Below are 113,393 nucleotides of genomic sequence, written 5' to 3'. Positions count from 1 at the left end.
ATCGAGGCCGGCGTGCTCGACGACATCACCGATTCTGTGAAAGGCTACAGCGACAGTCTCACACCCGCGGCGCTCGCCGCCTTCACCAGCAGCGGCCGCGTTTATGGTCTGCCCACGGCGCTCTCGCAGGTCGGCTTCCTCTGCAACAAGGAACTGATGGCCAAGGCGAAGGTCGATCCTGCCGGGATCAAGAGCTGGGACGATCTACTTGCTGCCGTGAAGGCGTTGAAATCCGCCGGCGTGACCCCGATCGTGGTCGGCGGCGCCGACAAATGGCCACTGCACTTCTACTGGACGCATCTTGCTGTGCGCATCGGCGGCAAGGCGGCGTTCGATGCGGCGCTGCGCGGCGAGAACGGGGGCTTTGCCGGGGAAACCTTCCAGAAATCCGGCGAGCTGTTCAAGCAACTCGTGGATCTCCAACCGTTCCAGAATGGCTTCCTTGGTTTCAAGAACCCGCAGGCGGTCGGCTATTTCGGGGACGGCAAGGCGGCGATGACGCTCGCGATCAGCACGGTCTATCATCTGCAGCGCGCTCTCGCCGCTGACAAGGTCGGATTGACCGAAGACAAGATCTGCTGGTTCGACTTCCCGGTCGTGACCGGCGGCAAGGGCGCGCCGACCGATACGCTCGGGGGCATCACCGGTTGGCTGGTTACGAAAGGCTCGCCGAAGGAAGCCGTCGATTTCCTGAAATACTTCGTCTCCAAAGAGGTGCAGACGCGGCTTGCCGCCGGCAACTTCATTATCCCGGTGGTGCAGGGCGCGGATGTCGGCCTCAACAACGCCTTCATGAAGCTGATCGCCGCCAATCTGGCAAAGTCGAACTATCACCAGAACTTCTATGACCAGAGCCTGGGTCCGTCGGTCGGCCGCGTCGTCAACGACGTCACGGCCGAGATCGCCGGCGGCAGCATGAGCCCGCAAGAGGCTGCCAAGGCGATCGAGGCGGCGTGGAAGCAGGGCAACTGACGGTGGCGCGGCGGACCGCGAGCGTGTCGGCGATCGGCGCTGCTGGCGAGATGGTGCCCCAGGTCACGGTCCGTGGCCCGAGTTGGGACGGCAGGCTGACGGTGCTCATCCTGTTCCTGCCGCCGGCGCTGCTATTGTTCACGTTGTTCGTTGTGCTGCCGATCGGCGAAGCAGCCTGGTATTCGGGCTTCAATTGGAACGGGTTCGGCAGGCCGACCAGCTGGATTGGCCTGGACAATTACCGCTTCGTGCTGGAGACCCGCGCCTTCTGGCTCGCTCTGCGTAACAACGGCCTGATCATCGCTGTTTCGCTCGCCATCCAGCTACCCCTTGCGCTCACCCTGGCCTTGATGCTGGCCGAGCGCTTTCGGGGGGCGGTGGCGCTGCGCATGCTGTTCTTCATGCCTTATATCCTGGCGGAGATCGCAACCGGGCTGATCTTCAGCTTCGTCTATGATGGCGACTACGGCCTTGTGGCTTCGATCTGGCGCAGCTTCGGCGCCGAGCCCCCGCATCTGCTTGCCTCGACGGATACGGCCATGCTGGCGGTGCTGATCGTGGTCGTCTGGAAGTACTTTGGCTTCCACATGATGCTGTTCATCGCGGCGCTCCAGGGCCTCGACAAGAGCTTGGTCGAGGCGGCACGCATCGACGGCGCGACCCGATCGCAAGCCTTGCAGCATGTCGTCATCCCGTTGCTCTATCCGACGATAAGGCTCTCCGTGTTCTTCGCCATCGTCGGCTCGCTGCAGCTGTTCGACCTCGTCATGCCCCTTACGCGCGGCGGGCCTGCGGACTCCTCGAACACGATGGTGAGCTTCCTCTACAACAACGGCATCTCGCGCATGCGGGTCGGCTACGGCAGCGCCATCGGCGTCATTTTGTTTGCGATCTGCGTGACCTTTGCTTTCACGTACAAGCGATGGTTCATGCGCGATGAGTAACGCCAAGGCGATCCGCGCGCCGTTCGATCCCTCAATGCTGTTCAAGATGGTGTTCCTCGCCGTCGTTGCCATCATCGTAGTGGTACCGCTGCTCGCGACCTTGTTCGGTGGCTTCAAATCGCTCGGCGAATTGCGCGTCAATCCGTTCGGCTTGCCACGTCACTGGGAGTGGCAGAACTATGCTGATATCCTGTTCTCGGCACGTTATTGGCAGCTCTTGCGCAATTCGCTGATCATCTCGACCCTCACGGTGGCACTGACCCTGATCGTCGCCTCGATGGCGGCGTTCACCTTCGCCCATATCAGGTTCTACGGCAGCTCGATGCTGCTGAGCTACCTGACGCTGGGCCTGCTGTTTCCGGCCGCGACGGCGGTGCTGCCGCTCTTCATCAAGGTGCGCGATCTCGGATTGCTCGATACATATTTTGGCGTTGCCCTGCCTCAGGCGGCCTTCGGTCTGGCGATGAGCGTGCTGCTGCTGCGGCGTTTCTTCAAGGACATCCCGTACGAACTGCTAGAGGCCGCGCTGGTCGACGGCTGCAGCTATATCAAGTTCTTCCGCTATGTGACGTTGCCTTTATCCCGGCCGATCCTGGCGACCGTCGGTACCATCACCTTCGTCAACAGCTGGAACGCCTATCTGCTGCCACTGGTGATGCTCAACACCGACGCGCTCTACCCCTGGCCGCTCGGTATCATGGTTTATCAGGGCGAGTATTCGTCCGAGTGGCATCTGATCCTGGCCTTCATCACGTTGACCATCCTGCCGACGATCATTCTCTTCCTCCTGGCGCAGAAACACATCGTTGCAGGCCTCACCGCCGGCGCGGTCAAGGGATGAACGGTACCTCACGGAGATCACAATGAGAAAAGTCGGCATCGGCATCATCGGCTGCGGCAATATCAGCACCGCTTATCTGAAGGCGGCCCAGCGCTTCCCGGTCATGGAAATCAGGGCGCTCGCCGATATGCGCAGCGATGCGGCAGAGCGGCAGGGCGCCGCCTTCGGGCTGCCGGCAATGCGGGTTGATCAGCTGCTCAAGCGGGACGATATTGAGATCGTCATCAATCTCACCGTGCCACTCGCCCACACCGACGTCAGCCTGGCGGTGTTGACCGCCGGCAAGCACGTTCATTCCGAGAAGCCGCTCGGCATCAACGTCACGGAAGCCCGCAAGGTGATGGATCTCGCCGCGCAAAAGGGTCTTCGCGTCGGCTGCGCGCCCGATACGTTCCTTGGCGGTGGGCACCAGACCGCGCGCAAGCTGATCGACGATGGCGCGATAGGCACGCCCGTGGCCGGCAGCGCGTTCTTCGGCTGCCCCGGCCACGAGCGCTGGCATCCGGCGCCGGGTTTCTACTATTTGCGCGGCGGCGGGCCTATGCTTGACATGGGCCCGTACTACATCACCGACCTCGTGCAGCTGCTCGGCCCCGTGGCGAGCGTGATGGGCTCGACCGCGCGTCCGAAATCCGAGCGGCTGGTCACGAGCCAGCCGATGAACGGAACGCTGATCCCGGTCGAAGTCTCGACCCATGTCGCCGGCACGCTCGAATTCGAGAGCGGGGCGGTCGTCTCGATCGCGATGAGCTTTGATGTGCCGAAGCACCGGCACGCGCCGATTGAGATCTATGGCGACAAGGGCAGCATGCTCGTGCCCGATCCGAACCGCTTCGGCGGCGAGGTGCAGGTCGCCAAGACCGGCGGCGACTGGGAGCCGCTGCCGCTGACCCACGGTCATGTCGATGGCGAGTTCCGTTCCATTGGCGCCGCCGATATGGCCTCCGCGATACTGAACAACCGGCCGCATCGTGCGAGCGGCGCGCTCGCTTTCCACGTGCTGGAGGTGATGGAAGCGTTCCAGATCTCTGCCGACGAAGGGCGACGCGTCAAGATCGAGAGTTGCGTCGAGCGGCCGGAGATGCTCCCGGCCGGGCGTGAAACCGGACAGATCGACTAAGGACAGAAACATGCGCAAGGCAATGATTGTATGGGGCGGTTGGCCGGGGCACGATCCCGATCTCTGTGCTTCGATGATCCGCGGCTGGCTGAAGGCGGAAGGCTTCGAGGTGCGGACCGAAACCACCACCGCCGCGTTCGCCGATCCCGCGATTCACGAGCTGTCGCTGATCATCCCGATCTATACCATGTCGAAGATCGAGAAGGCGGAAGCGCTCAATCTCTGCGCTGCGGTCCGGAGCGGCGTCGGGCTCGCCGGCCATCATGGCGGCATGGGCGACGCGTTCCGCGATTCCGTCGACTACCAGTTCCTGTGCGGCGGGCAGTGGGTTGCGCATCCCGGCAACATCATCGACTACAAGGTCGACTTGACGAAGCCGGATGATCCCATCATGAAGGGACTGAAGAGCTTCGAGCATCGTTCCGAGCAGTACTACATGCATATCGATCCCGCCAACGAGGTGTTGGCGACGACGACCTTCACTGGCGAGCACGCGCCCTGGATCGAGGGCGTGGTGATGCCCGTAGTCTGGAAGAAGCGATACGGCGCGGGCAGGGTGTTCTACTCCTCGCTCGGCCACCGCGCTTACGAGCTCGACGTACCGGAGATCCGTACGTTGATGACCCGTGGCATGTTGTGGGCGGCGCGCGAATGAATGCTGGCGCGACCCAGCCGGTGATTCGCGCCACGCTTGAGGACGTTGCGCGCACGGCGGGTGTTTCGCTCGCTACCGTCGACCGCGTCGTCAACCGACGCGAGGGCGTGCGCGCCAAGACCGTGGCGCGGGTCGAGGCCGCGGTGGCAAAACTCGGCTATCGGGCCGACGTCGCGGCCGCTCGGCTTGCCCGCGGGCAGACGTTCCGGTTTGCCTTCGTGCTGCCGACCGGTAGCAACAGCTTCATGACCAACTTGACCGAGCAGGTCCAGCGCACCGCGGACTGGCTCGCCGGCCAGCGCGGTTTCATTGATATCCTTCATGTCGACGTGTTCGATCCGGATGTACTCGCCGCCGCGCTGGAAAATCTCTCGCCGGCGTATCAGGGCGTCGCCGTCATCGCGCTCGATCATCCCAGGGTGCGCGCCGCGATCGACGAACTCGCCGCGCGCGGGGTCGCTGTGGTGACCCTCGTGTCGGACGCGCCGACCTCGCGCCGGATGCACTATGTCGGCATCGACAACCCGGCGGCAGGCCGCACCGCTGCAACGCTGATGGGACGGTTCCTCACTGGTCGCGAGGGGACGGTGGCCGTGATCGCGGGATCGTTGTCGCTGCGCGATCACACCGAACGGCAATTCGGCTTCCACCAGATCCTGTCCAGCGAGTATCCGAACCTGCTCGCGCTGCCGGTGATCGAGGGCCGCGACGACAGCGAGCGGACGCGGGAGCTCACTGCAGCACTGCTCGCGAGACAGCCCGACCTGCGCGGCATCTACTGCTGCGGCGCCGGGAACCGTGGCATCGCCGATGCGCTCGAGGCCTCGGGACGCGTGCGCGAGGTGGTCTGGATTGCGCATGAGCTGACTGAGTACACACGGCGTTTCCTGGTCCGCGGCGCGCTCGATGCCATCATCAACCAGGATCCCGGCCACGAGGCACGGTCTGCGGCGCGAGTCCTGCTCGCGCATTGTTCGGGTGAGCCCATCAGCCCCGACCAGGAGCGCATTCGTATCGATATTTTTTTGCGGGACAATCTGCCGTAACTTCGAGTCACTTGCGGAGTGCATCAGAAGCTCGCGGCCATTGCTGCCAGGCGTTGATGGGCTCGTTCGCGGGCCGCCTCAATGGGCTCTGGCGGTCCGGTGGTTGGTCCGATTGGAATGAACCGGACATTGTTGATACCGACAAAACGCAAAATTTCGCGCAGGTAAGGCGTTGCCATGTCGATGCGCCCGCGGTTCATTCCGGTGGCGAAATCGCTGCCACTGGCAATGATGACGATGGTCGGCCGGTCCTTCAGCAGCGGGACATACCCTAGCGAAGGGTCGAACCGAAAGGTGAGGCCGGGCTGGACGATGACGTCGAACCATTGCTTGAGCTTATAGGGAATGCTGAAGTTCCACATCGGCGTCGAAATCAGCACCCGCTCGGCGAGCGCTAAGCGCACCGCCATCCGCTCGGCTTCCGCGAAGCTGTCCCGCTGCGCGTCGTTGAAGGCTTGCGCCTTCATCCGTGCATATTTGGCTTCGACAATCGGGCCTGAAAACTCCGGCAGGCGCTCGCGCCAGATATCCATGACGTCCACGTCCCAGTCGGGCCGAGCTCGGCGAAAGCCGTCAACGAAAACGCGTGCGCTGGCGCTCGACCAGGAGCCGTCGCGGGGCGAGCAGGACAGGTGCAGGAGCTTAGCCACCGCTCATCCCAGCGCTTTGATGACCGCATCGGCCTTGGTCACGACGGCGACGTTCTGCATGGCGAAGTTAATCGAGGCAGCGTGCCAATCGGCATTCATGGTCGAGCAGCAATCCTCGGGAACGATCATGAAGTAGCCCTTGTCGGCACCGGTCCGCGCCGTGTGCTCGACCGACATGTTGGTCCAGGCGCCGGTGTTGATGATCATGTCGCGGCCGGTGGCTTTCAGAATCGTTTCGAGCCGCGTGCCTTCCCAGGCACTCATTCGAACCTTCTCGACCACGAAATCGCCGGGCCGTGGTTCGAGACCTGACACCGGTGCCGCGCCCCAGCTTCCGCGCACCATCGCCCTGCTGTCGACGAGCCCCTCGAACAGCGGCGCATTCAGCGTCACGCCGGGCGCGCCGGGCTCGACGACGAACCAGACATGGATGACGGCGACGCCGCGCGCCCGCGCGGTTTCCGCCAGGCGACGAACATTCTCGACGACATGCTGCTGGCGAGCATGCCCGGGCGCACCGGAATCGGCAAAGGCACCACCGTCCATGATGACGTCGTTCTGGAGATCCTGGATGATCATGGCGCAGCGTCGCGGGTCGAGCTGCATCTCACCATCGGCGAGTATGGGTGCAGCGGAAGCAGAGCCGGCGGCCGCTGTGCCGCCGCCTCGCTTGCCGCTCATATAGGGCTCGTGGCGCGGTCCGACCTTGGTGGGAATGGCATAGACCGAGTGCGTCGAAGTCAGGTACAGCGTGCGAAAATCCGGCCCGCCCCAAGTAAGGTTGGCGACGAGCTCGGGCAGGCGGAGCTTGCCGAGCAGCTCGCTCCGCGGCGAATAGACCCAGACCCCGCCGGGTGCGGTAACCCAGACGTTGCCGTGCTGGTCGCACTTCATGCCGTCGGGCAAGCCGGGCTCGAGCTCGGAGCGGATGCCGCTTGCGAATACACGCGCACTCGACAGCGAGCCGTCGCCGTTGACGTCGAATACGCGGATCAGTGACTGCACGGTGTCGTTGACATAGAGCAGTTTCTCGTCGGGCGAGAAGCACAGCCCGTTCGGCTGGTCGAACAGATTGCGGTCAACGACCAGCTTCGGCTCGGCGCCGGGCACGACGCGATAGACGCCCTGGAAACCAAGCTGCCTTGGCCGCTCGACGCCATAGACTGGCATGCGGCCGTACCAGGGATCCGAGAAATAGATCGCGCCGGAGGAGTGCACGCAGACGTCGTTGGGGCTGTTAAGCTCCTGCCCCCCAAAGTGCGAGGCAAGCACCTCGCGCCGCCCGTCCGGCCGCTCGCGGATCAACGACGATGTCGCGTGCTCGCAAACGATCAAATTGAGCTCAGCGTCATAGGTCATGCCGTTGCATTTGTTCGACGGACGTTTGACCTCGGCGATGCCGCGCCGCGCATCCCAGCGCCGGCGCACGTCGCCCGGCATGTCCGAGAACAGCAGATAATGATCGACCGGATGCCAGATCGGTCCCTCCGTGAAGTCAAAACCGGTGCCGATCTGCGCGGCCGGTGCGTAAGGATCGATCAGGGTCTCGAATTCGGAGCGCAAGGTGACGTGCGTCATCGTCCATCCTCTGGCGTCTAGGCCGGAAACCAGCTGCGCTGGGGCAGGGACTGCACGACCGGTCCAGGCACCTGGTCGTGCAGCCGGCCGACGACGGTGCCGCCTTCGATCTTGGCGGGACGGTCGTGGACCGGCAGCAGATAGCGCGAATTGCTGAGCAGCTTCTTGATGGCGGCCTTCTCGGCGCGCTTGGTAGTGCCGTGGTTCCCCGTGGTGCGCGGCTCCCAGTCATGGATCTCGTTGAAGGGCGTCACGATCTGGTCGTTGAAATCGTAGATCACGTCGCCGCAGATGGTGGCGATGCCGTCGGCGGTTTCGACGATGATGTTCATCGAGCCCTCGGTATGCGCATTCGCAGCGTCGCAGTAGACGCCCGGCATCAGCTCGATAGGACCTGTGATCTCGAGGTCGAGAAAGCGCAGCGCACTCTTGGTGTGCAGACGGTCGATCAGATGCTTGATATCCGGCGCCGGATATTGCGGATGCATCAGGCCGGACACGGAATATTCAAGCTCCCGACGGTTGAGGACGACGGTCGTGTTCATCGGAAACAGATCGTCCTTGCCGGCGTGGTCGATGTGCAGATGGGTGTGGCAAACGAAGCGCACATCACCCATCCGCACGCCGTGCCGCGCAAGCTGGTTCTCGATCATGTGCTCGTGATACTGCAGGCCGCGCATGCCCAGCGTTTCCATAATCTGGTTGGAGCGGTAACCCGTGTCTACCACGACCGGATACTTGCCGCCGAGGATCAGGAAACCGAGGGTGAGGACGCGGCGGGTGCGGCCGCAATCGCGGCCGAGAACCAAAAAGCTCGATTCCAGCTCAATATCGCCATAGTCCAGAATCTTGATCTCCAGCGGCATTCCGTCCCTCCCTGTGTCCGTTCTCGTTGTTTCCTCGGCGCTCAGAGCCGATAGACGCGCATGGCAGTGGTCCTGAAAACGGCTTCGCGCTGATCGTCGCGTAGCGGCGCCGCGGCGACACGGAATGCATCGGTCAACTCGCGGTAGCTGGTCCATAATTTCTCGATCGGAAAATTCGAGCCGAACAGGCAGCGTTCGGCACCGAAGATCGCAATCGTATCGGTCAGGACGGACGCGATATGCGCTGGGTCGTTGCGGTGGATGAAGGTTCCGAGCCCTGACAGTTTCGACACGACGTTCGGGCATGCGGCGAGGCGGGCCATCCCGGCGCGCCAGCCAGCGCGACCTGCAGGTGAAAGATCCTCCAGCATGCCGGCGTGCTGGAGGATGAAGGTCACCTGGGAACAGGATTCCACAAGGCGTGCGGCGTCCGACATCTGCGGCGTGAACACCTGAAGGTCAAAGCTCCAGCCATACTCTGCAAGGCGGGCGATATTGCGCTGGATCACGGGATCGGTGCAGAGATCCGGCCGTGCGGCAAAGCGATAAAGTGGGTTCTCGTGCCAATGCAGTTGCATGCGAACGCCGCGTACGAGGGCATAGCGCTTCAGGCGGTCGAGCTGTGGACGCACGTCATCCACTGAAAAGTCGGCGTAAGCTACGATGGCATGCGGCCAGCCGTGCTCCTCGGCGGTCTGCTGCACCCAGGCGGCCTCGTCCTCGAAGCGGTCATTGGCCCAGTTGGTCTGGACATAGACCGACCGGGTAACGCCGCTGCTTTCGAGGTCGCGGAGATATTCCTCTATAGGGTAATCGCGCCGGATCGGCTCGTACGGACCGAAGATGCGCGGTTGCATCGGACCGACCAGCCAGGGCAGGTCGGCCTGGCGCCAGATATGATGGTGCCCATCGACGATGTCCGTCACGCAACTCTCCTTTGTCCCAGCGCCAGCACATGCGCGACGATCGACGCGCTCGATCCACCATCGACGAGGTCATCGACGAAGCGTTCGATCGCGACCAGCGCTTCGGTCTGCGGCCGAAAGCCGGGACCAGCCGCGAGCGGCGTGAGCCAGCTCACGCGCCACGCACGACGCGATAGTTTCGCGACCGCATCGCGCAACGCATCGGGTTCGCCCCGCTCCAGGCCGTCGGAAACGATGATAACGGCCGCCCCCCGCGCGTATCCGCCGAAGCGGGGCACGGCGAGAAAGGCCTGAAGCGCGTCTCCGATTCGGGTGCCGCCGTCCCAGTCGCTGACCGCATGGGCCGCGGCCCTGAGCGCCTGCTCTCGACTCTTGAGACGCAACGGACGGGTGATGTGGGTCAGCCGCGTGCCGAAGGTGAAGACCTCGACGTTGGGCGCCGCCTGCACCAGCGTGTGCGCGAGCTTCATATTCTCTTCGGTGCGGGTCTTCATCGAGCCGGAGACGTCAATCAGAAGCAACAGCTTGCGTGGGCGTTGTCGCCGCTTCAAACGTCCCAGCCGGAGGATTTCGCCGTCGCTGCGAACGGACTCGCGCAGGGTCCGGCGCAAATCCGCGTAGGGCCCGCTGCGAGCCCGCATGCGGCGATGGCCGCGCCGCTTCGGCAGGCGCCTGGGCGCCTCGCGGGACAGCCGGCGCAGCGCATCGGTCGTCGAGAGCTGCGCAAAGCGGCGCTCGACCAGGGCTTCGGCGCGCGCAGCTGCGAGACCGGATTCATTGGCTTCGTCCGACAACAGCGGCTCATCGTTTCCGCGGGCCTCCTCTTGCAGCCGAACAGTCTCGTCGTCCTCACCGTCGTTGACGCGCTCGATGGCCTCGTTTCCGCGAAAGTGCAGATCGAACAGCCGGTCGAACGTTGCGCGACGCTCCGGTGGAGGGGCCAGTGTTGCGAGGGCTGCCTGCCGAATGTCCTCCAGGCTGCGGGGGCCGAGCAACTGGATCGCGGCCAGGAACGAGGTCGTCTGTTCCGGTGCGACGGCAAACCCGTTCGTTCGCAGCAGCCCCACGAACGAGATAAAAACACGCGCAGCGCGCGGCAGTTCGGGTTCGGCGCTCATGCAGAGGCCTCCGCCAGCAGGGCGTCCAGCCGCGGCGAAATGAAGTGCAGATCCTCCTCGTCTTTCAGGGCAACGCCGATCGAGCGCCTGAAGGCATCGGGCCACCGCGCGCCGCCCTTGTGCAGCAGCGTGGCGGCTTCAGCCCAGTCGACCGCCTCGGCAATCCCGGGCGCCTTGCTGAGCGGCTCGCGCCGCAGCTTCTCGACGGCCGCGACGACGGCCCGCGCGGTCCCCTCGGCGACGCTGGAGGCCCGCATCATCACGATGCGCGCTTCGCGCTCGGCGGAAGGATAACCGATCCAGTGATAGACGCACCGCCTCCGCAACGCTTCATGAAGATCCCGCGTGCGGTTTGAGGTCAGGACGACGACCGGGCGCTCGGAGGCGCGCACCGTGCCGCGCTCCGGGATCGAGATCTGGAAGTCGGATAGAAACTCGAGCAGGAAGGCTTCGAATTCCTGGTCGGCGCGATCGATTTCGTCGATCAACAGCACAGTCGAGTCAGGTGCGCGCAACGTCGCCAGCATGGGTCGCTCGATCAGAAACGTTTCGCCATAGATGTCGATGCTCTCATCGCCAGCCTGACGGATGGCGAGCATCTGGCGCGGATAGTTCCATTCATAGAGTGCGGCGGACGCATCGATGCCTTCGTAGCATTGCAGGCGGATCAGGCGGCGGCCGAGGACGGCGGCAATAGCTTTGGCGGCCTCGGTCTTGCCGACGCCCGGCGCGCCCTCGAGCAGCAATGGCTTGCCGAGTGCCAGCCCGAGATAGGCTGCGGTCGCCAGTCCCTCGTCGGCGAGGTAATAGGCCGCCCGTAATGCCTTCTCCAGTGCCTCGGGGCTGTCGATGCCGACGATGTTGCTGCGGACGGCCATCGAGACCTCAGCGCCGCGCCTGAGGGCGCGCGCCGCCCTCGGCCTTGATCGCGCGCAGCACCTTCTCCGGCGTAATCGGGAGATCGTCGATGCGGACGCCGACGGCGTTGAAAATGGCATTCGCAACCGCCGGCAATACGGGATTCGCGCACATTTCGCCGGGACCCTTGGCGCCGAAGGGGCCATCGGGAGCGGGACGTTCCAACACGGCGATGTCGTGCGGGCAGATGTCGCCAGGACCGGGCATGACATATTCGACGAAGTCGCGAGGGCCATGGATAGGGTCGGGATAATAGGGTTCAGGCGTCTCGTAGAGCGCGTGACTGACGCCCATCCACGCGCCGCCGACGAGCTGTTGCTCGACCAGGCGCGGGTTGAGCGCACGGCCGAGCTCATAGGCGGAGTCCATGCGGATCATCGTGACCTCGCCGGTCTCGTCGTCGACCTCGACCTCGGCGACGAGACAGGCGTGGGCGTAGCAGGTCGCCGGCGACATCTCGCCGGTTTCCGGATCGACATTGGATAGGGGAACCAGGAAGATGCCACGACCCGCGATGGTCTTGCCCTGCTTGAACTGCGCCGCGATGGCGACGTCCTTGGTGGAGATCGAGCGGTGCGGCGCGCCCTTGACGTGGATGTTGCCACGCCCGTCGGTTTCGAGATCGGCGGCGTTGACCTCGAGTTCCTCCGCGGCAGCCTCCATCATCACGCCGCGCGCCTCGCGCGCCGCCGCCATCACGGCATTGCCGACGCGATGGGTGCCGCGCGAGGCGAACGAGCCCATGCAATGCGGGCCGGTGTCGGAATCGGCGGTGTCGACATAGACGTCCTCGACGGGTACGCCGAGCGTCTCTGCGCAAATCTGTCGCGTTACCGACTTCATGCCCTGACCGAGGTCGATCGAGGATAGCGCCACGGTGAACTTGCCGCTTGGATTGGAATGAACCAGGGCTTGGCTGGGGTCGCCGCCGAGGTTCATGCCGATGGGATAATTGACCGACGCGATGCCGCGTCCGCGATGTCGGGTCATCTCAACGCCTCCTGGTGCCGAACACGGATGAGAATCGGCCCGCCCCATGCGAGGGCGATGTTGGTCGTGGTGGCTGCGGCGGGGCCGGCGCTGGTGGTGAGGGCTCGCGCGGTGGTTCGTGCAACGCGGCCGTCGGCAGGCGATCATAGCTCGTGCGCTGCTGCGCCGGCGCGGTTGTCCGTGCGTGGGTGTCGGCAGGCGTCCGTGGGATGGCGGCGCGGCTGCCGCCTCCGTCCTTGCGGGAAGAGGCGCGCTTGAACTCGTCGCGGATCGGCCATTTGGCTTTCTCGGCAGCGACCTGGACGCACTCGATCAGTGCCGTGTTCTTGGCCTCGCGCCGATGCGCCTTCATGTCGCCGTCGCGATAGGCATTGAGGATACGGAACTCCATCGGATCCATGCCGACGAGGTTCGCGAGCTTGTCCATCTGGCACTCGATCGCAAAATCCATTGCCGTGACGCCGAAGCCGCGCATCGCGGTTGCCGGCGTACGGTTGGTGAAGACGCAGTAGACATCGCCGTAGACGTTCGGAATGGTGTAGGGTCCTGGCAGGTGGGCTGCGCATTTGACCGCTGCATAGCTCGAGAGCCGCGTATATGCGCCGCTGTCGAAATATGCGCGGATCTTTCGCGCGACGACACGGCCGTCGCGCATCACGCCGTCCTTGATGTAGATGCGCTCGGCGCCGCGCGGCGGGCCGTATTGCATCTCTTCTTCGCGTCCGAACACATAGCGCACGGGACGTCCCGTCAGCATCGCACCCAGGATGCATAAAGGTTCGGTCAGCGTGTCCACCTTGCCGCCAAAGCCGCCGCCGACGGTGCCGCCAATGAAATGGAAGGTGTTCGAGGGGACATCGAGAATCTTGGCGCAGGTGTCGACTGAGAAGAACAGTGCCTGCGTCGAAGTATAGACGACATAGCGCCCGTTGGTGTCTGGCGCCGCGATCGAGCCGTTGGTTTCGGTCGGCGCGTGCTCGATAGGCGACATCTGGTAGCGCTGCTCGAGCACGTGATCGGCGGTCGCGAGCGCGGCATCGGCATCGCCGAAGCGGAGTTTTTGGTGGTCATATACGTCGTGATAAATGAAGGCATTCTTCGGATAAGTATCGTTGACGACCGGTGCGCCGGCCTTCAACGCATCTTCCACGTCGAACACGGCAGGCAACGGTTCATAGTCGATCCGCACCTTTGCAATCGCCTCGAACGCCTCGCGCTCGCTGTCGGCGACGACAGCCAGGATCGGTTCGCCCTTGTAGCGGACCTTGTCGACGGCCAGCGACGGTTCGTCGTCCTTGCCGAAATTGATCAGGCTCAAGAGCGTGTTGAGGTTACGGGGCACGTCGGAGCCGCGGATGATCCGGCGCACGCCGGCCGAGCGCTCGGCGTCTGCGGTGTCGATCCGTCGGATCCTTGCATGCGAATGGGTCGAGCGGACGACTTTCAGGTGCAGCATGCCCTGGAGCTTGTGGTCGTTGAAATAGCTCGATGTGCCCGTGACATGGCCGAGCATGTCCTGGCGCTGTGTGCCCTTGCCGATCTCGTTGAGATTATCGTCGCGCTCGTCGGCGAAAATGTCTTTGCGCAGTTCCAGCATGGTCTGGTCCTTCAGGCGCTCACCCGGCCGCCGGAGGCGGCGAGGATGGCGTTGATGATCGGCTCGTAGCCGGTGCAGCGGCAGATGTTGCCGGAGATCGCCTCGACGATCTCGGCGCGGCTCGGGGAGGGATTGCGGTCGAGCAGCGCCTTGGCCGCCATCAGCATGCCCGGCGTGCAATAGCCGCACTGCGCAGCGAAATTCTCGGCGAAAGCGCGCTGCAGCGGATGCAGGTTTGGTCCCTGCTTCAGGCTATCCAGCGTCTCGACGGAGCGGCCGGCGACGGTCTCGGCCAGCGTCAGACAGGAGAGATGAAGCTCGCCGTCGATCAGGACGCTGCACGTGCCGCAGCCCCCCTGGCCGCAACCGAACTTCGGAGTCATGTCGCCGATCAATTCGCGAAGCGCGACGAGCAGGTTGGTGCCGCCATCGACGAAAATGGCGACATCGCTGCCGTTGTGACGAAATTGCAGGGCAGTCTTGGCCATACGATTTATTCCTGACCCAAAAGAAGGCGACGCAGATGGACGCCGACGATCTCGCGGCGGTACCAGGCGCTGCCGAGCGCGTTGTCGGACGGCGATGTTCCTTCCACGGCTGCAGAGGCTGCGGCCGCAACGGTTGCTGCATCGAGCGCGCGGCCTTCCAGAGCGCGTTCGGCCGCCCGCGCGCGTATTTGCGTCGGCGCCATCGATCCCAATGCAATTCGTGCCCCGGCGATCCGTCCGCCACTGATTGGCAGATGTGCGGCGAGCGTGATGACCGAGCCGCCCTTGGGCTTGATCCGTGCGATCTTGCGGTAGCGAAAAGCCTCCGCGCTGGTGGGTCGCGTGCACGACACCGACAGCACGAGCGTGCCCGCCTGCCTTTCGCGCGACTGCAAGAACTCCTCAATTGGAATGTCGCGCGATCCAAAGCCGCCTTGCAGCGCAACCGTGGCATCGAGCGCAAGCAGGGCGACGGTGAAATCGCCATAGGGATTTGGCGCGAACAGATTGCCGCCCACCGTACCCATGTTGCGCACTGCCGGGCCACCAATCGAGCGGGCAGGGGCGTGCAGGAAAGCGAGGTCGCGCTCGCCCAGAATCCGGGCGAAAGTTACGCCAGCCCCCAGTGTGATCCGCGGGCCGGATGGGTCGATCCGCGTCAAGGCATGGTCATTGGCGCGCACGACGGTCGAGATCGAGATGTCGCCTTCGTTCAGTGCGCGCATCACGAGCGTGCCGCCGCCGAGATAGCGCGCGTTGCGGTCGGACGACAGCGCGGCGGCGGCCTCGCTCGAGCTCGTGAAGGTCTTCACGGTCACGGTCATGTTGACACAGCCTCCTTGAGGTACAGGCGGATCGCGTCGAACCCCGCCTGGTAGATATCTTCCGCGACCATGTGGGTGATGCGGTCCTTGTCCTCCGGCCGTGTCGAGAAGCGGGATTCCCAGTGCCAGAAGGTGCGGTCGCCGTCCGTCACGGGCAGCAGGCGGATGTGGGCTACGTAGTTGAACATCGGGACCGGCGTATCGAGCAGGCAATAGCTGAAGGTCTGCTCCAGATCCGACAGCGTCAGCAATTGCTCGCGCAGCTCGGAGCCGTCCTGGAGCTTGAACCGCCTGACGCAGCCGATCTTGTCTGAGGCCTGCGCACGCTCGATCGTGGAGGTCGCGACCGCCGGATGCCAACGATCGTGCCCGTTGAAGTCGCGCAGCACCGCCCACACGGAGCCGGTCGGCGCATCCAGGATCGTGCTCTTGACGATATGCGGCACGGCGCTCAGCCTCCGAACTGGCGCTTGAGGGCGTCGAAGCCGCCCTGGAACACGCCGCCGCCGATACTCGCGACGAGCTCCGGCTCCCGCTCGGGTGCGCAGTCGAACTCGGCGGTCCATTCCATGAAGGTCTGGTCGCCATCCGTGACGGGCGTCAGCCGAAGCGTCGCGACGTAGTCCTCGACCCCCATCGGGGATTCGAGGATCGAGTAGGTGCAAAACATGTCGTAATCGGACAGGCCGAGCAGCTTCTCCCGGATGCGATCTCCGTTGCGCAGGCGAAAGTCCCTGACGCAGCCGATCTTGTCAGAGGGCTCGCCGCCCTCGATACGGCTTTCCGCGATCGCCGGATGCCAGTTCGGCAGACCGTTGAAGTCGCGTACCCGCGCCCAGACGCGATCGTTGCGTGCGTTGACGACGGTTGAGACGTAGACGCGGGCCATGGTGCGACCTCAGCTCTTCTTCCGAGGGCTGCGCTCGGCGGGCGGCTCGCCGTCGGCCGAAGGCGAGGGTGCAGCGGCTGGCTTCTCGCCGCCGCCGCCGCCCTTGCGTGCGGAGTCCTTGATGCCCTGCATGTCGCGAGCCTCCCGGATCAGGCCTGGCATCTTGGCGAGGCTGCCGCCTTCGACGCCGATGTCCGCCAGAAGCGAGTCGATCAGCGGCGCCTGGACGCGGTAGCGCAGCGCCGAGTCGATCACCTCGTCGGTCGCGCTACGGCCGCCATTGCCGCCATGGCCGTTGCCGTTGAGGCCATCGACCTGGAGGATGCGGATGCCCTCGATCTTCTCCATCGGCTTGACGCTCTCGCGGACGATGCCTTCGATGCGGTCGAGCAGCTTTCTACGGAACAGCGAGTACCGCGCCTGGTCGGTCAGCACGTTCTCGGCCTCGTTGAGCATACGCTGGGCCTCGGCCTCGACTGCAGCGCGGATCCGTTCGGCTTCCGCGGCAATTCGCGTCTCCTCGGCCTGCTTCTCGGCGATCAGGATCTCCACGGTCTTCCGGCGCTTCGCGATCTCGCTCTCGCGCGCGGTGATGACGCGCTCGGTGGCTTCGGTGGCATGCACCCGCGCTTCCTCGGCCGAGGTCTTGGCCGCAGATTCCTCAAGCGACTTCAGGTGGATGGCAATCGCCTTCTCCATCAGAACGGTCTCGACCTCCTTCTCCCGATTGATTTCAAGCTTGCGCAGCTCGCGCTCGCGGCCTATGCGGGCCTCGTCGAGGCCGCGATCGGAGGCAATGCGGGAGCGCTCGACCTCTTCCCGCGCGGCAATCTCGGCTTCCTGGAGCGACTGGACGCGAGCGACTTCGAGCTGTTCGATCGAACGGCGACGTTCGATCCGCGCCGCCTCCAGCGCATGCTCGCGCGAGACGTCGGTGGTCTCGACCTCCTTGCGCGCGACAATCTCGGCCTGCCTGACCTGGCGGTCGGCGTCGATGCGCTCGGACTTCTTGGTCGAGAGCGCAATGACGCGGTCCTCATCCGCAATCTCGATCGCCTTCTTGTGCTCGATGTTGAGGACTTCGCGCTTCTTGGAGGACGTGATCCGCTCGGCTTCGAGGGCGAGATCGACGCCGATGCGCTGGCGCTCGATGGCGTCGCGCCGCTTCAACTCGGCCGCCTCGAGCACGGCTGTGCGTTCGATCTCGAGCGCGCGTGTGTCACGCTCGGCCTGGATACGCTCGGCTGCAACGGACTTCTCCTGGGCGATCCGGGCGGCCTCGATGGCTTCGCGTGAGGCAATGTCGGCTTCCTCGACGGCGCGGTTGCGGGCGATTTCCAGGGACCGCACGCGTTCTTGCTGGGTGATGCGGGCAGCTTCCGTGGCTTCGCGCGCCGTGACCTCTGCGACTTCCAGCGTCTGGTTGCGTTCGATCTCCAGCTGCCGGGTATTCTGCTCGACTGCGATGCGCTCGACGGCGAGCCTGTGCTCCCGGTCGATGCGCGCAGCCTCGACTGCGCGCTGCGCCTCAATCTCGGCTTCCTGGATGTTACGCACCTGCTGGATCTCCAGCGCGCGGGTGCGCTCATCGGACGCGATGCGCTCGACATTGACGATCATGGTCTGGGCGATGCGGGCCTTTTCTGTCGTCTCGCGGGCAGCGATCTCGGCTTCGTCCACAGCGCGGGTCCGATCAATCTCGCGGCGCCGGGTCTCCTCTTCGTTGGCGATGCGGGCGTCGGTCACGACGCGGTCTTGCTGGATCCGCGCTTTCTCGATCGCCTCGCGGGCTGCGATTTCGGCTTCCTCGATGGTCTGCATCCGCTCGATTTCGCGCTGGCGCACCTCCCGCTCGGAGGCGATGCGGTTGGTATCGATCGAGCGCTGGTTGGCGATCCGGGTCTTCTCGATTTCCTCTCGTGCGAGCAGCTCCTTCTCCTCGATAGTGCGGGTGCGCTCGATCTCCCGCTGACGGGTCTCACGCTCCGAGGCGATGCGAGCTTCGGCGATCGCTTGGTCGTTGGCGATTCGCGCCTTCTCGATGGTTTCACGGGCGGAAATCTGCGCCTGCTCGGCTTCGGTCTCGCGCAGGGCCCGCTCGCGTGCGACCTCGGTGCGTTGCAGGGCCCGGCGCATCTCGATGTCACGCTCCTGTTCGAGGCGCGCCGTCTCGCTTTCGCGTTCGATCTCGAGAGCCTGCCGCTCGGCTTCCAGGTTGCGAGAGCGGATCTTGATCATCGAATCCTGCTCGATGTCGTTGCGCAGTTTGCGCTTGGCCTCGATGTCCTCCATCAGGCGGGTCAGACCTTCGGCGTCGAAGCGGTTCGAGGGGTTGAAGAATTCGAGATCGGTCTGGTCGAGATCGGTGATCGCCACTGACTCCAGCTCGAGTCCGTTCTGGGCGAGGGCCTCTGCCGCGTTCGCCTTGAGGCGGGCGACGTACTCACCGCGCTGCTCGTGCATCTGCTCGAGGGTCATCTCCGAGGCAACGGAACGAATGGCGGAGATGAATTTTCCGGCGAGGAGGGCGTGGAGCTGTTCGGGCTCCATGGTACGGCGGCCGAGCGTGGCGGCCGCGATAGACACGGCTTCGCGGGTCGCCTGCACCCTGACATAGAAATCGGCCTCGATGTCGACGCGCATGCGGTCACGGGTGATCACGGCGTCCTGCCGGGAGCGCACGATGCCCATCGGCTGCACGTTCATGTTGACTGGCGTGTAGTCGTGAATGAACGGCAGCACGAAGGCGCCGCCGTTGATCACGACGCGCTCGCCGAGCAGGCCCGTCCGAACGAATGAGGTCTCCTTGGACGAGCGGTGATAGAGCCAGTTCACGATGTAGACGCCGACCACGATCACCACGACGGCGACGATCAGCCAGAGGATCAATTCACCGACCAGAGTCCCTGACATGTTTCTCTCCCTCGACCTTTCGGCGTTATCGCGCGCCGATCGCCTTGAATTTGCGAACCTGATCCGTCAGCGCTCGCTCGACCGGCAGCCGTTCCATCGAGGAGGCGCCGTAGAAGCCGTGGCAATTGCGTGTGTTCCTCATGATGAAATCGGCATCGTCCGGATCGGAGATCGGTCCGCCGTGCGCGAGCACCAGAATGTCCGGATTGACGCCGAGCGCAGCGGAGGCCCAGGTGTCGATGTGCGCTGGGCAATCCGCCAGGTTGAGCGCCGTCTGCGCGCCGATGCTGCCCCCGGTCGTCAGGCCCAGGTGACAGACGATGATATCCGCGCCCGCGATGGCCATCGCGGCAGCTTCCTTCTCGCTAAAGACGTAGGGCGTCGTCAGCAGGTCCTTTTCGCGCGCCTTTGCGATCATGTCGATCTCTAGCGCGTAGGACATGCCGGTCTCTTCGAGATTGGCGCGGAACACGCCGTCGATAAGGCCGACGGTCGGAAAATTCTGTACGCCGGCGAAGCCGAGCGCTTTCAACTGGTCCAGGAAAAGATCCATGTCGCGGAACGGATCCGTGCCATTGACGCCTGCGAGCACTGGCGTCCTGGTCACGACGGGCAGCACTTCGCCGGCCATCTCCAGCACGATGGCGTTGGCGTCGCCGTAAGCCATCAATCCCGCGAGCGAACCTCGGCCGGCCATGCGGTAGCGGCCGGAATTGTAGATGACGATGAGGTCGACACCGCCGGCCTCCTCGCATTTTGCCGAAAGGCCGGTGCCGGCGCCGCCGCCGACGATGGGCTCGCCGCGCCTTGCCATGTCGCGGAAGCGCTTCAACAGTGCAGCGCGTTCAAACCGGGCCATCGGTCACCTCGCTAATCTCCGGCGCGCCCCGGTGCGGCCGAACAATGTTCGGAACGCGCTGACAAGGGTGGAGGCGAACTCGGGGTCATTGATGTTCTTGGGAACGCGAATGAGCTGACGGTTGGCGGTCTGCCGCACGTTGCGCTCCAGCGTGCGGAACAGCGCCGCATCGGCCTCTGGATCCCAGAACGGCTGTCCGCGCGCGTCGAGCGCGGAGACGCCGCCCTCGGGCAGGAAGAAGCGCACCGGACCGTCCATCCGATTGAGCCGATCGGAGATCCAGTGCCCCATGCGCTCGTTCTCCTCCGCGGTGGTGCGCATCAGTGTGACCTGCGGGTTGTGGACGTGGAATTTCCTGCCGCGGTAGCGCTCCGGGATCGTCTCAGGAGCGCCGAAATTCACCATGTCCAGCGCGCCCGCCGAGCCGACATAAGGCACCCGGCTGCGGATGATGGCGCCAAAGCGGTCGTCGGTGGCCGGGAACACGCCACCCATCAGGAGGTCCCCGACCTCCGTGGTCGTGAGGTCGATGACGCCTGCGAGTTGCCCGGAATCGACGAGCTTCTCCATTGAGCGTCCGCCGACGCCGGTGGCGTGGAAAACGAGACACTCGAAATCCTCGCGCAAGTCGGCCGCGATCTTCTGCACCGCCGGCGTGGTGACACCGAACATGGTGATGCCGACCGACGGCAATCCGCTGTCGTCGCGATCCTTCCGTGCATGCTGATCAAGGCGCGCCTTGACCATGCCGGCCAGCGCGTTGGCACCGTTGGCCAGCACGGCGCGCGAGATCGAATTGAGGCCCTGTACGTCGGCGACGGAATGCATCATGGTGATGTCCGCGGGGCCGACATAGGGCCCGACGTCGCCGGAGGCGACGGACGAGACGATGAGCTTCGGCACCCCGACAGGAAGCATCCGCATACCGGGCGCGACCAGCGACGCTGCGCCCGAGCCGCCCGCCGAAATCACGCCGGCAACATTGTTCTGGCGCCGCAACCAGCTGGCGAAGGCCTCGGCCATCGCGGTGACGGCGGCGCCGCGGTCGGGTCCGAACACCGCCGATCCGCCGCGACCATGGTTCAAGGCGATCTCCTGGGCGGAGACGTCGCTGGCCGCGTGCCTGCCGCTGGTGGAGACATCGACCAATCGGGTTCGCAGGCCTGTCCCGGCGATAATGTCGCGGATGAAGCGCAGCTCCGTGCCCTTGGTGTCGAGCGTACCGACGACGAGCACGACCGGGGGGCCCTGCGTTTGCGTGGCAACGGGTTCGTGCCGTCGCCGTGCCGTCTCGTCGAGACGCATCACTTGTGTCGAGAACGTGCGGGCCGCAGCCTCGATGCGGGCGATCGGCACAGGTTGCGACCACCGTGTCGGCGGCGTCGGGTTTGACATGTAGATGCGGATCGCGCCGCCTGGACGCGTCTGCTGCGGAGGAGGCGTCGCTTCCGTATCCGCCGGTGGCACGCCGAGGTCGAGCTCGAGTCCGGCATGCATTCCGACACCGAGCAGGCGCTGCTGCAGTTCGCGATCGGCGGCAAGCCGCACCGAATCGATGATGCGGTTGACGCGACCGTTGACCATGATCGCGACGTTGCGCGACACGGCGGTCGCCATGCCGATATTCTGCTCGATCACGAGCACGGACATGTCGCCGTCCTCGCCAAGCCGTAGCAGCATCTCCTCGACCTGGGCCACGATGACGGGCGCGAGCCCCTCGGTGGGCTCGTCCATGATCAGGAGCCGCGGGTTGGTGAGCAACGCGCGGGAGATCGCAAGCATCTGTTGCTCGCCGCCGGAGAGCTGGCCGCCGCCGTGATCCTTGCGTTCGGCCAGCCGCGGAAACGTCTTGTAGATGCGCTCCACCGTCCAAGGGCCGCGGCGCAAGCCGGCTGCAAGCTGCAGATGCTCGTCGACGCTGAGCGAACGCCACAGCCGGCGTCCCTGCGGAACATAGCCGACGCCAAGTCGCGCTATGTGGGCAGGCGGCTGTCGGGTGATCTCATCCCCGCGGATGCGGATCGAGCCGCCGCTGACCGGCACCAGCCCCATGATGGCCTTGCATAGCGTGGTCTTGCCCATGCCGTTGCGGCCGACGACCGAGAACACGCCGGCTTCGAGCGTCAGATCAACGCCCTGCAGCGCATGCGAATGGCCATAATAGACGTCCAGGCCGCGCACTTCGAGGGCGGCGGCGGTACGGCGGACCTCATTCATGGCCGCCTCCGAGGTAAAGCTGCTGCACTTCGGGATCGGACTCGATCTCCTGCGGACGACCTTCCTTGAAGATCCGCCCGTTGTGCATCATCGTGACGCTCTCGACGACGCGCAGGGCGACGTCCATGTCGTGCTCGATGATGATGTAGCCGATATGCGCGGGCAGGGAGGTCAATATTTCGATCAGCTCGGCACGCTCGGTCGGCGACAGTCCCGCGGCCGGTTCATCGAACAGGACGAATCGCGGCGCGCCGGCAAGCGCAAGTGCGATTTCGAGCTGGCGCTGCTGGCCATGAGCGAGCTCGGCAACGCGCTGATCCTTCACGCCCGAGAGATGGACGGCCTGCACGAGATTTTCGGCAGCGTGCATCAACGCATCGTTCTGACCGGGGCGGAGAAACGAGAAGCGCCCACGTGAGACGCCACGGCAGGCGAGGTAGACGTTGTCCTGGACGGTAAGGCCGGGAAACAGCGCGGAGATCTGGTAAGTCCGGCGCAGGCCACGGCGGATGCGCTCATAGGGCGGGAAGTGCGTGACGTCCTCGCCGAAGAAGCGGATGGTGCCGGAAGAAAGTGGGAAGTCGCCCGTGATGCAGTTGAACAGCGTGGTCTTGCCGGCGCCATTGGAGCCAAGCACGGCGCGTCGTTCGCCGGGGCGGACGGTAATGGTGATGTCGGTGAGTGCCGCGAGCGCGCCGAACAGACGTGTCACGCCGCGCAGCTCCAGCGCCGCGCCGGCGCCCACGACAGAGAGGCGTTGCGCGACGCTATCCATGGCGGGATCCTCGGCCAGATTCTCGGCCATGTCGTCCGCTTGAACTTGCCGCGCCGGAGCGTTGGCGGCGCCGCCAGCTCTGCCAGAGCCCGATGACGCCGTCCGAGGACCAGAACACGATGGCGAGGAAGCCGAGGCCGATCAGGAGCCGAAAGCGGTTGCCGTCAAGCCCCAGCTTGACCAGGAAGTCGAGTGCGAAGGTGCGCAGCAGTACGAAGATCAGCGCGCCGATAAAAGGTCCGATGGGGCGCGTGATGCCGCCGACGACTGCGATGATGAGGATATCGATGCAGGCCCCAACGCTCACGGATCCCGGCGAAATCTGCCGGTAATTCCAGACCTGGAGTACCCCTGCCAGCGCCGCGACAAAGGACGCGAAGACGTAGGCCGCGACGCGATGCGCATTGACGTTAAAGCCGAGTGCCGCCATGCGGCGGGGATTGTCGCGGACACCTTGCAACGCGAGGCCGAACGGCGCGCGGGAGATGTAGTCGACGGCGAAGTAGCACAGCGCGGCTACCGCGAGGACGATATAATAAAAGGGAATGTCGGCGCGCCAGTTGACGCCCCAGAAATGCGGCGTGGCAACCGTATTAATGCCGGTATGGCCGTTGAAAATCGCCCAGTTCTGGTTGGTGAAATAATAGAACGCCGCGCCGATCGCGAGCGTGATCATGATGGTGTAGATGCCCTCGGTGCGCACCGCCAGCGCGCCGCCGAGGGTGCCGAAGATGGTCGCGAGCGCAAGCGCCATCGGGACCGCAAGCCACCACGGCCAGCCCAGGCTGATATTGGCGTTGCCGCTGACGCCAAACACCGCGACCATGTAGGCGGAGAAACCCGCGATGGTGAGCTGCATCAGGCTGACCATGCCGCCATAGCCGGCAAGAAACATCAGACTCAGCGCCATGAGTCCGAGAATCAGCGTGGTCGCAAAGATTTCGATCAGGAAGAAGCCGTTGGCGATCAGCGGCATGATCAGAAGAATGGCCGCGACGGCCCAGGCCGCCGGATTGTCGATCTCCGGCCATCCGCGCAATTTCGAGCGCTGCACCGCAGCGGTGGGACGAACCGGGACGCGGGCGTCGTGAGCGAGGGACATGTCAGCGCCTCGCCAACAGGCCCTGCGGCCGAATTGCCAGCACCAGCACCATGATCAGGAAGGTCACGACGATGGCGTAGGTCGGGATGTAGACCGAGCCGAGCTGCTCGGCGAGGCCGATGATGAGCGCGCCCAGCGCAGCCCCCGGGATCGAGCCCATGCCACCGACGATCACCACGACGAGGGAAGCGAGCAGGAAGCGGATATCCTCGCCGGGCGAGAGCGACTGGAACGTTCCGCCAACGACGCCGGCGATTCCGGCGAGGCCGGCGCCGAGCGCAAACACCACCACGAAAACGAGTTGGATCCGTACCCCGGTCGCAGCCAGGATGTCGCGATCGTCGACGCCGGCGCGGATGATCATGCCGATCCGCGTGCGGTTGAGCGCCAGCCACATCGCCACGCCGATCACGACGGAGGCGGCGAAGATCACGAGCCGGACCATGGGATAGCGGAGATAGACCGGCTCGCCTGAGGATTTGACCGCCGTGACCAGCGGCAGCTCTACAGGTCCGATCAGCCAGCTCGGAGTCTGGATCTGATAGAAATCGCCGCCGCAGGCCCAGAGCATCAAATCGGCGAACACGATCGAGAGACCGATCGTCACCATGGTCTGGCGCAGGTCCTGGCCCTCCATGCGGCGGAAGACGAGGACCTGGAGCAGGACGCCGACCAGTGCCGTCAGGATGAAAGCGACGATGAAGCTGAGGACCCATGAGCCGGTCGCGGCGCTGATGGCGTAGCCGACATAGCCGCCGAACAAATAGAGCGAGCCGTGCGCGAGGTTGACGTTACGCATCAGGCCGAAGATCAGCGTAAAACCGCTGGCGACGAGGAAGTAGAGACCGCCGAGCGTGATGCCGTTGAAGAGAGCGTTGAGGAAGACCCGCTTGCGGCCGAACGCATCTTCGACGCTCTGCGGCCACACTGCGAAAATCAGCCAAAGCGCCACCGCAATCACGATGATGACGATCAGTGCCCAGGCGGGATGGCGCTCGACAAAGCGGGTCATGATCGCCGCTCCGTCTTCACGTCACCCCATCTCTCACCCAGCAAGCGGGGCGGAGGGGCACGCAGACCGTTGCCGGCCGCAAGCCCTGCCATGAACGTGCTCCCTATCGCGCGCGATCCTCGTTTCGGGACCGCGTTTGTCGCATCCTAATGCGGCTGTAAGGGAGGCGCTTGATCGTGAGTATCTTTTCGCGTGGCCTCAGGCGCGTAAAACCTTGGCCGCGCGGCGATAATCGGTCGGCGCCATGCCGACATTGGCGGCGAAGAAGCGGGTGAATCCGCTCTGCGACGAGAAGCCGAGATCGAAGCCGATATCGGCGATCGGCGCTTCGCTCGCCACCAGCGCCTCCAGCGCTTGCTCCATCATCAGCGTGTTGAGATAGAGATGTGGCGTAACGCCGGTCTGGGTGCGGAAGAGCCGGTAGAAATGCGGCCGCGACAGGCCGGATTCGCGCGCAATGGTATCGAGCTCGATCTCGGCGCCGGGACTCTCCGACATCATCTTGATGCACTTGCGCACGCGAAAATCCGTGACGGAACCGTTTGCGCGCGGATCGCGCGCGGTCGCGGCCTGTTGCCAGCTTTCGTCATAACAGATGTCGATCAGGCTTCTCAGCTCGCCATCGAGGCTGTTGAGCGAGGGAGCGCCGCACACGAGGGCGGCTGCGTGCCTGATGTGCTTGTCCAGCGCAACCGACCGCGTGAACTGGGTGCGGCCGAAGCGCAGGCGATCGGCGCCGGGCGCATCGGGCGCGAACCACTCCGCATTGACGTAGAGCACGAAGAAAACGGCGCCGCCGTCGAGATCGGACGGCAGGAAATTATGCGGCTCCCACGGATTGACCGCGACGACGGAACCTTCGGTGAGCTCGTAACGTCCGTCGCTGACATCGATGCATGCGGAACGCCCGCCGACATGGAAGATCAAATGACCTTCGCGATGTGCGTGGATGTTGAAAGGGCGGTTCAACTGATAGACCGTCGCCCGACCAAAGCGGCCGTGGAAGACGGCGAGCGCCCGGCTCATGCCTCTCCTCCCAAAAGCTCTTGGTATTTTTTTTGGTAGCGTTCAACAACCGGGGAGAGAATGCAAGGGCGCACGTGTCGCGCTTCTGGCAAATCTCTCCCCGGCCAGTCATCGTTCGCGAATGAGACTAGGTCAGTACTTCTTACATTCAGGTACTGTGCGGCTCGGCAAACCGATTTTGGCGAACACCGCGGGATCGTAACCCAGCGTTTGGTTGACATTCGGGATCACGTTCACGACCTTTGAGAACAGCGCGCCCTTGCCGTCGTCGACAACCTCGGTGACGAAGTTGGTGCCGATCGCCTGGCGGTTGGAGTCCAGCTTGATCTTGCCGTTGGGTGCGTCGATCTCGATCTTGGCGAGGGCCTCCTTGTACTTGGCCTGGTTGTTGGAGAGATCTCCGTTGACCTGACGTAGCGCCAGGATCAGCGCCATGGTCGAGCCGTAATAGTTGGTGGCGAGCAGCGATGGGCTCGGGAAGCGCTTGTTGGGCGGGAAGGCGTCCTGATAGTCCTTCACGAACTTCTGCCAACTCGGGTTCTCCCAGGTGTCGGCCTGGCCGCTCGCGGCCAGCGTGCCGATCAGGGCATTCTTGGCGTTTCCTTTGGACGACAGGATGGTCTGGTCGATCATGATCGAGCCGCCCATCAGATGCGCCTTGCCGCCGGCCTGCTGATATTGGTTCAGGAAGTTGACTGCGTCGGCGCCGCCGAGGCCGAGATAGATTGCGTCGACGTCGTCGGGCAGTGCGGCGATAACCGAGGCAAAGTCCTTGGTGCCGAGCGGCACCCATTGCCGGTTGGTGACCTGTCCGCCAGCACCGCAGAACTCGAGCACGAGGCCGAACACCTGCGTATAGATGAATGAGTAGTCTTCGCCGACGGTCGCGATCTTGCGATACTTCTTTTGGTCATAAGCGTATTTGCCGAGGCCCACCTGCCACTGCGCGCCATCCATATTGTAGCGGAAAAAGTTCGGAGCGGGATCGACATAGGTTGTTTCCTGGGCACCGGAGGCGGCATTGATGAACGTCAGTTCGGGATGGGTCTTTGCAAAATTTTTGACCGCGATGCCTTCGTCACCAGAGAGCGGCGACAGCAGGATCTGTACCTTGTCCTGCTCGATCAGCTTGCGCACGGCTCGCACGGCGGAGTCCGGCGTCGCATCGGTCGAGGCGATGACAAATTCGAGTTCCTTGTCGCCGACCTTCTTGCCGAGGACGTTGAGGGCCGTCTGGAATCCGCGGATGCCGTCCTCGCCGAGTACGGTGTAAGTGCCTTCGAGCGTCGCGGTGACGCCGACCTTGATCTTCTCCTGTGCGAAGGCGGTGCCCGAAAGTAACAGGCTGCCCAACGCGATCAGTCCTAGACTGCCTTTCAACATTGCTCTCCTCCCTGGACGACCTTGTCGCTGTTTTTCACCGCGCCCCGACGCGTCCGCCGCGCGGTGCTGCGTTCGAGCAAGACCAACGGTTCTTGAAATGGAGGCTAACCGAACTCCGATGCAGCGCACGTGCCGGAGCCGTGTGCGGCTTAACGGGCAGTCTCATTTTGAATGTTGCGTCGCGATTGACATCGCAGTGCAACAGGCGTCAGGCTTGCCGAATTTGCATGCGCCTGCCGCATGGCGGTCGCGGACTGCCGCCTGTGAATGGGATCGCTCGAATAGAGGAGAAATCAATCGTAGGCGTTGGCGTTGCGTGATTTTGCCGCGCGCGGCACTCGCTGGTTATACGTTGTGGCAGGCGATCGTCCGACCGTCCGCGCCTGCAGATCGAAGTTGTGGCACATCGACGAGACAGCGATCGCTGGCCATTGGACAGCGGGGCGCATATGCACAGCCGCGCGTTCGCGTGAAGAGACTTGGCGGTTCACCCATTTCGATCGCGCCCAGGATCCGCTTCGATGGATCCGGCTTCGGAATTGCCGCCACCAATGCGCGCGTATAGGGATGGAGCGGATGATCCAGGACCGTCCGCGTCCCGGCCTGCTCCACGATCCGGCCCATGTACATGACAGCAACGCGGCTGCTGATCTGCCCGATCACGCCAAGGTCGTGCGAGATGAATAGCATCGACAGTCTCAATTGGTCACGCAGATCCATCATCAGATTGAGCACCTGCGCCTGCACGGAAACGTCGAGGGCCGAGACCGGCTCGTCGGCGACGATGATGGACGGGGTGGGAAGAATGGCGCGTGCGATTCCGACCCGCTGCCGCTGCCCGCCACTCAGCTCGTAGGGATAGCGAGCGGCGAAAGGTGGGTTCAATCCGACGGCCGTCAAGGTGGCAGCTATGGCCGCGCTGCGCTCGGCGCGGCTCTTGAAGAAGCCACTGATGTCGGCCGCCTCCGCGACCGAATCTCCAATTGTGCGCCGCGGGTTGAGCGATGCATTGGGATCCTGGAAAACCATTCGGACGCTCAGACGCATCTCGCGGAGGCCGGAGCCGCCGGCTCCGATCAATTCGGTTCCCTTCAAATTGATGTTGCCGCTGTCGGGCCGGACCAGCCCGACGAGGGTTCGGCCCAGCGTGGTCTTGCCGCAGCCGGACTCGCCCACGATCCCGAGGACCTCGCCTTCCGCCAGCGACAGCGATACACCATCGACTGCCTGCACCCGGTATTTCCGACCGGCTCGCCAGGCACTGAACGAGACCATCATGTCCCGGACGTCGAGGATGGCATTGCCGCTCATGGCAGCTCCCCGCCCGGCAGTGGAAATGCGCAGAGCATCTCGTGCCCTTGGGAGGCCTCCAGGCGGGGCGGGGTCGCCACGCGGCACTGATCGCGCACCGCTGCGCAACGTAAGGCAAACACGCAGCCAGCAGCGACCGTACCTGGCAGCGGTGGCTGACCAGAAATGGTCGGCAGTCGGCGCGCGCCGGAATTTCGCGACGGCATGCAATCCATCAGTCCGCGGGTGTAATGATGACGGGGTGCGCCGAACAGCGCATCGACTGCCGCGGTTTCCACGATCCGGCCGGCGTACATGACAGCGACACGATCGGCGAGCTGCGCAATGACTCCCATGTCGTGGGTGATGAACAATATCGCCATATCGAGCCGATTGCAGAGCTCGCGCAAGAGCCCGAGAATCTGAACCTGTATGGTGACATCCAGAGCGGTGGTCGGCTCATCGGCGACCAGCACCTGTGGCCTGCAGGCCAGCGCAATCGCGATCATGACCCGCTGGCGTTGGCCTCCGGACAACTGATGCGGATACGCGGACAGCTGCATTTTGGGGTCGGGCATACGGACCAGTTCGAGCAGTTCGCGCGCACGGACCAGCGCAGCTGCACCCGAAATCCCCTCATGCACGCGTACGGCTTCGGCGATCTGATCGCCAATCCGACGAACCGGGTTGAGTGAGGTCATCGGCTCCTGAAAGATCATTGCCATGCGGCCGTGGTCCGCTTCGACACGTTGCCAGGGCTGCAACCGCGTTACGTCGCAGCCCTCCAACAGGACCCGCCCGGCCCGGACCCGGGGACCCGGCTGCGGCAGCAATCCCATGACCGCAAGCGAGGTCATGCTCTTTCCGCAACCGGACTCGCCGACGAGACCGAGAATCTCACCCTTGGCCAAGCCGAAGGACACGCCGGCGACGATGTCGACCGGCGCGGATTCCGGCCCCACTGACACCGTAAGGTCGCAAACTGTCAGCACAGCCTAACCCTTCTCACCGAAGACTTGACGGAACCTCGGATCGAGTCGGTCGCGCAATGCATCGCCAACCAGGTTCAGAGAAAAGGCCGTCACCACGATCATCATGCCTGGGAAGAAGAGCAGCCACGGGGCGCGGGTGATGAAGGTCCGCGATTCCGCCAGCATGTTGCCCCAGCTCGGAATGTCCGGCGGGGCGCCAAGGCCCAGGAAATCGAGTGAAGCCGCGCCGAGCTGCGCGAACGCGAAGACGAAGCTGGCCTGCACGAGAAGTGGTGAGACCAGGTTCGGCAAGATGTGCCGACTGATGAGCCATGCCGTTCCGGCGCCCATGCTGCGGGACGCCTCGACATAGGTTTCCGCGCGCAAGCGCAGTGTCAGTCCGTAGACGATGCGGGTCGTCGTCGTCATGTAGCCGATCCCGATGGCCAGAATGACGGTGGCCACACTCGGGCTCAAGATGACAATCAGGCCAAGTGCGAGAAGCAGGGTCGGGAAGGCCATCAGCACGTCGACCATGCGCATCAGCAGGTGACCCAGCCGCGGGAACAGAGCGGAAAGTACGCCGGCCGGAACGCCTGTCGCGAGAGCGAAGACGACCACGCCCGAGCCGATCAGAAGTGCCATGCGTGCTGAATGAATGGTGCGCGAGAGGGTATCCCGGCCGAATTGGTCGGTGCCGAACCAGTGCGTCACGTTCGGGGGCGTCAGGCGGATCAGCGGATCGATGGCATACGGATCGTAAGGCGACAGCCACGGTGCGAAGACTGCGGCGAGTACAGTCGCCAGAAGAACCCCGAGCCCGGCCAGCGCGATCGGGCGGGCGACAAACGGCTTGAGCCACAAGGTCACGCTGTTGCTGCTCATTGGAGTTCAACCCGCGGATCGAGCAGACGATAGCTCAGATCGACGATCAGATTGATCAGGAGATAAACCACCACGATGACCAGGATAACGCCCTGGATCACAGGGTAGTCTCGACGAAGGATCGACTGAACGACGAGGCGGCCGATGCCGGGCAGGGCAAACACGGTTTCGGTCACCACCGCTTCGGACAACAGTGCGGCGAAGGTGAAGCCGAAGGCCGAGACGACCGCCAGGAGTGCATTACGCCAGATGTGGCGACGCACGACCTGCCACGGCCTAATTCCCTTTGCACGCGCCGTGCGCACGTAGTCCTCCCGGGAGACGTCGAGCATGCTGGCGCGCGTCAGCCGCAGGATCAAAGCGGCATTCGGAGCCGCAAGCGCCAGGCTGGGGAGGACGAGATATCGGAGATTGACGACACCACCTTCGAAGATCGACGGATAACCGGAGCTCGGAAACCAACCGAGCCAGGCGGCAAAGATCAGGATCAGATAGAGCCCGACCCAGAACGTGGGTATCGAGGCCATCAGCATCGCCCCGCCGGACAATCCCTGATCGAGCCACGTGCCGTGCCGGACCGCCGCAATCATGCCGATCGGCACCCCGATGACCGCAACCCAGATCATCGTCATGGTGGCGAGCAAGGTGCTGGTCTCGGCGCCATCGGCAATCACCGACAGCACGGGCGCCTGGAAGAAGATCGACCGCCCGAGGTCGCCCTCGAGCACATGGCCGGCCCAAGCGAGATATTGCAGGATAATCGGTTGGTCGAGACCGAGTTGGTGTCGCAAGGCGTCGATCTGGTCGGGAGTCGCGGTGTCACCGAGCAGAACATAGATCGGGTCACCCGGCACGATATGGATGAACGCGAAGATGATGATGGACGCTGCCAGCAGCGTCACCGCCGTCGTTCCTGCGCGCTTGAATGCGTAAGACCACATGTGCTTGTGCGCCTGGTCAGCGGCAACGATGCGCGCCGGCGCCGGCGCTCGACAGTCCTCGCGGCCTCATTGCCCGTCCTTATTTCGTGGACACATTCCAGAACACGGGACCGTTTGGGTTGAGCCCCTTGAGCTTGGGAGAAGCAATGTCATAGGTGTAGGCATCACCTACTTTCATCACCGGGACCTGCTCATAGATCAGCGACTGGATCTTGTCCCATGTCGACTTGCGCGCGGCTGGATCGGTGGTGTTGATCAACTCAGCCCGAAGCGAGCCGATCTCGGGGCTGTCCCACCAGCCGGGATAGCTCGCATTCAGGAACGTCAGCAGCAGCGGGTCGGGCGCGAAGGAATGGTGGGTGACGAAGATGTCCCACTGTTCCGGCTGGCCGCGCATCTTCAGAAGGGTCGCCCAATCGACGACCATCATCTGAACATTGATCCCGGCGTCGGCCAGCTGGCGGGTGAAGACGGAAGCTTCGTCATAGTGTGCCTGATAGTTCGTCGAGACCAGCAGGCGGATCGGCGTCCCCGTGTAGTCCGCCTCCTTTGCGAGCTCCTTGGCCTTCTTCGGATCGTGCGCACTGTAATTGGAGGCGCCTTCGGTCGAGTACCAGGGTGTGCCGTTGGGAAAGATCGATCCTTCGGCATTCCACAGGTCCTTGGGACCGAAGGCGACGCGCAGCGCCTGCGACTTGTCCAGCGCGGTCTGGATGGCGCGGCGGAGCTTGTAATTATCCTTCAGGATTCCCTGCTTCGAGTTCATGAAGAAAAGGCCGAAGATCGGCGCGTTGGTACGCTGCACCTGAACCGATGGATCTTTGCTCAGGGAGTCGTACAGATCGCCGGAGATCATTTCCGCATAGTCGTAGTCGCCCGCCTGCACGCCGCTCACGCGCGTGCCGACGTCCGGCACCGGAATGAAACGGATCTTGTCGAAGCTCGCAACTCGGGCGCCGGCGAAGCCATCGCCCTTTTCCTTCACCGGCTTGTAGCCCTCGAACCTCTCCACCTCGACATAGCGGTTCGGCCGCCACTCCACGAACTTGTAAGGTCCGGTGCCGATATAGTCCTTTTGCTCGATCGGCCGGTTTCCCGCTTTGGCGGCAATGTCTTCCGGATAGATCGCAAGACCGCCATTGACGTCCGCAATGAGAGCCTTCCAGGCGCCGTTTGGCGCGGACAATTTCAGCGTGACTTCATACTTTCCGGTCGCCTCGACCGACGTAGCCGCCGCCATCAGGAGCTTGCCGCGCGCACCGAAACTGCCCCATCGCGTCATCGAGGCGACCACGTCCTTGGCGGTCATCTCCTTGCCGTTGTGGAAGAGGACACCTTCGCGGAGCTTGATGACGATGGTCCGACCGCCGTCTTCCGCGCGATCGCTCTCGGCCAGCATCGGACGCGGCGTATAGGTCGAGTCCAGCGCATATAGGGTCTCGAAGATATGGCGGCCGATGACCGATGCGACGTCGGCTGTCGTCAGCATGACATCGAGCGGCGGCGGTTCTCCGATGGTGGCTTCGCGCAGCAGGGTGGCGGCATTCGCTTGCGCAATCAAGAACGATGCGGTGGCCAGCCCCACGACGCCACGCATCAAGACACTTGGACCGTATCTCATGATCGCCCTCCCGCCTTGTTGAACCGCCTGCTTCCAGGTGCAGGGGATGTGCCTTTCAGCTGTTTGGCTGATGGCACGCTATTGCTTGTTTGAAAGTTACATACACAATTTGGCAATTATCAAGTGGAAAATGCTGTTCTTGATGAGGCATGCCGATATACGTTTGGTCGATGCTGAAGGTTTCTTACGGCAGCTTCTTGCCAAGGGCGCAGGTTGATCTGACCTGGGGAAGGGCGGGCAATGGCGCGTGCAAAGCGAAATCACCCGGCGAGAGCCGTTCGTGCAGGAATCTCGAAGCCGCCGGACGACGACAATGTCGTGGCCGGCGACATCATCTCCCTCATCAGGCAGAGCGCTCCAAGCCTCAGCCCGTCCGAGCAACGCGTTGCCACCGTGCTGCTGGCCGATATGGAGTATGCCGTTCACGCCAGCAATTCCGAGTTGGCCCGTCGGGCGCGCGTCAGCGAGCCGACAGTAACCCGGTTCAGCCGCTCCGTCGGTTGCCGGGGCGTCCGCGACCTCAAGGTGAGGCTGGCTCAAGCAATGGCGGTCGGGCGGATTTACGTTGAGCTTCCCCCGCATGTCGGGACCGATCTGGCGCGCCCCGCGCTCTGGCGGTCGGTGTTTCAGGAAATTCGTCGTGCAATTGCCGCTGCCGAGGAGGGACTTCGCAAGGAGGACATCGAGAGGGCTGCCGAAGCGATCTCCCGCTGTTCGAAGCTTGCAGCGTTCGGGGTGGGGGGCGGTTCCACTCTTGCGGCGGCGGAAGTTCAGAACCGGTTCTTTCGTCTTGGGATTGCCGTCTCGCATGCCTCCGATCCGAGCTTGATGCGCATGGTCGCCGCGACCTTCGGGCGGGATGACGTCGTCGTTGCCATCTCGACCACCGGTGCAGCGAACGAGGTCATCGAGGCAGCCAGTATCGCCAAGCAATACGGCGCCTTGGTCGTCGCAATTACCAGGCCGCAAAGCAGGCTGGCTTCAATTGCCGATATTGCGCTTGGCGTGCACGTGCCGGAAGCGCCCGACGCGCTCAAGCCGACGGCGTCGCGTTATGCAATTCTTGCCACCATCGACCTGCTCGCGGCGTCAACTGCCTATTGCAAACCGCTCGAAGCCCAGGCACGCATGCGGCGGATCAAATACGAGTTGCTGAAGGGGAGCGACGGGGACGCCAAAGGGCCGCTAGGAGACTGAGCGGGCAATTAGCGCACCGCCGCCCCTCGGGATTATGTTCGCAACATGGCCTCGATCTCTAGCGCTGCTTCGAGCAGCGTGCGGTCCTGTCCGCGTGCGGCGATGATCTGAAGACCGAATGGAAGTCCGCACCGATCAGTTCCGCAAGGTATCGAGATCGCCGGTAGCCGGGCATGATTGACAAAGGGCGTTAACACCGCGTGCGCGCGCGGGCTCGCCGCACGGCCACCAATCATGTCGGGTCCGAGCTGCGTGAATGGCCAGGCGACACAGGGGACAGTTGGCGCCAGCAGCAGATCGACCTCGGTGAAGAATGCCGCGAAAGCATTGGCGATTGCGGCGCTTGCCAGCAGCGCACCGGCAACGTCGGCGCCCGACCACGACAGCCCTCGCTCGATCTGTCTGGCGATGTCAGGATCGAACACTGTCGGATCCTCGCGGAAGGCGTCTCGATAGAGTGCGGCGAGGCCGGCGTGCTGAAGCGGCATGATGGCCTCTTCCGTCGCGCCCGCCGGCCAGACGGGATCGCGCTGCGCGATTCCGAGGCCTGCGGCGGAGAGGCGCGCGATGGCGAAAACGAGCCCTTCAGCGACAGCATCATCGACGGCGACGTCGAGCCCAAGGCGCGGCGAGAACGCGATGCGCAGACCGGCGATGTTTTTGGCCTCTTGAGCGATGCCGGCTGAATCCGGGTCGCGCGGATCGACGCCGGCCATGGCCTCGAACGCCAGCGCGATATCGGCAATGTCAGTGGCGATCGGCGCGATGACGGAGAGGCCGAAGAACGGTTCGGCGAAGCCGGGCCCATAGGGAATCGCGCCATAGGACGGCTTGAACCCGGCGACGCCGACATGGGCCGGCGGCCTGCGGCTCGAGCCGCCCGCATCGGTGCCGATCGCTAGCGGCACGAGGCCGGCCGCAACCGCGGCGGCAGGGCCGCCCGACGAGCCGCCGGGCGTCAACTTTGGATCGAGCGGATGCCGCGTTGGCCCATACAGCGGCGAGGTGGTCACGCCCTTGCAGGCGAATTCCGACGTTGCGCCGATGCCGACCACGACGGCGCCGGCCTTGCGCAGCCGCTCGATCGCAATCGCATCCTGCGGCGCGGCGAATTCGGCGAACAGGCGCGAGCCCTGTGTCACACGCCAGTCACGGACCCAGATGTTGTCTTTGACGATGACGGGGATACCGGCGAGCGGCATCGTCTCGCCGGCACGCAGGCGATCATCGACCGCCGCAGCGTCGGCAAGCGTACGCGCGGGAGCGGTCGTCACCACCGCGTTCAGCGCCTTGGCGGCCTCGATGCGCGCAAGCGCGGCCTTGGCGGTCTCGACCGCACTCGTTCGTCCGGCGGAGACGTCGGCCGCAATCTCGCACGCGCTACTTCTTCCCTTTGTCATGGCCTCCCCAGATCAGTGCCAATGTGCCGCAGAGGGCGAGGCACGCCAAGGCGAAGAAGGCGGCACCGAGACTGGCTGCGCTGTCCAGGAGCGACACCAGCGCCGGTGCTGCCAAGAGACCGGCGTACGATGCGGTCAGCACCGCGCCGGTGGTTTCGCCAATCCTGTCCTGCGGGGCGAGGCGTGCGATCTCGGCGACGAAGACACCGTTCCATCCCGAGGCCGTCAGGCCGAATAGAGCTGCAATCGCGAACTGGCCGGTGCGACCGAGTGAGGCGCCATCAAGGCCCAGCAGCGCGGCGCAGAAACTCATACCGAGGCCGATGACGACGAGAACTCCGCGCGAGGCATTGAGGCGCATTGCGACGAAGCCCCAGCCGAGCCGGCCAATCAGGCCGCCGGCCTGGGCGCAAGCAAGCGCCATGCCGGCCTCGACATGGCTGAGGCCGAGCTCGCGGGTGCCGAGCGTGACGAAGAGCGTGTTGAGCGACACCTGCATCGCGCTGAAGGGCATCGAGGCCAGCGCCAGCATTCCGATGCGTCGATCCGCGGTCACCAGTGCCAGCCGCGTGCGGAGGCCACGCTCCGGCAGTGGCACGACCTTGACGGCGTAGGCCGGCCGGAGGCGCTCGAACCACGCTATCGCCAGCAGCGCACTGGCGCCCACGGTGGCATAGCACCAGGCTGGCCCGAGCGAGATTGCGATCGCGGGCAGAACCAGCGAGCCGCAGACGGCGCCGATCTGGTTTCCGGTCTGGCGAAGTGAGAACACGAACGCGCGCCGCTCGGCCATCACGAGCCGCGCCAGCAGCGCCGCGCTTGCGGGCGTCTCCGGTCCGAAGGCGAGGCCAAGACAGAGGCCGGCTGCGAGCAGGGCCGCCGTCGAGCCGAGCGAAGCCAGCGCCATGCTGGCGATGATCGCCGCCGCGCAGAGGCTCGCGATCCGCAGCGAGCCCAGGCGGGCGATGAAGGCGCCGCCCCAGAACGAGGCGGGAATGCCGACCGCGAACACGGCGCAGGAGAACATCGAGAGCTGCCAGACCTCGATATCGGCGCGCGGTGCCACCACGCCCGGCGCGAACAGAGCCAGAGCCACCAGCGCCTGCAATAAGGTCATGGCGCCAAGCGCCGGCAGCAATGCGGGCGCTGGTCGAACGGCCGTGTTTGCGTCTACCATGGTGCCGGGCTCTCGGGGGGAATATTGTGGCAGGCGGCATTTCCATTCACGCGGTCGATGTGGCGAGCGGACGCCCGGCGCAGGGCCTGCGGGTCGAGATCTGGCGGATCGATCCGGACTCGCTCCGTATCGCCGACGGACGGCTTGGTGCCAATGGCGTGCTCGATCATCCCGTTGCGCAAGGCGCGGGCGTGACGGCGGGCGAGTACGAGGTCCTGTTTCATCTCGGCGACTTCTTTGCGGACGAGGACGGCTTTCTCACGGTGACGCCGTTCCGCTTTCGCATCAAGAATGTTGATGAGCATTTTCACCTGCCGCTGAAATTCACGCGCTGGGGCTATTCGCTGTTCCGCGGCGCCTGATCAGTTGGTCAGCCGCCGCGACAACCCCGTGACGCGCTCCATGATCGCGACCAGCGCGACGGTCGCAATGATCAGCACGCCCGACAGCGCGGCGATGGTGACGTCGAGCTTGCCCTCGAGATCCTGCCACATCCGGATTGGCAGCATGTCGGTGGCGGCGTCGCGCAGGAACAGCGACACCGGCACGTTGTCGAAGGACGACATGAAGGCGATGAAGGCGCCCGCGATGATGCCCGGCCGGATCAGCGGCAGCACGATGCGCCGGAACGTGTAGATGCGGCTGGCGCCCAGCACGGCCGAGCTCTCCAGCAGGGTCGGCTCCAGCTGGGCGAGCGCCGCGATCGTGTTGCGGACGACATAGGGCACGCAGACCACGGTATGGCCGATCACCAGCGTCAGCGGCGACACCGGCAGGCCGACCAGCGAGAACAGCATCAACGCCGCAAGGCCGAAGGCCAGCGCCGGCAGCACCAGCGGCGACATGAACAGGGAATCGAGCAACCGCGCGGACAACGTCGGCGAGCGCGAGATCGCCAGCGAAGCCGCGACGCCGAGCACGACGGACAGGCCGGTTGCCCACAGCGCCACGATGAGGCTGTTCTTGGCTGCGAAGTGCAGCTGCCAGGCATTCCACAATTCGGCGTACCAGCGCAGTGAATAGCCCGGCGGCGGGAACCGTAGCGAGAAGCCGCTGGTGAAGGAGACGATCAACACCACCAGCGACGGCGCGATGATGATGATCAGCGCGATCACGGCGATCAGGCTCATGACCAGCTCAAAACTGAACGCCTCCAGAGTACGCTTGCGCCCGCTCATCACGCACCTCCATCGCCGCGCGACAGGCGGCCGAGCGTGGTGAAGACGGAGACGACCGCGAGCACGGCCAGTAGAAAGATGATCGAGATCGCCGATGCGAACGGCCAGTTTTGCAGCGTCGAAGCCTGCTGGTAGAGATACATCGGCATGAACAGCATCTGGCCGCCGCCGATCAGCGACTGGGTTATAAAGGCCGTGATTGCCGCGGCGTAGGTCAGTGTGCAACCGGCGATCACGCCGGGCAGCGACAGCGGCAGCACGATCTTGAAGAAGGTGCGCCAGCTTCCGGCGCCGAGCGAGCAGGAGGCATCGTCGAGATTGGAGTCGATCCGGCCGAGCGCGGTGATCAGCGGCAAGGTCATCAGCGGCATCTGCACTTGCGCCAATGCGATCACCACGCCCAATTGGGTGTAGAGCAACTTCAAGGGCGTATCGATGATCCCGAGGGATTGCAGGGTCGCATTGATGATGCCTTGGCGGCCCAGGATGACGATCCAGGCGAAGGTGCGTACTACGACGCTCGTCAGCAGCGGTAGCAGCACGATCAGGATGATGATGGTCTGAAGCCGCGGCCCGACCCGCTGATAGAGCCATGCAATGGGAAAGCCGAGCACGAGGCAGACGGCCGTCACCTCGGCGCCCAGCAGCAGCGTCGAGCCGAGCACGCTGAGGCTGAAGGGGTCGGTGAGAAACTGCAGGTACTGGCCGAACCCCCACTGGAGCGCGGCCGTGTCGTTGTGCAGCGAGAGCCAGAGCAATTGCAGCAGCGGCGCCACGAAGAACACCAGGAAGAACAGCGCCAGCGGCGCTGCCAATCCCATCCCGTAGGAGGTGACGTCCCGTGATGCCGGTGCTGCGCCCATGGCGTTAGATCTTGATCTCGCGGTTGAAGCGCTCGATCCAGGCCGAGCGCTGCTCGTTGATCTTCTTCCAGTCCTGGAACACGAATTTCTGCTTCAGCTCGGCGGTGTCCTTGGCGAGCACGCGCGCGATCTCGCCGCCCATCGCCACCTTGGAATTGGTCGGCACGATCAAATAGGGCGGGTTCATCAGCGTGGTCTGCACCTCGGGCGTCAACGACGCCTCGATCAGCTTGAAGGCAAGCTCGCGGTTGGGCGAGTTCTTGACGATGTGGATCGTGGTCTTGAAGGCGATGGCGCCTTCCTTCGGAGCCACGAACTCGACCGGCACGCCGCGCGCTTTCAGGATCTGGATGGCGTTGAAATTGCCGGGCGAGATATCGATCTGGCCCTGCTGGAACAGGGTGGCGAGCGCGCCGGGATTGGCGGCGACCGCGGCGAGGTTGGGCTTCAGCTCCTCGATCGCCTTGAAGCCAGGATCGACATTGGCTTCAGAGCCGCCGCGCATCTTTGCGATCTCGACCAGCCATCCGGTGCCGAGCGTCGAGTTGAGATTGGTGATGCCGACGCGGCCCTTGAACTCGGGCTTCCACAGATCGGTCCAGGAGGTCGGCGGCGTCTTGACGGCCTCCGGATTGTAGGTGAGGCCGACGACCTGAAAGAACGGGGCAGGGCCCATCGGCTCCTGGGCCTCGGCGATCAGGTCCTTGTAGTAGGCGCTCTTCTCGACGGGGTACGGCTCGACAAGGTCCTGGCCGATCGCGACCAGGGCCGGGCCGGGATCGTGCAGCATGACGTCGATCGGCGGATTGGCCTTGGCGGCGTTGACCTTGGCGATCTGGTCGACCGAGAGCATCGGGTCGAGCACCATCGCGGCGTCCGCGTTGGCCTTGCGGAAGGCCGGCACCAGCACGGCCTTGTGCGCCTCCTCCCAGCTTCCGGTGAAGGTCGCAAACACCAGCGGTCGGGCCTGGGCGTAGCTCAATCCGGGAAACGCCTTCATGGCGCCGAGTGTGAGTGCGGTCGTCATCAGGCTTCGGCGGTTCATGATCATGGTCAAACTCCCTCTGGACGAAAACTGGATTTAAAGCGTTGCAGGAAAAGCGTTGGCGAGCGACGGGGCGAGCGGCGCGAGGCGCACCGCGGCGCCGCTCTCCAGGGCGCGCGTCTCGCCGATGCGCGCCTGGGAGATCTTGACGCCGGAGCCGTCCGCGGTGGTGACCTCGTGCACGACCGTGGCCCCAAGCGGCAGCGACATGCCGACCACGCCGGCAAAGCCGGTCTCGTCACCGACGAATTGCAGATGCTCGGGGCGGATGCACACGGTGACGCGGCCACCTTCGGTGAGGGCGCCGCCGGCGGGACGCGCGATGATTTCCGCGCCGGCATCGAGGCGGACTTTTGCTGCCGTCCGATCCGCCGAGAGGACCACGCCGGGCATGCGATTACTGGCGCCGACAAAAGTGTTCACGAACAGGGTCTGCGGTCGGTCATAGACGTCGGACGGCGATCCGAACTGCTCGAGCTTGCCGTGGCTGAGCACCGCGACGCGGTCGGCCATCGACAGTGCTTCTTCCTGGTCATGGGTCACGATCACCGTGGTGATGCCGGAGACGCGTTGCAGCCGCTTGACCTCGATCTGCATGTCCAGCCGCAAATTCTTGTCGAGCGCGGCAAAGGGCTCGTCGAGCAGCAGGATCGACGGCTTGATCGCCAGCGCGCGAGCGAGCGCCACGCGCTGCTGCTGGCCGCCGGAGAGCTGCCGTGGCAACCGTTCCGACATGGTCGGCAGCTGCACCAGATCCAGCAGGCGCTGCGCTTCGCGCTGGCGGGTCGCCTTGTCGATGCCGCGCGCGGCAAGCCCGTAAGCGACGTTCTCGCTGATGCTGAGATGGGGGAATAGTGCGTAGTTCTGAAACACGATGCCGACCGCGCGGCGGTTCGGCGGCAGCGCATCGACGATGTCGTCGCCGACGATGATCCGCCCCTGCGTCTGTGCGATGAAGCCGGCGATGATGCGCAGCAGGGTAGTCTTGCCGCAGCCGGAGGGGCCGAGCAGGGCGATGATTTCGCCACCCTTGATGTCGAGATTGATGTTCTCGACCGCGAGGGCGCCGCTCGGATAGCGGTGGGTGACGGCGTCGACGACGAGCGATCGGCCGCCTTGCGCTTCAGCCATGATGTTGCCTCCCATTCTCCCGAGGAAGAAAGCAAGTCTCGTGCCCGGGCTGGTCGCTTTTCGCTGCGAGGTTTGGCATGGTGGGCCGATGACGTCGATTTGCGATCTCACCGCCACGGCTCTCTCGCGCGCCATCGCCAAGGGCGAACTGTCCTCGCGCGAGGTTGTCGAGGCGGATCTCGAACGGATTGCGCACCAAGACGTGCAATTGGCGGCATTCGTGACTGTCGATGCCGACGGCGCCCGCCGTGCCGCGCAAATCTGCGATGCCGCGCCCGCGCCGATCGGCCCGCTGCACGGTGTGCCGGTAGGGATCAAGGACCTCACGGACACGGCGGGGCTCGCGACCACCTATGGGTCGGTTCTGTTTCGTGATCACGTTCCGGCCGAGGACGATCTCGTGGTCGCGCGGCTGCGGCGTGCCGGCGCGATCATCTTGGGGAAGACCAACACGCCGGAATTCGGCTTCGGTGCGGTCTGCACCAACAAATTGTGCGGCCCGACCCGCAATCCCTTCAATCCCGCGCTGACCTCGGGTGGATCCTCCGGCGGCTCCGCGGTTGCGGTCGCGGCCGGCATGGTGCCGCTGGCCCATGGCACCGATTTCGGCGGCTCCGTGCGCACGCCCGCGAGCTTTTGCAATGTCGCCTCGATCAGGCCAACGCCCGGCCGGATTCCGTCGCATCGCCGCCCGCTCGGCTGGGACATGCTCGCCACCCACGGTTTTCTGGCCCGCGGTGTCGACGATCTCGAACTGGCGCTGTCGGTCTGTGCGGGAGGCGATGTGCATGACCCGCTCTCGATGGGCGTAGTCAATGACGAGCGGCCGGTTGCAATCCGTCCCCGGATCGCAGTGACGCCCGATTTCGGTGTCGCGCCCGTGGCACGCGATGTCCGTGCGCGGTTCGCCGCGGCCTGCGAGGCACTCGCGGTCGTTGCCGATGTGGTACCGTCCGCGCCCCATTGCGGCGGTGCGATCGAGACATTTCGGACGCTGCGCGGCGCGCACATCGCCAACAGCTATGGAGAGCTGCTGAAGGCGCGCCGCGCCGAGCTCACGCCCACCGTGATCTGGAATATCGAGGCGGGCGCAAAGCTCTCCGCGGAGGACTATCTCAACGCCGAGCGGCGCCGCACCGGCATCTACCGCAGCTTTCGCGAGCTGTTCAGCCACACTGATTTCCTGGTCGCGCCGGCGGCGTCCGTCTTGCCCTGGCCCAATGAAATCAGCGACGTCACCGCGATCGATGGCGCTGCGCTGGAGACGCCGATCGATTATCTCGCCGTCACCTTCATCGTGTCGCTGGTCGGTTTCCCGGTCCTGACCCTGCCGGCACCGCGAGCGGAGAACGAGCTGCCGTTCGGCATCCAGATCACCGCACCACCGGGATGCGAATCCCGCCTGTTCGCCTTCGGCCGTGTCATCGAGAACGAACTCGGTTTTTCCCATCGCTGGCCGAAGCTCCCCTAGCTGTCGCGATGCTCGAGCCGGGCGGCGAGCGCATCGGCAAGGCCAATGGTGGGTTTGGCGGCGGGGCGGCGGTACGTGCCTTCGGTTGCCTTGCGCAGGCGCAGCGCCACCAGCGCCTCGGCCTGCTTCACCGAGGCTATGACTTGATCGACCACGGGGACGGGGATCCGGTCGGCGACTCGCTCAGCGAGGCCCGAGAGCGGCGCACCTGCAAAAATCAACACGTCCGCATCGTCTTCCACGATCGCGCGCCGGGCGAGATCGACCAGCACATCTTCCTTCTCGGTGCCGACCTCCGAGATCGCCTGGAACGGCGTATCGAGCATGCGGATACCGGCGCAGCGCTCCCACAGCCCGTGGGCGCGAACGCATTCCTCGTACCAGGGGCCAAGCGCCTGGGCGAAGGTGACGATGGCGAAACGCCTTCCGGCCATGCAGGCAGTCAGCATTGCCGCTTCCGCCATGCCGACCACGGGAATGTCGAAGGTCTCGCGCGCGGCGAACAGGCCGGGGTCGCCGAAGGCCGCGATGATCGCTGCGTCGACCTTGCGATGCTGCCCGGCCAGCATCTCCAGCGCAATGGCACCGCCGATCTGTGCCTCGGTGCGTGTCGAGATATAGGGCACGCCGCGGGTGGCGGTGCAGGGGATCAGCTCGGTCCCGGGCCCTGCCGCGCGCTGCCCGACATCCGTCATCAACTGGGTGACTGCGGTGCTGGTGTTCGGGTTGAGCAGCAGCAGCTTCATGATTACGCCGCCGTCTGCTTGGCTTGAGAGGCCGCGATGACTTCGAGCAGCGCCGTGCCGGTGCGGCGGACATGGGCGCCGAGCAGGCGTCCTGCGGTTTGGCTGTCGCGCGCCTCGAGCGCGGCAAGGATGCCGGCGTGCTCGTCGACCGAATTGCTCCAGCGCCGGTCGGCGCCGAGCGCGAGGTAACGCGCGCGCTCGGCGCGGGAGATCAGCGTCTCGTGCGCTTCCCGCAACGGCGTGTTGCGCGCCATGCGGACGATGGTGTTGTGAATCTCGCCGTTGATGGCGAAGTACTCGTCGAGCTTGCCGTTGCGATGATGGCCTTCCATGCGGGTCTGAAGCGTGCGAAGCCGGGCGAGATCACGCTCGGTGGCGCGCTCCGCGGCAAGCTCGGCGGCCAGCCGCTCGATCCCGGCCAGCGCCTCGAACAATTCGGAGATGCCGTCGACAGCGATATCGGCGATGCGCGGGCTGCGGTTGGGGCGCAGCTCGATCAATCCCTCCGCGGCCAGCACCTTGATCGCCTCGCGCAGCGGCGTGCGCGATACCCCGAGCTCCTTCGACAGTTTTGTTTCCTGGGTCTGCGATCCCGGCGGCAGCTCGCCACGAATGATCATCGTCCGCATCCGCGCGGCCGCGCGCTCATGCAGGCCCATCCGCTTGAGCTTGGGCGACTTTCGGCCCGGAATCGGTTCGGATTTCTGCTGCACGCCGACCTTCCTGCTGACGTGCGATCGTAGCCAATTTCCTTCATGTGGGGTGCCCAAATAGAAGACGTATGTGGCTCAAAACACGTGCATATCGAATAAATTGTATGCAGCATGCAGATTGCGGGTTGCGTGGACGGATGCGGACGCGGATGATCTTTTGAGGAAGCGGAGGAGCGCTTTCGCCGCAACGGAGCGACTGCGATCGATGTCAATTTTGCGCAAACGCCTCGGCATGATCACGCCGTCTTCCAATTCGGTCCTGGAGCCCGTCACCAGCGCCATGCTGGATGGCGTCGATGGCGTCAGCGCGCATTTCTCACGCTTTCGCGTCACCGAGATTGCACTCGACGTCGCCGCGCTGAACCAGTTCGACGCCTCGGTGATGCTGCCGGCGGCGGACCTGCTGGCTGATGCGAAGGTCGATGCCATCGCCTGGAACGGTACCTCCGCAAGCTGGCTCGGCATCAGCCGCGACCGGAGCCTTTGCGAGGCGATCACGGCGCGCACGGGCGTGCCTGCGACAACGTCGACGCTTGCTTGCATCGATGCCGCCCGTGCGCTCGGCGCCAAACGTGTCGGCTTGGTCTCGCCCTATACCGACGACGTGCAGCGGCGGATCGGTGACGTCTGGGCCGAGGAGGGGGTCGCCCCGCACGCGGAGCGGCACCTCGGACTGCGCGACAATTTCTCATTCGGCGAGGTCGCGCCTGCGACGATTGCTGGCATGATCCGCGCTGTGGCGGCTGACGGCGCCGATGCTGTCGTCATCCTCTGCACCAACCTCGACGGCGCCGCCCTGGCGGCCTCGCTCGAACGAGAATTGAATGTCGCGGTGCTCGATTCGGTAGCGGTCACGCTGTGGCGAATCCTGGAGCTCGCCGGCGGCGACGCCGGGGCTCTTGCCGACTGGGGACGGATCTTCCAGACATCGGCGGTCATCAAGTGACGGAGACTCCTGTGACGCAGCTCGACCTCGCCATTCGCGGCGGCACGATCGTGACGGCTAGCGACGAGTTTCGCGCCGATATCGGCATTCGCGACGGCCGCATCGTCAGCATTGCCGATCATATCGAGAGTGCTGCCCGCGAGATCGACGCGACCGGGCTGCTGGCGCTGCCGGGCGGGATCGACAGCCATGTCCACATCTCGCAGGCCTCCGGCCCCGACGTGGTGATGGCCGACGACTTCGCCTCGGCGACGCGTTCGGCAGCCGCCGGCGGCAACACCATGGTCCTCCCGTTTGCGCTTCAGGAGAAAGGCACGTCGCTGCGGGCCTGCGTCGAGAACTACCGTAAGCTCGCCGAAGGCGAGTGCTATATCGACACGGCGTTCCATCTCATCATCTCCGATCCGACCGCGGTCGTGCTCGGGCAGGAACTACCGGCGCTGGTCAAGGACGGCTACACCTCGTTCAAGGTGTTCATGACCTATGACGACCTCGTGCTCAGCGACAAGCAGCTGCTGGAGGTTTTCGAGGTCGCGCGCCGCGAGGAAGCGCTGGTGATGGTCCATTGCGAGGGTTACGACGCCATCCGTTTCCTGACCTCCAAGCTGGAACGCGAGGGCCATATCGCGCCCTATTATCACGGCGTCTCGCGGCCACAGGCGGTCGAACGCGAGGCCACGCATCGCGCCATCAGTCATGCCGAGGTGATCGGCGTTCCCATCATGATCGTGCATGTCTCCGGGCGCGAGGCGATGGAGCAGGTGCGCTGGGCCCAGCAGCGCGGATTGCCTGTCCATGCCGAGACCTGCCCGCAATACATCACGCTGACGGCCGACGACATGAAGGGCCTGAACATGGACATGTCAGGCGCGAAATATGTTTGCTCGCCGCCGCCGCGTGACGTGGAAAGCCAGCAGGCGATCTGGGAAGGCATCACCACGGGAGTGTTCCAGACCTTCTCGTCCGATCATTGCCCGTTCCGCTACGACGATCCCAAGGGCAAGCTGACGCCGAACGGCCGCACCTCGTTCCGCTGGGTGCCGAACGGCATTCCGGGTGTCGAGACCCGGCTGCCGATTCTGTTCTCCGAAGGCGTGTCGAAGGGACGGATCAGCCTGCAAAAATTCGTCGAGCTGACCGCAACTAACCATGCACGCATCTACGGCCTCTATCCGCGCAAGGGCTCGATCGGCGTCGGCTTCGATGCGGATATCGTGCTGTGGGACCCCAAATTGAAGAAACCTATTCGGCAGGCCGATCTGCATCATGGCTCGGACTACACGCCATGGGAAGGGTTCGACGTCACGGGATGGCCGGTAACCACGATCGCCCGTGGCCGGGTGGTGTACGAACACGGCAGGATCGTCGGCGCCAAAGGCGGAGGCGACATTCTCAGCCGCGGCAGGTCGAGCCTGATCTGATCGGGCTCAACCGCGTTGTGGCGACCAGTGGTCGTTATTTCGTCGGCGACTTCATCCGCGAGTTCGAGCCGGGCAATCTCGTGCTGACCGGCCCCAACCTGCCGCACAACTGGGTGAGCGATCTGCCGCCGGGGAGCACCATCCCGCTGCGCGGACGTATGCTGCAGTTCAGCGAAGAATTCATCGGCGACCTGATGAAGGTCATGCCCGAGCTCTCGGGCCTTGCTGCTATGCTGGAATTCTCGCGGCGCGGCGCGCTCTTCACCCGCAGCAGCAGCGACAAGATCGCTCCGCTGATGGAAGAGATCGCGACGGCGAACGGTGTGCGTCGGATCGAGCTATTCCTGATGATCCTGGGAACGCTCTCCCGCGCCCGAAGCGCGCGTCCGCTCTCGAGCCCGAACTATTTGGCCGCCCCCCTCGGGATACATGTCCGCGGGGATGAACAAGGCGCTCGCCCTGGGCCGCGGGGCGGCGCAGCAAGAGTTCGGTCGAAGTCATCGTCAGGCGGCCATGATGGCGACGGGGCGGCCAGTGCGGGCGGATTCGGTGGCTGCGTCGGCGAGCATCTGGGCGCGCAGCCCGTCGAGACCGGTCGGAGAGGGCGCAGCCTTGCCAGCACACGCATCGATGAAGGCAGCGAGTTCGGCGCGATAAGCGGCGGCATAGCGTTCGAGGAAGAAGTTCTGCACCGGATCGGCACGGAAGCCCTCGTTGGTAGCGATCTCGACGGTCGTCTCGTGGATGTTGCCAGCCCTCAGCATTCCCTTCGAGCCATGCACCTCGATGCGCTGGTCGTAGCCGTAAGTGGCACGGCGCGAATTCGAGATCTGCGCGATGCGCCCGCTCGCCGTCTTGATCAGCACGGCGGCGGTATCGACATCGCCGGCTTCGCCGATGGCCTTGTCTACCAGCGCCGAGCCAAGCGCAAAGACCTCGACCGGCTCCTCCGCCAGCAGAAAGCGCGCCATGTCGAAATCATGGATCATCATGTCGCGGAAGAGACCGCCCGAGCGTTTCACATAGTCGACCGGCGGTGGTCCGGGATCGCGCGAGATGACGCTGACGATCTCGATCTCGCCGGCCTGGCCGCTGCGCAGCCGCTTCTCCAGCGCCGCGAAGTTCGGGTCGAAGCGGCGGTTGAAGCCGATCATCAGAGGCTTGCCTGTTTTCTCGACCGTGGCCAGGCAGCGGCGAATGCGGCCCGAATCAAGATCGACTGGCTTCTCGCAGAACACTGCCTTGCCGGCCGAGACGGCGGCTTCGATCAGGTCGGCATGCGTGTCGGTCGGTGTGCAGATCAGGATGGCGTCGATGCCGGAATCACTCATGATCGCTTCCGCATCGGCCACTTTCGCGCCTGCAGCCTGCGCCAGCGAGGACGCGGCCTCGCTAGAGGCGTCGGCCACCGCGACGAGCCGTGCATCGCCGCGCGCCGCGACATTGAGGCCGTGAATGCGCCCGATCCTGCCCGCGCCCAGAATTCCAAACCGCATTGTCATCATCATTGCTTGACTATTTGAATAAGCATTCCATTCTCTGCGCCGCCTAGTCAAGGTCGGACTGCGTTCTTCTCATTCGCGTCACTGAGTCGTGTCAGATCGGATCACGGCGCATTCGCGACGCGGTTGCGCCAGCACGCGCGGTGAGCGCGATGATCGAGCATTTCGTCCAGGCCGGGCGGCGCTGTTGAGGAGAGAGTGATGGCGACGATCAGGCTCACCATGGCGCAGGCGCTCGTCGCCGCGATGGCCGCGCAGAGGACGGTGATCGATGGCGAGGAGCAGCCGCTCTTCGCCGGTGTCTGGGCGCTCTTCGGGCATGGCAATGTCGCGGGCCTCGGCGAGGCGCTGTACGCCGTGCGCGATCGTCTGCCAACCTTGCGCGCGCATAACGAGCAGGCGATGGCACATGCCGCGATCGCCTTCGCCAAGGCCTCGCGCCGCCGGCGCATGATGGCGGTGACGAGCTCGATCGGCCCCGGCGCGACCAATATGGTGACGGCAGCTGCAGTCGCTCACGTCAATCGGCTGCCGGTGCTGCTGTTGCCGGGCGATGTCTTCGCCGGGCGCCGCCCGGATCCGGTGCTGCAACAGATCGAGGATTTCGGGGACGGTACTGTTTCCGCCAACGATTGCTTCCGGCCTGTCTCGCGCTATTTCGACCGCATCACCCGGCCCGAGCAGATCATGCAGGCCTTTGAGCGCGCGATGCAGGTTCTGACGGATGCGGCCGAATGCGGACCCGTGACGCTCGCGCTCTGCCAGGATGTGCAGACCGAAGCATTCGAATATCCCGACTGGTTCGTCGCCGAGCGCGTCTGGCAGCCGCGCCGGGCACGGGCTGACGAGACGCAGTTGGCTCAGGCCGCAGCGCTGCTCAAGGCGGCCAAGCGCCCGCTCGTCGTCGCCGGCGGCGGCGTCCTCTATAGCGAGGCGGAAGGCGATCTCGCAGTCTTTTGCACAGCGCACGGCGTACCGGTGGCAGAAACGCAAGCCGGCAAGAGCGCGCTGCCCCACGACCATCCGCTGAATCTCGGCGCGATCGGCGTTACCGGAACTCGCGCCGCCAACGACGCAGCGCGGCAGGCCGATCTGCTGCTCGCGATAGGCACCCGGCTGCAAGATTTCACCACAGGCTCACGCTCGCTTTTTGCCGATGCCGCCTGCCGGATCGTCGGCCTGAATACGCAGACCTTTGATGCCGGCAAGCATCGTGCGCAGCCGCTCGTGGGCGATGCCAAGGTCGTTCTGGCGGAACTCGGCGCCTCCCTTCAGGGCTGGGCGGCACCTGCCGTCTGGATCGAGCAGGCAAGGACCGGCCGCACGGCCTGGTTGGAAACGGCCGCGCACTACACCGCGGCTGACAACGAAATCTTGCCGAGCGATGCGGAGGTCATCGGCGGCGTTCAACGCCGCAGCCTGCCGAGCGATGTCGTGCTTTGCGCGGCCGGCGGCTTGCCGGGCGAGTTGCATAAGCTCTGGCAGCCGGGCGCACCCGGCGGCTACCACATAGAATACGGCTATTCGTGCATGGGCTACGAGATCGCCGGCGGGCTGGGCGTCAAGCTCGCCGATCCGGAGCGCGAAGTCGTCGTGATGGTCGGCGACGGTTCCTATCTGATGATGAATTCGGAGATTGCAACGTCGGTGATGCTTGGTGCCAAGCTCATCATCGTCGTGCTCGACAATCGCGGCTTCGGCTGCATCAACCGACTCCAGAACGCGACCGGCGGCGCCCCCTTCAACAATCTCCTGCGCGACGCCCGTCACGAGGTGCTGCCCGAGATCGACTTCGTGGCGCACGCTGCCGCGATGGGGGCGATCGCGCGCAAGGCCGCGGGCATCACTGACCTGGAAGCGGCGCTCGACGATGCGCGAGGGCACGATCGGACGAGCGTCATCGTGATCGACACCGACCCGCTGCGTTCGACCGATGCCGGCGGCCACTGGTGGGATGTGGCGGTACCGGAGGTCTCGGAGCGCGCTGAGGTCGTAGCCGCAAGGCGCAGTTATGTCGAGGCGCTCGTGCGCCGCAATTACTGATCGAGCGAGGACGACATGCCTATCCGTATCGGAGCGAACCCCATCGGCTGGTCGAACGACGATCTGCAAGAGGTTGGCGGCGAGACACCGCTCGAGACGTGCCTGTCCGAGGCGCGCGAGGCGGGCTTCGAGGGCATGGAGCTCGGCCACAAGTTTCCGCGCGAGCCGCAGACCCTGAAGGCTGCGCTCGCGCCCTTCGGTATGGCCTGCATCTCCGGCTGGTATTCGGCGGAGCTTCTGAAGCGCAATGCCGACGAGGAGATGCGGCATCTGCGCCCGCATTTGGATCTGCTGAAGGCGATGGGATCGTCCGTGCTGGTCTTCGCCGAGACCTCGAATGCGATCCACGGCGATCGCAGCAAGCCGTTATCGCGCCGGCCGGTCATGAAGGCGGGCGACTGGGCGGAGTTCGGCCACCGTATCACGGAGGTCGCGGAGCGTACGCTCGCCGAGGGCGTCAGGCTGGTCTACCATCATCACATCGGCACCATCGTGGAAAGTGCGGCGGATATCGACGCCTTCATGGCAGCGACCGGCGAGGCGGCTCATCTCCTGCTCGACACCGGCCATGCGACTTGGGGCGGCGCCGATCCCGCTGCACTGGCTCGACGTTATCGTTCCCGCATCAGCCATTTCCACGCCAAGGACGTACGCCGGGCGGTGATGGAGCAGGCGCGCCGCGAGGATTGGAGCTTCCTCGATGCGGTGTTGGGGCAGGGCAGCGAACTCGGTGTCTACACCGTGCCCGGCGACGGCATGGTCGATTATCCGGACGTCTTTCGCGAGCTTCCGGGCTATTCCGGCTGGATCGTGGTTGAGGCGGAACAGGACCCCGGGAAGGCACACCCGCTGACCTACGCCAGGAAGGGTATTGCCCATCTGAAGCAGAGCCTGCACGAGGCCGGGCTTGCCTAGCCGGAGGCTCTCTCCCACGCCGGGTTACCTGCTTGGCTTGCGCGAAATGCGCGGCGTCGTTTCGCTGCGGTTGGCACTTGCTGGCTATACGTTGTGGCAGGCGACTGCCGTGCCGGAAGACCGAAGTTCTGGAACATCGACGAGGCAGCGATCGCTGGCTAATGGACAACGAGGCGCGTAAGTGCAGCCGTGCGGCCGCGTGAACAGGCTTGGCGGTTCACCCGTTTCGATTGCGCCCCAGGATCCGCTTCGACGGATCCGGCTTCGGAATTGCTGCCACCAGCGCGCGTATAGGGATGAAGCGGGTGACCCAGGACCGTCCGCGTCCCGGACTGCTCCACGACCCGGCCCATATACATGACGGCAACACGGCAGCTGATCTGCCCGATCACACCAAGGTCGTGCGAGATGAAGAGCATCGACAGTCTGAGCCGGTCACGCAGGTCCATCATCAGATTGAGCACATGGGCCTGCACCGAAACGTCGAGGGCCGAGACCGGCTCGTCGGCGATGATGATTGCGGCCACTGCGGTGGCGCGGCCGCCGCAAGCAGCACCCACGCATGAGGATGGCGCGCGCATTGCATTGCACAGGCGGGCCGAGAGAAGGGTGCCGTTCTCGTGCGCAACGCAAATCGCAACGATTTGGGTGAAACGAGCGTGGAACAAAAGGGGATGGAGAAGGCCGCCACACCGAGAAGGATCAATAACTTAGAAGATGCTCGCTGCCTTCGGGATACCGGGTTTACAGGACGCTCCCGAGCCGCCATTCAAGTCCACAAACATAGTTTCTCACTGGCGCTGCGGCAATGGTTGCAACCGCCATGGAATTGACCGTCGGCAACTTTTACAATCAAGTCCCGGTTCGCGGCAGCTATATCCTAGACGGAACACTGGTGACCAAGACTGCCGCGAAGGATTTTTACTTCGCGGATTCGCGGTTCTGAACGAGCCAAGTTGCAGTCCAGCCGGAGCGGCGCCGGCTGGTTCACGGCTGTCACTACTAAAGACGTCGCCTTACGGTGATACTGGTTGGCATCCGAACCATCAGAGTTCGGGCGATTTTGAAGATAAGGGAGCGACGCAACATGCTCAAGGGCATCAATCCACTGCTCAATGCCGACGTGCTCCATGCCTTGCGCGCAATGGGGCACGGAGACCGCATCGTGGTGTGCGATACTAATTTCCCTGCCGACTCCATCGCGCGTCAGACCGTGTTGGGCGAGTTGCTTCGCATCGACAACGTCAGTACGGCAAAGGCGATCGAAGCCATCCTCTCGGTGCTGCCGCTCGATACGTTTGTCGACGATGCCGCGATCCGCATGGAGATTGTTGGCCAGCCCCAGGAGGTGCCACCGGTGCAGCGCGAGGTGCAGGCCGCGATCGATCGCGCCGAGGGGCGCTCCTGGCCGCTGGTCGGGGTCGAGCGCCATGCCTTCTATGAAAAGGCCAAGACGGCCTACTGCGTAATTGCCACTGGTGAGCGGCGCTTCTACGGCTGCTTCCTGTTCTCCAAAGGCGTCATCGCGCCGGACGGAGAGTGACGACCATGAGCAAGACGGACGTCGCTGTGCTCGACATCTTCGTCGTCGATCTGGCCTTCCGGGCCGGCAACATGCCTGCGATCGGCGAAACGATCGCGGGCTCGGGATTTGCCATGGGACCGGGCGGCAAGGGATCGAACCAGGCTGTGGCCGCAGCGCGCGCGGGTGCGGACGTGACCTTCATCTCCCGGATCGGCAGCGACGCCTTCGGTAACCTTGCCATCAAGACCTGGGAAGCCGAGGGCATCAGGCCGCGCGTGGCTAGGACCAAGGAAGGCGCCGACGGGTGCTGCCTTCATCTATGTCCACGAGACGCGTGGCGACAACGCCATCATCGTGGTGAGTGGAGCGGCTGGTGGTCTCAGCCCGGCTGATGTCGATGAGGCGGCGGAGGCGATCCGCGAGAGCCGCGTCGTCGTGACCCAGCTCGAGCAGCCGGTCGCGGCCGCGCAGCGCGGGCTTGAGATCGGGCGCGCTGCCGGCAGCATCACCGTGTTCAACCCGGCTCCTGCGGTCAAGCTCGACGATCGCCTGTTTGCCTTGTGCGACTACGTCGTTCCCAACGAGACCGAGGCTGAGGCGCTGACCGGGATCACGGTGAGCGATCTTGCCGGCGCCCGCCGCGCCGGAGACGCGCTGCTGGCCAAAGGAGCGGGTACCGTGCTGATCACGCTCGGCGAGCGCGGAGCGCTGTTTCACGGGCGAGACCGCTCGCTGCACGTGCCGCCGTTCGCCGCAGGCAAGGTGGTCGAAACCGCGGGCGCGGGCGATGCATTCGTCGGCGGCTTCGCAAGCGCGCTTGCGGGTGGCGCCGGTCCACTGGAAGCGGCGCACTTCGGTTCGGCGACAGCGGAGATTTCCGTGACGCGCGCGGGCGCTGCGCCTGCCATGCCGTGAAATCCACCATCAATGTGCTGTCCGTTTCGAGTCCGGTAGGGCGCGCGGAGCATCGCCGACATCGTCAAGGTCAGGCGCCTGGCCGTATCCCATGCGTTTCATCTGCTCATGTACCTGCGCCATTTCAGCGTCGCTGAGGCGCGGCGGCTCGCCGATAGCCAAGGCGTGGACATACATCTTCGCCAGCGTCTCTACTTCCACGGCGAGCCAAAGCGCCTTTTCAAAGGTCTGGGCCGTCACAATCAAGCCATGATGGCCAAGGAGGCAAGCGTTGCGATCTTCGAGGGCTTTGAGGGCGTAGTCCGATAGTGCCTGCGTGCCGAAACAAGCATAAGGCGCACAGCGAACATCGTTGCCACCCGCAACTGCGACCATGTAGTGGAAGCAGGGAATGCCACGCTCGTGCACGGCGAGAATCGTGCTGAAGGTGGAATGCGTATGGAGCACGACCCTAACGTCTTCGCGTGCTCGTAGAATATCGCGGTGAAACCGCCATTCGGATGAAGGACGATGGTTGCCTTGGTAGTTCGCGGCAAAATCCATCGCGACAACGTCCTCTGGCTGCATCCGATCATAGGGCATACTGGTAGGCGTGATCAGCATGCCACCTGGAATTCGGTGCGAAAGATTGCCAGATGTGCCCTGATTGAGACCGTTTCGATTCATCTGCCGGCAGGTATCGACAATACCTTGGCGGAGATCGGCATGATTGTGGTCTGTCATGAGGCGGGCTCCGAGAAAGCGATCCAGGACTGGTAGGCGGTGGAAAGGCCGCGCGGCTCGAACCCATCATTGCTAAGCGATGTGACAGCTTCAAGTACTACGCTCGAAACCGGCTGCGTACGCGAGAATCGCCGCCACAGCAGCGCAGCGCCAAGCGCCGTTCCGTGCGGTGATTGACTCACCCTGACGCTCTGCGAAGGTCGCAAGGTCGCAATGCAGCGGGCGAAGGGCAAATTCGCCGCAAAGCCACCATCGATGACTACGCATTTTGAGCTCTCAAGTGCATCAAGGCAGCGGTTTGCGCTGAACGCTGCGTAGAGAAGTGCCAATGCCTGCCATTCGGCAGGCGTCTCGGGAGACGGTCCGATGACCCGTCCGCGGCGAGCAGCGCCCGGAAATAATCCGTCGTCGCCAATGAAAGAGGGGAGCGCCAGGGTCCCCTTCGACAGCAGGGCCGACAATGCGGCGAGGACAGCTGCATCAGAAGCACGATGTTCCCCGCGGATCAGGTCGTATTCGCGGCCGGTCGCGATCAATGTCGAAGGTGCATTCTCGCCATCAACATCGATATTGAGCACCATCGCGCGCGTGCGATCGAGTTTGCCCAGGGAGAGGTCGCGCTGAAATGCAATCATCCAGGTGCCGGTCGATAGGATCGAGGCATCGGCCATGCCGGCAGCCTTGTAGCGAAACAGGTTGGCGTTGGAATCATGCACGCCACAGAGGATCTCGGTCGATTGCGCCAGGCCAGTGCGCCTCGCTATGGATTCCGAAACCGTCCCTAGCACCGCGCCGGCTGCGACGCGTTCGGGCAGCAGATGGCTCCAACCGCGCTTGCGCATAAGAGAGGAAGGCTGATGGTGGACGAGGTCCCAGATATGGCTCTGAGCCGCGAGCTGCGAGATTTCACTGGCCGCACGTCCGCCAAGCCACAAGGCGAGAAACTGCGCAGTGGTCAGATAGGTTCTTGCGCGGGCGAATTCGACGGGATATGCGCTTTCCTGCCACAGCAGCTGCTTTCCGAGCCGCATCGCGCCTCCAATTCCGCAAAACACCTCATCGTAACCCGGCGCGATCCGGGCATAGGCTTCATCGATTTCGGGCGGACAGACGGCATCATAGTCCATCATCGGCAGCACTGGCGCATCGCCATCGACGAGAACCGCGCCGCATCCATGCGCAGCCACTATCACGGCGCCGATGGCATGGCGTTGAGACACGTTGGCAAGGGTATCGAGAAACCATTCCTCCAGCCCGGCAAGATCATAGGCGAGGTATAGGCCCTGAGTCATCGGCACGTTCGGAATCGCATGTGTTTCGAGGGGCCACCCGTCGTCACTCGCCACCAACAGCTTGAGACTGGTCTTGCCAATGTCGAGAACCGCGATAGTGGTCGAGACGATCGAACTCATCATCGCTGGCTACCGCGGCGCTTTGCCGGCGAAATGAGGAACCGCCGCAACGGCAATCAAGATTCCACCCCAGATCGCCAACGTGAGGAATTGGCTAAGGTTCAGAAGGTTGAATGCCGAGGAGATAACCTGAAGGATGATCAGTGCAAGCAATAGCCCGCCAACCTTGCCGAAGCCACCAAACGGATCGATGCCGCCGAGGACGGCCGCAAGAATGGTGACGAGCAGGTAGCTCTCGCCGTATGCCGCGTTGGCCGAATTGAAACGTGCCAACATGACCACCGCTGCCACGCCCGCGAGCAAGCTGGAAAATACATAGAGTTTGAGAAGGACGGCGCGGGTATTGACGCCGGAGTAGCGGGTCGCCTTCTCGTTCGAGCCGATCATGTAAACCTTCGCACCGAACGGCGTCGCGTTCAGCATGAGCGCGACGGGCAAGGCGCAGAACGCGAGTACGATCAGAGCAAAGGGTACCCCGAAAACCGTTCCGTTGCCGATAAACACAATCGACTCCGGGAATCCGGAGATGACGTTACCGCGCGACAAGCCGATCGCGAGACCCTTGCAGAGCGTCATCGTGCCGAGCGTGGCTAGGATCGGCGAAACGCCGAGATAGGCGATGACAAAACCATTGAGGAGGCCGACCAATGCGGCCACTGCAAATCCTGCAGCGATCGCAAACACCTGAATGCCGACCCAGGCGAGGCCCTGACTCCCCGGGATGTAGCGCGTCAGCAGGAACGCGATGGTCAGTCCGGACAGATTGGCGGTCGCGATGATGGAAAGGTTGAGTCCACCAGATAGCAACGCCAGCATCATCGCGAGCGAGAGGATGCCAAGTTCGGGCATCTGGAAAGCCATGGATTGCAGCGTGTTGACCGAGAAGAACCGGTCGCCGATCGTGATCGCGAACACGACCCAGAGCGCGAACAACAGCAGGACGAGGGTGGCGACCGTGCCGCTGCCGGCGAGGCCGACCATGCGCCGACGAAGTGAGAGGGCGGGTACATTGCTCATCGGGATGCGCTCTGGCTTCGCCGCTCGCGCTGCGACCAAGCGGTCGCAGAGACCGAAATGAGAATAACCAAGCCGACGAAGAAGGGCGACCAGTAAGACGAAACGCCCAGCAAAATGATTCCATTTTGGAGTACCGCGAGCAGCGTCAAGCCCAGAAACGTGCCGAAGACCGTGCCGACGCCGCCCATCAGGCTGGCGCCGCCGAGCACGACGGCAGCGACCACATCGAGTTCCTTGCCCACCAGCACCGTCGGGGCGACGGACTGCGCGAGTTGTGCCTGAATCAGGGAGGCGATTCCGGCCATGACACCCATGTAGCAATAGACCAGCATGTTGAGGCCGAAAATGTGGAAGCCGAGCCGCTGTGCAGCATCGGCATTGCCTCCCATGGCATAGATCTGCCGGCCAATATTAGTTCGATTAAGCAGAAGCCAGGTGACGAGAAATGCCAGCGCGAGCGCGAGGATTTGCAGGTTGATACCGTACGAGCTATCCTTGCCCCATTCGAACTCGAACCAGAATATTCCGGTCGCAAACCAGTCAGGCAACGAATAGATGTATTTGCCGCCGGTGAAGAAGATCAGAAGCCCATAGAAGATGTTCAGCGTCGCGACCGAAACGATGATCGATGGTATTCGAAGTTTCTGGATGAAGAACGCGTTGAGGGCACCGAGCGCACCGCCAATTCCAATCGCGATGGCGAAGACGCCGACCCAGTTCGCCCCGTAAGAATTGGCAAGCGAAAGTGTGACATACTGCGCTACCGATGCGGTCGCGGTGAATGAGATGTCGATTCCGCCGGCGATCAGCACGACCAGCAGCCCGAGCGCCAGGATGCCGACAAATGCATAAGAGGTCAGCAGATCAAACAGATTCTGCATAGTCAGGAATTGGGCGTTCGCGAAGCCCAAGCTGGCGCAGAGCCCGAGGATGACTATCAGCAGCCAGAACTCATGGCTGCGACGAAATCTGCTGAATGATGCGATGTGCGATTCAGGCATTGACGGCCTGCCGAAGCGCATCTTCGGAAGTGCCTGCGGCAGGCACGTCGGTTGTCAAACGACCTTCCCGCATCACCAGCACGCGATGACTATGATAAAGGACCTCGGGTATTTCGTCTGATATCATCAGCACCGCAACGCCGTCGCGGGCCAGCCGCCGGATGATTTCATAAATGCCGTCCTTGGCGCTGATGTCGACGCCCACCGTGGGGCTATCGAGGATAAGCACCCGCGGATTCGTCGCCATCCATTTGGCGAGCACGACCCGCTGCTGATTGCCCCCGGAGAGCGTCTTCACCGGGTTGGCCGGATTGGCGACCTTGATCCCGAGTTCAGCAACCCACCGAGCGACATGGGTCTGTCGCGCGCGTGCGGTAATCAAGCCGAACGCGCCAGCCAGACGATCCAGCACCGTAAGCGTGACGTTCGCCGTGACGGACTGATTCAGGATGAGACCAAGCGTAAGCCTATCCTCGGATACGTAGGCGATCCCTCGATCGATCGCCTCTGCATTTGTACGGAGGGCGATGGGCCGCCCGTCAAGTGCGATGGTGCCGCGATCGGGCGGCTTCATGCCGAACAGGGATAGCGCCAATTCGGTTCGCCCTGAGCCGAGCAGACCGGTGAGACCCACTACTTCGCCCGCGCGCAACTGCAAGCTTACATCCTCATACTCGCCCTCGCGGCCCAGGCCCTTAACTTCCAGCACAACCGGGCCAGCGGCACGCTCAGGCGCCTGTATTTGATACTCGAAGGACTTGCCGGTCATCAGCTGGCTGAGTTTCCGCCCATCGATTGTGTCTGCAGCAAAAGTACCGACTTTGGCGCCGTCGCGCAGCACCGTCACGCGTTGGGCGATTTCAAGCACCTCATCGAGACGGTGGCTGACGAAAACGACGCAGATGCCAGCACGCTTCAGCTCGCTTACGAGCGCGATCAGGGCGTTCACCTCGTGGCGGGTCAACGATGCCGTCGGCTCATCCATAATCAGGAGTTTGGCATCCGCAGCCAAGGCGCGGCAGATCGCGACCAGCTGGCGTCCGGCAATGCTGAGCTCTGACACTTTCGCGTCCGGGTCAAACTCGACGCCGATCTTTGCCATTATGGCCTTCGCGGTGGCGCGCATTGAGGCCCAGTTCACCGAATGGAGGCCGCAAAGATGGTGCGCCATCGCGATATTCTCGGCGACGGTGAGGTTGGGGAATAGCGAAAGATCCTGATAGATGACCTGAATTCCGCAATGCGTGGAGTAGACCGGGTTTAGTTTGGGATATTCCTTGCCGGAAATTGCGATACGGCCGCCAGGCTCTGCTGCCTCGACGCCCGAAATGATCTTGATCAGGGTGGACTTGCCGGAGCCGTTTTCACCAACCAGGCAATGCACCTCGCCGACTTCCAGAGTGAGATCGACGTCGCGGAGCGCGTGCACGCCGCCGAAGCTCTTCGATATGCCGGACATCTCCAGGAAAGTCGCCAAAGGTTCGCCTGCAATGGACCGTTCGATCGTGCGATCACCCGAGAGGTACCGCATTCCCGACCGGAAGGGCCGGGAATGCAGCGCGATGAGGCGACTAAACCGATGCCGGCCTAGAGCCCTCCGGCGATCAGACCGTCGATGGTTTCCTTGTTGATGCGCATGATCTTGTCTACCTTGATCTGCTTTCCTGCAACGTCGACGGCTGCTTTGCCGAGGCCGGGTACATCGACGCCATCCGTGATCGGCTTGCCATCGAGCACGAGTTTGGCCACCGCGACCATCGCGTAACCCGCATCGGTGGGATTCCACAGAAAACCTTCGCGGATCGTATCATCCGCGATAAGCGACTTCGCCTGGCTTGGCAGCACGGTGCCGACAATTGCGATCTTCTTTCCAAGGCGTTGTTGACGCACGGCATTTCCTGCCCCGATTGGTCCGTTCGAACCGAAGCCGAGAATACCATGCAGGTTAGGATAGGCCTTGATCACGTCAAGCGTCGTGCGCTGGCTAGTGTCGATCTCGTCGGCGCCAGGGAAGCGGTCGGCGACGAGCTTCATTTTTGGAAAATTCTTCTGCTGGTAGGCAATCGCGGCATCGGCCCATTTGTTGTGAAGTGGCGTCGTAAGAGTTCCGACGTAGACCACATAATCACCTTCGCCGCCCATGTCCTTGGCGAGACGTTCCATCTGCACCTCGCCGAAGCGAACGGAGTCGATCAATTCCACATTCCAGTCACGGCCTTCCTGTTCCGGACCCTCATGCGTGATGACCTTGATTCCCGCGGCCTGTGCGCGCTTCAGCACGGGCTCGCAGACTTTTACATCAAGTGGCACCAGGCCGATCACGTTGACCTTCTTGGCAATCAGATCCTCAAGGAGCTTTACTTGCTGTGCCGGATCGACGTTCGCCGGGCCAACCATAGTGGCATTGATGCTGAAATCCTTCGCACCCTTCTGGATTCCCTTTTCAAGTGCGTTGAACCACGGAATTCCCGCGATCTTCACGACCGTGACCATTTCCTTTTGGGCTTGCGCAAAGGCAAAGCCCGGAAAACCGGCACCGGCCAACGCGGCCGTACCACCGATCAGCTTGAGCGTCTGGCGTCTGTCCATTGTTCCCTCCCAGGAAACGATCTTGGATTCCGCACCCTTGACCTGACAGTCGCTGGGGTGGGGCAGTCGAGCCTGTTCTTGCTTGGGGACAGAAAGTGTTGCCTGTCCAACCGCAGGACCTTGAAGGACATTAGAGACCGGCGCTTCAGAACGTGTCAAGCAAGTGACATGTTCGCCAGCCACCGTCGCAGTGCGATACCTGATCTTCTCTTCGAGCTGCTGAGTGAGGAGCTGCGAGCGATCAGCGCTCCTACAGCCATCATCTCAGCGAAGGAGCGCCACGCCACCCCGCCGGACGAAAGCAAGTAGTCCCAGCTTCCGGCTTCAACCCAGCTTCAGCAAGCGGGCTTCGTTCGGCTCGCGTAGCGATTCACACTTTTCCCTGAGTGTCATTTTTTTCGTCACGCGCGTGGATGCCACGATGAAAGGCTGGCCATGGCCAGCTTCGCCGTTGCACAATCCCTTGCCGCCCACGAATATCCGACTGTCATTGTTACGCTTTCTGCTTCCACAATTGTCGTCGGTTGGCCGTGCGTTCAGATCGTGCCTCGCGCCGGAGCGTCCGCCCTTGGCTTGTCAGCATCGCAAGTTGCGTGCCATCCTAGCGCGATACACGCACGGGAAGGTCAATTCCCGGCATGGCTACGCGCCGCGTTAGGGTGGAACACAAACGCTCAGGGAGACACGACATGGTGTGGACGCTTCGTCTGGCGGGGCTGGCTTGCGCCGGCTTGCTGCTGTCATCGGTGAGTGCTCTGGCAGGTCCCAAGGTCGTCTCCGGCCCCGGCGCCGACCCCGCCTGCTTCAAGCCATGGTCGTCCGAGACCAAATTCTTCCAGTGGCCCAAGAAGGCGGGCCCCTACAGGATCGCCCTGGTCAACGGTTTTGTCGGCAACACCTGGCGCATCCAGATGGTGAAGACTGCCAAGGCTTTCGCCGATCAGCCGGGTATCAAGGAGAACATCAAGGAGTTCAAGGTCGTTTCCACCGGGACCGATGTGGCGGCGCAACTTGGCGCGATGGAGGACTTCATCAACCAAGGCTTCGACGCAATCGTCACCATTGCGGTCGCGCCCGACGGTTTTGATCGCATCATCCGTCTTGCCGACAAGAACAACGTCGTGGTGGTGCCGTTCGACAACGTCCTCGACACCGACAAGGTGATGATGGTCAACGAGGACCAGAAGGAAATGGGCCGCATGTCGGCCAAATGGCTGATCGACGAGAGCGGCAAGAAATCCGGTGACATCCTCGAAGTCCGCGGCCTGCCCGGAAACTCGGTCGACCGCGATCGTCATCTCGGTTTCCGCGAGGTCATGGAAGCGCCCGGCAACAGCTTCAAAATCACCGAGGTGGTTGGCAATTGGGACACCGGCACCTCGCAGAAGGTGACTGCGGATGCGCTGGCTGTGCACGGCCATTTCGACGGAGTATTCACCCAAGGCGGATCCGACGGCACCGTGCAGGCGCTGATGGCCGCCAAGCATCCCTTTGTGCCGATGTCGGGCGAGGGCGAAAATGAGTACCGCAAGCAGATCGCCGATCACGCCAAGGACGGACTGAAGGGCATGTCCTACGGCCAGTCGCCGGCGCTGGTGGCGATCGCGACCAAGGCGGCGATCTCGGCGCTGCAGGGCAACGTCATGCCGCAGTTGATCTCGATCCCGATTCCGGTGGCGACCTACAAGGATCTCAAGCCGGGCACGAACTACTGGCCTGAGCTCAAGGCCAACTTCTTTGCACCGAACCAGTTCACACCGTGTGGCGTGAACTTCACTGCGCCGGAAATCATGTCGCAGAGCGAGAAGAACACCCAGTGACGTCTCGAGTGATATCTCTGTCACGGCCCGGCATCCGCCGGGCCGTCGTTGCGTGAAGGCCGGGTGATGCCGGCTGCCGACCCGACGCCATCCGCCTTCCTGGAGCTCGCCGGCATCTCCAAGCGCTATGCCGGCGTTCGTGCTCTGGAGGGGGTCGATTTCGCCTGCGAGCGCGGCAAGATCCACGCCGTGCTGGGCGAGAACGGTGCCGGCAAGTCGACCTTGATCAAGATCATCGCCGGGGTGGTGCAGCCCGACAGCGGCCGCATGCGCCTCGCAGGGAGCGCCGTCAGCTTTGCTACGCCGTCGGCGGCGAATGCGGCCGGTGTCGTCTGCATCTTCCAGGAGCTATCGCTGATGCCCGACCTCTCGGTCGCGGACAACATCTCCATTGCGTCCCCGCCGCGGCGGTTCGGCTTGATCGATGCGAAGGCCCAGCGCCGCCGCGCCGAGGAGCTTCTGGCCGAGATCGGCTGTGAGGACGTCAATCCCCTGAGGCACGTGCGCGATCTGCCCCTATCGCGGCGCCAGGTGGTCGAGATCGCGAAGGCGCTCGGCAAGCGGCCGCAGTTGCTGATCCTCGATGAGGCGACATCGGCACTGACGAGCGCCGATGTGGAGAAGGTCTACGCGATGCTGGCACGGCTCAAGGCCGAAGGTGTCGCAATCCTGTACATCTCGCACCGCATGCACGAGGTCGAGGCGCTCGCCGACCGCGCCTCGGTATTTCGCAACGGCCGCCATATCGAGACCTTCGACAAGGGCGTGCGTTCGACCGCCGATATCGTCCAGCTCATGATCGGGCGTGACATCGCGGCCCAGTACCCGCCCAAGCCGGCGCGCAATGCTGCGAGGCCGGTGCTGGCGCTCGAGAACCTGTCGTGGGAGAGGCAGCTCGATCGCATCTCACTGAGCGTCGGCGCCGGCGAGATCGTCGGGCTTGGTGGCCTCGACGGTCAGGGTCAGAAATCCCTGTTGCTTGCTCTGTTCGGCGTTTTGCGCGGCGTCACTGGTCGCATCATGGTGGCAAACCGCGAGGTGCATCCCGGCTCCCCGGCGGCGGCAAAATCGGTCGGCATCGCGCTCGTGCCTGAGGACCGCAAGACCGAAGGACTGATGCTGCCGATGTCGATCGCGGACAATCTTGCGATCGCATCGCTTGACGCCCTTTCCACTGGCCCATTCATCGATGCCGGCAAGGAACGCACCGCGATCCAGCGGGCCATCGCACGGCTGCAGATCAAGTTGGGTGCAGCGAGTGACGCGGTCTCGACGCTGTCGGGTGGAAACCAGCAGAAGGTCGTGCTCGCCAAATGGCTGATGACCGATCCGCGCATCATCCTGCTCAACGATCCCACGCGCGGAATCGACGTAGGCACCAAGCAGGAGCTCTACCGGCTGATGCGCGAACTCGCCGACCAGGGCGCCGCAATCCTGTTCTACTCGACCGACTATGACGAGCTGATCGGCTGCTGCGACCGCGTCGTCATCATGTATGACGGCCGCATCGTGCGCGAGCTCGAGGGCGACGACCTCACCGAGACCAACATTGTCGCAAGCTCCCTGAATGTCGACACCGATATCGCAGCGGGGGCGGCGCATGCTTGACGATCTCGCGATCAGGATCCGCCAAAACATCGGTCTGGTCACCGCCATCCTGTTGTTCTGTGCCCTCTACATTTTCTACAACGCCGCGCATCCCCGCGGTTTCTCCTCCGCCGTGCTGGTGCAGAATGGCGACGAAATCTTTGCGCTCGCCATGCTGGCGATGGCGCAGACCGTGCCGGTCTTGATGTCGGGCCTTGATCTCTCCGTCGGAGCGGTCATGACCATGGTCGGCTGCTTTGCGAGCTACCTCCTGACCGGCGCGGCAGGTGGTGCGCCGCTGCATCTCGACATGTTCGGCGTGCATCTCGGCCTCGGCACCTTTCCGGGCGGCGTGAGCGGCATTCTGCTCGGGATCGCCGTGTGCCTTGCGATCGGCGCGGCTGCCGGCTTTATCAATGGTTGCGTTGTCGTCTATGGGCGCATCCAGCCGATCATCGCGACGCTTGCGACCGGCGCGGTCTACATCGGCATCGCGCTTTTCCTGCGTCCGACCCCGGGCGGCAAGATCGATGTTGATCTGAACTGGGCGCTGACTAACTCGCTCGGCGATTTCGCCTCGACCGTGCACATCTTCGACGAAGGCGCGGCTGCCTGGTTTGTGCCGTTCGCCTGGATCCCGGTGCCCTTTGTGCTTCTCGTTCTCATTCCGCTGCTGGTATGGGTGCCGTTCCGCCGCTCCGTTCTCGGCCGCGCCGTCTATGCGATCGGCTCGGCCGAGGGCGCGGCTTATATGTCCGGCCTTCCGATCGAGCGCGCCAAGATCGCCGCCTTCACGCTCGCGGGCTTCTTCGCCGGCTGCGGCGGTCTCTTCCTTGCTATCCAGACTTCGTCTGGGAATGCCGACATTCCGCAGGCCGGCGCCTATACGCTCAACTCGATCGCCTCCGTGGTGATCGGCGGCACTTCGCTGCTGGGCGGAACCGGCAGTGCGATCGGGTCGATCTTCGGCGCCATGGTCTTGCGCGTGATTTCCTTCTTCTTCCGCATCTTCGACATTGCCCCTCTTCTGCAGCCGCTGTTCGAGGGCGTGATCCTGCTCGCTGCCGTCAGCATCGGCGCCTTGGGTATGCTGCGCGTCAAGAACACTTTGGAGCTGTTTCGATGACGGCGGCCTCATTCAGCCTCTCGCGCGACGATCGCCCGATCCTGATTGCGGCGCTGTTCATCGTCGTCATTCTCGTCGCGGGTACGGTTTACACGTTCGCCCGTTTCGGCAGCGCTCCCCTGTTGTCTCCGGCCTATCTTCTGCAGCAATTGCAGATCGGTGCGTTCCTCGGGATCGTCTCGGCCGGCATGATGATCGTGATCCTGATCGCGCAGATCGATCTGTCGGTGCCCTGGACGCTCGCCGCCGCGGCTATGATGGCGACCTCGGTCGGCGGTCCTCTCGCAATTCCGGTCGGGCTCGGGGTCGGCGTTCTGGTCGGGCTCGTCAACGGCGTCGGGGTCGCGTATCTGCGGGTCCCCTCGATGATCTTTACGCTGGGCGTGAATGCCGTGATGCGCGGCTTGATGGTCGCGCATACTGGCGGCTACGCACCGCAGACCGGGGCGACCGACCTGATGCGTATGCTGGCGGGCGATCGCACGCTCGGCATTCCCAACGCGCTGTTCGTCTGGGCCGCGGTGTCCGTGCTGGTGGTCGTCATCCTGCAGCGCATGTCGCTCGGCCGCTACATCTACGCCATCGGCAACAAGGAGGCGGCGGCCTATCTCGCCGGCGTCAACACGCGCCGCGTCACGGTGGTCTGCTTCGTCCTCTGCGGCCTTGCTGCCGCGCTCGCGGGCGTGCTGCTCGCCGGCTATTCCACCAAGGCCTACCAAGGCATGGGAGACGCCTATCTGCTGCCCTCGATCGCCGCCGTCGTGATTGGAGGCACCAACATCCTCGGCGGCCGCGGCCGCTATCTCGGCACGCTGATCGGCGTCGTCCTGATCGTGCTCCTGAACAGCGTATTGTCGATCATGGAGATGCCGGAGGCGGGCCGGCAGGTGATCTATGGTCTCGTTATCATCTTCATGCTGCTCGTCTACGGGCGGGGCGAACGCGTCATGAGCTAGACGGCCGGCCCAAGTAGCCCGTCGTCTTTGCGAATTGGAAACACCCTCGCAAATGATCCGAAAAGCTTAGCGCTCGGCGTCGTATCGGCAGAGACCACGCATCATGAGCGACATCGAGGTCAGAGACCAGCAAGTCCGGATCGCGCGCTATCGCTCTGTGGAGCGCGACGTAGCCGATCCTCTAGCCATACGCCAGCTTCACACCATCATCGAGGAGCTCGAATCTGATCTGCGTGGCGGCGGGGGACCTGATGGTCCGCCAAAGCACCGGCAGAACAGTTAAGGATAGCGCCGCACGCCACCCCGCAACGCGTTTTCCCTTACACGGCCGCGCGCGTATTGAGGAAGATCGAATACAGCGATGTCTGTCCGCAAATATAGAGGCGGTTGCGCTGCGGACCGCCGAAACAGACATTCGCCACGATCTCGCCGATCGGAATCGTCCCGATATGTGTCCCGTCGGCTGCATAGCAGAACACGCTCTGTCCCGCTGACGTCCAGATGTTGCCGTGGATGTCGCAGCGAAACCCGTCATAGAGGCCGTCGGGGCAGGTGGAAAACAGCGAGGGCTCAGCGACCTTGTTTCCCTGGACCTTGTAGGACCAGATCGTCGCGGGCAGCCCGTCGACGTGGGTCGCGCCGGTATCGGCGACATAAAGCAGCTTCTCGTCTGGCGAGAACGCCAGCCCGTTCGGCTGCACGCGGTCAGAGACGACGAGGCTCATCTCGCCGCCCGCTGGATCGATCCGGTACACGTTGGAGGCGCCAATCTCGGATTTGGCCTGCTGGCCTTCGTAATCGCTGTCGATGCCGTATGTCGGATCCGAAAACCAGATCGAGCCGTCCGATTTCACCACGACATCGTTGGGCGAGTTCAGCCGACGCCCTTCGAACTGCTCGGCAAGCACCGTGATGGAGCCGTTATGCTCGGTCCGGGTGACGCGGCGCATGAAGTGCTCGCAAGTGACCAGCCGCCCCTCGCGATCGGTCGTGTTGCCGTTCGAGTTGAAGCTCGGCGAGCGGAACACCGACACCGATGAATCGGTCTCGTCGAAGCGCATCATCCGGTTGTTCGGAATGTCGGACCAGATCAAATAGCGGCCGGCCGGAAAGTAAGCGGGTCCTTCGGCCCAGCGGCAGCCGCTGGTGAGTTTTTCGAGATTGGCGTGACCGAAGACCAGGCGGGCAAAGCGTGCCTCGTGCGTGACATAGGGGAGCATTGTTCCTCCTCGTTGCCGCAGGTCGTGAAGTGCCCGCGTGCCGGTTCCGCTTTTCTTAGCAACCCGACTGTAAGAGTGGAATAGTCTTGTACGAGATCCGTAATCTCCGCGTTGACACCTGACGGCAAATACATACGCTGCGCGTCGCTGCAATGAGACCAGCGCGCGATCGAGGCGCGGAGAAGGAAGAGCAATTCACCATGGTTTCGCAATCAGCTTTGCCGCGCCGCACAGTTGGCCGGACCGGTCTCGAAGTCTCTATCCTCGGGTTCGGAACCGCACCGCTTGGCGATCTTTTTCTCGAGCTCGACGACCAGACTGCGATTGCCGCTGCGAGCCGCGCCTTCGAACTCGGCATCAATTTGCTCGATACATCGCCGCACTATGGCAATGGCCTGTCGGAGCATCGCTGCGGAACGGCGCTTCGGCGCGTGCCGCGCAAGGACGTGGTGCTTTGCACCAAGACCGGCCGCTGGATGGATCCGTTTCACCAGCCGGAGACTCGGTCCGGATTTGTTGGCGGACAGCCGCACCGGGCCGTAGTCGACTATTCCTATGACGGCACCATGCGTTCGGTCGAGCAGTCGCTGTTGCGGCTTGGCGCCGACCGTATCGATCTGCTGCTGATCCATGATGTCGATGTGTGGACCCACGGCAAGGACGCGATCGAGGATCGGTTTCGCGAAGCGATGTCCGGGGCCTATGTAGCGCTCGACAAACTTCGTTCTGAAGGTGTGGTCGCGGGCATCGGAATCGGCGTCAACGAGGCCGAGATGTGCGTGCGCTTTGCGCAGGCCGGATCCTTCGAGGTAATGCTGCTCGCCGGGCGCTATTCGCTGCTTGAGCAGCCAGCACTCGAGGAGTTCATGCCGCTGGCGCTGAAGCAGGGCATCGCGGTGCTGCTCGGCGGCGTGTTCAATTCGGGGATTCTGGCGACGGGCGCCATTAAGGGCGCCAAGTACAATTATCAGGATGCGCCGCCGCAGATCCTTTCGAAGGTTGCCGAAATCCAGCGCATCTGCGCAGCTCATGACGTAGCACTGCCGACGGCAGCTCTACATTTCGCGCTCGGCCATCCCGCGGTCGCGAGCGTGGTCCTCGGGGCGCATAATGCGCAGGAGGTCGAGCGCAACGTGGCAGCGCTGACCGCCTCAGTGCCAGCCGCGCTCTGGAGCGATCTCAAGGCCGCGTCCCTGCTGGAATCGGAAGCGCCCGTTCCGAGGTAGACCGGATGAACACGCTTGAATCGGTCCAAGCCGAGGACTCGGATCACCTCTCTCCGCGCGGGAGAGGTGAACCGCACGGCTCCGGCGGAGCTGACGGACCCCTGACTATTTCATCACGGCCTATCAGTTTTCGACGCACGCAGAGACTCGCTTCTACGTGAATGCAGGGCGATGGCGCGCCGAGATACCGGGAGAAGTCACCAAGACGGCGGCGCTAACCAACCCACGGGCGGCCAATCCTGATTTCGTACTGCAAAATCAACGGCGCAACATCGACACGGTTCGGCTTGCCAACGAGACGACCTTGCGATTCGATGCCACGTACAAGGAGCCGGCGCTGCTGTGCACTCACACGTCGCAGGGCGACGCCGTTGACGTCGGGCGGCTCGCCGCCACCCAGTCCTGTCGTGCGATGCCCGGTGCTCGTCGGCACGCCAGTTCTGCCCGCAGCGCAGATCCGAAGTGGGCTTGTTGGGCGTCGATCTCGCTCTTCAGAGTTGCCTACTAGACCCAAGTGCTTCATTGCAAAGCGCGCCCAGCGAACTTCTTCGGCCGAGACTTCAATGCCGTGTACCGCTGCAGCATGCGTAGCGACGGTTCGAATGAAGGAGAAGTCGATCGCCAATGTTGCCGGCCCGGCACTTGCTTCGCTCGCTTCCGACCAAACTCAATCAGTCGCTCACGGTTGAGTTGGGACAGTGTCACCGAACGTTCGAGCCTGCACAGCAGCCTCGGTTCTGGTGATCCCTTGCGATCGATGTTGCGCTCCATGTCGAGCGCCCAATCTTCACCGTCCTTGCGACGGCGAAAGGTCTCTGACACATAGCGGTTCTTGCGCGGACCTGGACGCGCCAGTTCCCGGAGGGCAACTGAGTGAAGCTGGCCAGGGCCGTGTGCACTCCCCAGTCGTGTGCGCTACGTGTGCACCGAAAGGTCAAAACAGGGTACAAACGTGTGCAATTTCGGCTAGTTTGGAGTGCACACGCTCATGCTTCATGCAATTGAGCATATAGGTTAAGTCGTTGAAATATAACAACTATATCTTTTCTGTCGCTCCGATGATGGATTGGACCGACCGGCATTGCCGGGTGTTCCATCGTCACCTGACGCGGCGGGCGCTGCTGTATACGGAGATGCTGACCACTGGTGCCATCATTCATGGTGACCGGGAGCGGCTGCTTGGCTTCGACCTGGTCGAGCACCCGGTCGCGCTTCAGCTCGGCGGGTCGGATCCGCGCGAGCTGGCGCTGGCGGCACGGATCGGCGAGGAGTTCGGTTATGACGAGATCAACCTCAACGTCGGCTGCCCCTCCGACCGCGTGAAGGACGGCCGTTTCGGCGCTTGCCTCATGGCAGAGCCTGATCTCGTGGCGAGGTGCGTCGAGGCGATGAAGGGTGCGGTTGCCGTGCCCGTCACGGTGAAGTGCCGCATCGGTATCGACGACCAGGATCCGGAAGTCGCGCTCGACAACCTTGCGCACGCGGTCGTTGACTCCGGCTGCGATGCGTTGATCGTGCATGCCCGGAAAGCATGGCTCAGCGGTTTGTCACCGAAGGAGAATCGCGACATCCCGCCGCTCGACTATGATCGCGTCTATCGCCTCAAGCGCGCGATGCCGGATGTGCCTGTCATCATCAACGGCGGCATCCCCGGCATCGACGAGGCAAGGGCACATCTCGATCACGTTGACGGCGCGATGCTTGGACGAGCCGCCTATCAGGAGCCGTGGCGGCTGCTCTCGGTCGATACCGACATTTTCGGCGAGGCGGCGCCGCATGCCTCGATGCAGGATGCGCTCGAAGCAATGATGCCCTACATCGAGCAGCAGCTCGCGCGCGGCACGCGGCTGCACTCCATGACGAGGCATTTCGTCGGCGCATTCCACGCCGTACCCGGCGCGCGCGCCTTCCGCCGGCATCTTGCCGAGCAGGGGGTAAAGCCGGGCGCCGGCCTCGAGGTGCTACGCGATGCGATTGCGCGTGTCGGTGCGCGCGCGCCGGCGGAGGCGGCGGCCTAGCCGCGCCACATGGCGAGCCGGATTGCAAGAGTCTAGTCGACTGCCAGGCGCGAGCGGCGGCGACTGGTCTGGAGCTCCGGATAACCGGTGAGCATCAGCCTGTCGGCGCGCACGCCCCAGCTCTCCAGGCGATCGAGGAAGCTCATGCCGAGCAGGTTGGTCTTCATCTGCCCGCGCTGCACGACGAGGGCCGGCACCGATTTTTCGACGAGGTGGCCGACGGAGAGGCGGTCGATCGTGAGGCGGGCCGCCTTGGTGTGACCGCCCGCGGTTTCGAGATCGACGTCGTACTCGAGCATCTCGAGTGGCAGCCCGATCGCTTTTGCGGTTTCCCAGGTTAGCACCACCGAGGTCGCTCCGGTGTCGATGACCATCGGTGCGGCCACGCCGTTGATCTTCGCGCGCAGCGCGAATTCGCCGCCCTGGCCGCGCTGAATCTGCACGGCGGGGGCGGGCGCTGCGGTCTGCGTGCGAAAGATATGCGAGACCTTGCTGCTCGCGCGCGCGATCTGGTCGGAATCGCCATAGGCGACGACGGCACCTGCGGTGCAGGCGAGCATAATGAGAACGAGCAGGAACCGGATCATTGCGCATCTCCAGATGCGCGCCGACCGGTCAGGTTCGTTTCGGCGATTCCGCGATGGGCGCAAGTCCAGCCTGATTCATGCGTGCCGGCAACAGCGCCATGAGCGCGAGCCGTTCCGCGCTCTCCATGGCGTGCCAGCGCGCGATCTCCGGCAATGTGCGTCCGCAGCCGAAGCACAGCCTGGTCTTGGGATCGATCATGCAGACGGCGACGCACGGCGTTTCTTTGCTCATTCGGACATAGTGGCGGATGGTCGGGCATGTCTGCAAGCATCTCGTTACGAGCCCGTACCTGCGCTCATGATCGGCTTGCGACGGGGCCGTCGCTTCTCGTCCGCCACCGCGGAACTCTCGGGTTGGAGCGGCGGAGAATCATCCGACATCGGCGCCAGCGCGCTCATCACGCGCTCGGGCGGGAAGGTGACGATCACTTCGGTGCCGATGCGCAGCTTCGATTTCAGCGTGAACGTACCGCCATGCAGGTCGACCAGATTCTTGGCGATCGGCAGGCCGAGACCGGCGCCCTGTTCGGCCGACTTGATCGAATTGGAGCCTTGGCCGAACGAGGCCAGCACGACCGGGATCTCGTCCTCGGGGATTCCGGAGCCGGTATCCTTCACCGAGAGATATTGTCCGCCTGAGGCCGTCCAGCCGGCCTTGAGCCAGATCTCGCCGCCCTGCGGAGTGAACTTGATCGAGTTGGAGAGCAGATTGAGCACGACCTGGCGGATCGCGCGCTCGTCGGCCCAGAGCCGCGGCATTGCCTGCTCGAACACTTCGTGGATGGTGATGCCACGGCTCGAGGCGCGCAGCTTCATCAGATGATGGCAATCGGCGACGATGCCGACCAGCGAGACCGCTTCCTCGTTGAGCTCGTAACGGCCGGCCTCGATCCGCGACAGATCGAGGATCTCGTTGATGAGATTGAGCAGGTGGACGCCGGAATTGTGGATGTCGGCCGAGTACTCCTTGTAGACCGGCACGGCATGCGCGCCGAAAATCTCGCTCTTCATCACCTCGGAGAAGCCGAGTATCGCGTTGAGCGGCGTCCGCAGTTCGTGGCTCATCTGCGCCAGAAAGCGCGACTTGGCGACATTGGCGGATTCGGCGCGGTGGCGCGCTTCGTCCGAGATCGCCTTGGCTTGTTCGAGCTCGCCGATCAGCGCGTCCTTCTCGGCGCGCGCCTCGAGCGTGGCGAAGGTCGAAGAGTGCAGGCGGTGAGCCAGCAGCACGAAATAGCCTTCGGCGGCGAGGGCGAGCGCGGCCAGGATGTAATTATCCAGCGAGCCGGTCATCACGAAGCTCAGCGCCATCGCGACCGCGACCGGTGCAGTGGCGGCGAGGGCGGCGATCGGCAGATTGGCGGCCAGCATGCTCGATACTGCGATCACGAGCAGCATCAGGAACATCATCAGCGATTCCGTGATCGTGTCGAGCACGGGATGGATCAGGATCGCCATCCAGCAAAGGCCATAGAGCAGGTCGAGCACGACGAAGCGCGTCTGCCATGCGCGCGTTGCCGCGGGCGAGGCGGGCTCGGCCAGGAAGCGGTGGCAGCTGCGGATCATCGCGGCATGGATGCACAGCATGCCGGCGGTCCAGGCCGCGGCCGGGATCGGCTGCATCCACAGCCCAAACAGCACGCCTGTCGCGACCACAAGCAGCATCACGACATAGGAGGCCGACAGCCGGGTCTGGGCGTAATGGCGCAGCATTTCGGCGTCGAAAGCCGGCCGGGTTCCACTGGTCGACGTTAACTTGTCGCGCGCCTCGCGCACCCGCTGTGCCGCAGCCCGGCGATGGCTCGCCGACGGCACGCTCACCGGCTCGGCCGGAAGCTGCACAACCTCGGGCTTTTCAGCGGGTTTACTCATCGCACAACAACAATTCCTGCCCGCGCGGGGCGGGCCTTCTGCATTGTCTATCTCTGGCAAGAAATCCTTAAGAGGTGACTTAAGGAGCTAAAGAATTACGTTAACCCGGCGTTAATTTTGGATCCGGCGTGAGCCGCTCAATGCAGCGCCGCGTGCTGCGCGATGTACACCACTGCTCCGGCAAGATAGCCGGCGAGCGCCGGGACGGCGATGCGGCGGGCGTACCAGAGGAACTCGATGCGCTCGAGCCCCATGGCGGCGACGCCTGCGGCCGAGCCGATGATCAAGATCGAGCCGCCGGTTCCGGCGCAATAGGCGATGAACTCCCAGAGGAAGCTGTCGGGTGGATAATGCGCCAGGTCGTACATACCCATCGTCGCGGCGACCAGCGGCACGTTGTCGATGACGGCGCTGAGCAGCCCGAGCACGATCACGATGATGTCCTGTCGGCCGATCGCGGTGTCCAGCCATTTGGCCACCATAGAGAGCAGGCTGGCATGTTCGAGGCAGGCGACCGCGAGCAAGATGCCGAGGAAGAACACGATCGAGCCCATGTCGATCCGCGTCAGGGCATTCGCAAGCGTGAGCGGACCGCGGACATGCTCATCCTTGTCGCGATGAACGATCTCGCCGACCAACCACACGATGCCGAGCCCAAGCAGGACGCCCATGAAGGGCGGCAGGTGCGTGACCGTCTTGAAGGCGGGCACCGCGATCAGTACGCCGAGTCCGAGATAGAACATCACGTTCCGCTCAAACGGATCGACGCTTTGCAATCCGTCCTCTTTCGGCGGCGGTGCGATGGTCTTGCCCTTGAGTGAAAAGCTGATGAATGCGAGCGGCACCAGAAGGTTGAGCAGGGAGGGCAGGAACACCGCGCCCATGATTTTCAGGGGCGAAATCTGTCCGCCGATCCACAGCATCGTCGTGGTGACGTCGCCGATCACGGTCCATGCACCACCGGCATTTGCGGCGATGACGATGAGGGAGGCGAACAGCAGCCGGTCGTCGCGCTTGGCGATCAACCGCTGGATCAGCGAGACCATGACGATGGTGGTGGTCAGATTGTCGAGAATGGCACTGAGGAAGAAGGTCACGAAGCCAATCAGCCATATCAGACGGACCTGGCTGGTCGTGCTGATGCGGGAGGTGATGACCTCGAAACCGTCATGGGCGTCGATCACTTCGACGATGGTCATCGCGCCAACCAGAAAGAAGACGATCTGCGCGGTGGCGGCGACGGATTCATCAAGCTGACGGCCGACCAGCGTGTGGTCGCCGGTCGCGAGCGCATAGATTGTCCAGAGCACGCCTGCGCCGAGTAGCGCAGACGCGCTCTTGTTCACCCCGATCGGATGCTCGAGCGCGATCGCCGCATAGGCGAGGACGAAGATTGCGGCGAGTGCGATCAGCAAGGCAGGATCACTTCGTCAGGCGTCAGCGATTAAGGCGCGCGAGCAGGCTCGACGTATCCCAGCGCTTGCCGCCCATCTTCTCGACCTCGGAGTAGAACTGGTCGACCAGCGCGGTCACCGGCAAATTGGCGCCATTGCGGCGGGCTTCGGCCAGCGAGATCGAGAGATCCTTGCGCATCCATTCGACCGCGAAGCCGAAATCGTATTTGTCGTCGTTCATGGTCTTGTAGCGGTTCTCCATCTGCCAGGACTGCGCGGCGCCCTTTGCGATGGTTTCGATCACGGCCGCGACGTCAAGGCCACTTTTCTTGGCGAAGTGAATGCCCTCGGAGAGGCCCTGGACGAGGCCGGCGATGCAGATCTGGTTGACCATTTTGGTCAGCTGGCCGGAGCCGGCGGGCCCCAGCAATTTGCACATCCGCGCATAGGCGCTTGTGATGATCGGCTCGGCGCCGGCATAGGCGTCCTGCGCGCCGCCGCACATCACCGTCAGCACGCCGTTCTCGGCGCCGGCCTGGCCGCCGGACACGGGTGCGTCGATGAACTTGAAGCCGGCCTTGGTCGCGGCAGCATCAAGCTCTCGCGCGACCTCGGCGGAAGCGGTGGTGTGGTCGACGAAGGTCGCACCCTTCTTCATGCCGGCAAACGCGCCGTCGGCACCGATCGTGACCGCGCGCAGATCGTTGTCGTTGCCGACGCAGCACATCACGAAGTCCTGGCCCTCGGCCGCGGCCTTCGGGGTCGCCGCGGTCTTGCCGCCGAACTTGTCCGCCCACTCCTTCGCCTTGGCCGCGGTGCGGTTATAGACGGTGACCTCATGGCCCCCTTTTTTCACGAGGTGTCCGGCCATGGGGAAGCCCATCACGCCGAGACCGAGGAAAGCGACTTTAGCCATCTGTGGTACCTTGTCCGTAGTTTGGGTTTTACGGTTCTTGCCGGGCGAGGGGCGCCCGGTTCCGCCATTGCGGCAGATCGGCCGCACCATAAACCCTTGAGGCCGGAGGGCAACGGCTTCGTTTGGTCCCCGTCTGTGCTAGGATGGCGGACCTAAGGACTTCAAGAAAAGGGAGCGAAGGCATGGGCGGCGTAAGCGTGGGCGTGCTCGATCATTTCAACATCCGGACCCGGAATCTGGCCGAGACCGTCCGCTTCTACGAGGACGTGCTGGGCCTGGAAAAAGGCCCCCGGCCGAATTTCGCCTTCCCCGGCGCCTGGATGTACAGCGAGGGTAAGCCGGTGGTGCACCTCGTCGATATTTCTCCGACTGCCGAGCCACAAAAGCCGGATTCCGGCGTTGTCCACCACGTCGCCTTCGCCAGCCGCGGGTTTGACGGCATGAAACAACGGCTGGCCTCGAAGGGGATGAAGTTCGACTCCCGCCAGGTGCCCGGCGGCGAGCTCTGGCAGATCTTCGTCCACGACCCCAACGGGGTCATGATCGAGCTCAACTACGAGGCGGCCCTGGAGCAGGGCGCGGCGCCCGCCGAGATGGCTGACGATATCGGCAGGCAGTAGCCTTTTGGGCGTTTCCGCTCTAATGGGGCATCTTGAATTCTAGGAGATGCGCTTTGAGCGTGACGCAGCAACAGGTTCTCGACAGCCTCGCCAGGATCAAGTCGCCCCGCGGGGTCGCGCTCACCAATGCCAATGTGCTGAGCGCGATCAGCGCGGCCGATGGCAAGGTGTTCTTCTCGATCAATGTCGATGCCGCCGAGGCGCGCGCCTGGGAATCCGTCCGGGCCGAGGCCGAGGCCGCGGTGCGCGCCATTCCCGGCGTCACCACCGTCATGGTGGCATTGACCGCCGAGCGCAAGGCCGGCGCGGCGCCGCCACCGCCGCCAACTCCCAGCCGCGGTACGCCGGGCGTGCAGCCGGTCCATGCCCACAAGCCGCCGCCGCAGGGCGGCGCCCAATCGCCGATGGCACGGCAGTCCGAGATTCCGGGCGTCGCGGCCGTGATCGCGGTCGCCTCGGGCAAGGGCGGCGTCGGCAAGTCCACCACCGCTCTCAATCTTGCGCTGGGCCTGCGCGATCTCGGCCTCAAGGTCGGGCTGCTCGATGCCGACATCTACGGTCCCTCGGTGCCGCGGCTGACGGGCCTTCACGAGAAGCCGGAGCTGGATGGCGAGCGCAAGATGATTCCGCTCAGGCGCTTTGGCCTGGCCATCATGTCGATCGGCTTCCTGGTGGAGGAAGAGACGGCGATGATCTGGCGCGGGCCGATGGTGATGTCGGCGGTGACGCAGATGCTGCGCGACGTCGCATGGGGCCAGCTCGACGTCCTCGTCGTCGACATGCCGCCAGGCACCGGTGATGCCCAGCTCACGCTGGCGCAGAACGTCCCTTTGAAGGGCGCCGTGATCGTCTCGACCCCGCAGGACCTCTCCCTGATCGACGCAAGGCGGGGGCTCGCGATGTTCAAGAAGGTCAACGTGCCCGTGCTCGGCATCGTCGAGAACATGAGCTATTTCCAATGTCCGCAATGCGGCACGAAATCCGACATTTTCGGCCATGGGGGCGCGCGCCACGAGGCCGAGAAGCTTGGTGTACCGTTCCTCGGCGAGATCCCCCTGCACATGGCGATTCGCGCCACCTCGGACGCCGGCACGCCCGTGGTGGACAGCGAGCCGGACGGCCCCCATGCGGCGATCTACCGCGCCATTGCGGGACAGGTGCGAGACCAGCTCAAGGGCGTCATCGCCGCGGCCTGAGTGGATCCAAGCAATCCCTTCAAACCAATAGGCTGGGGACATGCGACTTTCGTAGAGCCCTGTCATGCCAATGTCGCGTTTCGAAAGCGGGGCTTCCGTGTTAAAGGCCCACGGCAGTCAAGCCCCTTCGGTTCGACGCGGCCCAAGAACGCGTCGCCGGAATGAGCGGCAGCAAAGAGGAAGTTAGGGGAAACGCCCCAACAAGGAGAGACTGAAGATGAAGCGTCGTGATTTTCTGAAAGTGTCGGCAGCAGGCGCGGCGGCGACCGCCGCGGTGGCCTCGCCGGCGATCGCGCAGTCCTCGCCCGAGATCAAGTGGCGCCTGACGTCGAGCTTCCCGAAGTCGCTTGACACCATCTATGGCGGTGCCGAGCAGATGGCGAAGTACGTCGCCGAGATGACCGACAACAAGTTTCAGATCCAGGTCTTCCAGGCGGGTGAAATCGTCCCGGGCCTGCAGGCGCTGGATGCGACGCAGAAGGGCACCGTCGAGATGTGCCACACGGTGTCGTATTACTACGTCGGCAAGGACCCGACCTTCGCGATCTTCGCGTCGGTGCCTTTCGGCCTGAACGCACGCCAGCAGAATTCCTGGCTGTACCAGGGCGGCGGCAACGAGCTCGCCAACGAGTTCTTCAAGAAGTCGAACGTGGTGGGCTTCCCCTGCGGCAACACCGGCACCCAGATGGGCGGCTGGTTCCGCAAGGAGATCAAGACCGTTGCCGACCTCTCGGGCCTCAAGATGCGCATCGGAGGCATTGCCGGCCAGGTGCTCCAGAAGGTCGGCGTGGTGCCGCAGCAGCTCGCCGGCGGCGACATCTATCCGTCGCTCGAGAAGGGCACCATCGACGCGGCCGAATGGGTCGGTCCCTACGACGACGAGAAGCTCGGCTTCGCCAAGGTCGCGAAGTACTACTACTACCCCGGTTTCTGGGAAGGCGGTCCGACCGTTCACGCCTTCGCCAACATCGACAAGTGGAACGAGCTGCCGAAGAACTACCAGGCGATCCTCACCAACGCGACCGTCAACACCAACACCTGGATGGCCGCGCGCTACGACATGGTGAACCCCGGCGCCCTGAAGCGTCTGGTCGCCGGCGGAACGCAGCTTCGCCCGTTCACCAATGAGGTTCTGGAAGCCTGTCTCAAGGCGACCAACGAATTGTGGGGCGAGATCTCAGCCAAGAATCCCGACTTCAAGAAGTCGATCGACGCCATGCAGGCCTACCGCTCCGACGAATATCTGTGGTGGCAGGTTGCCGAGTACACCTACGACAGCTTCATGATCCGCTCGCGCACCCGCGGCTGATCTTCGAACAAGTCGCAAGACGACACGCCCGGTCTCGTTCGCGAGGCCGGGCTTTTTCTATGGGACGACGCGATCGGAATAGGCGAGGCGGAAGCCGCCGAGCGGCGTCGTCGCCGGGGTACGGGTGGGGCGCCCAACAAAAAATCTGAAAAACAACCCCATGCACAGTAGACGAGGGGTGAGCGGACAAGGCGCCGCGAGTGCAGCCAACAGCTTGATGCGATGGAGCTAATTGGCAGGCACGCCCGAGCATCGCGCGGTCGAGGGCAACTTCGCATTTTTGGGCGTCAAAGCGGGCAGGCGCGCGTGCTTCAGCGAGATCGTTTGACTCGTCGGGCAAAACAGTGGCATAAAGGCATTATCGCAAAATCCGAAATGTTGACTTGGGCGGCTCCTCGCGCTCGTCAGGCGCCGGAAGTCTCTCGAGGCTGCTGCACGCCCGGGCCTTCCCTTCCATGAGTCAACACGGCCTCGGCAGCAGCTTCGTCGATAGCCGCCATCACGTCAGCGGTTGCGGTTTGATGAATCATGTGTCCCGCGCCGTCGATCCGGCGCAATTTGCTCTGCTTGAGCTCGCCATGCAGCCTGACCGACTGCTTGATGTCGATCAGACGATCGTTCTGGCCCGCGATAATGATCGTCGGCATCTTGAGTTCTGCATAAGTCTTCGAACCTGAGAATGCGGCGGGGACCAACATCGTCGCTTCGGCCGCTGCGGCCCGCATCTGTGATGGGCGGAGCGCCATTTCTTTCGGAAAGCCCGCGAACTTGTTCGGGACCGGCCGCGGGCCAAACAGCTTGCGCAACATTGCGGGCCACATCATCCGACCGGCCAACGGCGAAATCGTGGAGCTGATGACGTCGCCGACCACCGGTAGGGCGGACAGCACGGACGTAGCGCTGTCCGAGCGGGGCGTCGGGAAATAATAACCCGAGGCCAGCACGAGAGCCTGCACGAACGGAGGATGTCTTGTCGCCAGCGCAACCGCAACCGACGCTCCCCACGAATGGCCAAGGACAATCGCTTGAGAGACGCCCAACTGGTCGAGCGCCTTCTTGAACAGGTCCGCTTGGGCCTCCGGGGTCCAGACGACGTGCCTCGGCCGCGAGCTATGCCCAAAACCGGGACGATCGAACACCATGACCCTGTAGTTCTCGGCTGCGAGATCGATCAATCCACTCGAGTCGAAATCCTGGATCATGCTGCCATTGCCGTGAAACAAAACCAGCGGCTTGCCGCTGCCGCGTTCCAAATAGTGCAGGCGAACCCCCTCGACGTCGATGAACCGACCCTGCGGAGGATTATCGCGTTGCGCTTTGTTCGCGAGCCGCCGATTTATGATTGCGGTAGCCGCGATGAGAGTACCTGCAGCAGCAAACGCGGCGGCGCCCGGATGTCGCGTGATGGCGGTCAGGTAATCGGATAGAACGGAGCTGGAACGTGTTCGTCGTGCAAGCCGCATGTGCATTACCTTAGGTGGTCTGCACGACGCCCCATCAAATGAGAAATGTTGCAGCTGAGTTCAACGGTTCGCGGGGGTGTTCGTTCCTTGGAAGGGTCGATGCGACGCCGGCGGCGGGCCCAAGAGGCAAACGTCTGCCACCCGCGACCTCATCCGCACGTGCCCTGACTGGCTTACAGGAACCTGACGGAAGGGAGCGGCCGGCCCGCCGGTGCTTTTTCGCTGGCCGAGACGCCCCGGATGATGGAAGACAGCGAAGATGCGGCGGAAGCCGTGCGGTGACACCGGAACATCCCGCGGGACAATGCGATGCGCCTTTTGATCGTCGAGGACAATGCCGAGCTGTCGCGGCTCGTTGCCGGCGGGCTATCGGCGGCCGGCTATGAGAGCGACATCGTCGGCAGTGCCGCCGAAGCGCGCGAGGCGGTCAGCAGCGTCAGCTATGCCGCGATGATCCTCGACCTCGGCCTGCCCGACGGCGATGGCTTGTCGGTGCTGCGCGAGCTGCGCCGGCAGATGGAGCCATTGCCGGTGCTGGTGCTGACCGCGCGCGGCGGCTTGCAGGATCGCGTTAGCGGCCTGCGCAGCGGCGCCGACGACTATCTCGCAAAACCGTTCGCGATGGAGGAACTGGTGGCGCGGCTGGAGGCGATCCTGCGCCGTCCTGGCCAGTTGCTCGGCCGCTCGCTGCGCCTTGCCAACCTCGTCTATGACACCGAAAGCCGCCAGATCTTCGTCGACGACCAGCCGCGCATCATCTCCGCGCGCGAGACCTCGGTGCTCGAGATCCTGCTGCGCCGGCAGGGGCGGGTGGTGCCGAAGAAGAACGTCGAGGACCACATCTTCGGGCTCGACGGCGAGGTCGCCTCCAACGCGGTCGAGGTCTACGTCTCGCGGCTGCGCAAGCAGCTCGCCGAGCATGGCGCCAAGGTCGTGATCCACACCATCCGCGGCGTCGGCTATCTCATGGCCGAGGAGAAATAGCGTGGCGCGGATCGGACCTCACGCCGGATTCCGCGCCGGGATCCGTGCGAGGTCGCCGACGTTCAAATCGCTGATCTGGCGCATCGTGTTCCTGCACATCGTGGCGGTCGCGGTGGTCGCAATCTTCCTGCCGCTGGTGCTGTTCTGGCTGCTCAATTCTGAAATCGACCAGCTGCATCGCGATGCCATGCGCGCGCAGGCCGAGGTGTTGGCCGAGCGCATCGTCGCCCAGCACGACGGGTTGTTGACGTTCAACCTGCCGGACAGTCTCAAGGGCCTTTATTCGGAAGCCTATGGTCGCTACCAATACGACATTCGCGATGCCGAGGGGAATCTGCTGTTTTCGTCGCGGCGCAAGACCGGTACTGCCCCGGCCGCGCCGCCGCCGCTCTCCGAGACAATTTCAGGTGCCGGCGTCACCCGCACCATCGACGGCAAGGTGATGCGCATTCGCGTCGCGGAGGATCTGGCGCACCGCGACGTCATCATCGACGACATCGTGTCGAACTTCTTCCGGCGGGTCGGGTGGATCACCATTCCGATCCTGCTGGTCCTGCTCGCGATTGACATCATCATCTTTCGCCGCGCTGTCGCGCCGCTGTGGAAGGCCTCCGAGGAGGCGAGCAACATCGGCCCGGCGCGCACCGACATTCGCCTGCCGACGGAGCAGATCCCGCGCGAGATCATGCCGCTCGTCACCGCCGTCAACCAGGCGCTCGACCGCCTCGAAGACGGCTTTCGGGTGCAGCGGCAGTTCACCGCCGACGCCGCGCATCAATTGCGCACGCCGCTCGCGATCCTGCGCACACGGATCGAGACGCTCGGCGATGGCGCCGCACGGCAGGCGCTGCATGCCGACATCGAGGGCATGAGCCGCATCGTCGCGCAGCTGCTGGAGATCGCCGAACTCGATACGCTGGTCCTCGATCCCGGCGAGACTGCAGATTTGCGCGCGGTCTGCGCCGAGGTGGTCGGTTCGATCGCGCCGCTCGCGATCGCGCAGCACAAGGATATCGCGCTGAGGGGCACCGAGGCGCCGGTGCTGATCCACGGCAATGCCGTGATGCTCCAGCGCGCGATCTTCAACCTCGCCGAAAACGCCATCAAGTTCACGGCAAAGGACACGTCGGTCGATGTCGATGTGAGCGAGGACGGTGCGGTGCGCGTGCGCGATTGCGGACCGGGAATTGCGGAAGCCGAGCGCGAATTGATCTTCCACCGCTTCTGGCGCGCCGACCGTCAGCGCAGCGACGGCGCCGGCCTCGGGCTCTCGATCGTGCGCGCCGTCGCGGATGATCACGCCGCGACGGTTGCGGTGGAGAACCTTCCGGGAGGCGGCGCGCAGTTCACGCTGCGTTTCAGGCTGGCGGAGAAGTCGGGCGACGTTGAATTGAACGTGGTGCGGCACTGACGCGCCACCGTCTCCCACATCCGCCTTCGCCAAGGCTTCGGCGGACATGAGGGAAGAAGGAAGAGAGCGCTTATTTCAGCTTGCCGGTGGACAGGTCCATGATCATGCGCGTGGTTAAATAGAGACGCGGCACGATGCTGTCGAGTTTGACATATTCGGCATCATTGGAATGCGCGCCGAAACCCGACAGGCCCATGCCTTCGACCACGGCTCCGCTGGTCTTGAGCGCGGCAAACGCGGCATCGGTGCCGCCGCCGGTCGCTTTTTCGTCGACCTTCAGGGGTAATCCGAGTTCCTGATAGATGGTCTTGCCGTGGGCTGCGACGCGGCGTGAGGCGTCGTTGGCCTCCAGCGGCGGGCGACGCACCTCGAATTTGAGCGCGACCTTGGAGTCGGGCAGCAGGTGATTCTTGATCTTCTCCTGCAGCGCCTTCTCCAGCTCGTCGAAATCGGCGACCTTGAGCGCACGGGCGTCGGCCTGGGCCGTGGCCTCCGCGGGGATGACGTTGCGGTTGGTGCCGGCCTTGGAGACCGTCCAGTTCAGTTTCAGCCCCTGCTCTGGTTTGGACAGGTCCTTCATTTGCAGCAGCTGATGGGAGAGTTCGTACAGGGCATTGACGCCGCCCTCGGGCCGCGAGCCTGCATGCGACGACTTGCCCTGCACCGTGAGATAGGCCGAGCCGATGCCGCTGGTGGCCAGCCGCAGCGTGCCGTCGGTGCCGCCGCCTTCAAACGAGAACACCACGTCCTGATCCGCGGCGAACCTGGTGATGGTGCTGCGCCAGCCCGGTGAGGAGATCTCCTCGTCGCCATTGGTGAGCACCGTGAGCGTGCCGTAATCCCGGAAGCTCAGCTTCTGCAACAGCGCCACGGTATGGAGAATGAGCGCGACGCCCTGCTTGTCGTCGGCAATGCCGAGGCCGTAGGCCTTGTCGCCGTCGATGCGGAACGGTTGATCCTTCAGCATGCCCTTCAGGTACACCGTGTCCATGTGGGCGATCAGCATGATCTTCTTGCTGCCTGTGCCCTTGAATACGGCGTGTACGGCGGGACCGATCTTCTCGGGTGTGTCGTCGAGGCGATAGACGTCGGTGGATTGGAGGATCTCCACCGTGCCGCCGAACTGCTTGAGCTGGCCGGCAACGCGCTCGGCGATCTGGTTCAGGCCTTCGACATCCTTGCTGCCGGATTCGATGCTGACGAGATCGCGCAGCGTATCGAGCAGCGGCTGCTGCTCCTTTTGCGCCAGCGCATGGACGTCGGCCATGACATTCGCACGGGAATCCGCATGCGCCGGCAATGCCGCACACGCCAGCCAGAGCGACGCGATCAACGGACCAACGAGCGATGGAGCAGGGTGCGATCGAGACATGCGTGGCGGCCTAGGTTGGGGGAATGGCGCGGTATGCCCGTGTTTCCGGCGCTTGTCACGCGCCCGGCGCACTGGTCAGGACCGCCCAGGCGGAGATCATATGGAGCGCCAGGGCGGCTGGCCCTCTAAGCCTAAAGTCGTAGAACCGGAGGGCGCGGGAGCTGAGCATTTTCGTCCTTCACATCGTGAGGGATGGAAATCGGACGACACATGTTCCATGCTGGCGTCCAAGCCTCGGCAAGAAGGCTCACCGTCACAATCCATCAGGGTAGGAAATCATGAAAAGAAGAGATTTTATCAAGGTCACCGGGCTTGGTGCGGCGGGTGTCGCCACGCTCGCCGCTCCAGCGATCGCGCAGACGACGCCCGAGATCAAATGGCGCATGCCGACGAGCTGGCCGAAATCACTCGATACGCTCTATGGCGGCGCCGAGATGATGGCCAAGATGGTCGCGGAAGCGACCGACAACAAATTCCAGATTCAGACATTTGCCGGCGGCGAGATCGTGCCGGGGCTTCAGGTGCTCGATGCCGTGCAGAACGGCACCTGCGAAATCGGCCACACTGCGTCCTACTATTATTTCGGCAAGGACCCGACCTTCACCTTCGGCTCGGCCGTGCCGTTCGGACCGAACATGCGCATCAACCAGGCCTGGTACACGCTCGGCGGTGGCAGGGACATCCTCAACGAGTTCTACAAGAAGTACAACGTCGTCTCGCTGCTTGCCGGCAACACCGGCTGTCAGATGGGTGGCTGGTTCCGCAAGGAGGTCAAGACGCCCCAGGACTTCAACGGGTTGAAGTTCCGCATCGGCGGCTTCGCCGGAAAGGTGATGGCCAAGCTCGGCGCGGTGCCGCAGCAGATCGCGGGTGGCGACATTTATCCGGCGCTGGAGAAGGGCACCATCGACGCCGCCGAATGGGTCGGACCGTATGACGACGAGAAGCTCGGCTTCGTCAAGGTCGCGCCGCATTATTACTTCCCGGGCTGGTGGGAAGGCGGGCCCATGCTTCTCGCCTTCGTCAACCAGGACAAGTGGAATGCGCTGCCGAAGCACTATCAGAGCATCCTCGAGCAAGCGGGGCACTACGCCAACAACTGGATGATGGCGAAGTATGACCAGTCTAATCCGCCAGCGTTGCGGCGTCTGCTCGCGGCCGGAGCCAAGCTGAATCCGTTCTCGCCAGAGGTCATGCAAGCCTGCTTCAAGGCGGCAAAGGAGCTGCACACCGAAGTCTCGGCCAGCAACGCGGACTTCAAGAAGGTCTACGAATCGCTGACCGCGTTCTCGAACAACGGATATCAGTGGTTCCAGGTCGCCGAAGTCGGCTATGACAACTTCATGGCGCGCAACTCGCAGAGCTGATCGCAGAACGCACGATCCGCCCAAACGAAAAAACCCGGAGCGAAAGCTCCGGGTTCTTTTTTTCAGGCGGGCCGGGCTATTGCTTCGGCTGGCCGAAGTCGAGCGGCGGCAGATCGATCTGGGGAATCTCGATCTTGATGCTGTTGGGATCGACGGTGGACTGCACGCCCTTGTAGTGCATCACCATCGACGGGAACATGATTACGAGCAGCACCATGATCATCTGGATCACGACGAACGGCACCGCGCCCCAATAGATCTGTCCCGTCGTGACCGGCTCCATCCGCTTGCCGGTGACACGATCGGTATAGCGCTCCTTCGGCGCGACCGAGCGCAAATAGAACAGCGCAAATCCGAATGGTGGGTGCATGAACGACGTCTGCATGTTGACGCCGAGGATGACGCCGAACCAGATCAGGTCGATGCCGAGATGCTCGGCAGCCGGCCCGAGCAATGGGATCACGATGAAAGCGAGTTCGAAGAAGTCGAGGAAGAACGCCAGCACGAAGACGAAGGCGTTGACGAAGATCAGGAAGCCGACCTGGCCGCCGGGCAGGGAGGTCAGCAGGTGCTCGACCCAGACGTGGCCGCTGACGCCGTAGAAGGTGAGCGAGAACACGCGCGCGCCGACCAGGATGAAGACGACGAAGGCGGACAGCTTTGCCGTCGATTCGGTGGCCTGACGAACGAGGTCCCAGGTCAGGCGCCGCTTCGCGGCTCCGAGAATGAGGGCGCCGGCTGCACCCATCGCGCCGCCTTCGGTTGGCGTCGCGACACCGATGAAGATCGTGCCCAGCACCAGGAAGATCAGGAACAGCGGCGGCACCATGACGAAGGTGGTCTGTTGCGCCATCTTCGAGAGGAAACGGAAGCCCGTCAGCTTGTCGAGGACCCAGTTCGCGATGGCGACGAAGAACGCGAAGAGGATGCCGAAGAACATGCTGAGCACGACGAAGTCGGCGCCGTGTGTCTCCGAATTCCGCATCATGAACCAGCCGAACACGCAGCTCGCCAGGAACAGCACGCCGAGCGATCTGAGGCCGCGGTCGCCGCTCTCCTCGCGGAAACCAATGGCTTCCTTCGGCAGGCCCGGGGCGGCCTTCGGGAAAATCATGGTCACGAGGAACGCGTAACTTGCATAGAGGCCGGCGAGCACCAGGCCCGGAATGAACGCGCCCTCGTACATGTCGCCGACCGACTTGCCGAGCTGGTCGGCCATCACGATCAGGACGAGCGACGGCGGAATGATCTGCGCCAGCGTGCCGGAGGCCGCGATGATGCCGGTCGCCACGCGGCGGTCGTAGCCGTAGCGCAGCATGATCGGCAGCGAGATCAGGCCCATCGAGATCACCGACGCCGCCACGACGCCAGTCGTCGCCGCAAGCAGGGCGCCGACGAACACTACCGCGTAGGCAAGGCCGCCGCGGATGGTGCCGAACAACTGGCCGATGGTGTCGAGCAGATCCTCGGCCATGCCGGAGCGTTCGAGCACCAGTCCCATGAAGGTGAAGAAGGGAATGGCGAGCAGCGTGTCGTTGTTCATCACGCCATAGACGCGCTCGGGCAGGGCCTGGAGAAAGTCCGGATGGAATTGCCCGAGCTCGACGCCGATGATGGCGAAGAACAGGCCGACGGCGCCGAGCGAAAATGCAGCCGGGTAGCCGAGCAGCAGCACGATCACCAGCGTCGCGAACATGATTGGCGCCATATTGGCGACGATAAACGCGGTCATTGAATCCCCCTACGATGCCGCTTGGCGATCACTTCTGTTCGATCGCTTCAACGAGATGCTCGACTTCGGCCTCCAGCGCCGAAATCTGCGACTCGTGGGGATCCGGAATCATGCCACGCATGACGGCGATCCGTTTGATCAGTTCGGAGACGCCTTGAACAAGCAGGAACGCGAAGCCGATCATGATGAGCGACTTGGCCGGCCATTGCGGCAGGCCGCCCGCATTACCGGATTGCTCGTTGATCTGAAGCGAGCGCAGGAAGAACGGTACCCCGGTCACGATCATGACAACGGTCAGCGGGATCAGGAAGAAGATGTGCCCGATGATGTCGATGATGTTGCGAGCCCGCTTCGGCATCATGCTGTTGAAGATGTCGATCCGGATGTGCTCGTTGTCGAGCAGCGTCCAGGACGAGCACAGCAGGAACACGATGCTGAAAAGCACCCATTGCAGCTCGAGCCACGAGTTGGACGACGTGTCCAACGTCTTCCGAATGATCGCATTCAGCGCCGAGATGACGACGGCGACCAGGATCAGCCAAGCCAGACGCTTGCCCGTCCAACGTGTGAACGCGTCAATTCCATTGCTCAGCTTCAGGAGCGCTTGCAAGATTGGTCCTCCCCGATTTGCCCCGGCCGTCTTGACTGCGCCGAGTGGCGCGTTGGCTTGTCTCGCCGCGCAGGCATGAGGCAGCCGCACCAAACCAGCGAGTTTGCCGCCAGTCAATCGGAAGTTTGTTGATAGTTAAGGGGAATAAGCCGCGGCCGGGCAGCCGATGTTAGCCGCCGGTGACGCTCATGTGCCTGCTGACGCTGGGGCGGTCGTGGCGGCGGTCGATGATGAAATCGTGGCCCTTGGGCTTCAGCCCAATGGCGCGGTCGATCGCATCCGCAAGCAGCGAATCGTCGTCCGATGCACGCAGAGGTTTGCGCAAGTCGGAGGCATCCTCGTGGCCGAGGCAGGTGTGCAGCGTTCCCGTGCAGGTGACGCGCACGCGGTTGCAGGATTCGCAGAAATTATGAGTCATCGGGGTGATGAAGCCGAGCTTGCCGCCGGTCTCGGCGACGCTGACATAGCGCGCCGGCCCGCCGGTGCTCTCGGCCAGATCCGTCAGCGTGAATTGCTGGGCGAGGCGCGCGCGCACCAGCGACAGCGGCAAATATTGGTCGATTCGTCCCGATCCGATCTCGCCCATCGGCATGACCTCGATCAGCGTCAGCCCCATGCTCTTGCCGTGGGCCCAGCGCATCAGGTCGGGAAGTTCGTCCTCGTTGAGGTTCTTCAGCGCCACGGCGTTGATCTTGACCGCGAGGCCTGCAGCGCGTGCCGCCTCGATGCCCTCCAGCACCTTGTCGATCTCGCCCCACCGGGTGATCTCGCGAAACTTCTGCGGGTCGAGCGTATCGAGGGAGACGTTGATGCGGCGGACGCCGCAATCGGCGAGCTCGGTTGCGTGTTTCGCAAGCTGGGTGCCGTTGGTGGTCAGCGTCAGCTCGCTCAGCGCGCCGCTCTTGAGATGCCGCGACAGCGAGCGCACCAGCGTCATCACGTTGCGGCGGACCAGCGGCTCGCCGCCGGTGAGCCGCAGCTTCTTCACGCCCTTGGCAATGAAGGCCGAGCAGAGCCGATCGAGTTCCTCCAGCGTCAGCAGGTCCGCCTTGGGCAGGAACGTCATGTCTTCCGACATGCAGTAGAAGCAGCGCAGGTCGCAGCGGTCGGTGACGGACACGCGCAAATACGAGATGGTCCGTCCGAACGGATCGGTCATCGCGCTCGACAGCGCAGCGCGGGGGCTCGCGGAAAGTCCGTTCATACCAAATGCCTTGTCACTTGCGGCGACGGGAGCAGCTTTGCTTCAGCTGTGCTTCAGAAGCAATCTAAGCATCGGACGCGTCAGAGACAATTGGGCCTTTAGCGGAGGTCAGCGCTTGCCCGTGTTCGGATCGGGGAACGGCGAGCCCGCGGCCGGTGCGGCAGCAGCCGCCGGGGCAGCGGCGGGCGCCGCCGGCTTCGGCTTCTTCGGCCGGTGCGGCTTGCGGACCGGTTTCGGTGGAATGGCCGGCTGGAGCTCCGCGAATACCGGGTTGGGGTCGGTGGTTACCGAGGCGGGCGTCGTGAAGTCGCCGGGATTCCTGACGACGTTCACCGGCACGCTCACCAGCTGGTGTTTTGGCAGCGCGAAAGCCACCGTAAAGGGGGCTTCGGGGGCGGGAACCGACAAGGAGCAGGGGGTCTTGCAGCCTGCACCCAGTGAGGTCGTGGCGTCAGCACCCGGGGGATTGGATTCGAGCCGGACCTGGACGGTCGGCGGGGCCGATTTGAACATGTCCCAGGAAACCGAAGACATCGAGGAGCAGCCGGCAAGGCTCGTTGCCCCAAGGAGGCTTGCCCCAGCTAACGCAATCGCGATGACACGACGCATGACATCCACCCTAGTGCGACGAACCGCCACATCCCCGAGCGAACTTAGGAGCGTCGTTCCAAGCAAGCAACCGGCGGTCCGCGCATAGTTAATAGATGGTTAACGCGGGATTCCGTGGAATAACCAAGCTATCTCAGCTACTTGAGGGTTGCCTGCGCAGTCATCAGGCTGCTGGCGGCGGCCGGCAGGTCGCGCATATGATGGATCAGCCGGTCCGGCTTCAGCTCGGCGATCGGCACGTCAGTATAGCCGAAGCTCACCCCGATCACGGGAACTCCGGCGCGCCGGGCCACGCCAACATCGGGTCCGGCGTCGCCGACCATGATGCTGGCTTTGACCTCGCCGCCGGCCCGCGCCACCGTTTCGCGGAAAATGGTCGGATCGGGCTTCTGGACGCCAAAAGTGTCGGCGCCGCAGATCGCGGCGAAGCGCCGGCTCAGGTCGAGCTGGTCCAGCAGGCGCTTCGACAGCCATTCCAGCTTGTTGGTGCAGACCGCGAGGCGATGGCCCTGAGCCGCAAAATGGTCGAGCGCGGCCTCCAGCCCCTCGAAGGGCCGGGATTCGACGGCGATATTGTCGGCGTAATAGGCGATGAAATCGGCCGTCATCCGGTCCATGTCGGTAACCGTGACGCTGCGGCCCTCGGCCTCCAGCCCCCGTTCGATCAGCTTGCGGGCGCCGGCGCCGATCATGTTGCGGGCCGAGGCCATCGGCACCGGCGGCAGCCCTTCGCGGTCGAGCACGTAATTGAGCGCGGTGATCAGGTCGGGCGCCGTATCCACAAGCGTGCCGTCGAGATCGAAGACGATGGTGTGGGAGGGGGTCATGGCCCAGCGCTACCGGCCCGGCCCCGCCCGCGCAAGGGCCGAAGCCATAAGATCACCTTATAAGCTGGGCCCGGAAGCCTGTTCCCCCAGACCCTGTTCTCCGAGGGAAAACGAGGCTACACAGGCCGCCGCAAGCCTAACACTCGTAATTCAGGGACGGCGTAAACGTGAACATGGACCAGTTGAAGCGGCAGGCTGCGGCGCGCGCCCTCGAGGAGGTCCGCGACGGCATGCAGCTCGGGCTCGGCACCGGCTCGACCGCAAAACATTTCGTCGAGCTGCTCGGCGAGCGGGTCCGCGCCGGACTGAAAGTGATCGGCGTGCCGACCTCCGAGGCGACGCGCCTCGATGCAATCCGCTGCGGCGTGCCGCTGACCACGCTGGACGAGATCGACCATCTCGACATCACCGTCGACGGCGCCGACGAGATCGACCCCGAACTCAATCTGATCAAGGGGGGCGGCGGCGCGCTGTTGCGCGAGAAAATCGTGGCGGCCGCTTCGGATCGCATGATCGTGATTGCCGACGACACCAAATGGGTGCCGACACTCGGCCGCTTTCCTCTGCCGGTCGAAGTCATCCCGTTCGGGCTCGGCGCAACGCGTCGCGCTGTCGAGAAGGCGTTCGCGGAATGCGGCGTTTCCGGGCAGCTGGCGGTCCGCAACGGCAAGGACGGCCACGTTTTCGTCACCGATGGCGGCCACTGGATCGTCGATGCCCAGCTCGAAAAGATTGAGGATCCCGCCCGCCTCGCCACGGCGTTGAGTGCGATCCCCGGCGTCGTCGAGCATGGTTTGTTCATCGGCTTGGCCAGCTCGGCTGTTTTGGCGGGTGGCGATGGAATCCGCGTGATTGAACGGCGAAAGCCGAAAGGAGACTAAGAATGAAGAGCGTTTTGAGATTCTTGCCGGCCGCGACCCTCGCTGTGGGATTGGCCCTTTCGGTCGTCCCGGCCGGCGCCCAGCAGGCAGCGGCGCCGAAATCGTCGCCGGCGGCCCTCGCGGCGGCCAAGGAGATCCTGGCGATCAAGAACGCCAGTGCGATGTACGCCACCGCCGTGCCCGCCCTGGTCGACAAGACCAAGAACGCGCTGATCCAGCAGAACCTCAACTATCAGAAGGACCTCACCGAGGTCGCCCACCTCGTCGCCCAGCAGCTCAAGGGCCGCGAGAGCGAAATAGGCGATGGCATGGCGCAGATCTATGCCAGCGAGTTCACCGAGCAGGAGCTGAAGGATCTCGTCACCTTCTACAAGTCGCCGCTGGGCAAGAAGCTGATCGAAGCCGAGCCGCGCGCCATCGGGCAGAGCATGGCCTTCATGAACTCCTGGGCCCAGAGCTTCTCCGAGACCGTGATGGGCAACTTCCGCGCCGAGATGCGCAAGCGTGGCAAGGAGATCTGACAGTTCCTATCTGATCGGAATCCGGATCATGTTCTGAAAGAGGTCGGAGTGGACAATGGCTGAATTCGACGTCGACCTCTTTGTCATCGGTGGCGGTTCGGGCGGCGTGCGTGCCGCCCGCATCGCGGCCGGCTACGGCGCCCGCGTCATGATCGCGGAAGAGTACCGCATGGGCGGGACCTGCGTGATCCGCGGCTGCGTGCCGAAGAAGCTGTTCGTCATCGGCTCGCATTTCCGCCATGAGATCGAGGACGCCGCCGGCTTTGGCTGGACCGTTCCGCCTGCGACCTTCGATTGGCCGACGCTGATCGCCAACAAGGACAAGGAGATCGCGCGTCTGGAGGCGGCTTACACCGCCAATGTCGAGAAGTCCGGCGCGCAGATCGTCAAGAGCCGCGCGGTGATCGAGGACAAAAACACGGTCCGCCTGCTCGAGAACGACAGGAAGATCACCGCAAAATACATTTTGATCGCCACCGGCGGCGCGCCCAATCACGGCGCTCCAATTCCCGGCATCGAGCACGTGATTTCCTCGAACGAGGCGTTTCACCTGACCAAGCTGCCGAAGCGGATCGTGATCCAGGGCGGCGGCTACATCGCGCTGGAGTTCGCCGGCATCTTCGCCGGCTTCGGCTCCGACGTCACAGTGATCTATCGCGGCGACAACATTCTTCGAGGGTTCGACGAGGATGTTCGCGCCCACGTCCGCGCCGAGATGGAGAAGCAGGGCATCACCATCCTCACCGGCTGCACGGTGGCGAAGGTCGATCGGCACGGCGAGGAATTCACCACACATTTGTCAAACGGATCGAGCCTTGCCTCCGACCAGGTGATGTTCGCGATCGGCCGCCATCCCGCGGTGGCCAATCTCGGCCTGGAGAAGGCCGGCGTCGCCATCAACCCGCGGAACGGCGGCATCGCCGTCGACCATTTCTCCAAGAGCTCGGTCGACAGCATCTACGCGATCGGCGACGTCACCCATCGCTTCAACCTGACGCCGGTCGCGATCCGCGAAGGCCATGCGTTCGCCGACACCGTGTTCGGCAAGCGCGAGGTGCAGGTGGATCACGCCAACATCCCGACCGCCGTGTTCTCGCAGCCGGAGGTCGGCACCGTCGGCCTCACCGAGACGGAGGCGCGCGCGCAATTCAGCCATGTCGACATTTACAAGACCACGTTCCGGCCCATCAAGGCGACGATGTCGGGCCGCGATACCCGCGTGCTGATGAAGCTCGTCGTCGACGGCGCCTCCGATCGCGTGCTCGGCTGTCACATCGTCGGCGATGCCGCGGCCGAGATCACGCAGGCGGTCGCGATTGCGGTGAAGATGAAGGCAACCAAAGCCGATTTCGATGCGACGATCGCGCTGCATCCGACCGCGGCCGAAGAGCTCGTCACCATGCGCACCCCGACCGCGCGCCACGTGCGTCAGGCGGCGGAGTAACTCCGCTCAGCCGTAGAGGTACCCGACCGGCTTGCCCTCGGTCCGCAGCGGACGGATGTCCTTCTGCGTGATGATCTGACCGGCGAGACCATCGATCTCGTCGCGTTGCGTCGGCGTCCAGCTGCGGAGGTCGTTCATGCCCCTGAGAAGGCCGAGCCGAAGGACCTGCGTGTTCTCACCGACACCGACGAGGGCCGTGGCGTTCTTGCCTGCCGTCACCACATCACCCGCCGTGAGCTCAAAGGTCTCGCCAGTCTTGTTCCTGAATTCGGCCGTGCCGCGGATGACGCGGTAGATCACGACCTCCCCCTTGGCGAAACAGGTGGTGTCCGCTGCTGCCGACGTGCTCTTGGGCAACAGCGATTGGCCGCGCGGGTCGGTTGCGATGATGTGGCCGGTGACGAGATGGCCGCTCGGCACTTCGATGCCGATGTCGCGCACATAGACCGGCATGGATGATTTGACCGGGCTGTCGGGGAGCGGCTTGAACAGCGCATCCAGCGCCAGCGGGTCCTGGAGCCAAAAGCCTGCGTCCGCAGGGCGATCATGCAGAGAGTGGCTCCATGCCACCCTTGGCGTCTCGTCTTCGTTGATCTGATCCGGGCCGACAATGGTCGGGTTTGGAAAGGTCGTCGGATCGGTGATGAAGGCTTCGAGGAATTTGCCGGAGTAACCCATGGAAATTGGATCCGGCGCCACCGTTTGCGGCGTCTTCAAATTCGCTTCGGTCGACAGTCCCGACCAGGTGTAGAACAGCTGTCGGTGCACGATCGCGCTTTGCAGCATCACCGCGCCGGGACCGACATTATAGAAGCGCCCGTCATAGTCGAAGGTGAACGCCCCCGAGGTGACCAGCACGAGCTGAAAGCCGCCCGGTGGCAGATGAAGATGGAAATCTGTCGGACCGGTGTCGGGCAGATAGATCGGCAGATTGGTCGCGACCTCGTGCAGCAGGAAAGTTTCATTGTTGGCGTGAAAGCCCTCGTTGGCGCGATTGTAGAGGGCCTGCGGCCGGTACGTCGCCTCGAACTTCGCATTCCGGTCGCGGTCGATTGCCACGAAATCCTGGGTGTTGAGGCGAAGGGGCGCGCCGTCCGGACGAGTGAGGCCGGTGATTTTGAGATCGCCGGCTGCATGCACGTTCATGGCATTCTCCGATTCTAGGCCCGCTCACCCGGTCTCTCGGTGCACGCATCTTGCTGCTCCAATCGCGAGAGCAGGGGATCAGGCCTGATGCTGCCTTGCGAAATCTGGGCCAGTCGAGGCGCCGTGCGGCACAGTGGCTTGGCGACTCGCCGCCACGCGAAGAAAAATCGAGGCTGCACCTGAGGTTAGATGACACGCTTCGCCAGCCTGCCTGGCCAGGTTCGCCCAGTCTGCAAACCTGGCGACGAGAGGTGTCTTGTCTAATTTGTCGGCATTCTGGTGCGGACGTGCAGCCGCGCCGATCAGGGGAAGTCGGCGGCCGGATGCCTGAAGCCGTTCAGTCGAAAGATCGACGGACGGTCCGCTCGGGCTTGCCGTACGGGCTGTCAGCCCACTTCGCCATGTCCACCGCACGAGCCTCGATGAGTTCGCACCACAAGCAGCTGAGCTCCGCGCGCCCTTTGGCCGAGAGCATCGGAATGAGGCCATGGCCGCAGCCAGGGCAACATTTGATGCGATTCATGGTTCTCTCCGCGACCTTCAGAATTCAGGAGCGACATTGTCGCTTCCGAAGCTTGCGCGGGCGCTATGAGGGCGCAGCGACGCCTGCGGCCGGGGCGCTCGTCCCCGAGATCGTCGCGTCTGCGATCCAGCGCGACACCGCGGCGATGTCCTCCGCATTGTCGCGGAAGGCACGAAGCTGGAATTCCGCCGAGCTGCCACGCTCGACGATGGTGCGGCAGTGTTCGACCTCGGCGGCGCAGTTCAGCGCGGCCGCGTCCCCGGCGATGTCCTCGGTTACGCGGGAGAGCAGCTCGGAGATCTCGACCGGCCCGTCCTTGGAGGCAAAGATGCAATCGGTGCCGTAGCGCTGGGCGCGCCATTTGTTCTCCACCGCGATTGCGCGTTCGACCGCGGTGACCTCTTTCGACAGATGAGGCCGCAGGTAGAGATAGCGGGTCAGGCAGCGATAGAGCGAGGCGATGGCAACGGCGTCGTCGACGAAGGTGCAGGTATCGGGCGCACGCAGCTCGAGGGTCGGGTGCTTCATGGAGGGGCGCATGGCCCACCAGATGTGGCTTTCATCGGGGATCACGCCGGAGCGCTGCAACGCGCCGACATATTCGTCGTAGTCCTGCCTGCTCTCGAACAATTCGGGCAGGCCGGTGCGCGGCAGCTCGGAATAGGCGGCGAGCCGATAGCCCTTCAGTCCGGTCTTGTGTGAATTCCAGAACGGGGAGGAGGCCGACAGGGCGATAAACAGCGGCAGATGCGGCAGCATCGCTCGCATCACCGCCATGCGCTTCTCGGGATCGGGCAGCTGGACATGCACGTGCATGCCGCACATCAGGTTGCGGTGGCCGATGCTGCGCAGATCCTCGATCATTTCCTCGTAGCGCGGCTTGGGGCTCGGCTGCGACATGCGCCAGACCGCCGTCGGATGCGTGCCGCAGGCCATGATCACGAAACCGTATTGTGCCGCGACGTTTGCGACTTCGCGGCGCAGGAAGCGAAGCTCTTCGCGTGCGTCGGCGACGTCGACATGAACGTTGGTGGCGACCTCGAGCTGCGATTGCAACATCTCCCGCATCGCCTGGCCGCCTGTCGACCAGTTCGCAGATTCGAAAAGCTCATTGGGGGTCTGGATCGCGACCTCCAGGCTGCGGCGATCGGCGAGGAAGTATTCCTCCTCGATACCGAACGAATATTCCGCGGCCTTGCCGCGTCCGCCGGCCGAGCGAATGACGAGGTGCTGCTTGTCTTCCGAGGAATCGAGCCGCAGCAGTTTTAAAACTTCTGAAGTAAATGTCATCGTGCCACCCGGCCAAGTATTATCTGCGGGCGATAATCCTTCTGGCAGGGGCCGGTTCCGCGCCGGCCATACTGGAAATTGCAAGGTCGAACGGAACAATCTTCGCGCTTTCGGACGCACGTGCGACCAGCGCGTGATTCGCTGGCACTTCGGTCCAGTCCTTTTCCTTATCGAACGGCTCGGACACGACGATGACCTGGCCGCCAGCCTCGCGGAAATACAGCGTGTTGGCGGCATCGTTGATCGCAACCCGGAAGGCATAGAGATCCCGGCCGTTGGCGAGGGCGCTCGTGAAGCGTAGCCGCTCACGAAGCTCGCCTTCGTTGACGAGGCCGACGAGGGCTCGCAGCACGCGATGTGTCGCGCCCAGGGGATCGGCATCGAGTCCCGCGCCCATCATGGCGAGAAACACGGCTTCCGAATCGGTCGTGCCTGTCCGCGAAGGATAGTAGGCATCGGGGATCAGCGCCTCGACCTTGCGGCGCAGACGATTCCAGCTGCCGACGAAGCCGTTGTGCATGAACATCCACTGACCGCAGGCAAAGGGATGACAGTTCTGCCGTGTCACCGCCGTGCCGGTGGCGGCGCGCACATGGGCGAAGAACAGATGCGAGCGCAGATGACGGCAGAGGTAGCGGAGATTCTCGTCCGACCAGGCCGGGCGTGTTTCACGATAAAGACCAGGCTCCGGATGCTCGCCGTACCAGCCGAGACCAAACCCGTCGCCATTCGAGCCAGCGGTCGACTGGAGCGAGCGGATGCTTTGCGCGATCAGCGAATGCTCGGGCTCGGTGACGTAGGGCTCGAAAGACGTGGTCTCGCCACGGTATGCGATCCAGCGGCACATGGGTATCCTGTCAAGAGATGCTTGCTGAAATGTATCAACGAACCTGACAGGACGATGGTTCCCGACAGCGAGTGTCGGGAACCAAGTGGTCACTACACCGGCACCGGAATCAATGGCGCAACCTCGCGATCCAGCGCGTTCTCGCTCGCCGCGAGACCTTGCGCGACGCCGACACGGTCGGCCTCGGGACGGTTCTGGCTCATCTTGCGCTTGCCTTCGAACCGCACGACGGGAATGCGTACGCCGACGATTCCACGCAGCTGCGCAGCGATGAAATCCGCAGGGGCATCGGTAACGGCCCAGGGCTTGGCGCGCGATCCCTCGTGCCTGTTCGTGAGCCGCGTCACGGCCTCGAGCAGGCGCTCAGGGTCCTGGAAGAATTCGACCGGGCCGTAGGCATGCACCGCGACGTAATTCCAGGTCGGCACGACCTTTTCGGTCTCCTGCTTGGTCGCGTACCAGGACGGCCTCACATAGGCGTCGGGACCGCTGAAGATCGCCAGCGCGTCTCCGACCGGCGGCAGTTTCCATTGCGGGTTGGCCTTCGCAACATGTCCGTACAGCACGCCATGCTCGCCTTCGCCCTCGTCGAGAAGAAGCGGCAGCGGCGTGGCGACCGGGCCTTCGCTGGTGGCCGTGACCAGACTGGCGAGCCGGGCGCCGCGAATGGTCGCCCGAATGCTCTCGATGTCGTCCTTGAAGGCGGGAGGGATGTACATGGTCTATCTCCGGTGTTGGTCTGGAGATAGCCCGAATCTGGCCTGTAAGAAACTGCCAGTTATAGTCTATTTGATCAGTCCAGTTCGGCGACGGCCTGGGCGAGAAGCCTGCAGCCGCGCTCGATCTGTGGCACCTCCAGTGCCGAATAGCCCATGACGAGGCCGACTGTCTTCCGCGATCGGCGAGGTCCGACGAACAGTGCCGAGACGGGATAGATGCCGACGCCCTTGGCATGGGCCGCCTTGATCAACGCGTCCTCACGCTTTTGCGGCAGATCATCGAACCATGCCACGACGTGCAGGCCGGCGGCCGTGCCCTCGATCCGGACGCGATCCCCGAACCGGCGGCGAAGCGCGTCGAGCAGTGCCCGCTGGCGTTCGGCGTTGCGCCGGCGCACACGCCTGATGTGGCCGTCATAGGCGCCGCTTTCGAGCATCGAAGCGAGAGCGTCCTGTTCGATCAGCGGCGTGTGCCGGTCCATCATCTGCTTGGCGGCGGCGAACAGGGATCGCAGGGCGGCGGGCACCACCAGATAGCCGATCCGCAAGGTCGGCGAGAGCGTCTTGGAGACGGTGCCGAGATAGATCACGTTGCCGCCGCCTTGCAGCGCGTGCAGCGGCGGGATCGGCTTGGTATCGTAGCGATACTCGCTGTCGTAATCGTCCTCGATCACGTAGGCGTCGTTTGTCCTGGCCCAAGCGAGCAATTGGTGTCGGCGTCCGATCGGCATGACGCCGCCGAGCGGATATTGGTGCGACGGCGTGACATAGGCGAGGCGGGCTTCGACGCCATCGAGCCGCGCTGTCTCCAATCCATCCGCATCGACCGGCATCGGGATCGTCTCGGCGCCCGTCGCCGCAAAAGTGTGCCGCGCCATCTGGTAGCCGGGATCCTCCATCACGAAGCGGTCGCCGGCATCGAGCAGCAGGCGCGCGCAGATGTCGAGGCCTTGCTGCGAGCCGTTCACGACGACGATCTGATCGACCTCGCAGCGGACGCTACGCGACCGCCACAGATAGCCTTGAAGCGCGGTCCGAAGCCGCAGCGCGCCGCAGGGATCGTCATAGGTCAGCCGCTCGGGCTTGCGCGCCATCGCGGCAGTCACGGCCTTCTTCCATGCCAATACCGGGAAATCCGACGGCGCGAGCTCGCCGTAGCGGAAGTTCGCGACCAGCCCGCGCGGCGGCTCGGTCCAGCGCGGCGGGTCCTGAAGCAATCGCTCACCGAACGCAGACAGCCGCACCTTCCGCGCCGATGGCCGCGACGCTACGCGCGTGTGTCCCCGTTCGACGACGGCGCGAGCCACCCGCGGCCGCGCGCCATGGCGCGTTTCGATGAAACCTTCGGCGGCGAGCTGCTCGTAGGCAACTGTGACGGTCGAGCGTGCCACGCCCATATCGCCGGCCAACGCGCGAGAGGACGGCAGCAACCCATCGATCCCGTACACCCGCGCCATGATCTGATCCCGCAGCGCTTCGTAGATCTGGCGCGCGCCCATGCGGTCGGCACGGGGAGCGGGTTTGGTCTTCATCTGGATCATCCACATTCCAAGCCGGCATTCGCCCGAGCGGACGATGTCGGAATGTGGTTCTAATCCCGTTCGCCGAGAGTTTCGACGTAAGCCTTGCCGTTGGGATGAAAATGCTCCTTGCGGCCTTGGTCCCACAACGCAAGGAGGCCGGGGCGCCACCTCGCATAACGGGTCTCCACTCTATAGATCAATCACGACGTCGTTGCGGGGCCGCGCGCAGCAGATCAGGACATTGCCGTCCGCCGGCGGATCGAGCGGATCCGGCGCATAGTCGACCGTCCCCGCGATCAATCCGCTCTCGCAATTATGGCAGACGCCGGTCCGGCACGACCACCGCACGGGGACATCGCAGGCTTCGGCCAGCTCCAGCAGGCTGGCATAGGATGGTCCCCAGCGGACATTGAGGCCACTGCGGGCGAATGACACCATCGGACCGGGGCCGGTCGCTCCGGCCGGCATGTGTGCTCTCGGCTTCGGTGCTGCCGCGATGCCCGGTGTCAGCGATGGCTTGCTGCCGAACAGCTCGGTGTGGATGCGATCGGGCGGGACGCCCAATGCAGCGAGGCCGGCGGTGAGATCGCTCATGAAAGCGGCGGGGCCGCAGAGATAGAAATCACCGTCACGTGGTACCTCGAGCTGTTCGAGCAGGCGCCGGTCCAGATGTCCGGCGGTGTCGAAATCGAGGCCAGGACGATCGGCCGGATCAGGCACGCTGTAGCAGACATGGCTGTGATGGTGAGCGAGCCGGGCCAACAGCCCGCGTGCCTCGGCGGCGAACGAATGCTCGCGGCCGTTGCGGGTGCCGTGCAGCCACCAGACGTCCTGCATTGCGCCTTGCGCAGCGAGCGCGTGGAGCATGGCGAGCACCGGCGTCACGCCGATGCCGGCACTCAGCAGGACGACGGGCCGCGCATCCGGCCGGAGCGTGAAACTGCCGCGTGGCGCGCCGAGCGCGATGACGTCGCCGGTCTTGAGCTCGTCGGCGACATAGAGGCTGGCGGCGCCGTGCGGTTCGCGCTTGATGCTGATGCGATAGGACGCGGCATCGGCGCCGCTCGACAGTGAATAGCTGCGCGTCATCGCCTGCGCAGCGGAAGGCTCGAGCCTGATGACGACGAATTGACCGGGCAGGGCGTCCGCCACGGGACGTCCGTCGACCGGTTCGAGGATCAGCGACGTCACGTTGCCGCTCTCCGCGATCTTGCGCGCCACGCGAAAGGAGCGGAATCCGCGCCAGGCGGGAGCTGGGCTCGCCGACGGTCCAAGCCCGGCGTTTCCCGCGGTCTTGTTGTCCTTCTGTTGCTCGAGCAGCGCCTCGAAGGAACGCTGCCAGCCGCGGCTCAACGCGGGAATCCGCAGCGCGCGCTCCAGGCGTTCGGGCGGATGCGGCGGCATGTAGAGCAGCGCATTGATCTCGAACACGCTCATGCGCTCGGGTCCCACAGCGATCTGTGTGATCTCGTCACCGGTTTCGACGTCGCCTTCCTCGATCACACGAAAATAGAACCCGGGCCGGCCGTGCCTGACGAGCAGCGCGGCCATGTCCGGCTCTTCCATGCGAATGCCGAGCCGGTAGCAGGTGACGCGCGGCTGCGTCACTTCGAACAGCGCGGAGCCGATCCTGTAGCGGTCTCCGATGCACACGTTAGTGTCGGCGAGGCCCTCGACCGTAAAGTTCTCACCGAACTGGCCATGAACGAGGTTCGATCGACCCAGATGCTCCTGCCAGTACCGATAGGATTCGTCCTGATAGACGAATACGGCACGATGCTCGCCGCCATGACCGGCCGTATCGCCCTGGCCGTCGCCATCGATGTTGAGCTGGCGCACCCTGCGCGGGCCTTTGACCTGCGCCTTCCAGATGCCGGTGTGGACGGTCCGACCCTGCCAGGCGACGTCGCGCGGCAGGCCGACATTGACCGAAAGCAGACGTGCCATCACAGTTTTCCTGACCATGAGCGCACCTCAGAATGCAACGGGGCGCCTCCAGACTAATCTGCGCCCAAATCGGACTGCTGGCTCGTTAGCCGTTGTTAGACGTTGCGAGAGGCCTTGGCGCCAGCGACGCTTTCGTGCCCCGGACGCAGCGCAGCGCCCCTTGGCGGTGCGCTGCAGAGCCGGGGCCCACAGCGACGTGACGCGCAGCTTTTTGGGTCCCGGCTCAGCGCAGCAGCGTTGCACGCTGCAGCGCGTCCGGGACACGTGGACAGCTGCGTGAGCCAATCTTGCAACACGGAACCCGATGCGGCCGCTGGTCGCAGTCGCGTCGTCTTGATTCCGACGGCCCCACCTTTATGTGTGAAAGGAACAAGAATCCGGGCCCCTCTGGCGAGGAAGTCGACGTTGTCGGCAAAACCTCGCGATGTCGGATGACCTGTCCCGCGCGAATGCGATGGATCGGCCGATCGTCGGGCCTTCTTGAGAGTCTCTCCGACCCAATCGTCCCCATCGCAGCCCCGTGCGGTCATTTCGCAAGATACGGGAGCAACGATGTCCGACGCCAAGCATTCAAATCCGATCGCAATCGAGATCACCGAGCCGTCCAGCCTGAACGAGCAGGCTGCGGTGGCGCTTGTGATCGTCGGCGCGCTGGTTGCCGTCGCCGACCGGCAAGTTTCGCCGGTCGAACGCGACGAGGTCGTCCGTTTCATCAAGGATCGCAAGCTGGCGCCGCACATATCGGACGACCGGCTCTACGCGATGTTCGACGAGCTTGCCGAACGACTTGAGGAGCCGGATTTCGCCAATGTGGTGATCGACCATTTGCGCCCGGTTTCGGACCTGCCGCTGTCGTCTCACCTCATGGAATTGTCGGAGCGCGTCGCGGCCGCGGACGAGGACGTGCATCCCCACGAAGTGCAGGCGATCAAGCTGTTGCGCCTGCTGACGCTGGTGCTGCCGCGCGCAAAGCAGGTGACGATCGGTGCCGTGCGGGCCGAACAGCGCATCGCCGCCGAGGAGTAAGCATGAGCGTAGTTTCGGACGAGGATAAGACAGGGACTGCGGGCGCTGCCGGCCAGATGGCCGGCGGCGACCCGCGCCTCGACAAGCTTGTCCGTCGCCTGCCGCCGCGCATGGGTGACACCGTCACCTATCTGCTCAAGCCGTCCAGCCGCTGGGTGAGGATCCCTTCGGGCGCGCTGCTCATTGTCGGCGGCGTGCTCTCCTTTCTGCCGGTGCTCGGCGTCTGGATGCTCCCGCTCGGCCTCGCTTTGCTCGCGGAAGACGTGCGCGCGTTGCGCTCCTCGCGCGGCAAGGTTCTGGATTGGGTCGAGCGGAAGAAGCCGCAATGGCTCGATCCGTCCGCACCGAAAAATGACCAATCATGACTGAATTCATCACCACCGAAGCGCTGACCGCGCTGCTTCAGGTCGTCCTGATCGACCTCGTGCTCGCAGGCGACAATGCCGTCGTCATCGGCCTTGCCGCAGCCGGCCTGCCGGCCGAGCAGCGGCGGCGCGCGATCGTCGTCGGCATCATCGCCGCCACCGCCCTGCGCATCGTCTTTGCCGGCGTCGCGACCCAGCTTCTGCAAGTGATCGGGCTATTGCTCGCCGGTGGCGTGCTGCTGCTCTGGGTGTGCTGGAAGATGTGGCGGGAGCTGCGCGAGCAGTCCGCGCATGCGAACGAGTTCGCGTTCAGCCATGGCGGCAGCAGCGCTGCTCCTGCCTCCCGAAAGACCTTCAGACAGGCGGCCGTTCAGATCGTCGCCGCCGACGTCTCGATGTCGCTCGACAACGTGCTCGCGGTCGCGGGCGCTGCGCGCGAGCATCCCTACATCCTCGCCTTCGGCCTGCTGTTGTCGGTCGCGCTGATGGGCGTCGCCGCCGATTTGCTCGGCCGCGTGCTCCAGAAGCAGCGCTGGATCGGCTATGTCGGCCTCGCCATCATCGTTTACGTCGCCTTCGAGATGATCTATCGCGGGTCGCTCGAGCTTGCGCCTGTGATCGCGAGTCTCTGAGGCAGCGCGTCTGTCTATCATCCGGAGTGATCAATGACGTCCGAACCCAAAGCACCTTCGGCGGTTTCCGTGCCGGCGCCGCAAATCGGCGCGTTCGCCCAACTCATCTTTGGCTCGCGCTGGCTGCAGGTCCCGCTTTATGTCGGCCTGATCGTTGCGCAGGCCGTCTATGTGCTCTTGTTCCTGAAGGAGCTCTGGCACCTGGTCGTGCACTCCTTCGACGCCAGCGAGCAGCAGATCATGCTGGTCGTGCTCGGGCTGATCGACGTCGTGATGATCTCGAACCTGCTGGTGATGGTGATCGTCGGCGGTTACGAGACCTTCGTCTCGCGCCTGAACCTCAGCGGTCATCCGGACGAGCCGGAATGGCTCAGCCACGTCAACGCCAGCGTGCTCAAGATCAAGCTTGCGATGGCGATCATCGGCATCTCCTCGATCTCGCTGCTCAGGACCTTCATCGAGGCCGGCAATCTCGGCACAACGCGGAGCAATTTCACCGAGAGCGGCGTGATGTGGCAGGTGCTGATCCATCTGACCTTCATCATCTCCGCGATCGGCATCGCCTGGGTCGACCGCCTCAGCGAGAGCGGCCAGCGCAAGGGAGCCGGCCACGGCTGAGCCCTCGACCGGCGGCGCTTGATCAGGCGATCTGCGGGTAGGCCGAGTTTTCGCGCCGCTCGCGCTCGCCCAGTTCGCGCACCAGCTCCTGGAGGAAGGATTCCGTGTGGGCGGGCAGGGTGCGCTCGGCGCGAACGTAGATGCCGAGATCTGACCACACCGGACTGCCGGCATTGTCGAGCGGCAGGAAGACGAGCCGGCTGTCGCGTGACAGCCTGCCGATGCCGAGCTGGGTCTGGAAGGCGACGCCGACGCCGCGCGCCGCCAACTCGCGCATCAGGTCGATCGAGTTGGCCTGGATGGCCGGCTCCGGCGTTTCGGAGAGCTGCGCGATAAGCGGTTGGAGCAGATGGTAGATCGACAGCTCCGGCAGCGCGTGGATGACGGGAAAGGCGAGACATTGGGTCAGCGTGACCGTCTTGCCGCGCGCCAGTGGATGATCGCCCGCCACGACCGCGCCGAGGTGAAACCGTTTCAAGGCGACCTGGCGCAGATCCGGCGGATGGCGAAGCGCCATGGCGATGCCGATGTCGGCCTCGCCGCGGCTCAGGGCCTCCAGCACATCCGAAGATCCCTTCACCTCGGTGGTGAAGCTGACGCGCCGGGCCCGGCCGCGATGTGAGGCGATCAGGTCCGGCAGCACCGACTCCGTGAGCGATTCGATGCAGGCAATGCTGATAGTGCCGTGCCAGGTCCCCGACAGGGACGCGACGTCCGAGCGGAAGCGGTCGAGGTCCTGGAGCACGTTCATGACATGCCGGGCCAACATCTCGCCGACCGTCGTCAGCGTCAGGCCGCGCGCATTGCGCTCGAACAACGGCGACCCAACCTCTTGTTCAAGCTTGAGAATCTGGCGGCTTACGGCCGACGAGGCAACGTTCAGCAGGCGCGCCGCGGCCCGGATCGAACCGGTGCGGCGGACGGCGTGGAAGTACTGGATCGCCGGTGAGTGAAATCGCATGGGACCCCCGGGCTGGACTATAGCTGTTGCCGAAACGGCATCAACATGTACGAAATTCGGTGCTTTTCGAGCGCGCTCCTCCCACCTAGGTTCGCCGCCGGCCTGGCCCGTCCTGCCGGGCCGTCATGCCATGCGCAACGAGGCGCCAGGGGATCCGGGGTGGACGAGAACATTGTTTGCGAGGTCGCGCCGGACACGCGTCTGGTCGATCGCCGTCGCGCGGCCGCCTATGTCGGCGTGACCGCCGGACGCTTCGAGCAGCTGGTGCGCGATAACGTCGTGCCGGCGCCTGTCATGGTCGACAACAAGCGGCGCTGGCCGCTCGCGTTGCTCGACGTCGCGAAGGACGTTGTCAGCAGCAGCATGCCCTGCTTGCCGCCAGTGACGGTCGAGATTGCGCAGGACGCGCGTCCCTGCGAGCGGGCGCCGGCACCGGCCTCGCACGAACTGCCGGACCAGGCTTGGTTCGAGCAGCGCGCACGGTTCGTTCAGCGCGTGCGCCGGTCGCTGCTGTCGGGTAACGAGATCCGTCTCTTGCGCGAGTTCAAGCTGCTCAGGCAGAACCAGATCAGCATGTTCGGCTATTACGGCAGCTTCGAAGCCCTGATGGTGCGCGGCTACATCGTCGAGCTCGCGCGAAAGCCGCCTTCGAGCCGTCCGCTGGTGACGTACCGGCTGACCGCGCAGGGCGAGCAGGTCATCTCTGCGCTGAAGGACGAGCCGGCGAACTGACCGGCGCGGACAAGGCGACCGCATCCTTCGGCATCATCGCACGGCATGCATCTCCAGAAACGCCTTCACGCCGGTGACGGTGCCGGTGTCGGACGGCACATAGCCGGGTAGCGTCGCGACGGCCGCGCGAAAATCGGCGCTGCGGATGATCTCCAGGATGCGCTGCATCGGCCCGGTGTCCAGGAACGCGCGCTTGCAGACGAAGAAATAATCCTCGGTCAGGAGCCGGATGAAATCGAGGCCGAAATGCCGGGCGGCGGCTTCGACGCCGAAACTCGCATCGGCCATGCCGCTCGCGACATAGGCTGCGACCGCGGCGTGGGTGAATTCGATCTGCTGCGCGCCGTTGATGCGGCTCTCGTCAATTCCGCTTGCCGCGAGCAGTTGGTCGAACAGAAGCCGCGTGCCGGAATCGTGGTCGCGGTTGACGAAACGGACTTTTGGTCCGGTGAGATCATCAAGCGAAGCGATGCGCAGCGGATTGCCGCGCGCGACCATCAATCCCATTTCGCGTGTGACGAAGCTGATGATGCGATCCTCGCGCGGATCGAGCCATTCGCGCGCAGCCTTGATGCCCTGGGCGCGCAGGGCGCCGTGCGGCAGATGCAGGCCGGAGAGATCGCAGGCGCCTTGCGCCAGCGAGACCAGCGAGTGCTGGTTGCTGACATAGCGCAGATCGACGCCGATGCCGGGCTCGCGGTCGAGGAATTCGCGCAGTTTTGCGACCGCAAAACCGTGGCTGGCATGAACGCGGATCACCGAAGGGCGCTGCTCGAGGAACGGCTTGATCTCGCTCGCCAGCTCCTGCGCCAGATTCTCAAGTTGAGGTCCGAGCCGGGCCTGCATGCGCTCGCCCGCCCAGACCAGCCGCTCGCCGAACGGTGTGAGCTTCGAGCCCTTGCCGCGCTGGGTCTCGACCAGCGGCGTGCCGAAGAACTCCGACCATTGCTCGATAAGATTCCAGACATGGCGATAGGAGAGGTGCGCGTCCTTGGCCGCGCTGGTGATCTTCCCGGTTCTCCTGATCTCGTTGAGGACGCCGAGCATGACGATGGCGGTCCGCGGATTGCCCTCGCGGCGAAACCGCCATACGGCCTCGATCTCAATCTGAAGCATTCGTCTGCCTTATGAACTGTACTTCATATGCTGCCCGTCCATTGGCAATTCATATCATATTTACTCCGAGGTAGGGGTGCCTAGTCTGGTATACCAGAACTGGAGGAAATATGATGTCTGTTGCATATGACTTTGTACACTCGCCGGCCACCGAGTTCATGTCTCGGCCACAGCATCTGCTGATTGACGGCCGCCGCGTCCCCGCGAGCTCCGGGCGCACCTTCAAGTCGCTCAATCCTGCCACCGGGCAGGTCATCGCCGTCGTCGCCGAAGGCAACGAGGCCGATGTCGACCATGCGGTCGCCGCCGCGCGCCGGGCCTTCGAAGGCCCCTGGCGCACGATGCGGGCGTCCGAGCGCGGCCAGATCCTGCTGCGCTGGGCAGACCTGCTCAAGGCTCACGCCGAGGAGATCATCGAACTCGAGTCGATCGATGCAGGTAAGCCGATCGCCGCGACATCGCGGCAGGATTTTCCGGCGGCCGTCGACACGTTGATCTACTACGCCGGTTGGGCCGACAAGATCAGTGGCGACGTCGTGCCCGTGCGCGATGATGCCCTGACCTACACTGTGCGCGAGCCGGTCGGTGTGGTCGCGGCGATCGTGCCCTGGAATTTCCCGCTGATGATCGGGATGTGGAAGCTCGCGCCGGCGCTGGCCTGCGGCTGCACCATCGTGATGAAGCCGGCCGAGCTGACCTCGCTGTCGGCGCTGCGCATCGCCGAGCTCGCGCTCGAAGCCGGCCTGCCGGCGGGCGTCTTCAACGTCGTCACTGGCCCGGGCCGCGTCGTCGGCGACGCGCTGGTCAATCACCCTGACGTCGACAAGGTCACCTTCACCGGCTCTCCGGGTGTCGGGCGGGGAATCATGAAGGGCGCCGCAAGCAACTTCAAGCGCGTCTCGCTCGAGCTGGGCGGCAAATCTGCCAACGTCATTTTCGACGATGCCGATCTCGAAGCCGCATCGAAAGCTGCGGCTTCCGGCATCTTCTTCAATGCCGGCCAGGTCTGCTCGGCCGGCTCTCGCGTGCTGGTGCAGGAGAAGGCTTATGACGAGGTCGTCGAACGACTGGCGGCACGCGCAAAGTCGCTCAGGATCGGCGACCCGCTCGACCGTAAGACGACGCTCGGCCCCGTCATATCCGAGAAGCAGATGAAGTCGGTCCTCGATTATGTCGACATTGGCCGGAAGGAGGGCGCGACCCTCGTCACCGGTGGCGAGAAGGTCGGCGATCGCGGCTACTTCATCAGCCCCGCGGTGTTCGCGAATGTCGCGCACGAGATGCGGATCTCACAGGAGGAGATCTTTGGCCCCGTCGTCAGCGTTATCAAGTTCAAGGATGAAGCCGACGCTTTGCGGATTGCCAACGGCACGGCTTACAGCCTCGCCGCCGGCGTCTGGAGCCGCGACATCGGCAAGCTGCAGCGCTTCGCCAAGCGGGCGCGCGCGGGCACGGTCTGGATGAACACCTATGGCTATACCGACGTGCGGCTGCCCTGGGGCGGCGAGCGCGACTCCGGGCTCGGCCGCGAGCACGGCACCGCCGCGCTCGACAATTTCACCGAGCCCAAGGCTGTCTGGATGAATCTGGCCGTTTGATACCTCCCGAGCGGCCAAGCCTGGAGCCCGCCTGACCACCCGTGCAGGCGGGCTCTTTTTTCGAGATCGATAAAATTGTCTGCATTCCGCTCAGCGGCGGCAAACCCTGCGGGCAAGAACCATGCGGCCTTAAACCCCGGCTTTGGAACCGGCGTGCATCCTGCCTGCAACAGGGTGGGGCATCAGCATGTCAGTTCTCAGGGAGATCGTCGTCGCGGTCGCGGGAGTCTGCGCACTTCTGTTCGCGTGCGACACAATGTTCGGGATCGGCGAGGCACGCTTCGACGACGCCTATTACAGCGCCAGCTTCTACGCGCCGAGGCCGAAGGAGTTTCGTTTCGCCGGCGATACGCCGCCGGCCGTCCGCGTCAGCGAGGCGTTTGCGCAATTCGCGCCGGGCGAAGCCAAGCCGAACAAGCGTTACTCGTCGCTGACGACGATCCTCCGCTAGGGCGCACACTCATCGTTCCGACTGCAATCGCGGTTCGCGCCCAGGCCGCGATGGCCCGCGTGCGCCGGACTCTGCGGCACATCACCGACGCGAGGGGCCGTGAATAGCAATCGTTCAACTGCTTCCTCAATCTTCCCAACCCGCTTTCCGAAGGCCGTCCAGCATCAGGGCGTGATCTTCTGGCCGAAACCACGGTGGCCGTTGACGGACCTGAAACTCGAACGATGCTGAGGAAATTGCGATTGCTTTCTGCAGCGCATCGTCGGCTTCAGCAGTTTGACCGAGCTGGCCGAGAGCTGCGGCAAGCCAGCGATAGGGGGAGGGGAAGTCGGGAAATGTTCGGATCGCGCGCTCCGCCGCCTCCACTGTGGCCGTGTAGTCCCGGCAAAAATAGTGAGCCAATGCGACCTGGTTCAAGCGATTGACCAGCGATGGGTCACGAGGGTCCAGCCGAATGCACGTCTCGAGGGCGACGAGCCCCTCTTTCGGACAGCCGGAATACGCGAGAATGACGCCCAGCGCTCCGTGAGCTGGTGCCAGATTCGGGCAGAGTGCCAGCGCACGCTCGGCCTGCGCACGTGCTCCGCCGTGATCGCCCCGAGCGTTGAGCGCCAGCGCCAGGCGTGAATGGGCGTCCGCGTTGCCACGATCGAGAGCGACCGCGCGTCGCGCCAATTCTTCCTCCTCGACTTGCGTTCCTTTCGACCGACTGAGCACGGTGGAGAGCCCGATGTATCCGGGCGCGAACATTGGATCGAGATCAATGGCGCGCTGAAAGAATTCTCCGGCAACTGAATCATCCTCGGTGCTCGCCTTGCCCAGATGCCACATTCCACGCTGGTAGGCACCCCAGGCATCAAGACTTGCGGGTGGCTTGCGCATGGCCCGCTGTTGCTCGGCGCCGGCAATGACCGGCGCGATGGCGATGGTCGTGGACTGCGCGATGTCATCCTGTACGGAGAAGATGTCGGCCATATCGCGGTCGTAGCGTTCCGCCCAAACATGATTGCCCGTCTCTGCTTCGACAAGCTGTGCGGTGACTCGGACGCGGTTGCCGGATTTTCGCAGGCCGCCCTCAAGCACATAGCGAACGCCCAGTTCGCGCCCGACGTGCTTCACGTCTACCGCGCGTCCCTTGAAGGAAAACGACGAATTGCGAGCGATGACGAACAGCGAGGAATATCGTGACAACGCCGTGATGACGTCCTCCGCTATTCCGTCGGCGAAGAACTCTTGGTCCGGATCGGGACTCATGTTCTGGAACGGCAGCACCGCGATGGATGGCTTGTCCGGAAGCGCCAGCGGTCGCGCAATTTCGGGCGCTTGTCCTGGCTTTGATGCTGCAGAGGAATTCGCGTCGACAAGGAGGCGCCATGCGTGCATCGGCTCGGCGATATTCTTGAGCGCTTGCAAACCCATATCGTCGTAGGCGACGTCTATCTTGCCGCGAATCTGCCGACGAGCATCGTCGGAGATACAGATGCCGCCGGGGTCGGCTATGCTTTCAAGGCGCGCGGCGATGTTGACGCCATCGCCGAAGATGTCGTTGTCATCAAGGATAATGTCGCCGATGTGGATGCCGATCCGGAATTCGATCCTGATTGCCGGGGAGACGTCGGCGTTCTGCGCCGCCATTCCGCGCTGGACTTCGACCGCACTGCGCGCCGCATCCACCGCACTCGCAAACTCGACCAGCATGCCGTCGCCGGTGGTCTTGACGATGCGCCCGCGATGCGCAGCGATCGTGGGATCGACAACGATCTTTCGAGCTGCCTTCAGGCGCGCCAGCGTGCCTTCCTCGTCAGCACCCATCAGACGGCTGTAGCCGGCGACATCGGCAGCCAATACCGCTACAAGTCGTCGTTCCACGCGCTCGCCGCTCAAATTGGCCTCAACAAAATGGCCTCAAAATATGATATTTGGACCAGCGCATCAAAGCACGCAGAGCTGCTTCCGGCCAGCACCGACATTCGTCCGGGCTCTATTCTCACTCTCCCTGGATCCATTCCGCGAGGCCGCGCCACAATGTGTCGCGGTGCTCGGGGCGGAAGAAGCCGAAATGGCCGATCGCCTTGGCGCCGACGTCGGACGGCTTCACGTCGAGCACCTCCGGCTTGATCGCGGTAAATCCGCTCGCAAGCAGCTCGACCGCGGGCCGCGTCGCCCAGGGATCGTCGGAGAAGCAGAGTGTGCGCAACTCGCCCTTGAACTTCGCGAAGTTCTCCAGGGCCGCCAGCTTTGAATCGAAGAGATAACGGGGGCTCGAGACCCACTCCGCCCATTGCAGGAAGACGCCCTTGGGCAAATCCTCACCGATGCCGGCCCAGCCCGGCGCGTAACCGAGCGCGTGGACGAGCGGCACGCCGACAAAATTCATGAAGGCGAAGACGCGGTATTTTTCCGGGGACGTCATCAGCCGCCAGGTCGCGGCCTGCGAGGCCACGAACGCGGCGCGCGAAATGTCCGTGTTGTTCGCGATCAGCCCGAGCGCCTGGCCGCCAAAGGAGTGCCCGACATAGGCCAAGGGCAGGGTGTTGTAGCGCTCGCGCATCCAGTGCACTGCGGCGGTGACGTCGAGCGCGGCCCAGTCCGACATCGAGGCCTTGAAGCCGACCAGCGATTTCGGCCGGTTGTAGCCGACCATCGCCGGCAGCCGGGAGTCGCCGATGCCGCGGTAGTCGTAGGTCAGGACCGCGCAGCCGCGATGGGCGAGATATGAGGCAAATCCGCGATAGATTTTTCGCGGGACGGCAGTCGCCGAATTGACCAACACGGCATGACGTTTGGTGCCGCGCGGCAGGAATAGCGTGCCCGTCAGCGCATACCCGTCGGTCGCCGGGAAGCTGATCTCGTCGATGAAAACGTCGTCCAGTGCCACGCCCATGGGCCGAAGGTATCTTGCCAGTTTCCAAGCCGTTTCCCAGCAAATGCGAATTTGGCTTTCCCCGCAAGGCTTTGCGGTGCCAAACGGATTTACAACTGGCGGCCGGTGGCCAGCCTGTGTATAAGGCGACCCTCGCAACCCACAGATCAGGTTGTGCTTTTTGCTTCACGGAGAGATTGCGATGTCCGAGCGGTGGACGCCCGAATCCTGGCGCAGCAAGCCGGTGCTACAGGTGCCCGACTATCCCGACGCCAAGGCCTTGGCCGACGTCGAGGCGCAGCTTGCGAGCTTTCCGCCGCTGGTGTTCGCGGGCGAGGCGCGCAATCTGAAGAAGGCGCTGGCGCGGGTCGCGGCCGGAGAGGCGTTCCTGCTGCAGGGCGGCGACTGCGCCGAGAGCTTTGCCGAGCACGGCGCCAACAACATCCGCGACTTCTTCCGCGTGCTGCTCCAGATGGCGGTCGTGCTGACCTATGCCGGTGCCGTCCCGGTGGTGAAGGTCGGGCGCGTCGCCGGCCAGTTCGCAAAACCCCGATCCTCGCCGATGGAGAAGATCGACGGTGTCGAGCTGCCGAGCTATCGCGGCGACATCGTCAACGACATCGCCTTCACCAAGCAAGCGCGCGTCCCTGATCCGCAGCGCCAGCTGATGGCCTATCGCCAGTCGGCCGCGACGCTGAACCTGCTGCGTGCGTTCGCCACCGGCGGCTACGCCAATCTCGGCAGCGTGCATCAGTGGATGCTCGGCTTCCTCAAGGACAGCCCGCAGTCCCGCCGCTACAAGGAATTGGCCGACCGCATCTCCGATGCGCTCAATTTCATGCGCGCCTGTGGCCTCGATCTCGAGGCCCACCCCGAGCTGCGCGCCACCGATTTCTACACCAGCCACGAAGCCCTGCTGCTCGGCTACGAGCAGGCCATGACCCGGGTCGATTCCACCACCGGCGACTGGTACGCGACCTCGGGTCACATGATCTGGATCGGCGACCGCACCCGCCAGCTCGACCACGGCCACATCGAATATTTCCGCGGCATCAAGAATCCGATCGGGCTCAAATGCGGCCCGTCGCTCAAGCCCGACGAGCTTCTGAAGCTGATCGACGTGCTCAATCCCGACAACGAACCGGGCCGGCTGACCCTGATCGGCCGCTTCGGCTCCGACAAGATCGGCGAGCACCTGCCGAACATGATCCGCGCCGTGAAGCGCGAGGGCAAAGTGGTGGTCTGGTCGTGCGATCCCATGCACGGCAACACCATCACCTCGACGTCAGGTTACAAGACGCGGCCGTTCGACCGCATCCTGTCCGAGGTGAAGTCGTTCTTCGCGATCCACGCCGCGGAAGGCACCCATGCCGGCGGCGTGCATCTGGAGATGACGGGCCAGGACGTCACCGAGTGCCTCGGCGGCGCCCGCGCGATCACCGATGAGGATCTCAACGACCGCTATCACACGGTCTGCGATCCCCGGCTCAACGCCGAGCAATCCATCGACATGGCTTTCCTGGTCGCAGAACTGCTCAAGCAGGAACGCGCCGGCAAAGTCAGGCCGATGCCCGCCGCAGCGGGGCTCTGAGACCTTGCTACGAATCTGGAAGGCCACGATCAATTCCCGTAACGGTCTGGCCTTTGCGTTCCGCTCGGAGCAGGCCGTCCGCGAGGAGATCGTTGCGCTCCTCGTGTCGCTGCCGCTTGCGTGGTTCGTCGGCGCGACCGCGATGCGCGCGGTCGAGCTGATCTGCGCGGTCGCGTTTGTGCTGGTGGTCGAGCTCCTCAATACTGCGATCGAGAAGCTTGCCGACCGGCTGACCATGGATCACGACAAGCAGATCGGGCGGGTCAAGGACATGGGCTCGGCCGCGGTCGGTGTTGCGCTCCTGATGGCCGGCACGTTCTGGATCATCGCCATCATCGAGCGTTTGGGATTCCTCTAGAGCGCACGTCGCGCTTTAGACTGTTTTTTGAGCATGATCTTTTCGGAAAACCGCTTCACACTTTTCCGGATCATGCTTTGATCGGAGCGCCATGACCGAACGTCTCAACGCATTCGCGGTCACGCTCGCCCAGCTCAATCCGACCATGGGCGACATCGAGGGCAATGCCGCGAAAGCGCGCGCGGCGCGCGTGCAGGCAGCCGCCGACGGCGCCGATCTCGTGCTGTTTCCGGAATTGTTCATCGCCGGTTACCCGCCGGAAGATCTGGTGCAGAAGCCTGCTTTTCAGGCCGCCTGCCGCGCTGCGATCGAAGTGCTGGCGCGCGAGACCGCCGATGGCGGGCCGGCCATGCTGATCGGCACGCCCTGGGTCGAGGAGGGCGGGCTCTACAATGCCTGTGCACTGCTCGACGGCGGCCGTATCGCCGGCTTGCGCTTCAAATGCAATCTGCCGAACTACGGCGTATT

Annotated in this window: 106 protein-coding genes and 3 pseudogenes (2 of these 109 cut by a window edge); 43 read left to right on the top strand and 66 right to left on the bottom strand. The window is 63.9% G+C overall.

The features are described 5' to 3' along the window. The 6 genes in view from AC0L2J_RS10035 to AC0L2J_RS10010 are tightly spaced (at most 22 nt apart) and all read left to right on the top strand, a layout consistent with a single transcriptional unit that may run on beyond the window. Window positions 1–972: the 3' portion of an extracellular solute-binding protein gene (locus AC0L2J_RS10035; RefSeq protein WP_473389027.1), read on the top strand. The gene continues 288 nt to the left of window position 1, outside the view; only the last 972 of its 1,260 coding nucleotides appear in the window; its start codon lies off the left edge, out of view; the stop codon is at window positions 970–972. Window positions 973–974: 2 nt separating this feature from the next. Then, the gene (locus AC0L2J_RS10030; RefSeq protein WP_473389033.1) at window positions 975–1,916 is read left to right on the top strand and encodes a carbohydrate ABC transporter permease; all 942 of its coding nucleotides are present in this window, start codon (window positions 975–977) and stop codon (window positions 1,914–1,916) included. Then, entirely contained in the window at window positions 1,909–2,757 is an 849-nt protein-coding gene (locus tag AC0L2J_RS10025; RefSeq protein ID WP_027517157.1) for a carbohydrate ABC transporter permease, read from the top strand. The genes AC0L2J_RS10030 and AC0L2J_RS10025 overlap by 8 nt, the downstream gene beginning before the upstream one ends. Window positions 2,758–2,779: 22 nt before the next feature. Beyond that, complete coding sequence (locus AC0L2J_RS10020; protein WP_473389026.1) at window positions 2,780–3,877, top strand: Gfo/Idh/MocA family protein; 1,098 nt, start codon at window positions 2,780–2,782, stop codon at window positions 3,875–3,877. A 10-nt stretch (window positions 3,878–3,887) separates the two neighbouring features. Then, window positions 3,888–4,532, top strand: a complete 645-nt coding sequence (locus tag AC0L2J_RS10015; RefSeq protein WP_473389025.1) for a ThuA domain-containing protein — start codon at window positions 3,888–3,890, stop codon at window positions 4,530–4,532. Further along, entirely contained in the window at window positions 4,529–5,578 is a 1,050-nt protein-coding gene (locus AC0L2J_RS10010) for a LacI family DNA-binding transcriptional regulator (protein WP_007608629.1), read from the top strand. The genes AC0L2J_RS10015 and AC0L2J_RS10010 overlap by 4 nt, the downstream gene beginning before the upstream one ends. Before the next feature lie 23 nt (window positions 5,579–5,601). Here the strand turns inward: AC0L2J_RS10010 and AC0L2J_RS10005 are convergent, their stop codons facing one another. From AC0L2J_RS10005 to AC0L2J_RS09885, 25 genes are all read right to left on the bottom strand, one after another. Continuing rightward, window positions 5,602–6,228, bottom strand: a complete 627-nt coding sequence (locus AC0L2J_RS10005; protein WP_473389024.1) for an FMN-dependent NADH-azoreductase — start codon at window positions 6,226–6,228, stop codon at window positions 5,602–5,604. 3 nt (window positions 6,229–6,231) lie between these two features. Further along, window positions 6,232–7,806: an isochorismatase family protein gene (locus AC0L2J_RS10000; RefSeq protein ID WP_007608635.1), complete on the bottom strand. Its 1,575-nt coding sequence runs from the start codon at window positions 7,804–7,806 to the stop codon at window positions 6,232–6,234. A 17-nt stretch (window positions 7,807–7,823) separates the two neighbouring features. Then, on the bottom strand, window positions 7,824–8,672 hold the full coding sequence (locus AC0L2J_RS09995; RefSeq protein WP_007608636.1) for an MBL fold metallo-hydrolase: 849 nt from the start codon (window positions 8,670–8,672) through the stop codon (window positions 7,824–7,826). Between the two features lie 41 nt (window positions 8,673–8,713). Next, window positions 8,714–9,598, bottom strand: coding sequence for an amidohydrolase family protein (locus tag AC0L2J_RS09990; RefSeq protein WP_473389023.1), 885 nt, complete (start codon window positions 9,596–9,598; stop codon window positions 8,714–8,716). Next, on the bottom strand, window positions 9,595–10,716 hold the full coding sequence (locus AC0L2J_RS09985; RefSeq protein WP_473389022.1) for a vWA domain-containing protein: 1,122 nt from the start codon (window positions 10,714–10,716) through the stop codon (window positions 9,595–9,597). Before AC0L2J_RS09985 ends, AC0L2J_RS09990 begins: the two co-directional genes overlap by 4 nt. Next, complete coding sequence (locus AC0L2J_RS09980; protein ID WP_007608639.1) at window positions 10,713–11,594, bottom strand: AAA family ATPase; 882 nt, start codon at window positions 11,592–11,594, stop codon at window positions 10,713–10,715. The genes AC0L2J_RS09985 and AC0L2J_RS09980 overlap by 4 nt, the downstream gene beginning before the upstream one ends. 7 nt (window positions 11,595–11,601) lie before the next feature. Beyond that, window positions 11,602–12,624, bottom strand: coding sequence for a xanthine dehydrogenase family protein molybdopterin-binding subunit (locus tag AC0L2J_RS09975; protein WP_063992928.1), 1,023 nt, complete (start codon window positions 12,622–12,624; stop codon window positions 11,602–11,604). Between the two features lies 1 nt (window position 12,625). Further along, entirely contained in the window at window positions 12,626–14,221 is a 1,596-nt protein-coding gene (locus AC0L2J_RS09970; protein WP_007608651.1) for a xanthine dehydrogenase family protein molybdopterin-binding subunit, read from the bottom strand. 11 nt (window positions 14,222–14,232) lie between these two features. After that, complete coding sequence (locus AC0L2J_RS09965) at window positions 14,233–14,709, bottom strand: (2Fe-2S)-binding protein (RefSeq protein WP_007593025.1); 477 nt, start codon at window positions 14,707–14,709, stop codon at window positions 14,233–14,235. 5 nt (window positions 14,710–14,714) lie between these two features. Next, window positions 14,715–15,533: an FAD binding domain-containing protein gene (locus AC0L2J_RS09960; RefSeq protein WP_007608652.1), complete on the bottom strand. Its 819-nt coding sequence runs from the start codon at window positions 15,531–15,533 to the stop codon at window positions 14,715–14,717. Continuing rightward, window positions 15,530–15,979 carry an SRPBCC family protein gene (locus tag AC0L2J_RS09955; RefSeq protein ID WP_007608664.1) on the bottom strand — a complete coding sequence of 150 codons (450 nt, stop codon included), beginning with the start codon at window positions 15,977–15,979 and terminating at the stop codon, window positions 15,530–15,532. Before AC0L2J_RS09955 ends, AC0L2J_RS09960 begins: the two co-directional genes overlap by 4 nt. A 5-nt stretch (window positions 15,980–15,984) precedes the next feature. Then, window positions 15,985–16,422 carry an SRPBCC family protein gene (locus AC0L2J_RS09950; protein WP_007608666.1) on the bottom strand — a complete coding sequence of 146 codons (438 nt, stop codon included), beginning with the start codon at window positions 16,420–16,422 and terminating at the stop codon, window positions 15,985–15,987. 9 nt (window positions 16,423–16,431) lie between these two features. Beyond that, entirely contained in the window at window positions 16,432–19,335 is a 2,904-nt protein-coding gene (locus AC0L2J_RS09945) for a flotillin family protein (protein ID WP_007608669.1), read from the bottom strand. Window positions 19,336–19,360: 25 nt separating this feature from the next. Beyond that, window positions 19,361–20,194, bottom strand: a complete 834-nt coding sequence (locus tag AC0L2J_RS09940) for a phosphoenolpyruvate hydrolase family protein (RefSeq protein ID WP_007608671.1) — start codon at window positions 20,192–20,194, stop codon at window positions 19,361–19,363. A 3-nt stretch (window positions 20,195–20,197) separates the two neighbouring features. Further along, window positions 20,198–22,411: a Tm-1-like ATP-binding domain-containing protein gene (locus AC0L2J_RS09935; RefSeq protein WP_473389021.1), complete on the bottom strand. Its 2,214-nt coding sequence runs from the start codon at window positions 22,409–22,411 to the stop codon at window positions 20,198–20,200. Beyond that, complete coding sequence (locus AC0L2J_RS09930; RefSeq protein WP_473248519.1) at window positions 22,404–23,186, bottom strand: ABC transporter ATP-binding protein; 783 nt, start codon at window positions 23,184–23,186, stop codon at window positions 22,404–22,406. Before AC0L2J_RS09930 ends, AC0L2J_RS09935 begins: the two co-directional genes overlap by 8 nt. Further along, window positions 23,179–24,288 carry a branched-chain amino acid ABC transporter permease gene (locus AC0L2J_RS09925; protein WP_473389020.1) on the bottom strand — a complete coding sequence of 370 codons (1,110 nt, stop codon included), beginning with the start codon at window positions 24,286–24,288 and terminating at the stop codon, window positions 23,179–23,181. Before AC0L2J_RS09925 ends, AC0L2J_RS09930 begins: the two co-directional genes overlap by 8 nt. Before the next feature lies 1 nt (window position 24,289). Then, complete coding sequence (locus AC0L2J_RS09920) at window positions 24,290–25,300, bottom strand: branched-chain amino acid ABC transporter permease (RefSeq protein WP_063992920.1); 1,011 nt, start codon at window positions 25,298–25,300, stop codon at window positions 24,290–24,292. 198 nt (window positions 25,301–25,498) lie between these two features. Beyond that, the gene (locus AC0L2J_RS09915) at window positions 25,499–26,326 is read right to left on the bottom strand and encodes an AraC family transcriptional regulator (RefSeq protein WP_007608678.1); all 828 of its coding nucleotides are present in this window, start codon (window positions 26,324–26,326) and stop codon (window positions 25,499–25,501) included. A gap of 132 nt (window positions 26,327–26,458) precedes the next feature. Further along, window positions 26,459–27,709 (bottom strand): ABC transporter substrate-binding protein, encoded by a 1,251-nt coding sequence (locus AC0L2J_RS09910; protein WP_007608679.1) that lies wholly within the window; start codon window positions 27,707–27,709, stop codon window positions 26,459–26,461. A 345-nt stretch (window positions 27,710–28,054) separates the two neighbouring features. Further along, window positions 28,055–29,020 carry an ABC transporter ATP-binding protein gene (locus tag AC0L2J_RS09905; RefSeq protein ID WP_473389019.1) on the bottom strand — a complete coding sequence of 322 codons (966 nt, stop codon included), beginning with the start codon at window positions 29,018–29,020 and terminating at the stop codon, window positions 28,055–28,057. Further along, a complete protein-coding gene (locus AC0L2J_RS09900) occupies window positions 29,017–29,991 on the bottom strand; it encodes an ABC transporter ATP-binding protein (RefSeq protein ID WP_473389018.1) in 975 nt (324 codons plus the stop codon). Before AC0L2J_RS09900 ends, AC0L2J_RS09905 begins: the two co-directional genes overlap by 4 nt. Window positions 29,992–29,994: 3 nt before the next feature. Then, window positions 29,995–30,855: an ABC transporter permease gene (locus AC0L2J_RS09895; protein ID WP_473389017.1), complete on the bottom strand. Its 861-nt coding sequence runs from the start codon at window positions 30,853–30,855 to the stop codon at window positions 29,995–29,997. Beyond that, on the bottom strand, window positions 30,852–31,796 hold the full coding sequence (locus tag AC0L2J_RS09890) for an ABC transporter permease (protein WP_473389016.1): 945 nt from the start codon (window positions 31,794–31,796) through the stop codon (window positions 30,852–30,854). The genes AC0L2J_RS09895 and AC0L2J_RS09890 overlap by 4 nt, the downstream gene beginning before the upstream one ends. 79 nt (window positions 31,797–31,875) lie before the next feature. Further along, window positions 31,876–33,417 carry an ABC transporter substrate-binding protein gene (locus AC0L2J_RS09885; protein ID WP_063992914.1) on the bottom strand — a complete coding sequence of 514 codons (1,542 nt, stop codon included), beginning with the start codon at window positions 33,415–33,417 and terminating at the stop codon, window positions 31,876–31,878. A gap of 240 nt (window positions 33,418–33,657) precedes the next feature. Here AC0L2J_RS09885 and AC0L2J_RS09880 point away from each other — a divergent pair, with 240 nt between their 5' ends. Beyond that, window positions 33,658–34,614: a MurR/RpiR family transcriptional regulator gene (locus AC0L2J_RS09880; RefSeq protein ID WP_063992913.1), complete on the top strand. Its 957-nt coding sequence runs from the start codon at window positions 33,658–33,660 to the stop codon at window positions 34,612–34,614. A gap of 32 nt (window positions 34,615–34,646) precedes the next feature. Here AC0L2J_RS09880 and AC0L2J_RS09875 read toward each other — a convergent pair whose 3' ends face one another. Both AC0L2J_RS09875 and AC0L2J_RS09870 read right to left on the bottom strand, forming a co-directional pair. Beyond that, window positions 34,647–36,014, bottom strand: a complete 1,368-nt coding sequence (locus tag AC0L2J_RS09875; protein WP_473389015.1) for an amidase — start codon at window positions 36,012–36,014, stop codon at window positions 34,647–34,649. Next, window positions 35,995–37,191 carry an MFS transporter gene (locus AC0L2J_RS09870; RefSeq protein ID WP_473389014.1) on the bottom strand — a complete coding sequence of 399 codons (1,197 nt, stop codon included), beginning with the start codon at window positions 37,189–37,191 and terminating at the stop codon, window positions 35,995–35,997. The genes AC0L2J_RS09875 and AC0L2J_RS09870 overlap by 20 nt, the downstream gene beginning before the upstream one ends. 26 nt (window positions 37,192–37,217) lie before the next feature. On the opposite strand from AC0L2J_RS09870, the gene AC0L2J_RS09865 reads away from it, so the two are divergent. Then, window positions 37,218–37,553: a hydroxyisourate hydrolase gene (locus tag AC0L2J_RS09865; RefSeq protein ID WP_473389013.1), complete on the top strand. Its 336-nt coding sequence runs from the start codon at window positions 37,218–37,220 to the stop codon at window positions 37,551–37,553. Here the strand turns inward: AC0L2J_RS09865 and AC0L2J_RS09860 are convergent, their stop codons facing one another. Genes AC0L2J_RS09860 through AC0L2J_RS09845 form a run of 4 tightly spaced genes read right to left on the bottom strand, consistent with a single transcriptional unit; the run spans window position 37,554 to window position 41,408 of the window. Beyond that, window positions 37,554–38,369 (bottom strand): ABC transporter permease, encoded by an 816-nt coding sequence (locus AC0L2J_RS09860; protein WP_007608706.1) that lies wholly within the window; start codon window positions 38,367–38,369, stop codon window positions 37,554–37,556. It lies immediately after the preceding gene. After that, the gene (locus AC0L2J_RS09855; protein WP_473389012.1) at window positions 38,369–39,232 is read right to left on the bottom strand and encodes an ABC transporter permease; all 864 of its coding nucleotides are present in this window, start codon (window positions 39,230–39,232) and stop codon (window positions 38,369–38,371) included. The genes AC0L2J_RS09860 and AC0L2J_RS09855 overlap by 1 nt, the downstream gene beginning before the upstream one ends. A gap of 4 nt (window positions 39,233–39,236) precedes the next feature. Then, entirely contained in the window at window positions 39,237–40,283 is a 1,047-nt protein-coding gene (locus tag AC0L2J_RS09850) for an ABC transporter substrate-binding protein (protein WP_473389011.1), read from the bottom strand. 30 nt (window positions 40,284–40,313) lie between these two features. Further along, window positions 40,314–41,408, bottom strand: coding sequence for an ABC transporter ATP-binding protein (locus AC0L2J_RS09845; protein ID WP_063992908.1), 1,095 nt, complete (start codon window positions 41,406–41,408; stop codon window positions 40,314–40,316). A gap of 88 nt (window positions 41,409–41,496) precedes the next feature. Between AC0L2J_RS09845 and AC0L2J_RS09840 the strand changes: the two genes are divergently transcribed. After that, window positions 41,497–42,879 carry an amidase gene (locus tag AC0L2J_RS09840; protein ID WP_473389010.1) on the top strand — a complete coding sequence of 461 codons (1,383 nt, stop codon included), beginning with the start codon at window positions 41,497–41,499 and terminating at the stop codon, window positions 42,877–42,879. Here the strand turns inward: AC0L2J_RS09840 and AC0L2J_RS09835 are convergent. Both AC0L2J_RS09835 and AC0L2J_RS09830 read right to left on the bottom strand, forming a co-directional pair. Continuing rightward, window positions 42,876–43,625: an aspartate/glutamate racemase family protein gene (locus tag AC0L2J_RS09835; protein ID WP_007608713.1), complete on the bottom strand. Its 750-nt coding sequence runs from the start codon at window positions 43,623–43,625 to the stop codon at window positions 42,876–42,878. The two genes, AC0L2J_RS09840 and AC0L2J_RS09835, sit on opposite strands and share 4 nt — an antisense overlap. A gap of 2 nt (window positions 43,626–43,627) precedes the next feature. Then, entirely contained in the window at window positions 43,628–44,338 is a 711-nt protein-coding gene (locus AC0L2J_RS09830; RefSeq protein ID WP_473248324.1) for a GntR family transcriptional regulator, read from the bottom strand. A 205-nt stretch (window positions 44,339–44,543) separates the two neighbouring features. On the opposite strand from AC0L2J_RS09830, the gene AC0L2J_RS09825 reads away from it, so the two are divergent. The 3 genes and pseudogenes from AC0L2J_RS09825 to AC0L2J_RS09815 all read left to right on the top strand — a co-directional run. Further along, complete coding sequence (locus tag AC0L2J_RS09825) at window positions 44,544–45,284, top strand: maleate cis-trans isomerase family protein (RefSeq protein ID WP_473389009.1); 741 nt, start codon at window positions 44,544–44,546, stop codon at window positions 45,282–45,284. Between the two features lie 11 nt (window positions 45,285–45,295). Further along, window positions 45,296–46,705 carry a dihydropyrimidinase gene (gene hydA / locus AC0L2J_RS09820; RefSeq protein WP_473389008.1) on the top strand — a complete coding sequence of 470 codons (1,410 nt, stop codon included), beginning with the start codon at window positions 45,296–45,298 and terminating at the stop codon, window positions 46,703–46,705. Between the two features lie 5 nt (window positions 46,706–46,710). After that, window positions 46,711–47,248: pseudogene (locus AC0L2J_RS09815) on the top strand (cupin domain-containing protein); the annotation flags it as partial. On the opposite strand, the gene iolG reads toward AC0L2J_RS09815, so the two are convergent. Next, entirely contained in the window at window positions 47,209–48,201 is a 993-nt protein-coding gene (gene iolG, locus AC0L2J_RS09810; protein ID WP_007608717.1) for an inositol 2-dehydrogenase, read from the bottom strand. The pseudogene AC0L2J_RS09815 and the gene iolG sit on opposite strands and share 40 nt — an antisense overlap. A gap of 207 nt (window positions 48,202–48,408) precedes the next feature. On the opposite strand from iolG, the gene iolD reads away from it, so the two are divergent. Further along, complete coding sequence (iolD, locus tag AC0L2J_RS09805) at window positions 48,409–50,250, top strand: 3D-(3,5/4)-trihydroxycyclohexane-1,2-dione acylhydrolase (decyclizing) (RefSeq protein WP_473389007.1); 1,842 nt, start codon at window positions 48,409–48,411, stop codon at window positions 50,248–50,250. A 15-nt stretch (window positions 50,251–50,265) separates the two neighbouring features. Beyond that, on the top strand, window positions 50,266–51,165 hold the full coding sequence (gene iolE, locus AC0L2J_RS09800) for a myo-inosose-2 dehydratase (protein ID WP_473389006.1): 900 nt from the start codon (window positions 50,266–50,268) through the stop codon (window positions 51,163–51,165). Between the two features lie 158 nt (window positions 51,166–51,323). Here the strand turns inward: iolE and AC0L2J_RS09795 are convergent, their stop codons facing one another. After that, complete coding sequence (locus tag AC0L2J_RS09795; protein WP_473389005.1) at window positions 51,324–51,692, bottom strand: hypothetical protein; 369 nt, start codon at window positions 51,690–51,692, stop codon at window positions 51,324–51,326. Between the two features lie 278 nt (window positions 51,693–51,970). Between AC0L2J_RS09795 and AC0L2J_RS09790 the strand changes: the two are divergent. The 3 genes and pseudogenes from AC0L2J_RS09790 to AC0L2J_RS09780 all read left to right on the top strand — a co-directional run. Further along, window positions 51,971–52,111 (top strand): annotated as a pseudogene (locus AC0L2J_RS09790) (ABC transporter substrate-binding protein); the annotation flags it as partial. 141 nt (window positions 52,112–52,252) lie between these two features. After that, on the top strand, window positions 52,253–52,708 hold the full coding sequence (locus tag AC0L2J_RS09785; RefSeq protein ID WP_473248330.1) for an RbsD/FucU family protein: 456 nt from the start codon (window positions 52,253–52,255) through the stop codon (window positions 52,706–52,708). A 5-nt stretch (window positions 52,709–52,713) separates the two neighbouring features. Continuing rightward, window positions 52,714–53,605: pseudogene (locus AC0L2J_RS09780) on the top strand (ribokinase). A 9-nt stretch (window positions 53,606–53,614) separates the two neighbouring features. Here the strand turns inward: AC0L2J_RS09780 and AC0L2J_RS09775 are convergent. From AC0L2J_RS09775 to AC0L2J_RS09750, 6 genes are all read right to left on the bottom strand, one after another. Beyond that, window positions 53,615–54,328 carry a class II aldolase/adducin family protein gene (locus AC0L2J_RS09775; protein WP_473248331.1) on the bottom strand — a complete coding sequence of 238 codons (714 nt, stop codon included), beginning with the start codon at window positions 54,326–54,328 and terminating at the stop codon, window positions 53,615–53,617. After that, complete coding sequence (locus tag AC0L2J_RS09770) at window positions 54,325–55,743, bottom strand: FGGY family carbohydrate kinase (RefSeq protein ID WP_473389004.1); 1,419 nt, start codon at window positions 55,741–55,743, stop codon at window positions 54,325–54,327. The genes AC0L2J_RS09775 and AC0L2J_RS09770 overlap by 4 nt, the downstream gene beginning before the upstream one ends. Window positions 55,744–55,749: 6 nt before the next feature. Beyond that, a complete protein-coding gene (locus AC0L2J_RS09765; protein WP_473248333.1) occupies window positions 55,750–56,757 on the bottom strand; it encodes an ABC transporter permease in 1,008 nt (335 codons plus the stop codon). After that, entirely contained in the window at window positions 56,754–57,758 is a 1,005-nt protein-coding gene (locus AC0L2J_RS09760; protein ID WP_473248334.1) for an ABC transporter permease, read from the bottom strand. Before AC0L2J_RS09760 ends, AC0L2J_RS09765 begins: the two co-directional genes overlap by 4 nt. Then, complete coding sequence (locus AC0L2J_RS09755) at window positions 57,751–59,235, bottom strand: sugar ABC transporter ATP-binding protein (protein ID WP_473389003.1); 1,485 nt, start codon at window positions 59,233–59,235, stop codon at window positions 57,751–57,753. Before AC0L2J_RS09755 ends, AC0L2J_RS09760 begins: the two co-directional genes overlap by 8 nt. 110 nt (window positions 59,236–59,345) lie before the next feature. Continuing rightward, window positions 59,346–60,347, bottom strand: coding sequence for an autoinducer 2 ABC transporter substrate-binding protein (locus AC0L2J_RS09750; RefSeq protein ID WP_063992897.1), 1,002 nt, complete (start codon window positions 60,345–60,347; stop codon window positions 59,346–59,348). 689 nt (window positions 60,348–61,036) lie between these two features. Between AC0L2J_RS09750 and AC0L2J_RS09745 the strand changes: the two genes are divergently transcribed. The 5 genes from AC0L2J_RS09745 to AC0L2J_RS09725 all read left to right on the top strand — a co-directional run bounded on the left by AC0L2J_RS09745 (window position 61,037) and on the right by AC0L2J_RS09725 (window position 66,119). Beyond that, window positions 61,037–62,167: a sugar ABC transporter substrate-binding protein gene (locus AC0L2J_RS09745; protein ID WP_007608731.1), complete on the top strand. Its 1,131-nt coding sequence runs from the start codon at window positions 61,037–61,039 to the stop codon at window positions 62,165–62,167. A gap of 66 nt (window positions 62,168–62,233) precedes the next feature. Beyond that, window positions 62,234–63,775 carry a sugar ABC transporter ATP-binding protein gene (locus AC0L2J_RS09740; RefSeq protein WP_473389002.1) on the top strand — a complete coding sequence of 514 codons (1,542 nt, stop codon included), beginning with the start codon at window positions 62,234–62,236 and terminating at the stop codon, window positions 63,773–63,775. After that, a complete protein-coding gene (locus AC0L2J_RS09735) occupies window positions 63,768–64,880 on the top strand; it encodes an ABC transporter permease (protein ID WP_473389001.1) in 1,113 nt (370 codons plus the stop codon). The genes AC0L2J_RS09740 and AC0L2J_RS09735 overlap by 8 nt, the downstream gene beginning before the upstream one ends. After that, window positions 64,877–65,836 (top strand): ABC transporter permease, encoded by a 960-nt coding sequence (locus AC0L2J_RS09730; protein ID WP_007608738.1) that lies wholly within the window; start codon window positions 64,877–64,879, stop codon window positions 65,834–65,836. Before AC0L2J_RS09735 ends, AC0L2J_RS09730 begins: the two co-directional genes overlap by 4 nt. A 103-nt stretch (window positions 65,837–65,939) precedes the next feature. Then, a complete protein-coding gene (locus tag AC0L2J_RS09725; RefSeq protein ID WP_473389000.1) occupies window positions 65,940–66,119 on the top strand; it encodes a hypothetical protein in 180 nt (59 codons plus the stop codon). Between the two features lie 37 nt (window positions 66,120–66,156). Here the strand turns inward: AC0L2J_RS09725 and AC0L2J_RS09720 are convergent, their stop codons facing one another. Continuing rightward, window positions 66,157–67,056 carry an SMP-30/gluconolactonase/LRE family protein gene (locus AC0L2J_RS09720; RefSeq protein WP_473388999.1) on the bottom strand — a complete coding sequence of 300 codons (900 nt, stop codon included), beginning with the start codon at window positions 67,054–67,056 and terminating at the stop codon, window positions 66,157–66,159. Window positions 67,057–67,256: 200 nt separating this feature from the next. On the opposite strand from AC0L2J_RS09720, the gene AC0L2J_RS09715 reads away from it, so the two are divergent. Then, window positions 67,257–68,282, top strand: a complete 1,026-nt coding sequence (locus tag AC0L2J_RS09715; RefSeq protein ID WP_473388998.1) for an aldo/keto reductase — start codon at window positions 67,257–67,259, stop codon at window positions 68,280–68,282. 214 nt (window positions 68,283–68,496) lie between these two features. Here the strand turns inward: AC0L2J_RS09715 and AC0L2J_RS09710 are convergent, their stop codons facing one another. Next, on the bottom strand, window positions 68,497–68,907 hold the full coding sequence (locus AC0L2J_RS09710; protein ID WP_473388997.1) for a hypothetical protein: 411 nt from the start codon (window positions 68,905–68,907) through the stop codon (window positions 68,497–68,499). 397 nt (window positions 68,908–69,304) lie between these two features. Between AC0L2J_RS09710 and dusA the strand changes: the two genes are divergently transcribed. Continuing rightward, the gene (gene dusA, locus AC0L2J_RS09705; RefSeq protein ID WP_473388996.1) at window positions 69,305–70,300 is read left to right on the top strand and encodes a tRNA dihydrouridine(20/20a) synthase DusA; all 996 of its coding nucleotides are present in this window, start codon (window positions 69,305–69,307) and stop codon (window positions 70,298–70,300) included. A 32-nt stretch (window positions 70,301–70,332) separates the two neighbouring features. On the opposite strand, the gene AC0L2J_RS09700 is transcribed toward dusA, so the two are convergent. The 5 genes from AC0L2J_RS09700 to AC0L2J_RS09680 form a co-directional block, all read right to left on the bottom strand. Continuing rightward, entirely contained in the window at window positions 70,333–70,887 is a 555-nt protein-coding gene (locus tag AC0L2J_RS09700) for a TIGR02281 family clan AA aspartic protease (RefSeq protein WP_007608744.1), read from the bottom strand. Window positions 70,888–70,915: 28 nt separating this feature from the next. Then, entirely contained in the window at window positions 70,916–71,119 is a 204-nt protein-coding gene (locus AC0L2J_RS09695; RefSeq protein ID WP_063992891.1) for a DUF1289 domain-containing protein, read from the bottom strand. A 44-nt stretch (window positions 71,120–71,163) separates the two neighbouring features. Beyond that, window positions 71,164–72,759, bottom strand: coding sequence for a sensor histidine kinase (locus tag AC0L2J_RS09690; RefSeq protein ID WP_063992890.1), 1,596 nt, complete (start codon window positions 72,757–72,759; stop codon window positions 71,164–71,166). Between the two features lie 137 nt (window positions 72,760–72,896). Beyond that, complete coding sequence (gene nhaD / locus AC0L2J_RS09685; protein WP_063992889.1) at window positions 72,897–74,174, bottom strand: sodium:proton antiporter NhaD; 1,278 nt, start codon at window positions 74,172–74,174, stop codon at window positions 72,897–72,899. Window positions 74,175–74,196: 22 nt separating this feature from the next. Continuing rightward, complete coding sequence (locus AC0L2J_RS09680; RefSeq protein ID WP_473388995.1) at window positions 74,197–75,069, bottom strand: NAD(P)-dependent oxidoreductase; 873 nt, start codon at window positions 75,067–75,069, stop codon at window positions 74,197–74,199. Between the two features lie 182 nt (window positions 75,070–75,251). Between AC0L2J_RS09680 and AC0L2J_RS09675 the strand changes: the two genes are divergently transcribed. From AC0L2J_RS09675 to AC0L2J_RS09665, 3 genes are all read left to right on the top strand, one after another. Next, window positions 75,252–75,689: a VOC family protein gene (locus AC0L2J_RS09675; protein WP_354161083.1), complete on the top strand. Its 438-nt coding sequence runs from the start codon at window positions 75,252–75,254 to the stop codon at window positions 75,687–75,689. A gap of 53 nt (window positions 75,690–75,742) precedes the next feature. Beyond that, entirely contained in the window at window positions 75,743–76,885 is a 1,143-nt protein-coding gene (locus tag AC0L2J_RS09670; protein WP_007608752.1) for an Mrp/NBP35 family ATP-binding protein, read from the top strand. 217 nt (window positions 76,886–77,102) lie between these two features. Next, entirely contained in the window at window positions 77,103–78,194 is a 1,092-nt protein-coding gene (locus AC0L2J_RS09665; RefSeq protein ID WP_027517246.1) for a TRAP transporter substrate-binding protein, read from the top strand. A gap of 404 nt (window positions 78,195–78,598) precedes the next feature. On the opposite strand, the gene AC0L2J_RS09660 is transcribed toward AC0L2J_RS09665, so the two are convergent. Further along, complete coding sequence (locus AC0L2J_RS09660) at window positions 78,599–79,657, bottom strand: alpha/beta fold hydrolase (RefSeq protein WP_473388994.1); 1,059 nt, start codon at window positions 79,655–79,657, stop codon at window positions 78,599–78,601. Window positions 79,658–79,966: 309 nt separating this feature from the next. Here AC0L2J_RS09660 and AC0L2J_RS09655 point away from each other — a divergent pair, with 309 nt between their 5' ends. Then, on the top strand, window positions 79,967–80,641 hold the full coding sequence (locus AC0L2J_RS09655) for a response regulator transcription factor (protein ID WP_007592584.1): 675 nt from the start codon (window positions 79,967–79,969) through the stop codon (window positions 80,639–80,641). Window position 80,642: 1 nt separating this feature from the next. After that, on the top strand, window positions 80,643–82,052 hold the full coding sequence (locus AC0L2J_RS09650) for a sensor histidine kinase (RefSeq protein WP_473388993.1): 1,410 nt from the start codon (window positions 80,643–80,645) through the stop codon (window positions 82,050–82,052). A 70-nt stretch (window positions 82,053–82,122) separates the two neighbouring features. Here the strand turns inward: AC0L2J_RS09650 and AC0L2J_RS09645 are convergent, their stop codons facing one another. Then, window positions 82,123–83,424: a M20/M25/M40 family metallo-hydrolase gene (locus tag AC0L2J_RS09645; protein WP_473388992.1), complete on the bottom strand. Its 1,302-nt coding sequence runs from the start codon at window positions 83,422–83,424 to the stop codon at window positions 82,123–82,125. Window positions 83,425–83,702: 278 nt separating this feature from the next. Here AC0L2J_RS09645 and AC0L2J_RS09640 point away from each other — a divergent pair, with 278 nt between their 5' ends. Continuing rightward, on the top strand, window positions 83,703–84,791 hold the full coding sequence (locus AC0L2J_RS09640; protein ID WP_473388991.1) for a TRAP transporter substrate-binding protein: 1,089 nt from the start codon (window positions 83,703–83,705) through the stop codon (window positions 84,789–84,791). Between the two features lie 76 nt (window positions 84,792–84,867). Here AC0L2J_RS09640 and AC0L2J_RS09635 read toward each other — a convergent pair whose 3' ends face one another. From AC0L2J_RS09635 to AC0L2J_RS09615, 5 genes are all read right to left on the bottom strand, one after another. Next, window positions 84,868–86,523 carry a TRAP transporter large permease gene (locus AC0L2J_RS09635; protein WP_007608768.1) on the bottom strand — a complete coding sequence of 552 codons (1,656 nt, stop codon included), beginning with the start codon at window positions 86,521–86,523 and terminating at the stop codon, window positions 84,868–84,870. 28 nt (window positions 86,524–86,551) lie between these two features. Further along, entirely contained in the window at window positions 86,552–87,133 is a 582-nt protein-coding gene (locus AC0L2J_RS09630) for a TRAP transporter small permease subunit (RefSeq protein ID WP_473248350.1), read from the bottom strand. A 169-nt stretch (window positions 87,134–87,302) separates the two neighbouring features. Further along, on the bottom strand, window positions 87,303–88,337 hold the full coding sequence (gene moaA, locus AC0L2J_RS09625; protein ID WP_007608770.1) for a GTP 3',8-cyclase MoaA: 1,035 nt from the start codon (window positions 88,335–88,337) through the stop codon (window positions 87,303–87,305). A 108-nt stretch (window positions 88,338–88,445) separates the two neighbouring features. Then, window positions 88,446–88,946: a hypothetical protein gene (locus tag AC0L2J_RS09620; protein ID WP_473388990.1), complete on the bottom strand. Its 501-nt coding sequence runs from the start codon at window positions 88,944–88,946 to the stop codon at window positions 88,446–88,448. 137 nt (window positions 88,947–89,083) lie between these two features. Continuing rightward, on the bottom strand, window positions 89,084–89,773 hold the full coding sequence (locus AC0L2J_RS09615; protein WP_473388989.1) for an HAD-IA family hydrolase: 690 nt from the start codon (window positions 89,771–89,773) through the stop codon (window positions 89,084–89,086). A 167-nt stretch (window positions 89,774–89,940) separates the two neighbouring features. Here AC0L2J_RS09615 and rpiA point away from each other — a divergent pair, with 167 nt between their 5' ends. Genes rpiA through gor form a run of 3 tightly spaced genes read left to right on the top strand, consistent with a single transcriptional unit; the run spans window position 89,941 to window position 92,619 of the window. After that, complete coding sequence (rpiA, locus tag AC0L2J_RS09610) at window positions 89,941–90,654, top strand: ribose-5-phosphate isomerase RpiA (protein WP_473388988.1); 714 nt, start codon at window positions 89,941–89,943, stop codon at window positions 90,652–90,654. A gap of 2 nt (window positions 90,655–90,656) precedes the next feature. Then, entirely contained in the window at window positions 90,657–91,175 is a 519-nt protein-coding gene (locus tag AC0L2J_RS09605) for a DUF2059 domain-containing protein (protein ID WP_007608774.1), read from the top strand. A 55-nt stretch (window positions 91,176–91,230) separates the two neighbouring features. Continuing rightward, a complete protein-coding gene (gene gor / locus AC0L2J_RS09600; RefSeq protein ID WP_473388987.1) occupies window positions 91,231–92,619 on the top strand; it encodes a glutathione-disulfide reductase in 1,389 nt (462 codons plus the stop codon). 6 nt (window positions 92,620–92,625) lie between these two features. Here the strand turns inward: gor and AC0L2J_RS09595 are convergent, their stop codons facing one another. The 7 genes from AC0L2J_RS09595 to AC0L2J_RS09565 form a co-directional block, all read right to left on the bottom strand. After that, a complete protein-coding gene (locus AC0L2J_RS09595; RefSeq protein WP_473388986.1) occupies window positions 92,626–93,765 on the bottom strand; it encodes a hypothetical protein in 1,140 nt (379 codons plus the stop codon). Window positions 93,766–94,102: 337 nt separating this feature from the next. Beyond that, the gene (locus tag AC0L2J_RS09590; RefSeq protein ID WP_473248355.1) at window positions 94,103–94,288 is read right to left on the bottom strand and encodes a hypothetical protein; all 186 of its coding nucleotides are present in this window, start codon (window positions 94,286–94,288) and stop codon (window positions 94,103–94,105) included. A gap of 63 nt (window positions 94,289–94,351) precedes the next feature. After that, window positions 94,352–95,578, bottom strand: a complete 1,227-nt coding sequence (locus tag AC0L2J_RS09585; protein WP_473388985.1) for a carboxylate-amine ligase — start codon at window positions 95,576–95,578, stop codon at window positions 94,352–94,354. Window positions 95,579–95,597: 19 nt separating this feature from the next. Beyond that, on the bottom strand, window positions 95,598–96,425 hold the full coding sequence (locus AC0L2J_RS09580; RefSeq protein WP_063992880.1) for a class II glutamine amidotransferase: 828 nt from the start codon (window positions 96,423–96,425) through the stop codon (window positions 95,598–95,600). A gap of 92 nt (window positions 96,426–96,517) precedes the next feature. Beyond that, window positions 96,518–97,144, bottom strand: a complete 627-nt coding sequence (locus AC0L2J_RS09575; protein WP_007608783.1) for an FMN-binding negative transcriptional regulator — start codon at window positions 97,142–97,144, stop codon at window positions 96,518–96,520. A gap of 74 nt (window positions 97,145–97,218) precedes the next feature. Continuing rightward, window positions 97,219–98,685: a MocR-like pyridoxine biosynthesis transcription factor PdxR gene (gene pdxR, locus AC0L2J_RS09570; RefSeq protein WP_084777577.1), complete on the bottom strand. Its 1,467-nt coding sequence runs from the start codon at window positions 98,683–98,685 to the stop codon at window positions 97,219–97,221. Window positions 98,686–98,856: 171 nt separating this feature from the next. Then, window positions 98,857–100,614, bottom strand: coding sequence for an MOSC domain-containing protein (locus AC0L2J_RS09565; RefSeq protein ID WP_473388984.1), 1,758 nt, complete (start codon window positions 100,612–100,614; stop codon window positions 98,857–98,859). Window positions 100,615–101,166: 552 nt separating this feature from the next. On the opposite strand from AC0L2J_RS09565, the gene AC0L2J_RS09560 reads away from it, so the two are divergent. From AC0L2J_RS09560 to AC0L2J_RS09545, 4 genes are read left to right on the top strand one after another with little or no spacing between them, the layout of a single operon-like run. Further along, window positions 101,167–101,640 carry a TerB family tellurite resistance protein gene (locus tag AC0L2J_RS09560; RefSeq protein WP_063992878.1) on the top strand — a complete coding sequence of 158 codons (474 nt, stop codon included), beginning with the start codon at window positions 101,167–101,169 and terminating at the stop codon, window positions 101,638–101,640. Between the two features lie 2 nt (window positions 101,641–101,642). Then, the gene (locus AC0L2J_RS09555; RefSeq protein WP_473248358.1) at window positions 101,643–102,005 is read left to right on the top strand and encodes a hypothetical protein; all 363 of its coding nucleotides are present in this window, start codon (window positions 101,643–101,645) and stop codon (window positions 102,003–102,005) included. After that, window positions 102,002–102,637: a TerC family protein gene (locus AC0L2J_RS09550; protein WP_007608793.1), complete on the top strand. Its 636-nt coding sequence runs from the start codon at window positions 102,002–102,004 to the stop codon at window positions 102,635–102,637. The genes AC0L2J_RS09555 and AC0L2J_RS09550 overlap by 4 nt, the downstream gene beginning before the upstream one ends. A gap of 33 nt (window positions 102,638–102,670) precedes the next feature. Continuing rightward, entirely contained in the window at window positions 102,671–103,255 is a 585-nt protein-coding gene (locus tag AC0L2J_RS09545; protein ID WP_007608795.1) for a TIGR00645 family protein, read from the top strand. Window positions 103,256–103,277: 22 nt separating this feature from the next. Here the strand turns inward: AC0L2J_RS09545 and AC0L2J_RS09540 are convergent, their stop codons facing one another. Continuing rightward, window positions 103,278–104,216 carry a LysR family transcriptional regulator gene (locus tag AC0L2J_RS09540; protein WP_473388983.1) on the bottom strand — a complete coding sequence of 313 codons (939 nt, stop codon included), beginning with the start codon at window positions 104,214–104,216 and terminating at the stop codon, window positions 103,278–103,280. Between the two features lie 159 nt (window positions 104,217–104,375). Here AC0L2J_RS09540 and AC0L2J_RS09535 point away from each other — a divergent pair, with 159 nt between their 5' ends. Next, window positions 104,376–104,948 (top strand): hypothetical protein, encoded by a 573-nt coding sequence (locus AC0L2J_RS09535; RefSeq protein WP_473388982.1) that lies wholly within the window; start codon window positions 104,376–104,378, stop codon window positions 104,946–104,948. 33 nt (window positions 104,949–104,981) lie between these two features. Here AC0L2J_RS09535 and AC0L2J_RS09530 read toward each other — a convergent pair whose 3' ends face one another. After that, window positions 104,982–106,064, bottom strand: a complete 1,083-nt coding sequence (locus tag AC0L2J_RS09530; RefSeq protein ID WP_007608802.1) for a substrate-binding domain-containing protein — start codon at window positions 106,062–106,064, stop codon at window positions 104,982–104,984. A 113-nt stretch (window positions 106,065–106,177) separates the two neighbouring features. On the opposite strand from AC0L2J_RS09530, the gene AC0L2J_RS09525 reads away from it, so the two are divergent. Further along, window positions 106,178–107,662: an aldehyde dehydrogenase family protein gene (locus tag AC0L2J_RS09525; RefSeq protein WP_007608804.1), complete on the top strand. Its 1,485-nt coding sequence runs from the start codon at window positions 106,178–106,180 to the stop codon at window positions 107,660–107,662. A gap of 187 nt (window positions 107,663–107,849) precedes the next feature. Further along, the gene (locus AC0L2J_RS09520) at window positions 107,850–108,113 is read left to right on the top strand and encodes a hypothetical protein (RefSeq protein WP_473388981.1); all 264 of its coding nucleotides are present in this window, start codon (window positions 107,850–107,852) and stop codon (window positions 108,111–108,113) included. Window positions 108,114–108,239: 126 nt separating this feature from the next. Here AC0L2J_RS09520 and AC0L2J_RS09515 read toward each other — a convergent pair whose 3' ends face one another. Together AC0L2J_RS09515 and AC0L2J_RS09510 are read right to left on the bottom strand one after the other, a co-directional pair. After that, window positions 108,240–109,997 (bottom strand): adenylate/guanylate cyclase domain-containing protein, encoded by a 1,758-nt coding sequence (locus tag AC0L2J_RS09515; RefSeq protein ID WP_473388980.1) that lies wholly within the window; start codon window positions 109,995–109,997, stop codon window positions 108,240–108,242. A gap of 103 nt (window positions 109,998–110,100) precedes the next feature. Further along, the gene (locus tag AC0L2J_RS09510) at window positions 110,101–110,997 is read right to left on the bottom strand and encodes an alpha/beta hydrolase family protein (protein ID WP_473388979.1); all 897 of its coding nucleotides are present in this window, start codon (window positions 110,995–110,997) and stop codon (window positions 110,101–110,103) included. Between the two features lie 181 nt (window positions 110,998–111,178). On the opposite strand from AC0L2J_RS09510, the gene AC0L2J_RS09505 reads away from it, so the two are divergent. From AC0L2J_RS09505 to AC0L2J_RS09495, 3 genes are all read left to right on the top strand, one after another. Next, window positions 111,179–112,567, top strand: a complete 1,389-nt coding sequence (locus AC0L2J_RS09505; protein WP_473388978.1) for a class II 3-deoxy-7-phosphoheptulonate synthase — start codon at window positions 111,179–111,181, stop codon at window positions 112,565–112,567. A 4-nt stretch (window positions 112,568–112,571) separates the two neighbouring features. Further along, window positions 112,572–112,925, top strand: a complete 354-nt coding sequence (locus AC0L2J_RS09500) for a diacylglycerol kinase (protein WP_007608814.1) — start codon at window positions 112,572–112,574, stop codon at window positions 112,923–112,925. A 91-nt stretch (window positions 112,926–113,016) separates the two neighbouring features. Continuing rightward, on the top strand, window positions 113,017–113,393 hold the start of the coding sequence (locus tag AC0L2J_RS09495) for an NAD+ synthase (RefSeq protein ID WP_473388977.1). Its footprint extends 1,381 nt past the window's final position; the window shows 377 of its 1,758 coding nt (coding positions 1–377); the start codon lies at window positions 113,017–113,019; the stop codon falls past the right edge of the window.

It is taken from the genome of Bradyrhizobium sp. MV1.5, assembly GCF_055807615.1.
Note: the sequence above shows the minus strand (reverse complement) of the source record. Positions and strands in the feature narration are given on the sequence as shown.

Bases quoted from the DNA above. Each gene is read 5' to 3' on its own strand.
- AC0L2J_RS10025 (WP_027517157.1), top strand. From the start codon at position 1,909: ATGAGTAACGCCAAGGCGATCCGCGCGCCGTTCGATCCCTCAATGCTG.
- AC0L2J_RS10020 (WP_473389026.1), top strand. From the start codon at position 2,780: ATGAGAAAAGTCGGCATCGGCATCATCGGCTGCGGCAATATCAGCACC.
- AC0L2J_RS10015 (WP_473389025.1), top strand. From the start codon at position 3,888: ATGCGCAAGGCAATGATTGTATGGGGCGGTTGGCCGGGGCACGATCCC.
- AC0L2J_RS10010 (WP_007608629.1), top strand. From the start codon at position 4,529: ATGAATGCTGGCGCGACCCAGCCGGTGATTCGCGCCACGCTTGAGGAC.
- AC0L2J_RS10000 (WP_007608635.1), bottom strand. From the start codon at position 7,806: ATGACGCACGTCACCTTGCGCTCCGAATTCGAGACCCTGATCGATCCT.
- AC0L2J_RS09995 (WP_007608636.1), bottom strand. From the start codon at position 8,672: ATGCCGCTGGAGATCAAGATTCTGGACTATGGCGATATTGAGCTGGAA.
- AC0L2J_RS09985 (WP_473389022.1), bottom strand. From the start codon at position 10,716: ATGAGCGCCGAACCCGAACTGCCGCGCGCTGCGCGTGTTTTTATCTCG.
- AC0L2J_RS09980 (WP_007608639.1), bottom strand. From the start codon at position 11,594: ATGGCCGTCCGCAGCAACATCGTCGGCATCGACAGCCCCGAGGCACTG.
- AC0L2J_RS09975 (WP_063992928.1), bottom strand. From the start codon at position 12,624: ATGACCCGACATCGCGGACGCGGCATCGCGTCGGTCAATTATCCCATC.
- AC0L2J_RS09970 (WP_007608651.1), bottom strand. From the start codon at position 14,221: ATGCTGGAACTGCGCAAAGACATTTTCGCCGACGAGCGCGACGATAAT.
- AC0L2J_RS09965 (WP_007593025.1), bottom strand. From the start codon at position 14,709: ATGGCCAAGACTGCCCTGCAATTTCGTCACAACGGCAGCGATGTCGCC.
- AC0L2J_RS09960 (WP_007608652.1), bottom strand. From the start codon at position 15,533: ATGACCGTGACCGTGAAGACCTTCACGAGCTCGAGCGAGGCCGCCGCC.
- AC0L2J_RS09950 (WP_007608666.1), bottom strand. From the start codon at position 16,422: ATGGCCCGCGTCTACGTCTCAACCGTCGTCAACGCACGCAACGATCGC.
- AC0L2J_RS09945 (WP_007608669.1), bottom strand. From the start codon at position 19,335: ATGTCAGGGACTCTGGTCGGTGAATTGATCCTCTGGCTGATCGTCGCC.
- AC0L2J_RS09940 (WP_007608671.1), bottom strand. From the start codon at position 20,194: ATGGCCCGGTTTGAACGCGCTGCACTGTTGAAGCGCTTCCGCGACATG.
- AC0L2J_RS09935 (WP_473389021.1), bottom strand. From the start codon at position 22,411: ATGAATGAGGTCCGCCGTACCGCCGCCGCCCTCGAAGTGCGCGGCCTG.
- AC0L2J_RS09930 (WP_473248519.1), bottom strand. From the start codon at position 23,186: ATGGATAGCGTCGCGCAACGCCTCTCTGTCGTGGGCGCCGGCGCGGCG.
- AC0L2J_RS09925 (WP_473389020.1), bottom strand. From the start codon at position 24,288: ATGTCCCTCGCTCACGACGCCCGCGTCCCGGTTCGTCCCACCGCTGCG.
- AC0L2J_RS09920 (WP_063992920.1), bottom strand. From the start codon at position 25,300: ATGACCCGCTTTGTCGAGCGCCATCCCGCCTGGGCACTGATCGTCATC.
- AC0L2J_RS09915 (WP_007608678.1), bottom strand. From the start codon at position 26,326: ATGAGCCGGGCGCTCGCCGTCTTCCACGGCCGCTTTGGTCGGGCGACG.
- AC0L2J_RS09910 (WP_007608679.1), bottom strand. From the start codon at position 27,709: ATGTTGAAAGGCAGTCTAGGACTGATCGCGTTGGGCAGCCTGTTACTT.
- AC0L2J_RS09905 (WP_473389019.1), bottom strand. From the start codon at position 29,020: ATGAGCGGCAATGCCATCCTCGACGTCCGGGACATGATGGTCTCGTTC.
- AC0L2J_RS09895 (WP_473389017.1), bottom strand. From the start codon at position 30,855: ATGAGCAGCAACAGCGTGACCTTGTGGCTCAAGCCGTTTGTCGCCCGC.
- AC0L2J_RS09890 (WP_473389016.1), bottom strand. From the start codon at position 31,796: ATGTGGTCTTACGCATTCAAGCGCGCAGGAACGACGGCGGTGACGCTG.
- AC0L2J_RS09885 (WP_063992914.1), bottom strand. From the start codon at position 33,417: ATGAGATACGGTCCAAGTGTCTTGATGCGTGGCGTCGTGGGGCTGGCC.
- AC0L2J_RS09880 (WP_063992913.1), top strand. From the start codon at position 33,658: ATGGCGCGTGCAAAGCGAAATCACCCGGCGAGAGCCGTTCGTGCAGGA.
- AC0L2J_RS09875 (WP_473389015.1), bottom strand. From the start codon at position 36,014: ATGACAAAGGGAAGAAGTAGCGCGTGCGAGATTGCGGCCGACGTCTCC.
- AC0L2J_RS09870 (WP_473389014.1), bottom strand. From the start codon at position 37,191: ATGGTAGACGCAAACACGGCCGTTCGACCAGCGCCCGCATTGCTGCCG.
- AC0L2J_RS09860 (WP_007608706.1), bottom strand. From the start codon at position 38,369: ATGAGCGGGCGCAAGCGTACTCTGGAGGCGTTCAGTTTTGAGCTGGTC.
- AC0L2J_RS09855 (WP_473389012.1), bottom strand. From the start codon at position 39,232: ATGGGCGCAGCACCGGCATCACGGGACGTCACCTCCTACGGGATGGGA.
- AC0L2J_RS09850 (WP_473389011.1), bottom strand. From the start codon at position 40,283: ATGATCATGAACCGCCGAAGCCTGATGACGACCGCACTCACACTCGGC.
- AC0L2J_RS09845 (WP_063992908.1), bottom strand. From the start codon at position 41,408: ATGGCTGAAGCGCAAGGCGGCCGATCGCTCGTCGTCGACGCCGTCACC.
- AC0L2J_RS09840 (WP_473389010.1), top strand. From the start codon at position 41,497: ATGACGTCGATTTGCGATCTCACCGCCACGGCTCTCTCGCGCGCCATC.
- AC0L2J_RS09835 (WP_007608713.1), bottom strand. From the start codon at position 43,625: ATGAAGCTGCTGCTGCTCAACCCGAACACCAGCACCGCAGTCACCCAG.
- AC0L2J_RS09825 (WP_473389009.1), top strand. From the start codon at position 44,544: ATGTCAATTTTGCGCAAACGCCTCGGCATGATCACGCCGTCTTCCAAT.
- iolG (WP_007608717.1), bottom strand. From the start codon at position 48,201: ATGCGGTTTGGAATTCTGGGCGCGGGCAGGATCGGGCGCATTCACGGC.
- iolD (WP_473389007.1), top strand. From the start codon at position 48,409: ATGGCGACGATCAGGCTCACCATGGCGCAGGCGCTCGTCGCCGCGATG.
- iolE (WP_473389006.1), top strand. From the start codon at position 50,266: ATGCCTATCCGTATCGGAGCGAACCCCATCGGCTGGTCGAACGACGAT.
- AC0L2J_RS09785 (WP_473248330.1), top strand. From the start codon at position 52,253: ATGCTCAAGGGCATCAATCCACTGCTCAATGCCGACGTGCTCCATGCC.
- AC0L2J_RS09775 (WP_473248331.1), bottom strand. From the start codon at position 54,328: ATGACAGACCACAATCATGCCGATCTCCGCCAAGGTATTGTCGATACC.
- AC0L2J_RS09770 (WP_473389004.1), bottom strand. From the start codon at position 55,743: ATGATGAGTTCGATCGTCTCGACCACTATCGCGGTTCTCGACATTGGC.
- AC0L2J_RS09765 (WP_473248333.1), bottom strand. From the start codon at position 56,757: ATGAGCAATGTACCCGCCCTCTCACTTCGTCGGCGCATGGTCGGCCTC.
- AC0L2J_RS09760 (WP_473248334.1), bottom strand. From the start codon at position 57,758: ATGCCTGAATCGCACATCGCATCATTCAGCAGATTTCGTCGCAGCCAT.
- AC0L2J_RS09750 (WP_063992897.1), bottom strand. From the start codon at position 60,347: ATGGACAGACGCCAGACGCTCAAGCTGATCGGTGGTACGGCCGCGTTG.
- AC0L2J_RS09745 (WP_007608731.1), top strand. From the start codon at position 61,037: ATGGTGTGGACGCTTCGTCTGGCGGGGCTGGCTTGCGCCGGCTTGCTG.
- AC0L2J_RS09740 (WP_473389002.1), top strand. From the start codon at position 62,234: ATGCCGGCTGCCGACCCGACGCCATCCGCCTTCCTGGAGCTCGCCGGC.
- AC0L2J_RS09735 (WP_473389001.1), top strand. From the start codon at position 63,768: ATGCTTGACGATCTCGCGATCAGGATCCGCCAAAACATCGGTCTGGTC.
- AC0L2J_RS09730 (WP_007608738.1), top strand. From the start codon at position 64,877: ATGACGGCGGCCTCATTCAGCCTCTCGCGCGACGATCGCCCGATCCTG.
- AC0L2J_RS09725 (WP_473389000.1), top strand. From the start codon at position 65,940: ATGAGCGACATCGAGGTCAGAGACCAGCAAGTCCGGATCGCGCGCTAT.
- AC0L2J_RS09720 (WP_473388999.1), bottom strand. From the start codon at position 67,056: ATGCTCCCCTATGTCACGCACGAGGCACGCTTTGCCCGCCTGGTCTTC.
- AC0L2J_RS09715 (WP_473388998.1), top strand. From the start codon at position 67,257: ATGGTTTCGCAATCAGCTTTGCCGCGCCGCACAGTTGGCCGGACCGGT.
- AC0L2J_RS09700 (WP_007608744.1), bottom strand. From the start codon at position 70,887: ATGATCCGGTTCCTGCTCGTTCTCATTATGCTCGCCTGCACCGCAGGT.
- AC0L2J_RS09695 (WP_063992891.1), bottom strand. From the start codon at position 71,119: ATGAGCAAAGAAACGCCGTGCGTCGCCGTCTGCATGATCGATCCCAAG.
- AC0L2J_RS09690 (WP_063992890.1), bottom strand. From the start codon at position 72,759: ATGAGTAAACCCGCTGAAAAGCCCGAGGTTGTGCAGCTTCCGGCCGAG.
- AC0L2J_RS09680 (WP_473388995.1), bottom strand. From the start codon at position 75,069: ATGGCTAAAGTCGCTTTCCTCGGTCTCGGCGTGATGGGCTTCCCCATG.
- AC0L2J_RS09675 (WP_354161083.1), top strand. From the start codon at position 75,252: ATGGGCGGCGTAAGCGTGGGCGTGCTCGATCATTTCAACATCCGGACC.
- AC0L2J_RS09665 (WP_027517246.1), top strand. From the start codon at position 77,103: ATGAAGCGTCGTGATTTTCTGAAAGTGTCGGCAGCAGGCGCGGCGGCG.
- AC0L2J_RS09660 (WP_473388994.1), bottom strand. From the start codon at position 79,657: ATGCGGCTTGCACGACGAACACGTTCCAGCTCCGTTCTATCCGATTAC.
- AC0L2J_RS09655 (WP_007592584.1), top strand. From the start codon at position 79,967: ATGCGCCTTTTGATCGTCGAGGACAATGCCGAGCTGTCGCGGCTCGTT.
- AC0L2J_RS09645 (WP_473388992.1), bottom strand. From the start codon at position 83,424: ATGTCTCGATCGCACCCTGCTCCATCGCTCGTTGGTCCGTTGATCGCG.
- AC0L2J_RS09640 (WP_473388991.1), top strand. From the start codon at position 83,703: ATGAAAAGAAGAGATTTTATCAAGGTCACCGGGCTTGGTGCGGCGGGT.
- AC0L2J_RS09635 (WP_007608768.1), bottom strand. From the start codon at position 86,523: ATGACCGCGTTTATCGTCGCCAATATGGCGCCAATCATGTTCGCGACG.
- moaA (WP_007608770.1), bottom strand. From the start codon at position 88,337: ATGAACGGACTTTCCGCGAGCCCCCGCGCTGCGCTGTCGAGCGCGATG.
- AC0L2J_RS09620 (WP_473388990.1), bottom strand. From the start codon at position 88,946: ATGCGTCGTGTCATCGCGATTGCGTTAGCTGGGGCAAGCCTCCTTGGG.
- AC0L2J_RS09615 (WP_473388989.1), bottom strand. From the start codon at position 89,773: ATGACCCCCTCCCACACCATCGTCTTCGATCTCGACGGCACGCTTGTG.
- AC0L2J_RS09605 (WP_007608774.1), top strand. From the start codon at position 90,657: ATGAAGAGCGTTTTGAGATTCTTGCCGGCCGCGACCCTCGCTGTGGGA.
- gor (WP_473388987.1), top strand. From the start codon at position 91,231: ATGGCTGAATTCGACGTCGACCTCTTTGTCATCGGTGGCGGTTCGGGC.
- AC0L2J_RS09595 (WP_473388986.1), bottom strand. From the start codon at position 93,765: ATGAACGTGCATGCAGCCGGCGATCTCAAAATCACCGGCCTCACTCGT.
- AC0L2J_RS09590 (WP_473248355.1), bottom strand. From the start codon at position 94,288: ATGAATCGCATCAAATGTTGCCCTGGCTGCGGCCATGGCCTCATTCCG.
- AC0L2J_RS09585 (WP_473388985.1), bottom strand. From the start codon at position 95,578: ATGACATTTACTTCAGAAGTTTTAAAACTGCTGCGGCTCGATTCCTCG.
- AC0L2J_RS09580 (WP_063992880.1), bottom strand. From the start codon at position 96,425: ATGTGCCGCTGGATCGCATACCGTGGCGAGACCACGTCTTTCGAGCCC.
- AC0L2J_RS09575 (WP_007608783.1), bottom strand. From the start codon at position 97,144: ATGTACATCCCTCCCGCCTTCAAGGACGACATCGAGAGCATTCGGGCG.
- pdxR (WP_084777577.1), bottom strand. From the start codon at position 98,685: ATGATCCAGATGAAGACCAAACCCGCTCCCCGTGCCGACCGCATGGGC.
- AC0L2J_RS09565 (WP_473388984.1), bottom strand. From the start codon at position 100,614: ATGGCACGTCTGCTTTCGGTCAATGTCGGCCTGCCGCGCGACGTCGCC.
- AC0L2J_RS09560 (WP_063992878.1), top strand. From the start codon at position 101,167: ATGTCCGACGCCAAGCATTCAAATCCGATCGCAATCGAGATCACCGAG.
- AC0L2J_RS09555 (WP_473248358.1), top strand. From the start codon at position 101,643: ATGAGCGTAGTTTCGGACGAGGATAAGACAGGGACTGCGGGCGCTGCC.
- AC0L2J_RS09550 (WP_007608793.1), top strand. From the start codon at position 102,002: ATGACTGAATTCATCACCACCGAAGCGCTGACCGCGCTGCTTCAGGTC.
- AC0L2J_RS09545 (WP_007608795.1), top strand. From the start codon at position 102,671: ATGACGTCCGAACCCAAAGCACCTTCGGCGGTTTCCGTGCCGGCGCCG.
- AC0L2J_RS09540 (WP_473388983.1), bottom strand. From the start codon at position 104,216: ATGCGATTTCACTCACCGGCGATCCAGTACTTCCACGCCGTCCGCCGC.
- AC0L2J_RS09530 (WP_007608802.1), bottom strand. From the start codon at position 106,064: ATGCTTCAGATTGAGATCGAGGCCGTATGGCGGTTTCGCCGCGAGGGC.
- AC0L2J_RS09525 (WP_007608804.1), top strand. From the start codon at position 106,178: ATGTCTGTTGCATATGACTTTGTACACTCGCCGGCCACCGAGTTCATG.
- AC0L2J_RS09520 (WP_473388981.1), top strand. From the start codon at position 107,850: ATGTCAGTTCTCAGGGAGATCGTCGTCGCGGTCGCGGGAGTCTGCGCA.
- AC0L2J_RS09510 (WP_473388979.1), bottom strand. From the start codon at position 110,997: ATGGGCGTGGCACTGGACGACGTTTTCATCGACGAGATCAGCTTCCCG.
- AC0L2J_RS09505 (WP_473388978.1), top strand. From the start codon at position 111,179: ATGTCCGAGCGGTGGACGCCCGAATCCTGGCGCAGCAAGCCGGTGCTA.